Below are 113071 nucleotides of genomic sequence, written 5' to 3'. Positions count from 1 at the left end.
GGCGCGATCCGTCACTAGGGAATCGCCTTATGTGGACGCCTCCCGGATTGCAAGCCGATTGACATGGTGGTCGACAGGTGAAGGCAGCACGCCTATGTCCGGCCCTTTTGTGCAGGCCGCTCAGCCTGCTGGCCCATATGGAATTCGCTGGCGAGGTCCTCATCTGATCATCGAGCGTTGCTGCTCACATTCCCTATCGGGTTTTCCTCGCCCCGGTCCAACCTGTTAGCCATCATGCGATCAATGCTTGCGCTCCTTGAGAAGAAGTCAGTTCAGGCGGGCCACGCACCTGGCTATGCAGCCATGGCGGGTGCCGTGTATCTCGTATCCCTTGCTAGCACCGCCCAGATGGTCCGGGCGAGTTTGTTGGCTACGGCAGCCACCACTACATTGAAAGGACGTCGCTGAAGCAATCCGTCGAGCCAGGCGGTTCATGCGCCTTTGATGATCACCGATCTGGCGCCGTGTATGAGTAGGGTGCGCAGGTAGGTGTCACCTCGCTTGCTAATGCCAAGCTGGCGCACGTGACCACCGGTGCCCGTTTGTTTCGGTACCAAGCCTAACCAGGCAGCGAACTCACGCCCGGAGCGAAACGTTTTGGCATCGCCGATCGCAGCCACCGCAGCCGTGGCGGTTAGCAGCCCCACGCCAGGAATTTCAGCGATCTTCTGGCATTCCTGATTGTCGCAAAGCGCAACCTTGAGCCGACGTTCCAGCACAGCGATTTCCTTGTCGGTTGCCTGCACGCGTGCCCATTGCTCTCGTAGGCTGTCGATCAGTATGGCTGGCAAGCGATTCGCGATCTTGGCAAGCGCACCAGAAATTTTTTCGGCAAATTCCCGATATCCTTCCGGAAGGACTTCACCAAACTCATAGAGTAAGCCGCGCAATGCGTTCGTCTGCATGATCCGGAACTTCATCAGTTGAGCCCGGATGCGGTGCAGCGCCAGAATGGTCTGTTGCTGCTCGCTCTTGATCGCAACAAACCGCGCCTCGGGCTGCTGGACTGCTGTCCAGATAGCTCTGGCATCGGCAGCGTCGGTTTTATTACGCAACACAAAGGGACGAACCGATCGCACAGAGATGAGCTTCACTTCGTGGCCGAGCTTCTGCAGTTCTCGTGCCCAATGGTGGGCGCTGCCGCAAGCTTCGATGGCAATGAGTGAACGCTCCCGCTGAGCAAGGAAGTCGGTGACCTGGCTCCGCTTCAACTTGATGCGCTCGATTTCACCAGTGTTGGCATTCACCGCATGAAGTTGGAAGACATGCTTGGCAATATCCATGCCGATGACGGTAAGCTTCATTTTGGATCGTCCCGATCAGGGTCGTTTGCAATCGACACCTCCACTTTGGCATAGGGATGCCATGGCAGCGAGGACCCTTACAGTTACTCTTGCAGGTAAGCGGCGCCCCGTTGCCGGGGGGAGGCGTCCATACCGTCTGATTAAATCAGTGCGCGAGTCATCGAGGCATTGGGTGAGCGCGTTGTCATGAGCGTGTCCATGATTCAGGTCCTGTGATGAAGCGACAGATCAGTTTTGCGGAAGCGGAAAGTCACGGCAAGAAGCGTGTGACGCGCCGCCAGCGCTTCCTGTCGGAGATGGAGAGCGTGGTGCCGTGGGCGCGCCTGATTGCGGCGGTCGAGCCGTACTACCCCAAGGGCAAACGTGGCCGGCCGCCGATCGGCCTTGAGCGGATGCTGCGCATTTACTTCCTCCAGCAGTGGTACGGGCTGTCGGACGAGGCACTGGAAGACGCGCTGTACGACAGCATGGCGATGCGGGCGTTTGCCGGGATCGACCTGGCAGTCGAGGCGGTGCCAGACGCGACCACGCTGCTGAAGTTTCGCCGCCTGCTCGTCGAGCATGAACTGACGCGAAAGCTGTTCGACGAGATCGGCATCATGCTGTGCGAGCGGGGACTGATGATGAAGGAAGGCACGATTGTGGATGCCACCATCATCGAGGCGCCACCGTCGACCAAGAACAAAAAGAAGAGCCGCGACCCGGAGATGCACCAGGCCAAGAAAGGCAATGCTTGGCACTTTGGGATGAAAGCCCATGTCGGCGTGGATGCGGCCTCTGGGCTGGTGCATAGCGTGGTGGGCACTGCGGCCAAGAGTCGGACGTGTCGCAGGCCCATGCCTTGCTGCATGGCCACGAGGAGCATGCGTTTGGCGACGCGGGCTACACGGGCGTGGACAAGCGCGAGGAGATGCAAGGCAAGACCGTGAAGTGGCAGGTGGCCGTCAAGCGCGGCAAGATCAAGGCGATGTGTGACGGAGCCGTCAAGGACTTGCTGATCGCCGTCGAGCGGGTCAAGGCACAGATTCGGTCGCGGGTTGAGCATCCGTTCCACGTTATCAAGAATCTGTTTGATCATCGCAAGGTTCGCTACAAGGGCCTGTTCAAGAACACGGCGCAGTTGTTCAGCCTGTTTGGTTTGGCGAATCTGGTGTTCGCCAGGAGGCTGTTGTTGTCCTCAGAGGGGAGCAATCCGTCCTGAGCGCGCAAAAGCGCGACCAGGAAAGGTGCGAAACGCGAGAAAGACGGCTTGAATCGGCCCATCTCTCCCGGATTGCGAAAGCTGAAGTCCTTGGCTTGTGCAACATCAAGCGCAAACCTCATTGATCAGCAATTCCTTAGTGACAACGGTGCCGCTCATTATCGTCACAGCAGCAAATTCGCCAATAAAGGACCTGCGCCAATTAGTCTCGATGGCAAAGGCTAGGCCAGGGCAGATCACCTTTGGATCCGCCGGCAATGGTTCGGGCAGCCATCTGGCCGGGGAACTCCTTAGTACCATGGCTGGCGTCAAGATGAACCACGTTCCCTATAAGGGAGACGCGCCTTCGCTCACAGACGTGCTCGGTCAGCAGATCAATGTTGCCCTTCCCACCTCGCTCGCGGGAATGCCGCAAGTCAAGAGTGGAAAGCTCAGGGCGCTCGCGGTCACGAGCAAGACTCGATTACCGTCACTGCCCGATGTGCCCACGGTAGATGAAGCGCTCGGGATAAACGGCTACGAAGCCGTTTCCTGGGGCGGGTTCATGGTCCCGAGCGGGACATCACAGGCCATCATTGCTAAGATGAACAGCGAGTTCAACAAAGCCCTTCAGGATCCGGAGTTCCGCGACAAGCTGATGGCTCAAGGAGCGCAGATCGCAGGCGGCACGCCTGAGGCGTTCAATGCGTTTCTTCGCGCCGAAGTTTCGAAGTGGAAGCGAGTGGCAGATTCAGCAAAGGTCCGGCTCGACTAGCCTCACCAGGGATGTCGATCCGTCGTCGGGAACCCCCCGACGACGGAAACTGCTTTCGACTACCAATCGTTACAATGGATGGCAGACGGCCGACATTCCGGCTGAAGATAACATCTGACCCGATATGGTGAATGTCAAGCAAGTCGCCCTCCTCGCCGGCGTTTCCTCGGCAACAGTCTCCCGTGCACTGACATCGCCGGATAGGCTGCGACCTGACACGCTGGAGCGCGTGCAGAACGCTATTGCAAGCCTCAACTACGTTCCCTTCTCGGCGGCTCGCGAACTACGTCAGGGGCGCACGCGATCGGTCGGCATAATTGCGCCGACACTGATGAATGAACTTTACGCCAAAGCAGTAGATACCTTGGAGGCCCAGCTCGACCGGCTTGGATATACCGTTCTGTTGACTTGCCATCGGGACGACAGTGAGACCGAATTGCGCTGTGCGCGCGCCCTATTGGAGCGTAGAGTCGACGGGATCGCAATAATCGGTTCACAACATCATCCCGAAGTCTTCTCGCTGATACACAAGCACGCTATTCCGTATGTACTAATGTGGGCCGTGGACCGCGAAGGAATGCATCCGACGGTGGGGTATGACAACCGCTTGGCTATGCGCAGGCTAACCACCTACTTAGTCAAACAAGGACACCGGCAGTTTGCAGTGCTCCCAGGTCCTCTCGAAACTCAGTTTCTATCGTCTCAACGGCTTCTGGGGATCCGAGACGTCCTCAGCGAGAACGACATTTCCTTACCCGATAACCGCATTTTTCCGACCCCTTACGATGCATCTGCTGTGCGACAAGCGGTGCGCGTCTGCCTGCAGCGCAAGGACTTGCTGTTGCATCGGGAACAGCCGACCGCCCTGATATGCATCAATGACTTCATTGCTGTGGCGGCGATCGCGGAGTGCCGCACATTGGGACTTTCGGTTCCGAGCGACATCTCTGTCACAGGCTTCGGCGACTGGCAGATGGCGGAACTGGTAACACCCGCGCTAACGACAGTGCACTCGAATCCCGTTCTGATTGGCGAGCTTACTTCGCGCAACTTGATTGAGCAGATCGAAGGAGGAGCCAAAAACATCCAGACCGAGTTCGAGCCTGACCTAGTAATTCGCGAAAGTACTGCGCCACCTCGATAATAGATGGCGGCCTCAAATCAAAAGTGCAACACCTTGCCATCATGCATTACTGTCCTGATCGTCCCAAGACTTCCCATAGCCGCATGATTTCGCGAGCCTTGGTCTGACGGTCGATGACGTCCGCTTTTCCATCGAGGCCCATCGCCTCACGAGGGAATTCCGCACATCCTGCCGGTGCAAGTTGGACGATCGAGATGCCCTTTCAAAACGGCATAAAGCTGCCTTGCGGCAGCGACGCGTTCTTGTGGCGTTGTTGCTTGTGACACGATCCCGTTCCCCTTTGATGCAGTGGGTAGGATTTTATCGCGCGAGACCTATGTGCCACACGGGCAAATGGGGCACGAAGCAACTGTAGGCGCAGGCAGGACATGGTTCCAGATGGATCGCGGCGATCCAATCGGGTTACATGGCGGTTACATAGACCGCAAAATGCACAAGGGTTTACAGGAAAACCCCTGTAAACCCTTGATTTTATTGGTGCGGCTGCAGGGCTCGAACGCGCCGCCCGATTTCCCGACACAGCGCCGGCAGCGCCACTATGGATTCAAAGATCCATCGCGCAGGCAGCCCAATGAGGCCCGCCACATCAGCTCGATTCGGTCTGTGCAACTTGCGCAATTTGCTCCTTCAGCCATTGCAGACCAGACATGTGTTGTTGTTGACGGTGCCATATCAAGCTGACCTGCACCGCAGGCGTTTCGAAAGGAAGATCCGCGAGCTGCAAGCCATAGTTGTGCACGAAATGCCTGGCCAAGTGCCAGGGCACGGTACCCAGCAAATCGGTGCTGGCGACGATGGCTGGAATGGTCAGGTAGTGCGGAACTTGCAACTGCACATGGCGCTGCACTTTGGCCGAGCCCAGGACGATCTCGAGCGGACTGCCGCGGCCGGCCCGCGGCAGGAGCGAGACGTGCTGTGCGGCCAGATACGCCGTCTTGTCGAGGCCTTCCTTGAATGCAGGGTGGCCCGGTCGGCCGATAACTGCGAGGCGCTCTTCGTGAATCGGTTGGTAGAGCAAATCGGCGTCGTCGAAGTACAGGTAATCAATCGCCAAGTCCAGATCTCCGCTGGCCAGCCGCTGCGGGATCAGGGCACCTTCGTCCGACAGTACCTGCAGCTTCACCTGCGGCGCCAGCGCCATCAGCCGGGTCATCAGGCTCGGTAACAGCCGTAGCTGCCCATAGTCATTCATCGACAGTCGGAAGGTTCGCTCCGTGTCCGGCTGAAAACTCTCTTGAACGGCAAGCCCTGCCTGCAGCAAGCGCAGGGCTTGCCGTACCGGCACGTGCAGCGTCATCGCCCCGGCAGTGGGCTCGAGTCCCTTAGCGGTACGGCGGAAAAGAGGTTGCCCCAGTTGCTCGCGCAGACGACTGAGAGCATTGCTCACCGCCGGCTGGCTCTTGTGCAGTCGCTCGGCCGCGCGTGACAGGTTGCGCTCCTGCATCAGCATGTCGAACACGAAGAGGAGATTGAGATCAATCTGCTGCAAATTCTGATTCATCAATAATTCTCATCATCAATATCCATTGGAATGAAAATGATCGCACCAATAGACTACAACACCAAGCGACCTACTGGCGCCAGACGTCAGAAAGGTCCGCGGGGGCTTGGCGGAACTGGCCACGTATCGCGAGCCCGACAGCGCAACAGTCTTTGAGAGCCGATCATGTCTTTTGATACCCAAACCTTCCGGAAGAAATACCGGGCGAACATTTCGCCTTACTACAACCCCTGGCTGCATGCTGGCTTCGTTCTTGTTTTCGGCGTGACCTTGATCCTCTTCTTGCTGAACAAGTTGGACCACGTCAGCGCGGTGGAGTGGCTAACTGTGCCGGCGACCTTAATTTTCTACAGCAGGGGCGAGTACCGCACCCATAAGGGTCTCGGGCACAACAAGAAGCGATTCGCGAAGGCGTTCTACCAGCGCCACACGGGCGACCATCATAGTTTTTTCGCAGATGACCAGATGCGCTACGAGTTCGCCAAGGACTGGCGGGTGATTCTGTTCCCGGCATGGCTGATCGTTGTCTACAGCATTGGCGCGCTGCTCGCTTGGTCGATCATCGGCCTGGTCAATGCGAACGTCGCTGCGCTGTTTGCCGCCACGCTACTGGGCGGTTATCTCAGCTACGAGATCTTTCATGCCTGCGAGCACCTCCCGCCGCAGAATCCGATCTGTCGCCTGCCGTGGATTCGCCACATGCGGCGGTTGCATGAATTGCATCACCGCCGTGACCTGATGCAGACCAAGAACTTCGCCGTAGTGTTTCCACTGTGGGACTGGATCTATGGAACCCTTCATTGGGAGCCCGAAGAAGCAAGCGAGAGCCTGGTCCCCACCGTCAAGATGCAGCATTCCATTGATATCGCCCGGACGCCAAGCCAGGTACTGGCCTACGTGAGTACTCCGCTTCGTTGGCATGAGTGGCATCCTTACCACGTAGCGGTCACCGGGCAGGGAGGGTCGCTGCCGGTTGGGAGCCACTTTGCGTACGTCGGCGGCCGTGCAGGCAAGTTGCAGTGGGAAGTCGTGGAAAGTCTTCCGGATCGGCTCTGGCGAACCCGGGCCCGTGGCAACCGGGGTCTTGAGATGTTCGTCACGTATGAGTGCATCGGCACAGCCACTGGCACGCGCTTCGTGCGGACGCTGGAGTATCGGTTTTCCAGTGTGGTGGCCCGCATGGCTGATCGGCTGGTTTTGCGTAAGCGAATCGAGCGCGACTCTGTTGCCTTGCTTCACAAGCTGCGCAGCGTCTCCGAGAGCGTTCTTCCCGCGGCAGAAATGGATTGTGCTTCCAAACAGGCGACATGAAGGGCATGGGGGCATGCAGGCTCCACCGCGCGTGTCGGCCTGAATCGCCCCGGCTTTCGAGGAGGCCAGTTGGTTTGAGTTGAGGCTGCCACAGCTGCGTCGACGGGATTCAGAACCAGGCAGTCGAAGCAGTATGGGAGCTGATCTCGGTCTGACACCCACGCCATAGGTGTTTGAAGTGCCTCGAGCCTTGGCATACCAATATGAGTCAGCATCGCAAGGCGGCACAGTGCCTGCTCGTCCATCGGGGGAAATAGCAGCCAGCCAGAATTGGTCAACGCCGGAAACGCACCAAGGTCGCCAATCTGCCACAACTGGTCAACACTGATCTGATACCTTGCGGCCAGGCGACCGAGCCAACCGCCAAACGCTTCGTCATCGAATGGACGCGGAGCAACGGGCCAAGGCCTGACACCCTCAGGAGAGCAGGGTTCGCGCTGCATTCTCTATGTGACCCAGGTCGATGGCCTCCTTCCCATCCCGGATCGCGAGTTCTGCGGAAACAGTCAAGACACGCGACACTTCCCCGGTTAGCCCTCCACTTGCAGTCAGAATGGCATGTACGATCTCTCGCCGTGCGAGATTCGACGGACGTCGAAGCGGCAAAATCATCTCGAAGGCTGCGAGAAGAGAACGAAATGCCTCCGTCTCCTGCCATCTCGGCACCTCGAAACGGGCGAATCGACTGACCATCTGAGGATCCGTTTGGAGCGCCAAGACGGCGTCTTGAGTGCCAACGAGGACAACCGCGATTTTCAAGTCATTGGCGAGGAACTTCAGCAGATTCAGGGATGCACGCTGCTCCCGATAGCCTGCCAACAAGTGATGAACCTCGTCAACGATCAGCATGCGCGCCGAAACTTTTCGAAGCAGTTCGCGACTCAGTTTCTCGAGTGCTGATAGCCTTGCCGCGGCGTTGAAGGGAGCGCCCAGCTCGAAGAGCAATGAGGAATAGCGCCGCCGTGTCCGCCAACAACGCGCCGCACGCTCGCGGTGGGGCTGGATGCGCTGCCGCATTGCGGGCAGATCTGCGCAAGCCGTTGCCCACACTCCTCGCAGAACCTGGCTCCCGCGGGGTTTTCGAACTGGCAATTCGTGCAGCGCATCTCGCCTCCCGACTGCCTGTGCCTGCCACGCAGCCATTACAGGCGCAATCCGGGCAGTTGGCAAGGCGGCGCTGTGGCAACCGATGACTTCTGCCAAGCTTGGGGCGGCACCGCGCGTATTATCAGGCTTGAATTTGTTCGGTGGTCGGGAAAATCATGGATCTTCTGTTGCCCCCAGTCCGGGCGCGGAGGTCACGTGACCATCCACACTCACACCGTGGCAGTCGGCAAATCCCTTTGAGGTCACTCTGCGATCGCAATGATCTGATTCAATTGCTCGCAGGCGGCAGCAAAGACCTCCAAAGGCGCCTGCTTCCAGGGGTGGGCCTTTGCGTTGCGGGCTCGCCAGTCAAATGACTTGGGCTGATGGGCCAGAACGTAGCTGTCCTTCCCCTTCGGTCCCTGAAACCTGATCGCAAACGGATTGGTGTCGTTGTAGGCCGCCGTGGTCATCGGCAAGCCAATCACGATACTGGTCCGCTCATTGAACGGCCGCGGAGAAAGCACAAGCATCGGATGCATATCCTTCATCTCACGGCCGGCTTGCGGATTGCAGTCGATCCAAATGATGTCGCGTCGCTCAGGTGCCCATACCTTGCCCGCCATCAGATAGCCTCCGCGCCGACACGCTGCGTGGCCATGGCTTCACCCCCATGCTTGATAGGATCAAACAGAGCCAACTTCTCCGCGAGCGTGAGGGCACGACGTCCAACGGGCCGTACCGTGACACCAATCTCTTCGACCGAGACCTCGACTTCCTGACCCTCAGCGAAATGGGCCGAGCGGGCCACTGCGGTCGGAATCCGGACGGCCAAGCTGTTCCCCCACTTTTGGATCGTCAGAGTTGCACTTTTTCGCATGATCAAAGCCTTCCAAGAACGTTGATACAAGTCTAAACAAAACCACTAGAAGTTTCAACGCGTATAGACGTTCTACCTCGAACCGCACCCACAGCTTGCCCGGCGGCGTACGACGGGCGATTGATGCTGTCAGAAACCGGCGCTAGTTCCCCTTCTGTCGTAGCGCCCGAGGCCGGGATCTGGCGCGGCGTCGCGTCCGCAGGCGACCACATCGTTTTGACGGCAGAGGCGTAAGCGATCTGGCCCGGAGCGGTGGCCGCCCTGCCCTCGGGACATTCGCACGGCACGGTCATGGGCGTGGCGTACAGTCCTGGGTGAGGCCTAGCCGCCGGCACAAAAATAATTTACATTGCGCTTTAGTCAGCATTTCGGCCCGGCTCCGGATGGCTCCTGCTGAATATTGTTATAGTTCAAGCACTTACCGCTGCCTCCATGGTTCTGGATCCCAGCCTCAACGCCGTCACCAAGCTCACCCGCACCGAGTTTGCCGTGGTCCGTGCCTATGCGCAGGGCATGCGGCCGGTGGACATCGCCAACCGCTACTTGCTGGACCCGGATGAGGACGAGCACCTGAGCGAGGCCCAGGCGATCCAGCGGATCCTGGCCTTGCGCGACCGGCTGGTGCAGTTCGCCTTGCAGCATGGCCGGCCCGAGATTGCCGGCATGTTCGAGGCGCTGCGCGCGCGTTCAGGGGTGGGCATGTCGCGGCGGGTAGACGCCGTGTCGGCGCTTGAGCAGCTTGGACAAGGCTACCCCCAGCCCCAGCACGAGGTGTCGCTCTGGTTCAAGCCGAGCCTGGCACGCCGACTGATGGCCGCCGAGATCCGGCGGATCGAGGACCTGACGTCCTTGGCAAATCGGCGCGGCAGCAGCTGGTGGCGTGCCGTGCCACGCATTGGCGCGCAGTCGGCCGAGGTCATCACGCACTGGCTGGTGCGCCAGCGCTCGGCCATGGGCGCCGCGGCGGTCAAGGCCTATGTGCTGCCGCCTGCCGCCCACGCCCACCGCGACGCGCTGGTGCCCTTGGCCTTGGCCCCCGGTATGCCATATCCCGTGCCACTCGAGCACATGCTGGTGCCAGCCTCAAATACCGCGACAGGGCCGGGGCTTGCCGCCGATCTGGCGTTCGTACGCGGCTGGCTACAGGATCGTGCGCCACATACCCGCAACAGCTACCGGCGCGAGGCCGAGAGGCTGCTGTTGTGGAATGCAGCGCGCAAGAAGGGGCTTCAGGCGTTGGAGGCCTGCGATCTGGAGGCGTATGCGGAATTTTTAGCGGACCCTCAGCCGGCGGCGTTCTGGTGCGGCCCGAGCGGGGCGCGCGACAGGATGCACTGGCGGCCGTTCGAAGGCCCACTGGGGACCAGTTCGGTGGCGGCCGCGTTACGGGTGGTTCGGGCGCTGCTACGCGCAATGGTCAAGGCCGGGCATCTGGCGGGCACCCCGCTCATCCCAAGGCAAGCCGCCGCCGCTGCGCCCACGGCGCTGCGCGCGCCGTCCGTCCAACCCGACGCGGAGGCGTTCCTGGTCTGGCTGGGGGAGGCGCGCCAGGGCCCGAGGCATCGGGCTGCGCTGGCTGCCATACATCTGATGCGCGACGCAGGCTTGCCACTGAGCGAGCTGGCCGCACTGCGCTGCGCCAGTCTGCAGTCGAGTGCCGAGGGCACCTTCCTGCGACGCCCGGGTGCGCGGCAGCAGCTGGTGGCCCTTGACACGGCCGTCCGACAGGCCTTGCAGGCGCATTGGGTCGATCGTGGCTGGCCAAGCATGATGCCGCCGGCGCAGGCAGCCCTGTTGGCGCCCACGATACAGCCTGCCACCGCGCGCGGGCGCAACAAGCGGCTTGCGGGCGTGGCGGGCGGGTACTCGGCCACCGGCCTGGATCAATTGCTGCGTAGTCTGTGGCGGCGCTTCAGCGAGCAGCGCGGGGTCCCATCGGAAGGGTTCACGCCCGGCCAGCTTCGCACGCGCGCCAGCCGGGCCTGAGCTGCTAGCGCCTGGATGCCAAGGCCAACCGAAGCGCCGGAGGCGAAATCCCTCCCCCCACCGCGGGTCCATACAACACAAGCAGCTCACAGAAGTCTACTGGCCGACAATCCCGACTGGAGTGCTCGTAGACCTCGGCCTGCCTTGTCACTTGGCTTATCATTATCCGAATTTTGGAAAGTGAGTGTACACTTTGTATGGGTTACGCGGCATTGCCGGCCTGACCGGCCTAATGTAGGGAGGCGCCAACCGGTCGCTTGCTGCATCCTAGTCCGCCATGCCCCCCCGGCAGCTTTTCACTGGCAGGAGGGGTGCTGCGGCCCATCCTCCGAACGTGCGGCGGGGCTGCGTGTGCGGCGATCGGTTCGACCGTCAGCTAGTACGAATCTGGCACTACATCAAAGCTGCTATAGGGGAATAGCCGCGCGTGCATCCCCTGCCCGGTTCCACCACCTGCGTTGGCATGCCATGCGTTCGGCCGATTACTTGGCACTTGGAAGGCTGCCGATGCCAGCGGCATGGCCAGGGGTTCTTGCCGGACGGACTCTATCGGATGCTGACAACGACGCTGCTTCGCCTCGCGGTAGACAGTACCCTGCCGCTTGACGAGGCCGAGCGCCGTTTGCTGCGCAGGGCCGCACCCAATGCGCTGCGACCCACCTTCGCCATTCAGGCAGTGGCCAACGATATCCCGCCCGACGTCGTCCAAAGGCTGCTTGGCCAGGCATCGCTGCAGACGAGTTCGCTGCCTGTCCGCTGGGGAGAGGAAGCGCAACTTACAAAGCATCGCGAGCGGTCGTGAACCTCACAGGTCGTCGCCGACGGATCCAGCCATTCTCATTTCCAGCGGGGCGAGAATATATCAATGGGGTTACGTGGGCGCCGACGATTGCGATCGCTACAAGAATTTCCTAGCGCAGCCGGATGCGCTCTGGATCGGCCCCAAGACTTCGCTAACTGCAGCGTGCTGACGCCCGTTCGCCGGACCGCTAAAGGGGGAATCCCAGCGCTATGCGGTGCGCGCGGATTTGTTTCTGGTTGGCCGGCGTGCGCTATTTGGGGCGGCAACCCCTGGCTGACAGCGAAAGAGCCAGTTGCAGCACGGCGCGAGATCCCCTTTGCAGTCGACAAGGCGTTGTCTGGAGAGTCGTGGGAAGCCCTCGCGAGGCGAGACGGTATCCTTGGCTATGGCAGGGCACTCCTCGGCAAGCGAAGCAAATGGCGCACGGTGCGCCTGCCCACGCGCGTCATTGACGCATTGCGAGCGGGTTGGGTTGATGGCGTACGTTATTTTGAGAATCCGGGAGACCAGGAGCTCTCCCTGCTCTCCCCTGTGGTGAATGCCTTCTACGCCCGCAGCACAGTCAATCCACATTAAGCTAAGCGCGGAGATACCAGCACTGACGGGGCCATGGTTTTCCCCGGATGGGCTCTACCGAATGCTGTCAACGGGCGTTGCAGCGCATCGCAGGGGATACGACGTTACTTCTTCATCAGGTGGAGCGGCAGCTGCTACGCCCCATCCATTGCGGAACACCTTCCTCGCCACCCATGCGGTAGCCAATGATGTCCCGACAGATGTCCTTCAAAGGCTGCTGGACCATGCCTCATTGCAAACGACTTCGCTGTATGTGCCCTCGGAGAGAAAGCGCACCTTACATGAAATCGCCAAGCTTTTTGAGAGCCATACGTGACAACAAGGGAAGAGTGCAATCCCAAGCGAACAGGATGATCGCTGCCATAGCGTCAACAGGGACGAGCCAACCCGCGTAGGGTCGGGCTGACCAAAACGCTCTAGTTGTTACACGAGCCGGTAATCAAGCTAGAGGCCAGCGGGGTACCAGCCGGCTACTGCGCCGCGGTTCACCAGAATGATCTCATTGGGAACGTGCCCCAGCTGCAGCACACTTCCTCCCCACTAAGACAAATGTCCGTCATCCGACAGGTGGGATTCAGCAGAGGCCCACGGCTTCATAAGCGACGGGATACTTGGCACCGGCCCATCCGACCTAGCGCGCATGGCGCCAAACCGGCAACGGCCGAGTTTTCGCACCAGAGTCGAATGCGATGACTGGCGAGGCGTGTGAGCTCCTTTAGCATTGGGCGCGTAGCCTGTCCGGCGTCTTGGCCCTGCACCGTGGCCAAAGTTGCAGCGAGGCCGCCCTCAGCCGACAAGCCCGCCGACCGCGCGGTTGTCTGTTCCGGCGTCGAGATCTGCGATGGCAGTGAGGAGCATCCTCATGCTTCTATATCCGGCCTTCGTGGCCCTTTCTCACTGCGGCAAGAACACCAAGATTGTGGGTCGCGGCGGGTAGCTTCTTGTAAGGTCACCAAATTGTAGTGTTTCGAGACTTTTACAAACGCAAAATCACCGTCTGTCCGGTTGCGACGTCGTGTGCCGCTAAGCATAGCTACGCACAGTGCGGCTTGCGCACAAGAGGACGGAGGTTCCGGAGTGTGCCTAATAGGCACACGTTCTTGGCGCCGTCACAACGGGCATAACCACAGGATGACTAGCCTATACACCATTGTTAGGCTGCGGGAGCGGAGCTCGTCTCGGCCTCCAGATGACCTTGTCATTCGAACAATGGGAAGGTGGGCCCTCACTGTGCCTAATAGGCGCGCTCAGCGAACGGCGCCAGGAGTGCGCCTATTAGACACACCGACGGTAGGCTGCGGTCGAGGGCGAGTGGGCCCGGCTCTAGCGGCGCCGTCAGCAGACTGGGACGCGTCCACGGTTGCGCGTGCCACAACCTCAGGCGGACCCACCGTCCTCTGGGAATTGGGTAACTTAAAGAGATACCTTTCCTCTAACACGGTAGTGGACGCCATTCTGTTGCGTTGGGACGGCCGGGTTACGACTTCAACTCATCATTGAGTTCGTTCGCGCTTCTATCCCCTGTAGGGATTTCGGACACGCCATGGGCCCACGGGTAAGCATTTCAGCCCGACTGAGACGACAAACACACTGGCCGGTAACGGCTTTTCGCCGGACAGTACTTGTTAGGTTCAAACGGGGTTGACGACCAGAGTACCGACTTGCCCGGCAAGCGTGTGGCGCGGCGCGCTTGTAGGTTCCATTCGTCTGTCACCTTTCCCACGCAGCCAGCCGCAAAGCTGATGCCCATTGACGTCCTGCAGCGCCTCCTCATATACGCTCCCAACAGACGACTTCATCCACGTCCAGGCAGAGCGCGCACGCGGCACAGACGAAGTGACGAAATATCTCAGCAACTGAAGTCACGCGATACAAGTTGTGCCTAATAGGCACACCTCGCGCCACCGCCGATTATGCCTAGAAGCACAGTTCTGGCGGCCGTAGGCACCCTCGCTCTGAGTCGGCCTTTTAGGCACACTTAAGCCGTAAAAAAACCCGCCATTGGCGGGCTTCTGATGTGACTAAACTGCGCATCAATTTGGAGTGCCACTGAATAGTTCGCTGATGAACTGGCGAATCCGCGTCTCCTGGGAGTCGGATAGAACTCCGGTTTTGATTTTTACTGTAAAGTTCTTTATATCCTTTGTGATGCTGCCCGCGTGGTTCTGACCAGCAAAGAACTTTTCGATGGAGCGCTCGCGAGCCGCTGAGCCCGACACTTTTTTAGTAGCCAATGCGGTTACGGCCGCGGCGAGCTTGCCCTGATCAAGATGGCCCCCGACGACATCGGTCCATAGTTCTCTAGTTGCCGACACACCCGCCTCTCCGTGTTTCTTCAGGCAAGACGCCAGTGCATCTGCGGCGTTACTCCCAAGAAGACTTGGCTGCAGGTCCAAGTCATGCTTCACGAAATCGGGCAAATCATAGAAAGCCATGAACTTGTAAAGCCCTCGCCTGGACAAGCCTACCGCCTCCGCAAGTCGTGTACGGTTCGGGAACTCCTTTTCCGAACGTTGAATAGACAAGGCGATCTCGTAGTCGGAAAGGTCGTCTCGGCCGATGTTTTCGACCAAGGCCAACACAATCATGTCCGCGTCGCTGCAGTCGACGACGACAGCCTTGATGTTCTCGAGCCCCAACATCTTATGTGCACGCCACCGGCGCTCACCGGCCACAAGTTGGAAACCTGGCTCAACGCGACGTACTACGATAGGCTGCAGTAACCCAACCTCGCGAATCGATTCAGCAAGCTCTGTCAGCTTGAGTTCATTGAAGGTGCGCCGCGGCTGCCAGGGGTTGGGAACAATATCCGCAACCGGCAGTTCCGAAGGCAACCCCGTCGCCTCTAACTCTTGAACCCTCAATTGCGCGGCAGCCAATGCGCCCGCCATACCTGGCGCTGTCTCAGTCCGATTTGCTCGACGAGTGGCATCCGGCTTACGGTCCGCCGTTGAGCGGATGTTCGCCGTCTTGGCGAGCATTTGTTCGCGAATGTTGCTCATTGTGCAGGCCTCCACTGTTTCACAAACATGTCGTCAACCCAACGGCAGTAATCCACCAGCGGCTGCCGAACACGCTGAAGCGACTTGGCTTGGCTGTGTGAGCTGCTGATGTCAAACACCGTGGTAAATGCCAGTGCGCCGGAGCTCATCACTGAGCTGGCAGGCACTTCAAAAGGGGCGAGCCAATGCCGATATGCACCTTGAGCCCAAGTTCGCACCACAGGAGCTGCCGATGTGGGCCCATAGTTAACTCGCGTCAAGAGCACTGACACGAAGTCGTACTTCTTATCGGCTTCGAATCTCATGAATGACTTTGCGACATCCGAAAAGAGTCGCCAGAACGACAAGGAGCTAAAGAAGTCCAGGTTTTCCGGCACCATGGGCATGACCATGGCATCGGCCGCCATCAATGCGTTCAAGTTGAGGTAGGACAGCGACGGCGAAGTATCCAGAATAATGTAGTCATACTTCTTTCGCAGTGGCTGGAGACCATCACGGAGTACCTGCCAGAATTTGAATCCTGGCACCTTCATCTGCATAGCAGGGAGGTGGTACTCCGCACCCACTAGTTCCGTGTGAGCCGGAATAACGTCCAGGCCATCCCAGTATGTCGATTGCAACTTCGCTTCCAAGCCACCTTCGACATCCTGGTTGTAAATGAAAGGCAGAATTGAGTCATCGGCGAATACCTCCTTCTCCGCGTACAAGCCGCACAACTCAGAAAGGGACGCCTGGGGGTCCAAATCGACGACCAGCACCTTACGGCCACGCAAGCTAAGGCCTTGCGCTAAGCACATAGTCGTAGTCGTTTTTGCGGACCCACCCTTCAATTGCGAAGTGATAATAATCTTGCCTTCGAAATCGCTAGGTCCAGCAACCAGCGGGGTCTGGTAGATGTCCGATACTTGTTGGACCCAATTTCTTGCCTCAGCCAAAGTAAACGTTCGGCCGCGACCAACGGTCTGCCCTTCAGGCAGCACACCGTCGCTATTCTTCGCCATGTGCAAGACCTGCTGACGGCTCAAACCACACAGCTCTGCAATTTCTGAAGTACTAAACATCGGTGCCGTCTTACGTGGCCGCGGCGCAAGAATCTGGTCACGTAACTCGACTGCGTAGTCGGTCACCACATCTGCAAAATCGCTAATCTCAGCTAGGGTGACCGTCGGGTCTATGGGCATCGGTTGACTGATATTCGCCATCGCAGCTCTTTTTCCGAAATTTGGACAAGCGCAGAATACAGCAATTGAGCAAACGCGTCCGCATATTTTGTGTAATCCGCGACACAGCGAAATCACTAAAGTTTACGAAACTAAGCTACAAGCCTTTGATTTACAACGTTTTCGGAAGATATGGGAAGAGGTGGCGCAAACGACTCAAAGAACTTTTGGAAGTCGCCAAGGAGCCATAAAAGGTGAGAGCCAAGTCCTCTCACCTCTCACCTTAGCCGTGTTCTTTGGTACAAAATCTCTCACCCAATCCCGCATCCATCGCCAGCGATGTGCTGTTCGATCCACACTTCAAAGCTCAAGATGAAACCTAAGGTGAGAGTTTTTGTAAGCCACGCGACGCCTACGCACAGCATCAACAGAACTCCGAACAAAATCTCTCACCCGATCGACTGGTCCGCAGAGTTAGAAGCCACTTCCTAGAACCAGGGGGCTGTAAAAGTGAGAGATTTTGTGCTCTGCCAAGCCAATCAAGAAGCCTACGCGCGCTGAGGTGGCCACAAGCAGACCACCAGCGAACTCTCAAAACGAGCCTAGGTACAAAATCTCTCACCTTTTGAAGGCTTCATCGCTGTTCAAAAACTCAAGTGCGATCGCAGGTTACAAAATCTCTCACCTTCGGATAACACCTTGACTTCAGCGCCCGAACAGCTGCGGCACAAAATCTCTCACCTTCAATGGATCTCGCGTGGGACTCAGTCACCTGCAGCTCCCACCCATGGCGACCGAATTTTGACTGGCGTCTGTTTGTTTGTTTGTTTGTGTTGTAAACAAAGAAAAACCAACAAACCTACAAACAGAGCAGGGTGATCCTCATAAAAATCAAAAACTTATCAGCCAAAAGTGAGGGATACGCCTACCGCAAGGTGAGAAACTTTGTTCCCTCAGGTGGTAGTTGTATACGTCTAAAGGGAGAGATCGCGGAGCCGAAGGTGAGAAAAGAGACCAGATAGGTAGTTCAGGTGAGAGATTTTGATTCACTCCTGTGGACATCTCTCGTATACGCTTGTTTTATAAAAGCAATTTCAACCAGCCGACGATCGTGAGGTGAGAGATTGTGTACCAAGGTGAGAGATCATGTACCTCGGCCGACACGAGGCACCTATTCCAGGTGAGATGAGTCCACATTGACATCTCACCATCACCTGACTAAAGTCTCGTGCAATTCATAACGTAAACAAGCTGCCCTCTCAGGAATCCCGGCATGGCAAGCAGCGTAGCAAAGCGGGTGACACCACTACAGTACGCGCTCGACTTATTCGTCGAGATGGCGCCCGCACAGACAGCCATACATGAGGTCGCCACCGACAAGGATATTGGCTACCACAAAAACAAGGTCTTCGCTCGCATTGTCGGACTGGGGATGTCCGCTCGCCGGTTTGTCGACGCTGCGTACTTTATCGTGGCGCAGGAACCCGAGGTCAAGGAAGGCTACGAAGTCTCGCTAAGCTTTTTCAAATGGCTGATGCGCTATGACAGCAAGAACAGGAAACACTTTTCGAGCGTTATTCGCAGCGTGAAGTCGTCGATGCTCGAAGTGACCAGCGCACCCGTTGTGTCGGTGGACGCGAGCGGCCGTCTCCTTGAAAGCCCCGGTGCGGCACATGACGGCGACGAGACTGACAGCGATGCCCGCAATCCTGATGTCGATACCGTGCGGGTCTCAGACGAAGAGGGCGACTGGCTCGAATTGATCGGTCGGGTCAGTGTGAGGGACGGACGGATTCGATTCCGTGTCCCTGTAGAGCTTCAACGGCTCATCAAAGACCCGGAGAATTCGTATTGGACGAGCCTTCTGGTCACGTCGAAGTTCACGCTCATCTACGCTCGCGCCATCTATGACCACATCCTGCCCAACGTATCGGACGAGCGGACGGACTGGTTGCCCCTCGATGTTGTGCGGAATCTACCGGGCAAGTCATGGGCCAATAACGCGGAGTTCAAGTACTTCAAGCGTGACTACCTTGACAAAGCAGTAAGCCAAATCAACGAGCTTTCCGACATTGAACTGTCCTATGAGACCCGTGCGGGGACACCCCGGTCTAGGAAGAAAGACCAGATTCGTTTCCAGATGAAGCGAAAGGATGCCGCCCTGGCGTCCAAAGCGGCCATGCTTAATTCGGTGGCGCTCTTCCAGGCATTGGAGAAGGAGTTTGCACTGACTGACTCTCAGTTCGAGCGAATCGCGGATAACCGCAGCGTCTGGACGGATGAGAGGATTCAGCAGGCTATCGAATACGTTCGATGGCGTATCCGTTCCGGTGACAAGGTCAAGCGAGCATCAGGCTATTTGTTGGATGCAATCGCAAACGACTATCGCGTTTCCGAAGCAGACAAGGAAGTTGAGAGAGTTCAAGCCAAGCTCGCAGACAAGGCTAAGGAGGAAGTCGAATCGAAGTCTGCTGCGCAGACCGCGGTCGCGGCGAGCGTTGCAGCGGCAGACGCCGCCGCAGAGCGTCGCAGGCTGGAGGAAGTCCGCGCGGCTCGAGACTATTTTGAGAGCGCCGAGATGACGACCCGTGAAGACCTAGTCCGTAAGTTCGTCACGACGAAGACGATTGGGACGCGAACGATCGAGCGTCAAGGTCTCAAACCTGCGGACATAAACGCAAAGAACATTATGGAGCGACCAAATATTGCCACTTCATTCTGTTCATTTGTGGCCGGTGAGCTGAGGAAGGCTGCCCGCAGCCGTGCGAATAGTCAGGACAACGTTCTTTAGTGACGGAAAGCCGGCCTAACGCCGCGCAGCGTGGACCGCGCTCACCGGCATCAAGCGGTATCGCGTGACAAATTAGGCCACGGCGGCGTCCGCTCTATTGCGGGCCGGCCCCCACCAACCTCGGCTGCACGCATACAATCGCCGCACCTGGAAGTGCAGGTGCGCAATACTCAGGGCCGGACGCCGTGCTGGTTGCAGGCAGCGGACTCATAATCCGCCTCCGAGAGGACACCGTGGGTTCAAATCCCACCCGGCCCACCAAATGCGCAACGCCGATGCCCTCATTAAGCAGGCCGACTGAACATGTTGGAAGGAGGTCTGCCACCGAGGATGCCGCGAACTTGCTCAATAGCGGCCTGTGCCATGGCCGACGATGACCGTTTCGCTGACGACGGCTGGGCTAGGGCACGCGAGAGCCCAGTCGCAGCTCTGTCCATCTCGATCAGCCAGGCACGCGCTTGCTCATGCCCTAATGAATTACGGCGACCGTTGGCCTCGGTGATCACAATCGACGCCGAGTCGACCTCATAGATCCGACCGTCGGGTGCAGACACCCGTCGCCCACGGTATCGCTCAATGAGTTGGGCAACCTCCAGCCGGTCTTGTGCCGCCTGCGCGGCGGTTGCGCGCCTCTCGTCTTCTTGGGCCTTCCGAGTTTGGACGACATGCCTATAGTCTATGGGCCTTCCGAGGAGAGACTTGAGGTAGGCGAACAGCTCTCGTCCCCGGAGTGGACCAAGAAAGTGACCCGCTGCCGAAACAACGTCCGACAGTCGGTGGCCGGCCTCCCTCGCGAGCCGCATCAAAAGGAAGAGGGCGGACGTCGTCAGCTCTTGGTCACGCACGAGAGGCGCTAGATCAATGGGCACGGCCCGATCATCAATTTGCACAAACTCTCTCGGCCCCGAATGTTTCTTCGTAGAAGACTGGTTGGGGTTGTTTACGCCACTCACCGGTGCGAGACATGCGGAGCTGGACCGCGACTCATCGGAGCCCGTTCGAGGTTCTGGGTGCCCAAGCTCCCGGCTAGCGATCCCGATGCACTGTAGCAACTTTGCGGTGAACCCGATGCGCCCGACAACCTCGAGTTGCGTCCTCGTGCGTTGCTGCCTTTCACGCTCAATAAGCCCGGCGTCTTCAAGTGCGCCAAGCGCCCGATAGACAGTGGCCTCGCTAATCGCGAGGTGCTGCGCAATCGTTGCCTTCTTTATGAAGGCGAGCGAGGTGGGATCCTTCTGGTTCAGGGCGAAGCGGATGAGCGTTGCCAAGACTTGGCGATTGGTGATGTGCAAAGCGCGGAGCCCATCGGACTCGTAGACCAACGCGATCGCTCTGAGAATCCGCTCCGGCAGCCGGCCGGCATCGCACCTGGCTGGCTTGGCTTGCGAACCGTGGCTTTCGACAGGGGCCGGAGAGTGCGGCGCACCGCCACACGTTGTTGTTCTTCGGGCAATAGGAAGCCCGTCGAAGCGATATCTCATCTTCTTCGATCAATGCGCAAACTTGTGGGGAGCATTGACAACGAAGGGTGGGCTTCATAAACTCAGACTGTCTTGTTGTTGGACGAGTCAAGAGGGTTTTGAAGCCCGCTACGCCTTTTGTCAATGCCGATTAAAAGCCTGGAGCATGCGGACTCCAGGCTTTTTTCGCTTATGAGGATGCCTACGGGCTCAACAACCCCTCCTTGAAATCCGAGTGCCACCGCTACGCACAAAAATGAAGTGCCGGACGGCTATGGCACGCGCGATGGCAGGGAGCTCGCAACCATCAGACGCCACGAACGATCGGTTGCTTAATAAATCAAGTTAGCCCGGCTTCAACAACGAACCGGGACGTGGGGTTCTTCTTTGCCGTAGAAATCTGCAGCCAGTCGCGGGCGCGCGTGAGGGCAACGTAGAAAAGTCGCCGCTCCTCACTCTCCGGACTGGCTTCGTCCGGAACGATGGTTTCCTCGGCCCGGATCACAACAACAGCCGACCATTCGCGCCCCTTGGAGGCATGCATGGTCGTCAGCACCAAGGCGTCGTCGGCCGGCTCGTTATTCTTTTGGCGCAGAAACAGCACGCGTTCCGAGAATGGACCGTTCAGCCGCGTCAGGACGTCATATGCGGTATTGATAGCGCGCTTGCCCGGCTCGTCCGCCACAAACTTGAGCATCCATTCGCGCACGCCATCGAGAACGAGGGAAAGGAACTCGCGTTCACAGAGCGCTTGCCATTCCGCCAGCTTCTTCAGGAAATCGCGATACTTGTCGACTGTTGGTTCTGCGATCCCGGCCTGCACCAGGTCCTTTTTTCGCGGAATCGATCCCTCCGGCTTCGCCGTAGTCTGCGTGTGTAGCAGCTGCAGCTCATGCGAGCTGATTCCGGCGAAACCTAGCAGGGCATCGATGCCAGAGCTCTTGGACTTCTGAATCAGTTCCAGCAGGTCCCCCATCAACGCTGCCTCCGGGCGATCGAGGATAGAGCGGCCGGTTGCCCGGTAGTACTTGATACCGTGCGAGCGGCAGACGGCCTCCAATGGATCGAGAATGCGGTTCGTCCGCGCCAGCACGGCCGCCGTTTTGCCAGCCCGCAAAACCGGTGTCAGCGCCTCAACGGCTGAAACGGCTTCCTTGTACTCGTCCTCAAATCGCTTGAACTCGATAGCGCCGCCAGGCCCGCGATGGGCTACCAGCTCCTTCAGGATACGGTCCTTGTTGTTTCGAATGACACGATCCGCGATGTCCAGGATCTCAGTGTGTGAGCGGTAGTTCTTCCCGAGGATGACGGACCGTGCGTCGAACTCTTTGATGAATACCTCCATGCCCCGAAATCCGAGCGCACTTCGAAATCCGTAGATCGATTGATCATCGTCCCCGACCACCGTCACTATCGAACCGGCCTCCGCGTGCAGCGCCGTCCAGCGTGATTGCAAGCTGTCGCAATCCTGGTACTCATCGACCAGCAGGTACGTCATACGGTAGGGCGCAATGGTTCCGCTTTGCATCCCAGCTACAGCCAACCGCAGCATGTCCTGAAAGTCGATCTTGCCGTTCCGGGCCAGGGCGCTCTGATAGGCCTCATACAATTGAGCCTCCACAGTTCCTGAAGGCGGGTCGGCCAGTTGCATCTTGGCGCGCTCAATCGCAGCGATCGCATCCTCGACCTTCCCATCAAATCCCCCTTCCTGCAGGATCTGCCCGACGATAGCGAATCGAACGCCGTCGTGGACGATATCGGTGAGCTTGCCGGTTCCCTTCCCGAGTTGCTTATAGGCCAGCGAATGGAAGGTGCCCGCGAGCAGTCGCTTCTTGGCATCGGCCCCGGCTAGCGCCAGGATACGGTCACGCAATTCGACCGCAGCGTCCTTGCTGAACGTTACCGCGCCCACCGTCACGTCTGGGTTGGCGAGCAGCACGGCTGCCTTCGCCGCAATCGTCGCCGTCTTTCCGGCGCCTGGCACGGCCACGGCGACGCAGTGCTGACGCAGGTCGACCACCTCGCGCTGGGCGGGGTTCAGTCCTTCCAATACCTTTTCGAGCGACATGGCGATCGCAGTGTGGCAGTAAGTGGCACTTGGTGCCGGTTCAAAACAGCAAGTACCCCGAAGTGGTACCTCGGGGCAGATGTCGACGTCTGTTGATACGTTCGAAAGTGAGATCATGTCTCACGTGGTCCCACTAGCCATCACCAAGTGGCACTGCGTCCCACAGAGTGCCAATCCTCTTACTTCTAAACGGAGGGTAGAAACTAGGGCTTGGTGGGACTTGGTGTGACTGAGCGGGACCGTGCAGGCGGACAGTCAGACGCCGCGAACGGTGGTCATCAGCTTCAGGTGTGTCGTATAGCAGCGGAGGCCGAGCGGCTGGAACTTTCGCAGGAACCTCGTGACCTCGTCATTGACGTCCGTCATGTCGCGGATCCCGTTCCAGACCATGAAATCGAACTGGTCCATGGTTTGGTCGAACTTGATGAGGACCTGAAGCGCTCGGACGGCAAAGCGAGAGTAGGCCTGGACCTCCAGCTCGACGGACGGCCGCGTAATCGTCGGTTCGAAAACGATGTCGTCCTTGGCCCGCATCTCCTGCTCGCGTTGCTGGCGGTAGGCGGTTGCGACGCGCAGCTGCTCGTCGACATAGTCCTCGAGCTTTGCCAACTCACGCTCCAGGAACGTTTCGATGGTCGATAATTCGCTGCGCGAGAAGGTCGACTGACCGAAGCGCTGCAGGTTGAGCGACATGCGGTTCATGTACGGCCACCATTGCTCGAACAGCGGCCGCAGTCGGGTGTGATTCAACTTCAGTCCGACGGCCACGACAGCCGCGCCAGCGAGCTCGCGCTCGAGAATTTGACGACCCAGTTCGCGACGCCGGCGAACGATGGCTTGGCGGTCTGCCGGCGAGAGTTCGCGGAACAGCTTGCGGGTGCGCTCGACCTCTGCCTTCTTCTTCTCCAGGTCAGCCGTTGAAATGATGCCTTCCTTCCGCAGGGCGTCGGCAGACGCCTCCATCTCAAGCAGCTCCGACTCGACGTCATCGGGCCGATCCGCGGTGCCGGCAACGTCGACCGCAACAGCGGCCAGTGGCTGATCAAGCAGTTCGCTGACCGTAGCGGGCAGCTCGGCAGGGATTAGATCGGTAGTGGTCATAATTTCTCCTTGGATGGCCAGCCACTTGGCCTTTGGCATTCAGAAAGATGGTGTCGACTACTTGCCGACATGAAATGACGCCGCAAGGCGCCAGCTGAGCAAGCCGACCAGGCAGACGCCTAAGGTCCACCAGTAGGCCAGCAGGGAAATCGGAAGCAGCAGGGCGGATGCACCGAAGCCGAAGCACAGCAGCAAGCCATGTGCGGCGACATGGAACGTCACCGGGTTCGCGAACCCAGCGCCGGCGGCTCGGATCCTTCTCGACACGGCGCCGTCGTTGAGCAGCGCAGCAAGCAGCACCATGCCGCCAAACAGCCAGTAATGCGCAACCGCCGACCGATAGACCGCTCGATAGATGGTCAACCAGAAGTGCCGCATCCAACCACGCCCAAATTCGGATGCGCCGGCATCGGGTAGCGCCGTGTTCGCATCCGAGCCGGAGAACGATGCGCGCAACGCACCAGACCGGACAAACCATCGATCAAAGCGGTCGTTAGCCAACATCGTTGCCTTGTCCGCCTTGGGCTGTCCGAGCACATGTTCAACCGAACCCTGTTCCGCTTCACTCACTTCGAATACGGCATCGTCCTGTATGAACGGAGCGATGGCACATATCATCAGCGGCGCGGCTAGCATCCACATCCGAACATGGGAGACGAATCGACTGTTGGCCATGGCTCAGATCCAGTGCAGAGCGAGCAGAACAGGCAGCGCAGGGATCGCAGCGAGCGCGCCCCAGAACAATGCCGGCTTACGCGCCGCAATGCCAATCAGCGCGAAGCACGGGGCCGCGTTGCCGAGCAGGAATGCGCTTGGTATCGGGGTATCCGCATTCCCTGCGGAAATCCACGCCTGCATTTCGAACGCGAGTGCCTCGTCGACGCGAAAGAGCCGTGCGGCGATCCGCGGCTGGGTCTTGCGCAGCGAAGCGAGCGATTGCCTCGCCTTAGTATGCAAAGTCTCGAGCGACATCGTAGTTCTCGAAGTAGCGGGTAAAGCTGTACCCGGTCAGCACGCGTGCGGCCAACTGGAATGCTGCGCATCGCTGCGTCACATTCCCGGGAACTGGTTCGTCTACCACCTGGCAGACGTAGCCGATGGGCTGGCGTTGCTCGAAAGAGGGGATCGACTCGTGATAGGGATACCAAACGTTGTACTTCTCGCCCTTGAATGCGGCGTAGCGCTTGGCGTAGAGATCGTGGGCACGGCCGAACAGACCTTTCATGAAGGCCGCGTTGGCGTCACCATGCTTTCGAGCGGCGCGCCAGGCGGCGATAGCGTCTGTTAGCATCTCCTTGACCAACGGGTCTTCACGCACGCGGAAGTTCACGCCGATGTATTCGACTACCCGCGTGCATACGTCGTCCAGGTCTGGCGAGACGATGAAAACGGGCGAGAGCTTCGCGGAGAGTTTGTATTCCTTGGCGATTTGTCGGAACAGGCTGGTGCGCATTGACCTTTTAACCTTGGATAATTGGAATTCGACCCTGGTAGACGGAGCCACCGGAGATACGCAGGAAGTACTGCAGGTTGGGCAACTGCATGATCAACTCATGCGGAATCAATGGCGCTTTCTCAAGCTGGGTCGAACGTGACACGGAACCGCTGAACTCCCCGACATGCGCCTCGGTGCCAGTGCTTGTGCTGCTCGACACCACGACATTCCGGATGGCCGTGGTGCCAGCCTTCTCGCAGAACCACTCGGCCGTGTCGATATCTTCCAATCGTAAGACGAGCTGGTTGTTCAGATTGCCTAAAACCTGCTGCATCTTCGCCACGTTTCCCAGTTTGGCGGTGAAGTCCGAGCGTGTCTGGTAGGCGACGAATGCCTTGAAGCCTGCGCCACGGCCCTTGTTCAGGATCTGCAGCATCTGCTCGTTGATCGCCTCGGCTGCCTCGTCGACGATCAGGACGATCTCTGGAGGCTTCTTGTAGAAGTTGTAAATGGAACCGGCGACGGAAGCGATGTCGGCTAGCAGCATCGACATGACAGCCTGGGCCACCATAGAGTTGGAGAGCGAATCCGCACCGACATAGAGCACCGCCTTCTGCTTGATGACCTTATCGATGTCCCAGATCTCACGGTCATCGTCGAAGTCGTCTGCCTTTGGCGCCAGCATGAGGCCCGTCTCGCCGGTGGCCAGCATCTGGAGCAACGGCAGGGCAGAGGCGATGATGCGGCCGTAGTGGTCCCGATCGTGCTGGAACGTGGCGATGAGGCCATCGATAGCCTCGTGGCCATTCCCCTTGTCGGAGAAGCGCTCGATGTAGAGCCGGGCCATCCCGTCCAAGCGCGTGCCGCCTGGGCGCTGGCCGGCCTGTTGCATGTAGCCCATCACCTCCTCTTCCCAATCCGGCTTGCCGGCTTCAGGGAAGAAGCGCTGCAGGGCCCGATCCAGAAGATTGTTAATGCCGTTCTGGGCGTATTGAAGGATTGACCGCAGGTTCGGCTTGTCGCCGACGTAGAGTTCGCCCTTTACCGCGCGGTCGATGAACAAGAATGCGAACTGGCGGAAGGGTCCTTCCTCCATCAGCTGGGCGATGCGAGTTGGGATTTCCGAGGGTTGAGACCAATTTTCTAACGGGTTCAGGCGGATGGACTGCGAGGGAGCGGCCTGCTTCCAGTAGAGAAATTTGCGCCCAGTGCGCTCACACTCGCGCTTGACACGTGCGACCCACTCGCCGTCATTTTTCGGGTCGATGACGATTAAAACGTCGTTGGGATTGTGGATGACCTGGGTCGAAATGACCTCGTAGGTCCGGGTCTTGCCTGAGCCGGTCGTCCCGCTTACCGATGTATGGCCGGGCATCGCCTTGTAGTGAAAGGGCACCTGGATCTTCTTCGGCTCCATGCCGTGTATCCATGATTTGCCCTGGGGCGAATGGTCGGCAATGCTGCCCGCAGGCGCGAGCAGTTTCTCGACGCGCTCCACTATAGGCTGCGGCAGCCACCGCGGCAAGCCGGGAATATCGCTTGACGGCATGCGAAGGATGTCGTGCGCGATCTGGCAATGCTTCTGTGTCCACTCAAAGCCAGTGCCAAGATACATGGCATCGTCGGTCTTTCGTATGCGAGCGCTCAGCGCGAGGAGCGCCTCGATCGGAAGGACCGCAAGCCACTTGGTGGAGATGGCCAGCCGAAACTTCAGCGCGCGCCAAACCTGTGTAGACCGGAACAGCAGCATGCCAACGCAGAACAGGGAAAAATACCCGGCGCTCGGCATATCGCTTAGCAACATCAAAGCTGCGGCAAGAAGCCACCCGATCGCGGCCCGGAATTCATAAATGGGCCGAAAGTGATTGATGTAGTGGTGCATCACTCGCTGCTCTCTGGGGATTGCGGAGGGGACGCAATGAGGTTCGCCACCTTGTCAACCAGAAGGATGTCTTGGCCGACGATCTTGTAGAGCAGCTGGAACTTGCGAAGGTTGTCGATGAGCGTCTCGGACGCGATGCCGTAATTGCCGAGCATGCGCTTGCTAATTGCCAGCTTGTTATCGACCCACGATACTTTCACCTTTCCCGCTGACACGTCCTGTGCTAGCGCCCTGAAGAACTCGCGCATCAGGTTGGACGCACCCTCCAAGGCTTCCTTGAAGGGGTCGGCAGCCTGATCGGGGCGCAGCGACTTGGTGCCGTCGAGTTGTACGATGCTTCGCGCTACCTCGCGTTGCGTGCCTTCGGCTGTCTCGGCTTGAGACTGGGCTTCGCCAGTTCCAGGGCCTGCTTCCTTCTCCATCTGCGACACCACCACGGTGCTCGCGTTCTCCGGGCCGGGTGTCGAATCGGCTTGCGCCGGTGCTGGTGGGGCGGGTGCCTTGATCTGGGTCGAATCTACCGCGGCGGCTAGCGCTTCGACACTCGGTGCAGGCGTCCTGTCGGGCGCAAAGGCGGCGCGGCGGGCTTTGATCTCGAACTGTGTCACTGTGTCGATGGCCTGCCGGACAACCTTTTGAAGCAAGGTCTCGAGTCCGGTCGGTCGAGGCTCGGGGTTGATGGCGCCAAAAAGATCAGCGAGGACCTGGCCGTCGAACTGTGCGAGCCGGTCCGCACCAAGAATCTCGCGCGCCAGCAACGCGGTGCGCATGCGCTCCAGTGGGAGCACCGCATCGCGACGGGTGACGCGATACGTGTCATCGCTTAGCCACGGACCGAAAGCTCCATGCACGGCGGGGATCCACTCCGCCCCATCCCTATCCCGAAAGAATTTGAAGTGTCGGCATGACTCATCAAGGCGGGAGCAGCAGGCGGCGAGAAACAGCGCATACAGGTATTGCGGTTCCAACTGCCTGCGCCGTTCGGACGTCTGATTGGCCGCGAACTTTTGTGCGCCAGACAGGCGCATGGCGAAGTAGGCCGCCTCAACCGTTGCCCGGAACGCACCACCGGCCTCGGCGTGCTCGTTGTGGCGCAGCGGCATGCTGGAGAACCACGTCGCACAACGCTCCAGCACATCAAGCCACTTGCTGTTGAAGTCCGCGCCATCCGCTTCGTTGGCGTACTGTCGGATGAGCGCGACGCGGTCTGCCTGGGAGGAAAGGAGATCGGAAGCGGAAAGGTGAATGTGAGGGGTCATCATTTCCCTGCCAACTTCCTGCCGAGGTTCCAGGCTCCGCGCCCAAACATCTTCATGCCACCGGTGCCACTCACCCCGCCACCAGTTCCGAAGAGAGATCCGGCGATCTTCGGAATCTCCAGCGCGACAAAGCCCAATAGGATGGCAATACTGAGTGCGTAGCTTGCAGCAAGAAGCGTGTCCGTGCCGATGTTGCCAACGTCTGAGACGATGCTGAGCAGTGTGGCGCTCACCAGCTGAGAGATGATGGCGGCGACCACCATATACATCGATCCTGTAACCATGTAGTCCAGCCACGCTGTGAAGTATTTTCGGGAGACGTCCGCCATGCCAAATGCGACGGCTAGTGGGCCCACCACGATGCCTACGGCTACCTGCAGGTGACCCACCAGAATGAACCACGAGTAGATCAAGGCCGCAATCAGCACCGCAATGAATGCCAAGCCGAACAGAATCGCTGAGACGACGGCATCAATCAGTTTGAGTGGGTTGGCGAACCCCGCGAGTAGTGTCCTCAGCACGGAGTCGTAGAAGCTACCTCCGGTCCTTGCCAACGAGATTGGGACGTTGTAGATGTCTACCCCCCCGTTGATAGCTTGGGCGAGATCGTTGAACCAAACAAACAGCCCGGGCGCAAAGCTGGTGTAGCTGGCGTAGAGAGACGCGAAGATGCCAACTACCAGAAAGGTCTCAAAGAGATCCGTCCACGCGGATACTGCGTCGCTCGTTGCCGCGAATCGTAGGCCGGCGAAGACGAGGGTGATTACCCCGAGTCCGAATGCGATCTTGTTGGCGTCAGGTCGCGTCCGCTCGCTGAGCCAAACTGCAGCCTGGATGAGCCCGCTTCGCAGGCCGTTCATCTTGTCCAGCGCCTTCTTGATGCCTTGACCGACCTCACCAGGTGCGCCAGCACTTGCAGCCGTGGCGCTATCCCCACTGCTGATCGCTTCCTGCGCGACGGCAACGCAGGAAAAGAGGGTGAGGAAGCTGAAGACGAGCGCGGTGAGCATCGCACAGAGGCTGTGTCGGATCAGCGAGGCGTGGCTCATTTCAGGTTCAGGATGCGCTGACGTTGCTGTTCGCGTTCTGCCTGCAGCCGGCGCGCGACGTCTACCGACTCGGCCTCGACGGCCAGTGCCTTTTGATCCTTGTCGGCGTCTGACTGCGTCTTGGCGCTCATGATCTGCAGCAGATCGGAGTTCTGGTTTGCGAGGACATCCAGCATCTCATTCGTCGCTTCGGCAGCAGCTTGTGCCGTTCCAGTCAGCTTCATTTCCTTCTGGATCTTCTGGCGTCGCTTCGCCTGGGTCTGCACGTTCTTGACGACGCTGTTGCCCAGGTTGAACAGGTTCTTCGCGGTCTTGTCGCCGTTGGTGAGAAGCGTGCGCTGATCTTCAAGCCACTGACCGCTGGATTTGCCGGATGCGGCCACCATGCTCTGAACCTTGCTCAGGTAGTCGGCATTCTCGGAAACCGTGCCATAGAGATCCTTCAGCGTCACGCCGTAGACGTCGTATTTGCCGATGTCGTCCTTGATGGCGTCCAGCTGTTCAGCCAGGTGCACGGGGTCCATGCCGGTGGCCTGCAGCAGCTGGTTGGCCATCATCCGGTATTGATAGGCAATGTTTGTGTTCTCGTAGATCTCCGTTTTCAGCGATTGCAGGGCGGTCCGCGTCGTCTGGACCAGATTGGCCACATCGATAACGGGAAGCCCGCTGGCGTGGGCCACCGACGAAACAAGAAGGGATGCCGCGACCGCGGCCTTGATGAACCACTTGTTCACTGGAACTTTCCTTAGACGGATCGCGCGAGCATTTCGCGCACGTAGCTTTGCTGCCAGTCGGGTGCACCCGACGCGTAATGACGATCAAGAATCGATTGCGCGACACCATCCGAGCGCAACATCGCCACCATCTCGTCGGAGAACGGGCTTTGCAGCATCCGGGTCTGGGAGCGCGTGATCCACAGATAGTCGCGATTCGGTACTGCATCGTTGACCATCTGGATCTGGTCATCGGTCAGGCCGAACTTCTCCTTGTAAAGGTCCTTGCTGGTGTTCGCCTGGCTGTTCGGTAGGTAGATGAAGTTGCCGACGTTCTCTTTCAGGATCTCGAAGTCGGCAACCCGGGCCAGTTGTTTGAGCGATTGCGTCGCACCCCAGAGCGCCGCATTGAGCTTGCGGATGGTCACGATCCACATTTCGAACCGCTCGTAGAACCGTTTGTTGGTGAAGAAGAAGCCCAGCTCTTCCACCTCGATGATCGTGTATCGCGTGCCGAGGCTCTGGCTGATGCGATAAAACGCATAGTCCATGAACAGCGCGCCCGCCCGCGGATAGTTCAGGAACAGATCCCCCATCTCGATGGACAGGTTGTCGCTGATCTCGAACGCGTCTTCGGCATGGTCGAAGAAATGCCCGTACTGTCCGCCTTGCAGCCAGATTTGCAGACGTTCCCGCAAGCTGTCGTGCAGCAGCGTTGCGAGCCGGCCCAGGGTCCAGCTCTCTCGCCCATATCCGGCAAGGATTTTCACTGCCTCGAAGATATCCTGGCGTTGCTGGGGTGAAAGCGTGAAGGAGTCGTCCTCAATGGCCAGCGTCACCCACTCGGAGACGTAGGTGAAGTTCATAGGATCGGCCAACAACGACAGCGGATTGACCCGAGTCGCCGCTTCGAACTTGCCGGTGATGTCGATGAACTTCCCGCCACTCAGGAGCGCCGTGATGCGAGTGGATCTGTCCTTGTCGAATCGGATGCGGCGAGCTTCGTGCCTGCCAGCCTGGGAAACCAGGAAGTTCAGGAACACGGACTTACCCGCACCGATTGGGCCAATGACGATCAGGTGGGCATTTCCACCGGGCTGGTGCAGGTCGACACGCTGCGCGGTGCGATGGCGGGTGGGCAGGCAGGTCAGCGGTGGCACTTCCTTGCCTGCCTTGTCCGAGAGCCAGTCGTTGCGCGAGGGGCCGGGCATGACCGATCGGACCGGGGCGAGGTCGGAAACCGCGGGCGTCTCGACGAACTGCAGTCGGCGCTGCTTGTCCCAGCGGCCGGGCAGGGTAGAGTTCCAGGCGGCCATCAGATTGGCTTTCTCGCGGATTGCCCCGAAGCCAGCGTTGGTGAGCGCCCCAACCACCTCGCTGACCGAGTCCTCGACGGCCGCCTCGGAATCACCGTAGACGATGATGGAGATGTTGGCAAAGCCGTGCTGCGTGTTCTTGGCCGTTAGCCGCTGGAGCGCTTTGCCAGCTTCCTTGGCCAGTTCCTCGCGGCCCTCGTCGTTCTCGGCCTCTTCCTTGGCGAAGTACTGCTTCAGGATGGAGCGGATGTTGAGCGCTGCCATCTTGTAGAAGCGCCTCACCTTTTCGATGTAGGCCGCAGCGCGAGCCGTGTCGAGGAATCGATACATGATGCAGACATCGAGCTCGGCGTCGAGCTGCATCAGGCTGTCCAGTGCCGCTTCCTGAAAGCTCATCCATTCCTTAACGGCGACGATTGCCGCGTACCGCTTGCCATGGGCGGACTCGAACAACAGGCGCTCGGCGCCGACGGTCACTTCGGATTCGGTCAGGTGGGTGTCGAGCAGCGTCACCGGGTAGCGAATGCGCCTCGGCGGAACGCTCGGATTGGCAGCCTGGTGCAGGGCGGCGTAGCTTTCCTGCATGACAAGGCGGCGCGTGCGCAGACGCGGCACGCCGCCGGTGAAGGCGTCGAGCATCGACTCGAAGCGACGCGCATCGGTCGAGATCTTCTCCAGATCAAAGGCAAAGGCGCTGCGCGCGAAGAGCGTGTCCTTCGTCGCCTCGAAGATCGCCGCGTAGATGGACTTGCCACCGACCGTCATGTGGAAACCGGCCTTGTCGAAGAACTTCGCGATGCCGCTCTCCGGCGTGTAAGCGAGTGCCAGCGAGTGGGCATTGTGGAAGTACTTGCCGGTCGTCATGTGCGCCCGGTTAAGGGCGTCCAGACGCTCGTCGGCCTGCGAGGCGAACTCTCCTTCAACGTAGTCGCGAGCGCGCCGATGGCTGATCTTCCACCACGCGGTAATCCGGTTGTCGAACGTACGGCATGCCTGGTCCAGCTGATTGCGCGCAGACGTGATGTCATTGCTGTCGGGGCTGTCGGCGTCCACACCCTGAAACGCGTAGGAAGCGAGTAGCGACCCATCCTTGTTGAGGACGAGTTCCGGCGTAATCGATGTCAGCCACGGCACCAACTCATAGAGGGGACGGCGCTTTAACTTCAGCATGGCAGGTCGCTGTCAAAGCCGTAGGGACGGCGAAAGAGGGTATGCAGCTTGCCGTGCCACGGGGTGGACTCGTACAGATCGCCGTAATGGTTATAGACGTTCAGAATTTGGTTCCACCATGGATCCCGGGTCGTGAGCCAGCGCAAGAGCGCATGAAACGCCATGCCCATCAGCACCACCGCGACGGGGATCTTCCAGCCGCTGCGGAACGTCACGTACACCAGCAGAGCGACCACCGTGCCGTTGGCGATGGCCAGTCCGCGCACGGCCCCGCCGATTTGGCGAGGGCGGGATAGCCCAATGCTGACGTGGTGTTCGCGCATATCAGAATCCGGAGCACTGGGCAGCAACGCCGAGCGTCTTCATGATCGCCGGGGCTGCAGCGGCAAGACCGATACCGATACAGATCACCGAGACGAACTTCATGATGGTCGACTCGGAGTTGGCGATACCGATAGCGCCCAGGACGATCAGGATCAGACCGGCGACAAAGAGGTACTTCGTGTTGATGAACGTGGCGATGCCGCAGATGAATTCGCCGAGGTTGCCGAGGAACCCGTAGTCGGCCGCGACGGCGGATGTGGCCACGCTCAGCATGCCGACCAGGACCAGCATCGACGGGGCGTACTTGCGCGCCGTCTTGGCGGCACATTGAACAAACGGGGAAGACATTGGAGAGACTCCTTGGTTTAGAAAACGCGTTCGATGTCGTAGTCGTTGTTGCGGAAGCCCTTGATCTCGATGATTTCCGAGACGTGCCGCATTTCGCCGGTGCGGCGCATATGCACCACGTAGTTAAAGCACTCAGCGATGAGCTTGCGCATGTCATCCAGTTCCCAACGAGAGCCTGGCGGGATGCCAAGCATCGCCAGGCTTTCCATGCGGGAGAGGGCCGAGCGGGCGTTGTTCGCGTGTAGCGACGCCATGCCGCCGTCGTGACCCGTGTTCAGCGCTTGCAGCAGGTCGAACGCCTCCCCGCCGCGGACTTCGCCAACGAGGATGCGGTCGGGGCGGAATCGCAGGGCGAGCGCGACCAGCTGTTGGGTGGTCACGTTCTTGTCGGTGTTGGAGAGCAGGCGGACCGTATTGGGTACCCGCGTTTTGAGTTCCATCGTGTCCTCGATGGTCAGGACACGCTCGCCGTCGGGAATGTTCTCGACCAGTGCGTTCAAGAATGTGGTCTTGCCGGAAGATGTGCCGCCGGCGACTAGGATGTTCTTCCGCTGCAGGACAAGCTCAATGAGGGCATCCTTGAGCGCTTCATCTTCGACAGAGCCCGTGAATATGGGCTGATCGGTGTGTTTGCTGCAGGCGTGCCGGGACGAGAAGGCCCCCGCCTTCACATAGTCGCTAAGAGAGAGATTGGTCTCGCGGTGCCGGCGGATGCTCAGCGCATGGCCGTCAATGGCTGTGGGCTGCATGACGGCGGCGATCCGAAGCCCTTTGTGGCCCGCATTGATGATGCCTTGTGCGGTGCCCCGCACCGCAGACTTCTGCACCGAGGAAGCCAGGGAGCGAACAGCACCTTCCAACTTTGCGGGCTCGATCCTCACGTCCAATCGCGTCATCTCGCCGCGCCGCTCCACCCAGATGCTGTCGTGCCTGTTGACCATGACCTCGGCCACATCGGACGCATCGATGTAGGCGCGTATTGGCGCGAGCGATTCAAAGAACATCGCGACCGCGCTTTCTTCGAGCTGGCTGAGTTGCAATATGGGGTGGTTGGAGACTGAGGATTCCATGCCCGCTATTGTTGGCGGGCGATGTATCGTGTGGCGCGTTGAAAGATATACGACTTTTGCCAGCTTTCTACGGTTCTTCGGCACGGCTCTGATCTGAGCCAACGCCTTGGTGTGGTGCGAAGAGGAAAGTCTGAGCATGCTCATGCTGTTTTCGCGGAAAGGGATACCAAAACCATCGGCTTTCCGGGTAATCCTCCTTCGGGGCAGTTGGATATAGGGTGCGACGGGAGAGGCAGCATCAAACGACGCCTCTAGCCGGCTCCCAAAGCCCGTCGCAGGATCCAGGCGTCGCTACAGCGTCCGGAGGTCTCTCAAGTGTCCTGCGTGATCTGGCGAGATCGCGGAGATTCTCGGAAAGCCGCGCAAAATCGCATGGCTTTCTGCGACCTGAAGGGGTGACTTCACTGCTTAAATTGGCGGCATCCCAAAGGACTGCCGCAGCATGCGCTTCTTCCGCAAAGATTCCGACAATGCCAAGCCCCTCGCCGTTGCGCCAGGGATGTATGGCAATGAAAGCCCCGAGCAGCTGATCTTCGATCGCACCACAAGAATCTCCGTGGAGCGCAACCATTGGAAGGTCGCAACCCTCGGCCTGGGCTGCATTGCGTTGGCGGCGATCATGACGCGTGAACCGCCGCCTTCGGTCGTGAAGGCTGTAGGCGTGTCGGCGGATGCGAGCGGCAAGCCGATCGTGCGAGAGCTTGAGGCGTTCCAGCCGGAAGGCATTCAGTTGCAATGGGCCCTCAAGGATCTCGTGACGCGCTGGTTCACCATCGAACCGATCCTGACAACCCAGGTCGAGGACTCACGGATGGCGCGCAACCTGCGTTCTGTCCGCGAACAGATGATCGGATCCTCTCGCAAGCAGTTCGAGGATTGGGTGGCAGAGGATGAACCGTTTCGGCAAGTCGGTGCGTCGGCAACCCTTGTCCGCGAAGTCAAGGTAACCAATGTGGCCGTCCTGCCCGACAGTACCGTCGCGGTGGAATTCATTACCACCACGACGGAGGACGGCTACAAGCCGCGCAAGATGCGGTACGCGATGACGTTCCGCTACCAGGTAAAACCGCCGACGAGCGACGCCGTGCTTGGCACGAATCCATTCGGTGTCCATCCCGTTTTCTTCAGCCTCCAGAAATCGCCGGCATGAAGCCGGGTCTACGCTCATGGATATCCGCAAGTCATCCCCGCTGAGTTCCCTGGTTGCCGCCGCTGTGATGGCGCTGACTCTTGCCATACCGGACGCGCACGCCGCCGATAAGCCGGTGCGCCGGGTCGGCGCCAGTGTCGCGGGCCTCGGCATCGGCGACATTAGCGACGCCATGAACCCGGCCAACCCCTTTAACGGCGGCGTAGAGCCGATCGCGCTGCCGGGTGACTCCCGCCTCGTCGTCTTTACCTACAACCGCGACCAGATCTTTCGTGTGCTGAGCGCGCCGCTGAAGATGACCACGATCGAGTTCCCCGAGGACGAGCAGATCGTTGGCGAGCCGGCGTGGGGTGAGAGCGTTCGTTGGGACTACGAAACCGATGGCCTGAACCATCTGTACGTGAAGCCCCAAGCGGCGGGTCTGGTGAATACCCTTTCAGTGAACACCAACAAGCGCAGCTACGAGTTCACGCTCGTATCGTCGCCGTTGGGCGGCATCTTCTACCAGAAAGTGCGCTTTCGTATCCCCACGACGTTTGCGGCCAAGGCCAAGACGCGTAGTGATGCGAGAGGCGAGCGGGGCGAGGGGAGAGCTGATCTGGAGGGCGTTCGCAATCCGGATGCCCTTGCCGTAGGGCCTGAGCAGCTCAATTTCGAGTATTCCATCTCGGGCAGCGCCAGCTTCAAGCCGGAGGCAGCCTTTGATGATGGCAAGGCGGTGTGGCTGCGGATACCGAAGGGCGCGGACTGGCCGGTGCCGCTGGCCAAGGACGGCAGCGACTATGTGGTCGTGAACTTCATACGCCGTGGCGACTTTCTGGTCGTACAGCGGCTGGCGGAAGCCATCGCCCTGCGCTCCGGGAGCGAGGAGGTCAAGGTCGAGCGCGGTCGCCGGCGCATCCTGGGGCTGTTCTGATGCGCGATCGCACATCGTCCACCGGTGTCTCCGATGTGACGGATGCGCAGGAGCGCACCGTCAAGGGAAAGCTGCCGCGCAACATCGTCATGGCGCTGGGCGTGATCGCCGCCTTGCTGGTGGGCGGGCTCGGCTACTACTTCCAGTCGGTCAGCGAAGAGCAGTCCGATGCCAAGGCCGAGCAGGATCGGGCGGAGCAGCTGCGCCAACGGGCCAGCAGCGGCGACAACGGGCAGACGCTCGAGGCCACGATTCGTGATCAGGCGGCCAAGGCGCGTGCTGAAGCGGAGCGCCAACGCGCACTGGCAGTGAAGCCGGACACAGGCAGCGCGCCAGTGATGACGGCGAAGGATCTTGCCGCCCCGGCCAAAGCTGCAGCATCCGATGCGAAGAAGAACGAAGAAGACGATATCTTCACGGCCTCGATCTTCAAGAAGGGCATGCGCAAGTCCCAACTCGGGCAGGCCAAGGTGCCGGCCGGGCTTGCTGATCTGACCGATCCCGCGCAGATGCGGGCGCTGCAGCAAGCCGCCGTGGCCCGTGCCAGCACTGCCAACGGGGCGCCGGAAGCGCCGGAACTGGCCGTCTCGCCGGACAAGCAGTTTCTCCGCGAAGCAGGTGCCATGACGACCTTGCGCACCGGCTTCGACGGCAAGCTCCCGAAGTGCACGCTGAGCCGAGGCTTCGTCATCCCGGCAACGTTCGCGGGCGGCCTCAATTCGGACAAGCCGGGCGAATTCCGCGCGACCGTCTCGCAGGACGTCTACGACACGGTGAATGGGCGGTGCAAGGTGATCCCAGCCGGCAGCACCCTGGTAGGTGCCTACAGCGCCGAGGTCACGATCGGCCAGGAGCGCATCCTCGCCGCGTTCGTCCGTATGCAGTTGCCCAATGGGAAGACGGTGCCCCTCATGGGTATGCAAGGGGCGGACCCAAACGGGCACTCCGGCATCAGTGGAGACGTCAACAACCATTTCTGGAAGATCTTCAGTGGCGCCCTGGTTATCGGTGTCCTTCAGCAACGCTTTAATGACAGCAACACAGCCACAACCGTGGGACCGTCTGGCCTGACGACGTACGGCAATGCTGCCGGCCAGATTGCAGCGCAAACCGCATCCACCATCCTGAACCGCAACCAGAGCATCCGTCCGACGATCACGACCGAGCCGGGCCAGAAGATGATGGTGCAAGTCAAGCACGACATGGTGCTGGAGGCATATCGTGACTAAGACCATGCTCGCCCTGACCACGCTGGTACTCGCCGGCGCGGCACAGGCCGCAATGATTCAGGCTGTGATCAGCCCGAACGCCTTGGTAGTGCATGCCGATGGAAAAGACCGGCTGCACACCATCGCCGGAAAACCGGTCCTGTATTGCGGCCTCGACGCGTTTCTAGGCTGGTCGGCCAGGCTGGTTGGCGCATTGATCGAGCCCGGGGCCGAGGAAGGTCCAGTCGTCCAACTCGGCGGGAAGGCCGTGCCGATCGCTGTCCTCCTCGCACGCGAAGGCTGGCTGCGGCCGCCCATCCTCACCGAAGCAGCCCAAGAAGCGCTCGCGGAGCGCCGTGGCGGGTGGGGTTGCGCGCCGAAGACCGAGCCGTTTTCTCAGATGGGCCAACGAGTCGATCCCAAGATTACGGCTGGCATCGCGATGAATGAATCGGCATACCGCGGCCGCCCTTGGCCGTGGACCTTGAACGTCGCGGGGCGCGGCATGTTCTTCGCCACGCGCGAGGAAGCGTACGCGGCGGTCAACCGCCTGCTGGCCAGCCAGCGCTGCGATTTTGATGTCGGTCTTATGCAGGTGAACTGGTGCTATCACGGCAAGCGCTTCTCGTCGCCTTGGGAAGCGCTCGCACCGGCGACCAATATCCGCGTAGCGGAGGACATCCTGGCCGAAAACCTGCGGCGCAGCGGCTCCCCGATGAAGGCCGTGGCCTGGTACCACAGCGCCAATCCGGAGCGCGGCGGGCCGTACTTCGCTCGTTTCATGAACCACGTCGCCCAATTCCGATGATCAGGTCGCTTCTTCTCTCCGCGCTGGTGTTGATGGCGAGCGCTCACGCAGCGACCGACACCGAGCCGCTGGACTTCGATTACCAGGTCGTTGCGCGGGCTGCGGATCGGCCTGCCCTGATCTTCAATGACGGGCTCTCGACGTATATCCAACCGCGGCCGGGCCAAGTGGTGCAGGCTGACGGTGCCGCGCAGAACGGCCCGTACTGGGTGGTCGATGGTGTTCCCGATGTGGTGCGCTATTCGGCCAACGGCCAGGCGGTCGTGGCGCGTTGGAAGCGAGCCAACGGCTTTACGTCCGAGCCGGCCAATCCGCTGGGCGATCTGCCGCGCGCGGCGATCTCGGGCAGGCTGGCTTTGATCGGCAGCTATACGGGCTTGCCACTGGTGCGCGCGGGACGGTCGTCCCTGCCATTGGCGCAAATGGTCAAGTCTATTGCGCCTGCCGGTTGGACCGGCACGGCGCAGAAGGACATTCCGCTGACGGATGACGTCTCGATTGAGCTGCAGGGTGGCGAGAACTGGCTCCAGGCGCTCGCGCGGGTCCTCGATCGCCGCGATCTTTACGCCGAAGTGGATTTCACTCGCCGCAACATCGCACTGCGCGTTGCGCCTCCGAAGAGCTTCTCGGTGATGGGTGAAGCGTCGGCCGCGGGGACGGGTGGGCTGGTGCAAGCTTCTGCGACAGCAGCCCATATGGAGCCGGGCGGCCCAACAGAAGCCGCAGCGTCGGTGCCGGTGGCCGGAACGCCTTTGCCGGAGGGCCCGACCCTGGCATCGGCCTTCGGTGCCGTCGCAATCCGCGACAACAAGCAGGGTCGCATCGAGATTCGGCTCGAGCAGGAGCCCAGGGACCTGGTGTTGCGCGACGAGACCGATAGCAAGATCTGGACGAAGTGGGATGAGGCCCAGCGCGTGCTGTCCTTTGCCACCGTCGACCGGTTTACGGCGATAGCGGACGGAAAGTCCGTGAGTGTGCAGCGCGTGCCGGAGATTGACTACGTCTTCCCGCGAGAGAACGGCGCCGGGTTGGAAATGGCTTTCGAAAAGGACGGCACGACCTACCTGAGCTTCGCCAAATCGATGGTCAGCGTGTCGGTCTTCGGCGATGACCACCAGCGCAACGGTGAGCAAAAGGACCGCTACTACAAATTCAACGGCATTGCGGCGCGATTGACGGTGATCGCCGACGGAAACGTGGTCTACGTGGATCGCGTGCCGCAAGTGCGGTTCAAAGAGCAACCCGGGAAGGTGGCGCTGTGATGATTCGCAGGATCGGAGCGCTGATCGTCACCTCACTGCTGGCTGGGACTGCCTATGCCGACTGCCTGGACGATGCCGCCGTATTCCACGGTGTCAGCCCGCCGCTGCTGCGGAGCATCGCCATCCAAGAGTCCGGCATGAGGCCGTGGGTGACTAACCGAAATACGAACGGCTCAGAGGATATTGGGCTCTTGCAAATCAACTCGATTCACTTGCCGCGGCTGAGCAAGTACGGCATTACGCGGGCCCACCTCTTCGATGGCTGCGTGAATGCCTACGTCGGCGCCTGGATTCTGCGCGAGAACATCCAGCGCTTCGGCCCGACATGGAAGGCGGTTGGCGCATACAACGCCGCGTCGCCCGACAAGCAGTTGCGGTACGCCAACCAGATCCATGCCCGGTGGCAGGCGCTGCAACGTGCCGCATTGCGGTAGTCCATTCCGTTCATTCGAAAGCATAGCTATGCGCCAATCCAACCGAACCATCCGCATCGCCGGGGCTATTGCCTCGCTGGTCACCAGTCTGTGCGTCACGCCGGCCGCCAACGCTTCCAAGGCACCCAGCGCGCATCCAGCACAACAACTGTCGAGCGATGGGTGGCAGTCGTTGCAGCCCGAGCGCACCAGCAAGGCCGCCGGCGGGGAGGCACTGCTGGCCGCTGTGTCGCCCATGAGGACCACTGTAACAGGCAGCGCCGTGTTGGGCTCCGGTGACACCTCGCCCGCTGCGGCGGCCGTCGCGCCGGTGGCTCATGAGTTCAGACTCCTCAAAGGGGAGCCCCTCCAACAACAGCTTCAAGGCTGGGCTACCCGGGCTGGCTGGACAGTGGCATGGAACGTCCCGGACGGTTGGATCGTCCCCGGCGACAAAGCTTACGGCAGTGACTTCGAAACGGCCGTCAAGCGTGTCGTCGAAGAGCTCGCGAGCAATGGTGCGGACGTGGTCGGCGATAGCTGGCGCGGCAACCGCACGGTGATCATCAGCCAAAACGGAATAGTGCAATGAGTATGCGAAGGAAACGCTTTACGGCGGCTGCCGTGGCGGCCGCCACGTTGATGTCCGGCTGCGGCGTGATCGAAACACGCAATGTACAAACTGCGATCGGCAGTGAGGCCAACGCGCACTATGCCGATGCGCCGCGCAGCCGGCCGGTGTTCCGTGTGCATGAGGGCGCATGGCTGATGGGAGAGAAGGTTCGCGCAAGCAAGCCACAACCGGACATTTACAGCAAGCATGTGGTGTTCAAAGGCAGCATCGGCTCGCTGACCGAGGCCGCCAACTGGATCGCGCAAAGCGTCGGTGTGCGCGCCACCGTGGACGCGTCGGCGCTGCCAGTCATCCCGGCTCAAGTACAACCGGCATCCGGGCCACGACCAAGTGGGCCTATCCCGATGGGTGGGGCTCCGCGTGTGGTGGACCTGGGTGCTCCGCTGGCCGGCGGAGCCTCGGTATCGGCGAATGGCGCAAGCATGGCGCCGGCATTGCCGTTGACCCTGCGCTATGAAGGCAATTTCAAAGGATTTCTGGAGGTGCTTGAGGCGCATTTTGTCGCGTGGTCTCGCTATAACGACGGCACCGTGACGTTCTTCAGGACCGAGACGCGTACCTACATGCTTCCGAGCCTTGCGGACTCCTCATCCATGGCCGGATCGATCACCACCTCGGACAGCAGTTCCGGCGGCATGTCCGGTGCCAGCAGCAATGGCAGCGGTGCTGGCGGGACCGGCGCGGGTAGGAGCGGTCAGTCGACGAACATGTCGGTCGAGATGAAGCCCTGGGAAACACTCCAGCACACGGCAAAGGCGGTTGCCGGCGCCAGTGCTGAGGTCGTTGTTGACAAGAACTTGGGCACTTTGACGGTCACTGGCGACCCCGTACAGTGCGATCGCGTCGAGCAGTTCGTGAAGAGCCTGGCTGCCATGTATGGCAAGCAGGTTGCCATCGATGTGCAGGTCTATGAAGTCCGCGTAACGCGCGAGGACAACTACGGCCTGAACCTGTCGCTCGCTTACCAAAGCTCGAGCGGCCACACCGGCGTCTCCTTCAGCTCGCCCAGCACGCCGACTATCTCCGGCAGCGCCTCGCCCATGAACCTGGGCGCAACGATCATGAGCGGCCCCCTGGCAGGAAGCAAGGCCGTGGTCCAGGCGCTCTCCAGCCTCGGCAACGTGTCGCAGGTGGTGTCGCGCTCAGGCGTCACCCAGAACGGCAAGGTGCTCGCCCTGCAGACGGCAACCCTGCAGGACTACGTGCCGCAGTCGCAGACGACGTTGGCAGCGAATGTCGGCTCGACCAGTTCCATCCAGACAGGCACCGTGACCTATGGCTTTACCAGCGCGTTCCTGCCCAAGGTCGTCGATGGCCGGATCCTGATGAACTTCGATATGACGTTGTCGGACCTGCTTCCGCTGCAGCGGTTCAACGCAGGCGGCGACGCGAATCAGACCAGCGTGCAGCTGCGCACCATGCCGACCAATCGCTTCGCGCAGTCGGTAAGCCTCAAGCCGGGCGAATCCCTGGTGCTGACAGGCCTGCGCAATCAGAAGGCAGCGACGACCAACAACGGCGTCGGTGAGCCATGGATGGCTGCTCTTGGTGGCGGTGTCGGCGCCACCAGGGGAGACACGGTCATCGCAATCGTGATCTCGGCTCGCCTCCTGTAACACAGAGACAACACTATGCAGAAACGCGCATTGAATCTTCGTTGGGCTGCGGCTGCCTTGACCATCGCCGTTGCTTGTCTGTCGGCGACCGCCACGACCACTGCGGCTCTCGCGTCGCCCAATCCGGCTGCTGCCGCAGTTGCCTCAGTTGGGGCTGCCCACGTGACCTCGCCCCCGGCTTCCAGTCCGACGGCGAAATCGGTCACGGATCCTACCGCAGCGATCGCTGCAGCGAGTGCGACTGCAGGCACCACTGCAGGCGCTCCGGTCGAAGCCACCCAGCCGTCTCGGAACACGGATGCGCCGGAGCTGGCCACCCTGCAGTCGCAGCTCGCGCTGTGGAAGGCCCGTGCGGAGATCGCCAAGTACAAGGCGGAAGTGAAGCGCGCGGAGGACTCGATCACGGCCGCACCTGCGGGGGCGCCGCAGCCAGGCGGGGCACCTTCAATTTCGCTGACCGGTCCGATGCCGACGGGTGGGGCCAGCCCAAGGCTGTCAGATGGGACACGCCTCGTGTCGCTACGCGCCTTCGACGGCCACTACAACGCCATTCTCGATGTCGACGGGCGTACCGTGCCGGTTCAAGCCGGTGACACGCTGGATGGCGGCTGGAAGGTGGTGAGCATCGATGACGCCGGCGTGAGGCTTGCCAACGGCAAGCGCGTGCGCACGCTGAGGCCCTGAGCCATGGCCGAGATCCTGTCATTCCCCGGGCTGAAGGGCGGCTTTGCTATTGGGTTGTCCTGGCTGCACGAGGAGGCACAGCCTACCAATAGCGCCTTGCGTGCAAGCGCTCTGGAGCTTGGCCGCAATGTTCGTTGGGGCGTGGTCCATGAAAGCGCCGAAGGTGCGGTCCAAAGTGGCTTCTGCGAACCCATGGCCGGCGCGAAGCCTGCTGGGCTAAAGCCGCTCGCCGCCATCGTGGCGAGCCAGCATCGTCAGCCATGGATGGGCCTCTTTCACCTGCAAGGCAGCCGCTGCTGGTATGTGGCGGTCAGACAAGGCCATGCCGTCATTACCGGTGGAGATCAAGTCGGCACTCTGGAAGAGTTGACTGCAGTCCGCGCGCAGCATCGGGCGCTTGGCGAATGGACGGAGGTTGAGGGGACGCTGCGCGACCTGGCGGCGATGGCGCGTGCGTCGAAGGGCGTGTCGGCCATGCGGGACGTCCTGACGGGGCCATGGAAGTCGACCGCTTACGTCGCGGCGGCGATCGCGGGGACAGCCGCGCTCGCCGGGGGCGGGTGGTATTGGTATGACCAACAGCAAAAGGCGGAGCGCGAAGCCCAGCTGATGCGTCAACGCGCAATCGCCGCCGCGCAGCGTGCCAATGAGGCCGCGCAGCAACGGGTGTTGCCTTGGGTGGAAGAGGCCGCGCCGGCGGCCTTCCTTCAGGCATGCCGCCGTGCGTGGGACAACCAGGCGCTCGCTGAGGCTGGGTGGACGCTCGCCGGATGGCACTGCAAGCGAGCCACCTCGACGACCATGACGATCGAAACGAACTGGAAGCGGGATGGCGGGATCGCCGCCAATGCGCCGGGTGTGCTCACGTCGGACGGCAATCAGGCGAATGCCTCGTCAAATGTCCCGGCTGCCTTTCTGCCTTCGGCGTCGGCTGTTCATTCCGTTGCGGATGCACAGCGGTCAATGTGGACCTACGCGCACGGCAGTGGCGTGGGCTTGCAGTTGACCATGCCGCCCGCGCTGCCTCCGTCAAATGGCAATCCACCGGTTGATCCCTGGCTTTCCATGACAGCAGATATCTCGTTCGGCGCACCGCCTTGGCTCGGCACGGGCGGAGGTCTTGATGCCGTGCCTGGCTTGCGGCTCACGGAAGTCAGCTACGACGCAGCCACTCAGGCATGGAAGGGAACCGGGAAGCTATACGCACTGCGGGACGGTGCATCGCCGCCGGTAGCGGCCAATCACAACGTCGGAAAACCACGATGATCGGGACCATTTCGCGCCTGTGGCGCAATCCGAGCCGAGATCCTGCCCGTTTCACGGCAATTGCCTTGCGGGCCGAGCCGTCGGTGAAATCCGACGTGCTGACCTTGCCGCCGCCACCGGATGTGTTGGCGCCCCATATCCTCTATCCGAAGACCATTCCGGCAACCTTCGACCGCGTTGCCTGCAACATGAACCGCCTGACGGCTGAGCAAGCGGCGGCTCTGCGTCAGCGCGCGTCCGAGAGCGGACTCTATGTCGAGAATCTCGTCGAGGAGTTCGGCCTCACCAATGATGAAGTGCAGCAGGTGCTGGCGGTGCACGGTTGCGAAATCTACGTGGACGCGCGGCACTTTGGTACGCCTCGCTTCCTTACCTGGGAAGCGAAGCTGCGGCGCAGCGGTGCGGCGCCACAAGTGCGCAAGGTGTCCGCGCAGGAACTCTCGGTATTGCGGCAGCAGCGCGGTACAGGCCTGTTGCAGGATGCAGACCTGCATACGTTGAGCCTGGCGCGCCGGCTGATTGCCGATTGCGCCGTGCTGGTCGCCTCGGATATCCACATCCTGGTCCGTGAGCACCATACCGAGATCCAGGTGCGGGTCAAAGGGGACCTGCGCACGGTCGCCGCCCTGTCCATGCGCAGGGAAGAGGGGGAGCGACTGATCCGGGCAATGTACACGGGCTTGGCCACCGTGAAGGCCGCTACCTACAATCCGCTGGACGTCCAGGATGCGCAGATTGCCGGCGACGCGCTGCCCGGCACGGGCCTTTCCAGTGTGCGGATCGTCCGCGGGCCGGCCTATCCGGTGGAGAGCGGCGGTGGCTTTCTCGTGGCGCGCCTGCAATACCGGGAACATCACCAGGGAGCCAAGAAGTCCGAAGCGCTCGAGGCGGCGAAGCGATTGGACCTTCGGATGCCAGAGAGTCCGATGGGCGATTTCAAGCTCGGCGAGATGGGATACACGCCCTTACAGGTGGAACTGATCTCGCAGTTACTTCGTCGGCCCATGGGGGTGATCGTCGTGACGGGCCCAACCGGCAGCGGCAAGACGACGACGCTCTTCGAGTGCACCCGCCACCAGGCCCGTCTATTCCCCCAGAAGCGGCTGGTCACGATCGAGAACCCGACCGAGTACCCGATGGACTGGGCGATCCAGCTTGTCACGGAAAGCGAACGCTTTCCGGAGATGCTGCGCATGACACTGCGGATGGACCCGGATGCCGTACTGCTGGGCGAAATCCGTGGTGTTGAAGAGGCGATCGCAACGCTGCAGGCCGCGGCCACTGGTCACCTGGTACTGACCACCCTGCACGTGACCGATCCGTTCGAAACCTTCTTGCGGCTCGTCATGCTCGACCACGTGCGTCTGGCGATGGACGTGATCTGCAATCACAACCAGGTCATCGGTCTGATTGCGCAACGGATCGTCCCGTTGCTTTGCTCGGAATGCTGCGTGCCAATTGAAAGCGCGGCAGAACCGCTGCCGGACTACATGATGCGTGCGATGCGCTCTTGGGGGGATCTGTTTGGCGTGCGCGTTCGCGGCGCAGGGTGCGAACACTGCCATGGCGAAGGCATTGTCGGTCAGCAGGCAGTGGCAGAGGTCGTAGTGACCAACGAGGCGCTGATGCAAGACTGCATCAACGACGGGGTGTTGGCGGCGAGGCGCAACCACAGGGCGCGGCCCGGCTCCGACAAGCCGATGATCGCTCACGCCATGGACCTGGTCCTGGCCGGCCGGCTCGATCCGGTTGACGCCGAGCGAAATGTCGATGCCATTCCGATGCGGGAGCAAGTGTGAACGGATTGTCCTGGGGAATGCGGCGGCGCCTGTATCAGCAGGCATCCAGCCAGTTGGAGAATGGGCTGACTCTCGCGCAGGTTCTGGAGGATTTCCGCGAACGGCAAGCTCGGCGCGGCAGAAAGCGCGCGGCCGAGGCGGCGAACGAGGTGGGTCGCCAGGTACGCGACGGCAAGACACTGATGGCGGCAATGGGCGCAAGCCTTAGCGATCTCGAGCGCAGCGTGCTGGACGCGGGTGAGAGGGCGGGGCAATTGCCGGAAGCGATGCGGCTCGTGCTGGACGTTCGGGACCTGACGACACGCCTTCGTCAGAAGCTACAGGCGAGCTTCTTCGCGCCAACGGTGTATCTCGTGACGCTCTACGTGGTCTTGCTGCTGATCGGGGGATACATCGTCCCGCAGTTCCTCGATGTACTGCCGCTCCAAAGATGGACGGACTGGGCCTATGCGATGTACTGGATGGGGCAGTTGGCGGTGGGGTGGCCAGCGCCAGTGATTTTCGGCGGGATCGGTGCATATGCCGGCTGGAGTTGGTGGGCGCTGTCTCGATGGACGGGGCCGGGCAGGCGAGTCTGTGACCGGCACGTGTTCCCGTTCACGGCGTACCGAGAGATTACTGGCTTCACCTGGCTGATGTCCTTCGTCGCACTGTTGCGGGCGAACGTACCTGACACCGTTGCGCTGGAGGGACAGATCAGCTCGGCGTCGCCCTGGCTGGCGTCACGGCTGCGGCCGATCCGTCTTGGGCTTGCTGATGGTCTGGACCTGGCGGAGGCCATGCGTCAGGCCGGCAATGGATTCCCGTCCTTGGATCTAATCGACGAAATCGGCGCATATGCGGGCTTCGATGACTTCACCGAAAAGATCACGGTGGCCGTGCGCCAAAACGCTGAGGTCATCGAGCGGCAGTTGCTCGCCAAAGGGATGGTCATGTCCGCGATCTTCACCGGGTTGATGTTCCTGGCCTTCGTGGTGCTGCAGCTCGGCTCCAACTCTCTCTCATCGATCCTCACGTCCTCGATGGGACAGTTCTAACAAACGGCTTATTTCAAACTCAAAAAGGGGTATCGAATGGATGGAATTCTCGGGCGCATCGTCGCCATTGTCTTGGGCCTGCTCGCACTGGTTGGCATTGCCTACGCGGGTTACAACGGCTTTCAGACCCATAAAGCCGGTGTAGTCGCGACCAACCTCACGCAGCTGATTACGAACGCTCGTGCCGGATTCTCGCAAGGGAACAACGGGTATACCAACTTCACGACGGCGAACATCGCGGCCATGGTTACTGGCGGCATGTTTCCGACGGACATGGTGCGCGGTACGACGCTGGTCGATCCGTGGGGCAATGCAGTGACGCTTTCGTCCGCCAACAATGGCTCGCAGGGCGTGATCACCTTCGGCGGCGGCAACGCACAGACCGCAAAGCAATGCGTAAGCGCAGCCGTGGGTCTCAAGGACTATGTGACGCTGACAGTCGGCTCGACGACGTTCAACCAGGCCAACCTTCCCGACCAGGCGACCGCCGGCGCGGCCTGTAGCGCCACGGCGACCTTCGCTCTGACATTCCAGTGAGTAAGGCGAGCGTGCGGCTACAGCGACCGCTTCTGCATCGGTATCACATCCACGATGGAAGGCAACGTAATCGAGCATGGCACTTTAGGGGTATGACGTGGATGGGATTCTTGGTCGGATCATCGCGATTGTTCTGGGCCAGTTGGCACTCATTGGTAGTTTCCTACGCGGGGTACAACCGCATCCAGAGCCACAAGGCCGGGGCAGTGGCAACCAACATTGCACAGCTGAGCACGATTGCCCGCGCAGGGTTCTCGCAGGGCTACGACGGCTCCACCGAACTTCACGACGGCGATCGTTCCGTCGATGATTACCGGCGGGTGTTCCCGACGGACATGGTTCGCAGCACCACGCTGCTCGATTCCTGGGGCATGCCATGACGCTGTCTTCTGCCAACGGTGGCTCGCAAGGGGTAATTCAGTTTGGTGAAGGCGGCGGTCGGACCGCAAAGCAGGGCGTGAGCGCGGCCCTGCTTCTCAAGGACTGCCGCCTTTACGCTCACCTTCCAGTGAGGTCGAGGGCCCGTGCTGGTTCCTCAGGAGAAATGTCATGGGTTACCTGATCATGCCCATCGCCACGGTCCTGTTTTGTCTTGGATTCGTGGCGCAGCTCGCGCAGTTGTCGCAAGCGGCGCCCGGTGCCGGTGTGCCCGGTCGCATGGAATCGGTGGCAACCATCACCGCACAGCAGGCGCAGGCCTACGGCGCAGCCTGCGTAGCTACGGCCGGCGCGACGCCCGGCCTGGTCGGAGCAAGTGTCACGCCGGTGCTGCCGGCGGGCATGGTGACTCCTGCCGGCGCGGGCTGCATGGCCGTGGCCAACCCAGCTGGGGGGCGGGACGTGTACGGCTATGTGCGCGTGTCCTCAGGGGCGGGCGCGTCGCTGCTCGGCACCACCCAAGGCAGCCTGGCGTGGTTCCGCGTCCGAAGTCAGGGCACGGGCGTCAATCTTGCAACCGGCATGGCGTACAGCGTGCCGGCGAACATTCCCGTTGGGGCGCTGGTCCACTGGGTCCAGCTGAACACCTGAGAAACGCATGGAAGCGATACTCGGATATCTCATCGCGCTGATGCTCTCGATGCTGAGCCTTGCCGGCTTCGCGACGTGGGCGAAAGCCGGCGTCACGAACGTGCAGACCGCAGCCGCGGCGAGCCAGATGCTGGTTTTCGATAAGGCCGCCCTGCAGTTCGTGCAGGACGAAGCCGCAACGCTGGTCGCCCAGGCCACGGCGAGTGTGCCGGTGTCGGTCACGCCGGCGATGCTAGTCAATGGTGGCTATCTGCCCGCTGGTTTCTCAGTGACGAACGTGTTCGGGCAGACGTGGTTGCTCCAGGTCATGCAGCCAACGCCAAACAACCTGCAGGCGCTTGTCACATCGCAGGGCGGCCGTGCCATCACAGACACGCGCCAGCTGGTGCAGATCGCTGCGCAAGCCGGTGCGCAGGGCGGCTTCGTACCATACGCAGGGCAGAACGGAGACCCGACGATGGTGCCAACCAGGGCCTATGGGGCGTACGGCGCGTGGCAGGTGCCGCTGGCGAACTACACCAACCCGGGGAGTGGCCGGCTGGCTTCGTTGTTGGCCTTCACCGGAGCGCAGGCCAATAACGGGTATCTGTACCGGGTCCAGGTACCGGGGCATCCCGAGCTGAACCAGATGCAGACATCGCTCGACCTGGGCGGCAATGACGTCAACAACGCAAGGCGGGTGTCGGCAAACACATCCCTCACAAGCAACGGTGAGACATACCTGACCAGCACCGGAAGCCCAGGCAGCGCATGCGGTGTCGACAAATCGATCCGGACGAGCACAACGGGAACGGGGCTCGTGATTTGCTTCGGCGGCATTTGGCAGCCGATCGGCACGGCCGTCACGAATGTGACCGACGGTACGTGGTGCGGAAACAATGGCCAGCTTGCCACGAGCGGTACAAACGTCGGCTACATCTGCAAAGGGAACCGGTATGTCGCGTTGACCAACGGGTTGGGGAACTTGTCGATCACGCGGAAATTCGAGAACGTATCGGATGGAATGACGTTCTCTAAGGACAACTGCCCTGGCGGCACCGCTTGGGCGATGTACACACCAAGGCAGGAAATGGTGAATATCACTGGAACCGTAATGCCGCCCATTCAAGGAACGTACTTCTCAGTGAACGACTATGGCACCTACTGGTACGCGCAGGCAAGCGCCATGTCGCCAGCGGCTTGGTATAGCGGCAACGATACCGGGGCTCTTGGAGGGCAACTGCTGGGCACCGTCACGACAGGCTGCATGTACTAGAAGCAAGATCGATCTATGAAGCGCATTCTTTTGGCGAGCGTTCTCGCTGCCGAATTCTCAACAGCGGCCGCACAGTTGTACACGTTTCCGGCGTCACCAATGACAGTGGCAGACTGTCCTGCCGGGAAGATCTGGCTCGTCCAGAATGGTCTGGCCACTTGCGGCGCTCCGGCACCGCCCCCGCCGCCACCACCTCCACCACCGCCTCCACCACCGCCAAACACGGTGACGTTTGTGCTTGTTGCTGGCGGCTTTGCGGCGGGTGGCGGCGTGCCGGTTCCAGCGGCTACCCCGTACGCATACTCGTACACATCCCGGCAAGGTTTCGGGGGCAGTAATGTAGAGTATGTGCTGTTCGGCAGTGTCCCCTACGATCAGTTGAAAGCTTCTGGCGGATACGCAGCATTGACGTCTGCGCTGGTCACCGTGAGAAATCCGGGGGCGTCGACGGTCGTGAACGGGTGGGTCATCACTCATGGCACACCGTCAATGCAGTTTCAAGCCGTTACTGGGCCTGGGTTCGACTCGGCCTTGACCGGCGGCGGCAGCAACGGCCCAGGGACGTGCTTCACTTGGACATACCTGGCGCCGGCCAGTGTTTGTAATAACGGCGCTACAGTGCAGTGAGACTAGCCCGCGGAAGAAGAGAAAATGGCCCGCATCGATGCGGGCCATTTCCAATTTTGCAGCTTGGCGCTACGTCAGTATACCGTGAAGCTCCAAGACTTGCTGATGGCTACGCCGTTGCGAGCGCCCGCGAAAGTTGCGGTGTAAGTGCCAGCCGAGAGCGGTTGGGTAGGGAGAAGGAAGGCCACTCCACTGTAGACGTAGGGATCCGAGATAGCCGAAGCGACTGAGCTCGGCTTCGCGGCGCTGGCAACCAGAACTCTGGCGGGAACTGCGTTACCCGCTGGGCCCGTGAGGATAAAGTTTGAGACCGTCAGCACGTCACTTGCATTGGGAGCTGGAACCCTGAACATGACAGGGTGGCCTGCGCTCGGCAGATCTGGTGCCGGGCTTGGCGACTCGGCGGTGGCGGTGAATGTTCCTGGGACGCTTTCGGCGTCGATTGGAGAATAAGCAAAGGCGTTCGTCGCCATTTGCTGTCCACCCCACTGCGGGAGGCCATATCCGCTGCCGTTTGCACCGGTCTTTACGCCAAAATTCATAACGCAATAACCGTCACGAATGGAAAGGCCGATCGTCTCCTGGTTGCTGGTGATGCCCTGCAGGTGATACACCGAGTTCCTAAAGTCCGCCAGGCAGCCGATGGAACCATCTGCCGCTTGGCTGATCCACTGGTCCTTCGAGGCACCCGCGGCTACGCCCTGTTCGTAAGGAGTTGCACCGGTAAAGCCGGGCTTGCCGGCAGTTTCGTCGTGGCCAACCGCAGAATTTGCTTTCAGGTACGCGACGTGGTTGTCCGCGGCAACATCGAGGGCTGTATCTTGCTTCAGGGCACCGACGCCCATCTTGATCCGATAGTCGCTCAGGGCATTGAACGCTGCCAGACGCAGGTCGCCACTGGGGTACGAAGGGGCGGAGACCGTTGTCGCCGGCGGCACCGACGTCGGAGCCTGCGGAACCGTTGGCGTGGTTGGTGTACTCGGCTCCTGCTTGGAGCCACCGTCGTCGCCACCACCACCGCCACATGCGGCCAAAGTGAGCGCCGTGGCCGTGGCCAGGACCGAGAAAGCGAATTTGGAGTTTTGCATTTTTCTTCTCTGATTTTGAATCGGCCGGGGATCGGTCCGTTATTTTTAGCTTAACGTCCGGGGCGCAAAGTCAAGTCCGCGCCCAGCCTTCGGCCGGCGTGAGCATACACGAAGGGGAACACCATCTAGACGACAAACTAAAGCCAACTTTGACCCCCTGAAGGTGGGGCTTCAGCATCAGTGGTGTAAGGGGTCCGGCCGCAGTGGTTGCAAATATGGTGCTGCCGCATGGAGAGGAACCGTTGTTCGCGCCACAGGCGGATGCTGCGCGATCCGCAATAGCAGGCCATGCCAATATTCGTTGCGCATTCGGGATGCTTCTCGCAGTACTGCTGAAGCTTTGGGGTCTCCCTTGACGGCAGCAGATACAGCAGGAAGAGGCCGATGTAATGCGTGCAGAAGCAGATCAACGCCCACTTCCAGCCGCTTCATCCCCATTGCCGCGCGAGCATGTATGCCAGGACCGGGGGCACTACAAAGACGAGAACGAATAGAATAGCGGTACTCATCATCCTTCAGTCCTCTTTGATCTATTTGTGCCGGCGCGCCGCGCCATTTGGACCGCCAAGTAGCCCACTGCAGCCGGGGCAGGAGAATGCGTGGCTGAGTTCAATACGGGGCGCCGCGTTTGCAATGAGATAGGGGGTCCGACATACCCTGCAAGGTGCCAATTCCAATTGCGCATCGGTGGACATGGTTCGGCAAATGTGACATGCCCGATCGGCAGAGATCTTGGACGAAGTTCCGAAGAATTTTTCAAAAAGATCGTAGGCTGCGATGAATGCCTCCGGAACATTGGCGCCGAACGCCAATGCAATGCGATACAGCGTGACGATGGTCGTCGCCTGAAGGCGATGGGTAGGATGTTCGAAGTACCAGGCGGTCGACGTCGGTAGCTGACCGGAGGGAGAGGATTTTCCGTGGATCAGGTGGAACAGCTTGCGGGTACGTGTCGAGGTTATGCCCAGCAGCGATGTGATAGTCGAGGCGCGGCAGTAGCTTCGGACCATCATTTCGCTGTAGACCTTCTTCTGGAATGGCTCCAACCGGAGGTTCGTCCAGCTGTTCTTCGTCGCCAAGCGATCGGCGCGCAGCGGGGTGGAGGTCAGGAAGTGATGCCCTTTCGAATCGGTCCCCAGCCGACTGGAATCAAAGTCGATCCAGAAAGTCTTGCTATGCAGGCGCCAACGGAAAATCGGGAAGTCCACCCGCGCAATGGCCGTGTCAAGGACGTGCTGCGGGAGCGAACGCAGATACTCTGCTAGCTCCTTGGTGATCCCGAGAAGCGGCGCGGCCAGAATGCTGACGTGGAGCAACTCGACCATCAGCCAAATGTAATGGCGATTGTTGTAGAACAAGCGAAGCTTGTCGTCGTTGGTCCAGCCAGGTAACTGAGAACGCAGTGTGTCGACGGCCAGTGTGGTCGTTGTGTTTTCACTCAAGCAACGCCAGTCCTGTACCTCGGAGAGCGTCGGCACGACAACGAGGAACGGGGTGCCCATCAAATCGCGTTGCGTGGCCTCCGCCTTGCGGACCTTGTCGACGCCACCTTTGCCAATATGCAGCATCTGCTCAAGCTCAGGGTGCGCGCCGAGCAGTTCCGCAAGGTGATCGGTGAGGTGATAGTTTGCCGACCGAATCCGATCGCATGTCATCCTGGTGAGTCGCAAACGCTCAAACTCGGCGGTGGGGGAGTGCTGTAGCATAGCTCTTTGCTCTCATCGGGCATTCAGGGCCGAGCGAATGTCGGCGTGGAGACGTGAGACGATGCTGTCGAGCACCGTCAAGGCCGGGCGGAATTCGGAAACGTCTCCGGCCATCTGTACGGCGAGCTGCACCGACGCGAATGTCGAAACGACTTGCTCGAATTCCGTCACCAGTTTGGCGAGTTCATCACGGGCGCGCGCACGCTTATCCAGGACGGACGAGCGTTCTGCGATTTCGTCCTCAATCTGCTGGCGCCGCGACTGGATATCGGCCAGCTCTGCCTTTGCCGCGGAGAGTTCGTCATTCTTGGCGGCCAGGGCGTCTTCCAGGGAGGCGTAGCCTAGCGGAACCACTTGCACTTCAACGGTTTCCGGGCGGGTATTGGCCTTCGAGAACGCCATGCGGTCCTGCAGCTCTCGCTTCTCGCGCTCCAGATCATCGATCTGCATCCGGATAGCGCTGTAGCTCAAGTTTTGCCGGGTCATCTCCTCCCGTACGTGACTCAGCGCTTCCCGATCCGCGTCGCGTTCTGACGCCAATCGTCCGAGCTCAGTGTTGAGGCGCCTAATCTCAAAATCCTTGTCGGCATTCTCGGAAACCGTACTTGCAAGTTCCGCTGTCGCGATGTCCAACTTGGTTTGGACGTCGATAACCTCCTCCTCCTGCTTACGAAGCCGCTCGACGAACTTGCGAATGTCCTTGCGATGGTAGGCCGGGTCGTTCTCCTTGAATTCGATGACCGCGTCAATTTCCTCCGCGGAGTAGTCACGCCGGCGTAGAACCATAAGTTCACCAATATTGAGCTTCGAAAGCGCGCCGTTGTGCTGAAGAAAGCGATGGTAGAGACTCAGGTATAGCTGTGCCTGGCTACGAGTGAGGTCGAGTGCGTCCTCAGCGATGGTGAAGAACATCTCCCGCGCGCGTGACCGTGCCGCTCGGGTGTCGCCATACTCAGCAGCGACGATTTCCGTCGTTGATTCATGCATGAGCTGAAGGTCCGCCCCAAGGTCCTGGAGCAGACGAGAGATCTTGTCCTTCGTGCGCTGAATGTTTCGGACACATTGAAGAAGACGGCTGAATGCGTCCTCGTTGACTGGGACAGTCCCGAGCGCATTGCGTAAGGCTATCTCCGCTCGGGAGACCTCAGGTTGCACAGGGAAATTCACGATGTCTGCCCGCACGGCAGGAACGTCTTCAGTTTTGATTTTTTTCTGCGGCATTTTTCGCTCACTTGGAAGGAACCTGACAACCAGCGTTACGGCCCAGAAGCGTTGTCAAGTCCTCATGGAGAGTACGGAACGTGCGACGCCTTTTGGTCAGCAAAAGCTCTTCATTTAGGGGTGTCATTTGCCGGGACAGGTGCAAAGCTGGTTGCTTATGCTTCGCTTATCGGTACCGTTTGCCCGGGAATTTAGGGGTTTACCCCTAACGTTAGGGGTCGATATTAGACATTCGAAAAACAGAAATAAACAAACCTTAATTTGCGGACGCGACCTCAAACCATGAGCATGCTCATGCGTTTTTCCCGGAAAGCCACCGTGTTTTGGTTAGCTTTCTGCCTACCTTCCTTGATCCTCTGTCGTTAGGATCGTGACAAACCTGCGTTCAGACGCATCGACCTAGTGCGCGCCGAATGGCGGCAGCGCTCAATCTCATAGTCCCCCGCCCACGCCAGCGTGCTTTCGCCATGCGCTACTGCATGCCGCAAGCGCGTTGAAGCGCAGCTGTTCCTCCAGAGATTCCTTGCTCCCTCGGAGCATCGAACCATCGCCTGGCATCTGCCAGGAAATCCCTTGCAACGTTTCTGGAGAGAAACTATGGAATCCTTTGTCACGAATCTCATCAAGCGTCCATTCAAATTCTTCATGCTCTGCATGGTGTTGTACATGGCGTCGCAGTCGTTCATCGTCGGTGCCTTTGTGACCGTCGTTGGACTGTCATTCCTGTATCACCGGGCCATGGTCTGGAACAAGGCCGTGCCCGCAGCGCCGAAGGTTTCGATGCCGGATACCCAATCCAAATCGAAGCACGAATCGCATCAAGTGGGAGATCCGCTCGAGCAACCGTATGAACGCTCGGCTGTGGTGACGCCGCTTCGTCGAGCGGGAACGCACGACCGTTCCTGATCCGTTGCCGCCTCTCTGAGGCGGCGCTTTCCACCTGTCGCGGGTACCCGTTATCCGCCGGCTGGCGGGTCTCCGGGTGCCTGTCCGGAGACCATCATGGAAACGACAACAGCGGGATGGCAGCTCGACTTCTTCGGTGAGGCGGCCGCCATCGTAGTGCCCCCTCCCAAGCTCGACCCGTTGCCCGACCCTTCTCTCTGGAGCAAGGCGGTGCGCGAGAAAATGGTCGACGCTCTCATCAGCCTCGCCTGCGATAGCCGGCGCGGCGACAACATGCCGGAGTCCCTCATCGACTGTGCCGAGATGCTGCGTGCCCGCATGCGCAATCGGCCTCTCGATCTGGAGGAATACTCGATGACGCTCGGCTGGATCTTTGGCTACTGGAATGGCGCGTTGCCATATAGCTACGTCTGCGCAGTATCCGGGGTCGACCCTGAGACCCTGCAAGACGTGATTCTCAATCATGCCAGGCTGCGTTGCGACCTCGATGTGGTCCGACGTTTGTGCTGTGGCTCCCTTCTTTAGACCATGACTTGGCTCAATCTCATCAAGCGTGTGGCCGGTGTTCTGAGCGCGGAACACAGAGGGTCATCCTCTCCCAGCACGATCCCGGTCGGCACGGGCGCCGCCAACGAGCGGCAGTTCTATGTTCACGGCGTCCCCCATCTGCTTCGGGACGAAGGTGATCGCGTGATCCACTTCGTTGGGGGCTTTCATCATCGGCTGCAAAGCACGCCGTATGGCGACAAGCTGCTGCCGGAGGTGATCCCTCGTTGGAAACAGGTCAGCGTGCATCCAGGCGAAGCGCTGGAGAAGGTCGCGGCTGACGTCATTTTTCAAGCCGAGCGCGAACTCACGCCGGACGTGCCGACAAGTAGTGACGCGCCAGCAGGAGGGCGCCGCTTTCAGCCAACGCGTAGCTTGGATGGCGCCCAGCCATCGCGCAGCAAACGCGAAGACGGCGAGCGGGAAGGGGGCGGAAGCGCCTCCTCTGAAAAGGGTTCCTCTTCCGCCTACACCGTGGGCAAGCTCATCGAGTGGGGCGAAATGGAGTTCCCCAACCGTAAGTCTGGCGGGCCTCGTACCTACACTTCGTTTGCCGTCAAGCTGTACACGAGTGCCGGCGAGAAGACCCTGCAGGGCGAAGGTCTGAAGGACGCTCTCGCAGAAGCCGGTTGCAAGCTGGGTGACCGTGTTGCGGTCAAACGCCTGCGCAAGGAAAAGGTGCCAGCCTTCGATAAGAAGACTGGCGATCCCATTAAGGACCCAAGGACCGGAGAGCAGAAGCTCTGGGACAGGTGGGTCTGGAACATCAATCTCGTTCATTGAATAGGAAGCACCATGGCATCCGTCAACAAAGTCATCCTCCTGGGCAACCTCGGGGCAGATCCTGAAACTCGTTACATGCCCAGTGGCGACGCGGTGACAAACATCCGTATTGCGACCACCGATCGCTACAAGGACAAGCAGTCCGGCGAAATGAAGGAAGCCACCGAATGGCATCGCATTTCGTTCTTCGGCAAGCTGGCAGAAATTGCTGGTCAGTACCTGCGCAAGGGTTCGCCGGTCTACATCGAAGGCCGCATTCGTACGCGCAAGTGGCAGGATCAGTCCGGCCAGGACAAGTACAGTACCGAGATCGTCGCCGATCAAATGCAGATGCTCAGTGGTCGCGCGGGTGTCAACGATGACGACGGCGATGCCGGCGCAGAGCGAGCGGATTCGCAGCAGCGTCGTGGGAGCGAGCAGCGCTCGGCTCCGCCAACGCAACGCTCGGGCGCGGCGCGTCAGCAGCCTGCGCAACCGCCGTCGGGTGGATTCGGCGGATTCGACGACAATGAGATTCCCTTCGCGCGACCTGCAGTGCTCGATGGCATTCCCTTCCGCAACGATGGCGCGCCGATGTACTGACGCGCTCCTCCAAGAAGTGCCTCTTTGAACTAACTGCTACCGGCTTGCCCGGTAGCAGCGGTGCCTTTCTCGGCCGCTCGGCCAAATCCCCATATTCCCCTCAGCTAAACGCAATGCTGAAAAGACCTTCTGGCCTCGGCCGGGATGTCTTTTGAGCAAGCGTTCCTTCGCCTGTCTCAGGCATCGACCAACCCTCCACCTGGAGCCATCCCATGAAAGAACTGAGTGATATCGTAAAAAGCTGGACGCCCGCTCAATGGGACGCTCTGGTGAGGCAGTACGTGCCAGCGGAAGTCCTGACGGACAACTTCTGGCGAGGACGCCCAGGTCCGTGCCCCCTCTGTGGTGGCCATGACCGCTTTACCTATGACAACAAACGCGGCCGCGGCGATTGGGTCTGCCGGAAGTGCAATGCAGGGAATCCGAAAGCCGGCGACGGCCTCGAGCTCGTGCGTTGCTACACCGGCATGACCTACTCGGAACTGTGGCGGGACTTGAATGGCGAGCGGGCTGTGCCGATCGACCCCCCCTTTACGAGGCCAAATTCAGCTCGCCGGGGGAAAGCAGTAGATCCCGCCACCAAGATGCGGCGTATTGCGAAGCAGTGGGAAGCTGCTGCCGGGCTGGTGCCTGGCGATCACGCCATGCGCTATCTTGCTGCCCGGGTTCCTGGCCTGCGCGCGCCGCGGCCAACGGCCTTGCGCCTGGCGGTGCAGGACTATTGGTATGAAGGCCAGCTTGTTGGCCGCTACCCGACCATCGTTGCGCAATTCACACGGCCAGATGGGCGCATGGCCACGGTGCATCGCACGTCGCTCGACCCGCGACAGCCCGCCAAGGCGACGATAATCACTGCGGATGGGGAGATCCTCCCGGCCAAGCGCAATGGTGTGTCTGCGTTGCCGCTGACCGGTGGTGCAGTGCGTCTGATGCAACCGCGCGATGGTGAAGTTGGTGTCGCGGAAGGGCTGGAGAGCGCCTATGCGGCGTACATGCTCTTCGGCGTGCCGGCATGGAATTGCCTCAACCGGGTACTGCTGAGTCAGTTTGTGGTGCCGCCGGACCTGGGCATCCGCACGGTCCACATCTTCGCGGATTTTGACAGGATCGACCCGAAGACCCGAAAGTCCCCAGGCATGGCCGACGCGCTCGCGTTGGAAAAGCGGTTGCGCGCCGAAGGGCTGCACACCGTCATGCATCGACCAAAGGTTCGTGGAACCGACTTCTGCGATCAATGGCGCACCGAGTACCAGTTGCGCCTGATGTCTCAACAGGCTGTTACCGCCTGATCAGTTCGCCACCAGCCGGTGGCGCCTTACCTAACCTCTGCCCTGTGGGTCCTTCCCACAGGGAAGGAGTCCCCCCTTGGCAGGCTCTCCGAGGAGAAAAGCAATGCCGCAAAAGGGTTTCACAGCAATCATCAATAAACTGCATATCCAAGCTATGCGTGCGACCGCCGCTACGGAAGTTCAGGCCGGACAATCGGAAGCGCAATTCTTCGATGTGTACCGCCGAGAGCCGTCCGGTGGCTTCACGTTCCTAGACCGGAAGTTCTCGTTCGATTCCGCCCTCGACTACTGTTTGGCGCCGACTCTTCACTGAGAGGCCATCCCATTCACAAAAAAGCCCAGCAAACTGCTGGGCTTTTTTTTGGTTCTTCGCCGATCTGCGTGACCGTTTAGAAACAAAAAGGGCCAACACGCCCACCACTGTTATCTTGGAGTTGCGACACAACAAGAATCAGGAAGGTGGAGGTTGGCCCCACGCGATTGTATGGCCCAGCTCGGCTGCTGGGAAGGCTATCGCATGCGCGATAGTTGGGAAGAGACCCGCAATGGGCAGCGTATTTGCATCATCCGGCTGGAACCTAAGGGGCGCCGTAGGCGGTGCTGCGATGGCTGTGGTCGGGGCGTTAGCAGTATCCATGATCGGGTAGAGCGGCGCGTGCGGGATCTGCCTGTGTTCGAGATTCCGGTGGAGCTGATCGTGCCGCGACTTCGTCTGGCTTGCCGGCGATGTGGCCCGAAGCTGGAGCGCCTGGACTGGCTCGCGCCCTATGCGCGGGTTACGACGCGGCTTGCGGCCAGCGTAGCGCAACTGTGCAAGGTCATGTCGTTGCGCCATGTCGCGGCCTTCTACCGGTTGGCCTGGACCACGGTCAAGCGCATCGATCTGCGCCATCTTGAGCGGGAATTGGGACCGGTCGATCTGAGCGGGGTCACGGTGATCGCGATGGACGAGTTTGCGATCCAGAAGGGCCATCGCTATGCCACAGTCATCGTCGAGCCGTCGAGCAAGCGGGTACTCTGGGTCGGGCGCGGTCGCTCCCGAGAGGAAATCCGGCCCTTCTTCAAGCTGCTTGGCCCTGAAGGCTGTGCCCGGCTTCGCGCCGCGGTGATGGACATGAATACCGCCTACGACCTGGAAGTGCGGATGCACTGCCCGCAAGCGGAGGTTGTCTATGACCTGTTCCACGTGGTGGCCAAGTACGGTCGTGAGGTCATCGACCGCGTCAGGGTGGATGAGGCTAATCGGCTGCGCGGCGACAAGACCGCTCGTCAGGTGGTGAAGTCTTCTCGTTGGTTACTGCTGCGCAATCGGGAGAACGTCACGCGTGAGGCCGATCAGATCCGGCTTGATGAAATACTGGCTGCCAACCAAGCGCTGATGACCGTCTACGTGCTCAAGGACGATCTCAAGACGCTCTGGACATATCGGCATCCCGGCTACGCCCGGCGCTTCTGGCAAGGGTGGTACGAGCGCGCAATGGCCAGCGGCATCGCACCTCTGTGCCTGTTCGCCAAACGCCTCAAGCCATATTTACCCGGCATCCTGGCTCACAGCCGCTGGCCGTTGGGAACCAATCTGGTGGAAGGCATCAATAACCGGATCAAGGTCATCAAACGGATGGCCTATGGCTTCCGCGATGACCATTACTTCTTCCTGAAGATCCGGGCGGCCTTCCCCGGAAATCGGTGAAGAACCTTTTTTTTTTGGTGCGCCCGGCAGGGCGCACTCACTTGAGGGTGCAAGTCCCTTACACACCCGGCAAGGGGAAGTGTTAGCCAGAGACAAGGGTTTCCCGGGCGACTGGGAGTCTGAAGGAAGTCCGAGGCAAAGCGCTGGCCTGACGAACAGGAAGCGGATGAGGCGTCGTATCGGGGTGAGGTAGCCAAAATTGCCAAAGCCCAGTACTTGCACGGAACGGTGCGGCGTATATCCGACAGGCATAAGCGTGAAGGTGGGTGCGTCATACCCGGGGAGATCTGCACCGCTGCCATGGTGCTACCGACGTCGAGAGGCGTCGGGATGGCGGTGTAGAAGTCAGCAGAGGCCATATTGTGCGCTGAGCAGCGCGTTGTTCGGGAGGGTTCAAGTCCCTCTGACGCTCAGATGAGGGGCGTCATATCCAAAAGCGGGGGTAATGCCTCGCTGGCCGGAGAGAGAAGGCAGGTATGGAGATGCCTAACCGGGCACGAAGGCGAAAGCCGGAGACAGCCAAGGCAGACCTGGAGCCACCTTCCCGTAGGTCTCCGGAGGGCAGGGTGTCCACCGCGAGGTGGAATCCGAAGGGCATGAGGAGAAGTACCGGGCCGTAGTCGATGGGGGCTGCCCCGATGACGAACCGGTCGGCCAAAGGTGGGGCAAGGTCGAGCCCGCAGTATGGGGGCGAAGGCGTTCTCATTCACCCACCGCACCAAGGTGTTTGCGGACGGCACGGTACGGAAGAACAGCGTGTGACCTCAGGAGGACTGGCACAGTCTGCGGGTGGCACCGCGGGAAGTGAGCCTATAAGCGAGGAGCGAAGTGGCGAGCGGTGCTGTGCCAGTAGTCGGACGGCTGAGTAGTACCTGAAGCGTGGCCAAAACCACGTGACCGAGCGATCGGCGACAGAAGTGGGTCGGGGAAGGCAGCCGGCGAAGATGATTGGGAAGAGCCCGGACGACAGTGAGTAAGGACACGGAGGAGGATCAGTTCCATGAGTGAAATACCCGTACATCCGCGCCCGAGGAGACTGTCTGACTGGATCAACCCGATGGAAGCAAGGAAGGTCCACTCATTAATTGACAAGGTTTTTCAACGGAAGAATCTGGAAGTCGCCTGGGAGCGAGTCCGGGCCAACCGGGGCAGTGGCGGTGTCGATGGAATCAGCGTGGCAGACTTTGCCGAACAGGCGGACCAGCATCTGGACCGTCTGCAGGCAGAACTGCGTGCGCGGACCTATCAGCCGCAACCGGTCCGGCAGGTCTCGATCCCGAAAGTCGGCAAACCGGGGGAGTTCCGCAATCTCGGCATACCGACGGTGATCTCATAATGCACCTCTCACAGTTGAGTGTGGGAATGTTGCCCCCGAAGATGCCCTGAAGTGCGCACCCAGTCCCGCAGTTGCTGTTCCTTGACGGGATCCAGCGTGATCCACCATGGGCCCCGCCCGTCGAGCTTACGAGCGTGGACGACTTGGCGCTCAATCCAGTAATACACGACGTGTGGACTGATGCCCAGTCGGTGAGCGAGTTGCTGAACCGTGAGTTCGTCAGGCCGCATGAAGTTGGTCGCCGCAATCCCGTACCGGAAGCGGATCCATTTGACCATGGAGAGCGTGAACGATTTGCCAGTTGAACTGCGCAGGCCTTCCTGATTGAGGTGCGCAGCGATTTGCGGGTCGGACAAATGTTGCGACAGTTTGCGCACGTGCTCGACGGTTGCAGTGGGATAGCGCATCGCGTCGGCGACCGGCTTGGGCAAAGTCACGGTGGTGTCGGTACAGGTGCCGCCCTGCCAACGCACGTGTAGGACCACCTGTCTGGTTGCGGGAAGTTTCTCGACCGTAATGTCCCGGATGAGCAGTCGCAGCATGCGCTTGCGATCCTTCGCCGGGGTCGCCGGAGCACGCCAGAGGCGCGGCAGATTGCGCGCCAGTGCGAGGATCTGGGCCTTCTGTTCGGGTGTGGCAACGCGCGCCTTCTGGCTCTGGAACTGGGCGGCTTCCGTCTTGATCGCTGCGAGGCGAAGCATCGCGTCATTCCAGCGCCGCTCGAGGGTGCCCGTGACCAGACGGTTGGCGGGATCGCATTCCTGATAGCGACGCTCGGCAAGAGCGACTTCATACTCGGCGCGTTCGATGCGCATATGCCACTGACGCATGATGGCCTGATCCCGCTGCTCGAGTTCGTTCAGGGCGGTCACGGCGAGTTCGAGTTCGGCTGGCCGCAGGGCCGCGAGCATCGCTTCGCCGATCGCGTTGTCGAGCAGGTCGCTGCGCACGCTCATGCAATCTCTGGTCGCTAAACCCTGGCGGCGCTGCGCATTGCACAAGTACATTGGGTAGATGCCACCGTTACCCTGGTAGCGCACGGTCAGCGCCCGACCACAGCAGCCACAGATCAGCATCCCCTGAAGCAGCGCCAATCCTTCACGCGCCGGACCGCTGAGCACGGTGCCTTCACCGTTGGTCCGGTTGCCCGCCAGGCGTGCCTGGTTCCGCTCAAACTCCTCCGGGCTGATGTATCCCTCGTGATGGTCGGGTAGATGGACGCGCCAGTCTGCCTTGGGTACCGGCTGCACGCGCTTATGCACCTCCCCCTGTGGCGTGATGCGCTGGCGGTACTGGTACCGTCCAAAGACATAAATGCCCGCATACGAAGGATTCTTGATCAGGCCGATCACGCGCTCATGGCTCAGGCGCCCCCAGATGAGCCGGCCCGCCCAGGCGCCGCCATAGGCGCGCTTCGGAAAGCGCAGGCCATCTTCGGCAAAGCGCTTGACGACCGCGTATGCGCTGCCGGTCTCTCGAAAGAGACGAAACACCAACTGCACGGCGCCGCGCACCTCGTCATCGGGATCCAGGACGATGTGGCCTTCGTCGTCATAGCACAACCCAACCGGGAGCGGAAAGCGCAGCTCACCCTTCTGCGCCTTGTTGAGCTTGCCGCCTTGGAGGCGCCCGCGCAAAAAGTGCAGTTCCGCCTGTGCCATTGTGCCTTTGAGACCGAGCAGCAGGCCGTCGTTGAAGTCGCCTGGGTCGTAACAGCCATCGGCGTCGATTACCAGGGTATGGGTGAGGGCGCACAACTCGAGCAGGCGATGCCAGTCCAGATTCGAGCGCGCCAGGCGCGAGACCTCCAGCGCAAACACGGCGCCCACGTGCCCCATCGAGACATCTGCCACCAGCGTCTTGAAGTCCTCGCGGCCCGTCATCTGCGCGCCTGACTGACCGAGGTCCCGATCCAGGATCCGGATCGACGTTTGTGGCCAGCCCAATGCCAGCGCTTTGTCGCGCAACGCATACTGGCGCTCCGTGCTCTCCTGATGGTGTCGCACCTGGGCCAGCGTCGATTGGCGGATATAGATGTACGCCGGCTTGCTCTGATGTTGGGGGGTGATCTTGGTGTTCATCGACGGCCTCCTCGGTCAACTCCAGCGCGGGCTCTGCGATGAGCCAGGCTTCGAGCATGTTGGCGATGAGTACGCCGGCCGATTGCAGGTCGATGGAGTTGGTGAGCGACAGCGGCGACTGGCTCACCGACGCCCCTTATAGCGCCTCGCGGCGGCGTAATAGTTCGCGATTGATCTCGCAGATCTCCTCGATGATCTCGCGGACCCGGTGATAGTTCGCCAGGTGTTCGGTGACGTCGGCGTAATCGGCCTGTGGCACGTAGTCCATTTGTGGTCGGCGCCCGGGAAAACTCACCGACAAGTAGTACTTGGGGCCATGACCTGGGCCATCGGCGCACTTGCAGCCGGGCTTGCCGCAGCGCTTGTAGCGTTCGATGAGCGAGCCCCGCAAGAGCGTGTCCAACGCCGGCATTTGCTTGAGCAATTGCGCGCGACGCCTGCGTAATGTTGACGACGGAATATCTTCCATTGGCGGACCACGTTAAAAACTGGTCTGATAGTAGGGCAATGAAATGCATTGATCAAGCTCCTTTGGTTGATGACTTCTTGGAGGACGAAGCGGCAAGCTGGTCGATCAACGCGATCAGCTCCAGCAGCATGCCCAGATCGAAGCGAGACACAGGGATCTCGCAATCGTCTTCGACGGCAGGCGCGCCCCAGTCGGTCCATTCGCGGGCAATGCTGAAGCTGCCGCGCTCGACATGACCCAGTAGCAATGTGTCGACGCCTGTCACCCGGCGCGTCTTCAGGACCGGAAAACGCTGGCCCCGGAGCGGATGAAACGGATGGCGGATCTCAGCCCATCCCAAATGCTCGTTGAGCGCTTGTGCAGTTCGCGCTGACCGTCCCCTCTGCGCTCGACAGGTTCGTCCAGCAGGCAGTGTTGCAGGTGCTGCAAAGGCAGTGGGACCCGACGTTCTCGGACTCCAGTTACGGCTTCCGTCCGGGACGCTCGGCGCATCAGGCCGTGGAGCGCGCACAGGGCTACATCCAGGCAGGGCATCGCTGGGTTGTAGACCTCGACCTCGAGAAATTTTTCGATCGCGTGAACCACGATATCCTGATGAGCCGGGTGGCGAAGCGGGTCAGCGACAGGCGCGTCCTGAAGCTGATCCGCTCCTTCCTGACGGCAGGTGTGCTGGAGAACGGGCTGGTTGGTGCAACGGACGAGGGCACGCCCCAGGGCGGTCCGCTGTCACCGTTGTTATCCAATCTGTTGCTCGACGATCTAGACCGCGAGCTTGAGCGACGCGGACTGCGCTTCGTGAGGTACGCAGACGACTGTAACGTCTACGTGCGCAGCGAACGCGCGGGCCAACGGGTGATGGGTGGGCTGAAAGCCTTCCTCACCAGCAAGCTGAAGTTGAAGGTCAACGAGGCGAAGAGCGCGGTCGCCCGGCCACACACTCGGAAGTTTCTGGGCTTCACCTTCTTGGGGCGGGAGCAGGTCAGAAGGCGCATCGCGCCCAAGGCCCTGGCTCGCTTCAAGGATCGGGTCCGGGAACTGACGCAACGCTCGCGCGGGATCAGCGTCGACCAGTTGATCGGCACGCTGAAACGATATCTGACGGGCTGGCGTGGCTACTTTGGTTTCTGTGAAACGCCCAGCGTGCTCAAGCAACTGGATGAATGGACCCGACGCCGCCTACGCTGCTTCTTCTGGACGCAGTGGAAGCGTGGCCGGACCCGATTCCGGGAGCTAGTTGCGCGAGGCGTGGACCGCAACCTTGCCGCACAAACGGCGGGTTCGCCCCACGGTGTCTGGCGCCTAAGCCACAGCCCGGCACTGAACAAGGCGCTGTCGAATCGTTACTTCCGCTCGTTGGGCCTTCCGTCGCTGGGACCATCGCCGATCAACTGATCCGAACCGCCGTGTACGGACCCGTATGCACGGTGGTGTGGGAGGAGGCAGGCCGCGAGGCCTGCCCCTATCCCGATCGAAGATCAGCCGCGCTTTCGGTTTTTGACGCCGTTGTAGACGACCAGGACGGCCTCCAGAAGACACCACCCAATCAGGACAGTGAAGACGAAGCGGTTAATGCCTTGAGTCGTGGACAGGTATTCAAACATGGCTCGGTATCCTCCTGTTTTCTCTGAATGCTATTAGGTTGCCACATGAAGAGGCGGAGTCAAGCGCCGCCGTGCGCCGCAGATTCTCGCTTAGCCGAATCGCGCCATTGCGTCATTGAGCGCACCGAGATCCAGTCCCGCAAGCGGATCAGGACCGTCCGCGGCAGGCTCAGATGCGGGCGCCGGTGTAGCCCGTGGCCGCTCCTGTGCATGGGCTGAGGCAACCTGCGGTCGATCCGCAGCAAGCCGGCCTGCCGCAGCCGGCGACAATGGCAGGATCGCGGCTACTGTAGCGTATGGTGCGGCGGTCTCCCGCTCCCTCGCTCCTGAGGGTTCGGGGTGAGCCAGCAGCGGTGGAGGCGGTACCGGTGCTGCAACGGTCGGCGTCGTTGCAGCAGTGGGAGGACGCAGCAGCGTGTCGGGACCAGCGCTGAGCACAAGCTGCAGCCCCCGTTGCGCGAGCAGTTTAAGCATGAACGCCCGCTCCCGAGCTCCCGGGAACTGCCGCAGATACGCGAGCAGATCAGGAGCCGAGTCGGCGGACAGCGTCACGGTCATCTGGAGCTTGTCCATGGCGGGCGTCCTCAGGCGGCCTTGGCGACTTGCCGTGCGGAACCGATGGTATAGAAGCCGCGAACGTTGGCGAAGCAGGGCGCGTCCATGATGTGGATCACGTTGTGCGGGAAGGCAGCACGAATTGTCGGGGCGTAGAGCTGGGCCCCGCCACCAGTCAGGATGATTGCCCGGATATCGTCGGTGCGGCCGACGCGTGCCTGGATTTCCTTGACCGGCTGATGGGTGACGGCCATGGCCTCTGCCAGGTAGGGCGAAACGTCCAGATCCTGACCGAAAAACACCATTGGCTTGGCGTCGCGGATGGCCTTGTCGATGCGTTCGATGCTGTCGGTGGGATGCCCACGGTCAGCCGAGATGAGGCTTGCCACCTGTTGGTAGATGCGCGCGACGCCTCCAGGCACCCCGCCGCTTCGCGTGTCGTCCATGGTGTAGCCACGCGCCACCACCCAATCGGTTGTGAAGTAGCCGACATCGATCACCAGGTATGCGTTCTCAGGGTCGTACTTCTTGCCGTTTTGCTGGATGTACGTAATCAGCGTGCCCAGCGGCTGCGGCAGCGGGAGCACGCTGTTGATGTGAACGTCGCCCCACCCAAAGTTATGGGTGCCGGTGAAACGGTCCTTGAGGTAGGCAGCGTACTTCAGCGTATTGTGCACCGGCAGGCCCAGGACGAGCCGATCAACTTCCATGGCATTGGCATAGTGCAGCGAGCCGGCGAGCAGGGCAGCGTAGTTGGGTGTCGTTACATAATCCTCAGACAGGGAGCGACCGGTATGGACATGAGCGGCGCTCAGCGAAACATCGGGTCCGACCTCGTATCGCGCACCATCGACCTCCACATTCACTACGTTTCGAGCCCGGAAGATGCCGCCGGTATGCGCGGTGAGAGAGGACGTTGCGGCAATGGGTGCCAGCGAGGGGAACATGTTGGTTGCGATGTCCGAGCCAAGCGGAAAGGCGGACTTGGTGTTGCCGTAGCCAACATCGATTGCGACGGTCGAGATTCTCATTTGTGCTCCTTGGCGATTCATTGAAGTGGATGGCTCCGATGTGTCGAATGTCCTTCGTGTTCCGAGCAAGTGGGACTTTGTACCTCCGAGCCCCATTCACTCGCCTCAGGTCGGTGGGAGCATCTGGGACTTGGTCGGACTTTGTCGGTCTTGCTTTGAGAGCGTCGGATTAGATGGCACATCGACATAGCCCACTCTACCGTCGGAAAATCGAAGTCAAGTCGCCGAAAGCTCGCGATTTTGCAGTGGCAAACGTTGCCGTTTGGCCCATGCCTGGTATATGCTTCGAGCACTTACCGCGTCCCCGACGCATCGACCTCGCCGCCAGTTGCGCGGCAAATCCAGCACGCAAAACCCCGACATTCGGGCCTTGCGATCGCCAGTTGTTCACGCCGGAAATTGAAACGGCATTTTTTTCAATTAAATCAAATGGACCGTGTCGGATAGTGAGGACACCGGACACCGCGATACCAAGCCGATTGGCGGTCTGTTCGTGAAAATAGACCGCAGTGTGGACAATTCCGAAGCCGGACACCGGACAGGTGCTCTGTGGAATTTCCACGAATGCCCGACGCCCTTTCAGCCGCTTGGCTGGGCGCGGATCACGAAGCCCGACACACCGCAGCAGGGATGATCCGGCTTTGGGGCGGGGAGCTGTTTGCGTACCGAACGAGCGGTGGACGCAGGCTTCTGAGCAATATCGACCCGGGGGGCGCTACCGGTACCAGAACGGCGCAACAAGTAATCACTCATCACGGCATCGGCCGGCTGCACCAGGACGAAATCCCTGGCGCCGTCAGGCTGGCATCCATTGATGCACCGGATAGGGTGGCCGCGCAGCGGCGTGCAAGGCGAAGGCCTGCGCCCGCACTGCGGACAGTCACGACGCATTGCTTCCATGCTCAGGGCTGATCGGTTTGGCATCGCTAAAGGACAGGAAGGTAGTGGCAAGACCGGCTGGGTGGGCTGGAAAGCTGGGGGTGGTACCCCGGAGCACCGAGGGGACAAAGCCGGATCGGGGGTCGGCGCTGTCCAGCAGCGAGCTGCGAGGTCCCATGGCGGACACTCGCCCGTGGCCGCACGCGCGAAGCGCAAAAGTTCGAGAACGCCGTATGACTAAGACTATCAACCTGCGCCCCATCATTAACCAATACAACCTGCCGGAGAGATTCAAGGCTGAGTTCGCAGTACTGGCTGCGGAACACTTGCACCTGCCGCATAGCGGGACGCGAGTTAGCGGCAGATCGCTGTCGCAGATGTCACAGCGACAGCGCGTGCAGGCACTTCTCGCCATGTTCGTGGAGCTGCGCAGCATTGGTGGCATGGCCGTAACCTCGCCCTACAGCATTCGGCAGAAGCACATCCGCTGGCTGGTCCAGTATTGGGTGGAGGAGCGCAAGCTGAACGTGGGAACGGTGGAGCTACGCCTCACCCACCTGCGTGCGCTGATGTCATGGATGGGGAAGACCAACGTGGTCGGCCGAATCGAAGACTATGTGCAGCGACCGGCCGGATACGAGCGCAGCTATGTTGCGCGCGAAGACCGTTCGTGGGATGGCAAGGGCATTGATGCGGCGGCGAAGATCGCCGAGATCGCGGTCACGGACGCCCACGTCGCACTGCAGCTCAAGCTGGAAGCTGGCTTTGGCCTGCGAGCAAAGGAAAGCTGGCGATTGCGGCCTGCTTTGGACGTCCTGCCATCGGGAATGCTGCTCGTGCATGACGGCACAAAAGGCGGGCGCGCCCGCCGGGTCCCGATAGAGTTCGGCTGGCAGTACGAGTTGCTCGGGCAAGCGGCAACACTTGCATACGTCACGAATCCGGAGCGAGGCACGCTGATGCCTGCTTCCTTCTCCCAGACTCGGTGGCGCCGACGCTTCTATACCGTTCTGGAGAAGCACGGAATCACCAAAGACGGCGACGGTGTGACGGCGCACGGGCTGCGTCACCAATACCTGCAGCAGATGTATAAGCGGGAGAGCGGCCAGCCGGCGGCTGTGAAGGGGAGCGGGCCAGTTGTTGATGTGGAGGCACACCGCGAAGCGATGCGCAAGGTGGTGGAGGCCGCTGGCCACAGCCGGGCGACCAAAGCGAATGCCTATCTTTCTACCTATTCCACCCAGTTGAGCTTGGGTAAGAAGGAACCCACTCTGAATGAGGTCAAGGCCGCTATCTTGGCCGCCGATGGCAACAAAGCAGTGGCTGCGCGGCAGCTTGGGATTTCAAGGACCAAGCTTTATCGAATTCTCGCGAAGGAGGGCTGAGGCCGGGACTGCTCTTCGGAAGCGGGCTCTTATCCGACGCTGGTCGGCCGGCCTTCCGGCCAGTATCGGCAAACGCTCGATCGCGAAGGTATGAGCATGCTCATACTGTTTTCCCAGAATGCTCGCAGGAGAAGGGTCGCTTTTACCGAAAAGCCGCGTCGCTCCATCGAGCAAAATCTAGCGAGGGCTCGATCCAGCGCTGCCGCGAGCGGCACGTTGCCATTTCTGTTGCGGCAACTGGGGGGTCTTTGAGCTAGCAAAGCTATCTGGACTGGGGCTGGCTGGTTCTTTCCATACTCGTACTCACGGCGGTCCTTGCGATCCCTTTTGCAGGAACTGGTAGCGCCATGGCCTGCACTTGGGTCGTTTCGTCCGGTATCGCTTTGCCTTATCGAACCGCGACAATCGACTGCGTGCAAAGCCAGCGTACGGCCGCAAGAGCTCATCCAACAACCGTGAAGGTCGGTGCGCTGTGGAACGCGAGTTGGGGACGATCGTGCGTAGGCTGCCGCCAGCGCGACCAAGGAGCCGGCCGCGCGGACAAGCTCCTGTACAGCGTCTGGAGCCGGCACCGCCTTTGCCGAGTCGGCGCTGGCCAGCCAGGCGAATGAAACGCGCCCGCGCTGGCCGCTCGCCCGGATGCCGGCATGGGCGGTGGCAAGTCCATCGGGGACATTCGCATCGACTTTGGCAGCGATGGGAAGGGATCCACGCCGGCAAAGTGAACCAGTTCTGCGATGCTCACTACACTGTATGCAGGTGCCGCATCATTGCGCGCGATGTAGGCTGCGGCTGGTGCGCAAAAGTCGGCATTCATCCGCGACGCTGGCGCGCTGCGGGGGCGAATCCGCTTCCCTGATTTCGTCCGGAAGGCCTGCCAGCCTAAAGCTCTCGGCCTGCGACGCCTTGTCGCCAAAGTCGGCGCTGGATGCCAGGTGCCACGGTCGAGCCCAGCGCCACGTCCATAGTCGCGCAAGCTGCCTCGCTCACCGGCAGGCAACCGCTCTTCCTCGTAGAAGTCGCTGTCCCGCGGCAGCGCGCGAGCGGCATCAGCCGCCCCCCGAGTGAGGTGTTCGCAGACCAGAGCGCCGTTCGCGTCTGGGCGGAGTGCATGACCGCATATGCGCATTAGCACAGAATTCGGGTGTGGCTGGCCTTGGTGATGACCGGCTGCTGGCCATGAGCGAATACGTAAGCACAGGCTGGTGCCGGTAAGTCCTTGGCGCCGACCTTGGTCGGTGCGAGGAAGAAGAGGATCGAGAGGGCGGGCGGCCGCAGCATTTGGATTTCCAGATCAAAGTAGCGCTTCCAGCTTGCCGCAGGCCGGGCGAAGTCAAGGTTCGGTGCTATCCGGAAGGCTGTCCACGGCTCGGGCGACGAACTCTTCTAGAATTGGGAACGGCCATTCGTCGTTCTCCTTCGCCTCTTCAGCGATGATCGCAGTCAGGGCGGGTACGTGTTCGAACCGGACCATTGGGGCACCATCGATATAGATAACCTTGGATCGCCGAACAACCTTACGATAGCGGCCGGCATCCTCGATGACGGTCTCCGGCGGCGAGACGTGCTTGAACTGAAAACCCGGCTGCGCCAACGCTGCGGCCATGGCTGCGAATTTCGGCCCGTTCGTTGCCCAATCGGTGGTAGTCGATGCGAGCAGGTTCAGGAAATAGGGGATGTCGGACGAGGTCAGCTCACGCCGGGCGAGCATGGAAATCGTCTGCTGGTCTGCCGGCCGGTGTTCCACCCGGGAGTTCCAGATCGCGCGCAACTGCGCAGAAGCGGTGTCCGTGTCGGTGGATTCCAGGCGGACTGGCGACGTTGAGATACCGCATTCCTCACAGACGACGACAGCCTGCAGACGGCCGGCGATGAAGAGGGGGGCGCCATCGCAGTGGGCGCAGTTGAGCAGGCCGGTTGGCATGGCAAGGTCCGGGTGGAGAAGCCGGAATTATGCCTTGCACCGGCCGGCTGCCCGTTAAGATCGCTCGTCGGGCTGTTCGAATACCGGCTCGTTGATGGCGAGGTATCGCGTCGAAGTGCTGAGCAGGCCGCGGCGCGCCGTGCCCTGGAAGCCCTGCAGCATTTCGCTGTGGTCGCGAAGCGTCCGGCCGATCTGCCAGAACTCGTTGAGCCAGTGACCCTCAGGCCCCATCGAACCGCCGTGGCGGCCGGTTGCGATCGCGCCGCGGATGGCTAGGACGGTCTCAGGCTTCGGGTATTCGGATTGGTCGTTTTCGAACTGCTGCATTGCTACCTTGGTTGATTGGCCCAGTGCAGGGCCGGGTGGAGGTGGAACCCGGCGGCCTCTCGAAACAACTCGGCGGCACGGCGGATATATTGAAGAATCCATTCTGAGACGAGCCTGCGTCGGCCAATACGTCCAGCGCCGAGGCCAGTTCGAACCGTGCCGCGGAACGGTTCGATGACCCGGTCGCCTGGTTCGGTGAGAAAGCGGACAAAGAACTCAGGAATTGCCGTCGGCTGCATGGTGCCATGAAGTGGCAACCCGAGCGCTACGGCTTCCTGCCGTACTGCACCGCTGGCCCCGCTCGAGCACATTTCGCGATAGTCGGCCCGGTGTGGGCTCGCCAAAGGACCGGGGCCGGATTCGGTAGGCGCCATCACCATAGACGGTGGTTCTGCGCTCCCCGCCGGCGTCCATCAGGCGCTGGTGACATGCCGTGTGCGCCTCCAGCACACGCAGGTTGTTGGCGCGGACGCTGGCCGGGTCGTTCGTGAGCCAGAGTACTCGGCATAGCAGTTGTCGCAGCCCGGGCCCACTTTCGGGCACCCCTGCCACGGTTTCCAGCTGTGGTCTGCCCACTCGATACGGGTGTTCTCACTCATGCTGGCACATCCTCGAACATGTCGATGGTACGGCGTGTCGCGTTCGGGCTGGCCGTCCTCGGCGAGCAGTATTTGACCGATATAGGCCGATCCGAGACCACAGTAAGGGTAATCGGTCTCGGTCCAGCCATCTTCGAAGTCCGCAGGAGTCCGATAGGGGCCGACCAGCTCGTAGCGCGGCTCCGCGCAGTCGCCCTCGATGTCCCGGCGCTCACGTTTGGTGGCGACGAGCGCGGCCTCGGCGTCATCGGCTTGAATGACGGCGCGGTAGACGATCTCAGTGTTGTAGAGCGGCATTGGTGAATCCTCCTTGCCTACCAGGCTTTCGTGGATGGTGAATGCTTTAGTGGACCGCCTGAACTATCGTGAACCTAGCGTAGCGCGCGCGACCCGAAGTCACGCAAGGAGTGAACCATGTGGACTTGCACGAAGTGCCGTCTCTCGGTGATGTTTAACACGGCAGACCCACAGCTGGACGAACGCGGCTTCTTTTTCACCTGCCTTGGGTGTGAACATAGAAATCCGCTCGCCCGGGTTGGACCAACGCACAGGGGCGACGATGATCCCCTGTATCTCGCTCAAGTCGTGGATGCCTAAGGCTCACCAGAGTCCAGCGCCGCCCCGCTTGCCCTGAAGCATCGGACCGGGAACTCGAAGAGCGTCGCGCAGGCGCACTGGTCGCCGCAACGAGCCGAGACGGTTGTCTCTTCAGCCAGGCCATAGCGAATGGCAGAGGCCCGAAGGTGGGCCGCGTCGATGCAATCTTCGGTAAGCGCGGCCAACACCTCCTGCGCAAAGCCGTTCAGGCGCGCAAGTTCCGCGCCGATAGGGCCGTGGATGTAGAGGTAAAGGCCGTTCTGCATCTTGCGAACGGCCATCGTTTCGGCGGCCATGCGGGCCAACAGTGCTTCCGCAGCCTCCCAGCCAATGCGCAGATGGCGCTGGATTAGCGCCACCGACGCGGCGCGGTGTTGGTGGACCAGTTCCATTGCCCTATGGAACAATTCTCCATCCATCGCTGCGTGTTCAGCCTGCATGGGTGGCCTCCGAGGCTGTCCCGACAGGGGACGGCAGCCGAACCGCGGAAAGCGGTTGCGCGGGAGCGTTCCATTCGACGAACGGCACGCTGGCGGCGCGGTAGTGCTGGCGCTTTGCCGCCATTCGGGTGACGTACTCCGGGTTGCCAGCCATTCCCAGCACTTCGATTACCACCTCCGGCGATGTGTCGGTCAGCACGAAATCGGGATGAACCGGCGCGTTGACGATGTGCCGGAGCGGTTTGCGGAAGGCGCGCCGCTGTGCCACCAGGTGGTCCGCCATCGCCACCTCGTGCGCCGAGTCGCAAGGCAGAAACTGCGCGTTGGTGAGCATCGCGGCCGCGTCCGCGATCGTCAGGTAGTTCGACTTGGATCGTTCGAACAGCAGGATCGCCACACAACGCTGATCAGGTTGACCCGCCCCCGCGAGCGCCGTGCCATGGGAGCGCCGCCAGCGGGCGAGCAGGAAAATATCTCGGTGGCGCCGTATCACTAGCGTCGGGCGGAGCGTGGAGGTCTTGCCCGCGCCGGCGTAAGCCTTGACCTTGAGGGCGTCGCCGCCCTTCACCGCGTCAACGACGGCGTCCCGCTCGTCGGTCGGGGCCATTAGACCACCTCCAGCGCGGCTTGGCGGTTCACGGATTCCCACGCGCGGCGTCGGATCTCGGCGTGGCCGGCGTCGGCCTCGGCCACCCGGCGTGCCCGGTCACCGCTCAGTTCGTCGACGATGTAGATGAAATTGGTTGCGGTAGTCGGGCCGGGCCAGGACAGCCACTTCGCGCGGATCTGCGCCTTGCCGGCTTCCGGCAACGAAAAGAATCGGGTACGGGCCTTGCGCCACACGCGGGCCTCGAACGCACGCTGGCTCGCTTCGAACCTGTCCGCTTGCCGTTGCCGGCGATCAATCTCTTCGTCGGCTTGGTGCTGCTCCGCGGCGACGTGCTCGGGGAAGAGCGGGTATCGGTCGCGCTCGCGCTGCTGCTTGCGCGCGAAAGCGGCCTGCCGGCGGGCGTTGAACTCGATGGGGGTGTAGCGCCCGAAGCGGGTGAAGCGCATGGTAACGAGGTATCGAATGGTCTATGACCAAGATACCGGCGCCATCGCGAAGTCAAGGCCGCCGGCCGGCGAGATTCGCCAAACACATTCTCAAGGCGCCCGTGGCGGGAGTTGCGCCCGAAAGCTATAGAATTTGGGGTATCTTTTCGGGAAATCCCATGTCATCACCCCAGACCCCCGCCGTTCGCGAGGTTTCCCTCGGCGCGCGGCCCAAGAGCGAACGCGAGTTCATCCCGCCCGGCGACCCGCAATACGCGGAAATCGCGATGCTTGATGCCTTCACGTTCAAGCGCTATCTCGACCGGACGTTCTGGTACCCGAGGCGGGAAGTGCTGCGCTTCGAGGTTCGGGCGATGCCGTCGCCGACCGGCAGCATCTACGACGTCGTGGCGCTGGTCGCGTCGGGGGAGGGCGAGGCGTGGTTTTCTGAGGCCGCAGTGCCCGCACGATGGGACTATGTCGCCATCAGCGAAACCAGTCACGGCCTGTCGAAGATGCAGACCGCCAAGCTGAAGGCAGAGGGCAAGCTGCCCGCTGACTATGAGCCGTTCGGGGACGATGGGCCGGTGCTGGATCACTCCAACCTGGAGAACCCGGAAGAGGTTGACCTGCGCCGGTGGGATGTGGTGAACCGCGTGCGCGAGGCAAGCCGGCAGCGACGCGCGACAGGTTGAGCCGCAGCTGGGGGGACTTGTCCCCGAGCGACGATTCGCAGTAATATCCGCCCGATTCTTCGCGCTTTCAGCGCATCGACCCTGCCGGTGTACCGGCCATCTTTTTTTTCCACCCATTGGGGCTTTGCCCAATGGGGAAGGCTCCATTCTTTTTTGGAGCCTTGCATGGTTGTCTCCTCCCGTATCAGCGCTCTGGCTGTCTTTGCGACGGTCATCAACCTGTTCGCGGTCCTGTATTTTCTTATCTTCACCGCCGACGATCGCCTTGCGATGATGCAAGTGCACTTCGTTGCCGAAATCGAGTTTCTGGTCCTGATCAGTTGGCTTCTTGCGAAGCTGTCGATTGCGGAGCAGAAGCCTTCCATTGCAGGCTGACCCATCGCGGGCGCCTGCCAATCCATCCACTACCCACCGGGGAAACGTCCCCGGTGGGGCGTTTCTCCAACTCGCTTGAGGAAACGCTATGTTCATCCACTCTCTTTCCATCGAAGTCGGGCCGGTGCCTGCCGATGAATCCTGCGCGCAGGTCGGGCACCCCGACTATGAGGCGAAATCTCGCCTGGAATGCGCGGTCTACATCCGTCAGCTGAAGCGGGTCTTTGGCAATCCGGATCCGCTCACGCTCACGTTTGAGCGCCGCGGATTTGCGCACGACCTCGGCCGTTACCATGAAGTGGTTGCCATCATGACGGCTGCGGGCGCGGATCTATTCGACGAAGCCAAGGTCCCGACGGGCTGGGATGCGATAGCGCGCGCGGAGCTCACATGGCTGCGCCTACAAGCACGGTGGCGCGAGCAGGTCGTTGCCGGAGCTGTCGACATGACGGAAGTGCCGGCCGTGTTCTGCAGCACCACGATTCCGGATTTCCCTGATCACCCGGTTTCGGCCTGGTGGGCGATGGGCTTCTCGCCCTTGCCCGCTGGTCCGGCGATCTCCCTGCACTAATTTGGAGGCCGCATGTACAACGAAATCATTGAGCGCTTCGTCAGGGCCCAGGAGGCGGCATGTGCAGCCTATCGTTCGGCTGCGAGCTTCGAGCGCGAGTGCCTGGCAGGCATCCCCGGGAACAGCCACACTGTGGAGATTCGCTCCGAGTATGGAACGGCCAGGGAGCTTGAAAGCTTCTGCTCTTCGCTTGCCGGCAATGTGGTCAACCGCGCTCGCCGCGAGTTTGCTCCTGCGGGAACACGTCTGGACATCGACGATACCAAAGAGCATGAGCACGCGGGCCTGGACATCGGCAAGGCGCTCAAGGCTGGGAAGATCCCCGACATTGACGGGCTGTGGGCGTCGCTTCATGACCGCTATGGCGGGAGTGGCGGCAAGGAACTGGCCTACCAGCAAGCTGCGCAGCGGATCATCAAAGGCTTCTGGCTCAACCGGCGCAATGAGGTTCAGCGCACCGCGTCAGCGGTGATTCTGCGCATGCGAGTGACTTCGGAAGGCTGCTACGGGCGATCGTGCAGGAAGGTGGGCTACTACAGCTGCCAGACTGCCGCGGATTGCCTGCAGGGCCTCACCGCTTTTGCTGCCAAAGCGGGTCACTCGTCGCTGGCCAGTGGCCTCTCGCGTATCAATGTCCACAACATTGAGTACAACTACCGCGAGAAGCAAAGCCATCCTGGGCTTGACATCGTCTTCTTCAAAGACGGGTGGGAGTTCAAGTTTTCCCACCAGGTGGCCGAGGCGTTGATGCTGTTCATCGGCGAATTTGGCGCTGCGTTCATGGAAGAGACGGCCTGACACGCGATGTAAGCTACCGATGGTGAGACGCGGATTCCCGTCACCGGCCATGCCAAATCTGAGAAGCCATTCGAGCCGGCGATGCACCCGATCTCGATGACTTCCGGGAAACGTCTGCGCCGCATCTATGGGGCCAACGGACACGCCATGGCCGTTCAGTAAACGGCCCAGACACTCCCACGGGCCCTTGGGCTAGCCAGCAGTATGGCAGCCCGGCGCACAGCCACGGCGATGCGGATGCGTTTGGTGGCGATATCGGAACAGGTCGACGGCGCCGAACATCCGATGCGGCAACTGCATTTCGGCTCGCTGGAGCGGTGATAGCCGCCTTCTTCGCGCTGGCAGTGTTTGCGCGCTGCATGAGCCACGCGCCGCTGGCAAGTTGCCTGGCAAGGTGCCACGCAAGCGATCCATTCCAGCCGCAGCAGCGTCAGACCCTCCCTGGCCTCAACAACATCCAGTTAAACGAGTACTGGGAGTTGCGCTTCGCACTTCCGATCGCGGGCACGTTGCTGGCCTTCGTCCAGCAGCAGGCTGGCACCTACCGAGTTTGAATGGCGGATTTCGCATTCGATCCACTACATGCCTCGTCTTTGATGGGGCGTTTTTCTTATGGGACCTATCATGACCAATTGGTACGAGCCCTTACGGGCTATTGTGAGCCTCGGCTCGCAAGCCGAAAAAGTCGCGCACATGGGCGAGTTGCACGCGGCGCGTAAGCGCCATCTTTCGCAGTTCTTCACCCCGGATGTGATCGCCCGCCTGATGTGGGGTGTGGTGGCCGACTGGTTGCCGGATCGGAAGGTGTCCATCCTGGACAATTCTGTCGGGTCCGGCCGTCTGCTGCAGTTTGCAGATCCGGTCAGGTACAGCCTCTTTGGTGTGGACGTGCACAAACCAACGATCGAGATAATTCAACAAGCAATCGAGGCAGCCGGCTTCGACGGCAGCTTTCGGCACGCTGGGATGGAGGATATTCATCCGCGCAGATTCGATATCGCGCTAATAAATCCCCCGTTCTCGATTCATCTGGAGTCGCCACACCTGCAGCCCTACGACTGCACGACATGGGGCCGGTTTGGCCCGCGTACCAGCGCGCTGAGCCATGAGTACGCACTTGCCCAGGCACTCGACGCCTCACAAGTCGTGGTCGCCTTGCTTCCGACCACGTTTGTCGACAAGTTTGCTGATGGGTCGATTCCGCATGGCGAGCCATATAGCGATGCCTCGCGTCGCGTGGTGGGTGCATTCGACCTACCCGCGAACGCGTTTCGTGAGGAAGGCGCCGAAGTGCGCACCTCCATCGCCGTGTTTGCTCGCTACCGCGTGCGGGGAGGCATTCTGCGCCAGCCGGTGCGGGATCTGTCGACACCGTTGCCGAAGCTCCAGCTGGAGTGGGACGAGCGGCGATATGGAGAGCCGAAGCTGGCACACCAGCTGCTGGACGATCACGGTCCCGCTATCACGCGGCCTGTAACCTCGCAGAAACGGGTACGCATCTCGCATGACGGCCGCCGGATCATCCTCGGCTTCGAGTGCGGATTCACCGAGGCGATGGTGCTCAACCATGTGTTGGAACGCCGAATCGTATCGCAGGAAGGTCAGCGGCTACCGAGCGGCTTTTGCTATGCGGGCACGGGTCGGCTGGATCTGGAAACCTACCTCGTGCAGGCAGATCCGATCGCTGCGCTTCGCGAGCTCGTGAGGCTGGTGAAGCGCGCAGGCGGCGAGCCGGAGTTCGCGCCGGGCTTTCTGGAGCATTTGCACCAGCGGCTGCGCCGCAGTGCGCGGCAGGCGCTGCCTCTGCGCCATGCCGTTTGGACAACGGGCGTCGGCGCCGTGAACATGCTCGTTGCGGTCGCGACCAAGACGCATGTGGTCGACACCACCGTCTGGGGAAGCCCGATTATCAAAGCTGGCCAGGCAGTGCAGTTTGCCCGGCAGGCAGATGGTCGATATGAGTACGAGGTGCGCGGGAAGCGCTACGTCGTCTCGTTGGACGAAATCACCACCCGATACAGTGTCGAGAAATCGGCGCAGGCCTGGGAAATCGTCCATGAAGGGCTGCAACGCCGTTATCCGCAACAGGCCAACCAGCTGCGCAAGCGGCTGCTGGCGTTGGGAATCGACAAGTGGTTGGACTGGCAATTCCAGCAGGAAGACCTGGTCGAGCTGCTGATGAAGCCCAACGGCGCAGTAGCGGCATGGGAGCAGGGCTGTGGCAAGTCGCGGCTCGCTGCGGCACTGATCCTGCTGTCCGGGGTTCGGCATGGCCTGATCGTGGTGGAAGCCAGACTGGTCCCGGAGATGCGCGCGGAACTGGGGCAAATTCTGCCGGCGTCGGATGTTCACGTGATCGAGTCGCCGGAAGACCTGAGTACGCTGGGACGAATCAACCTGATCGCCTACGAACGGCTTCGCATGCCGGTATGCCGGAAGGCGTCGCGGCGTGTCACCTATGCCCATCGGCTGCGCCGGCGTATCAGTCTGCTGGTGGCAGACGAGGGCGAGCGGTTGTCGAACCCGACCAGTGACCAGAGCCGCGCGCTATGGCAGCTGTCGGCCAGACGCCGCTATATCCTGACAGGCAGCCCGATCGCCAACTATCCGCGTGACATCTTCGGACTGATCGCGTTCACGGGTGGCGACGGCACTGCGGCCCAGCCGTACGGCTACCGGCGCGGCTACCTCGAGGCGAACTGGCTGGCCACGGCGCAGCATGCCGAACGAGGTATCGACCGCTTCCGCAGTGATTTTGTGGTGCTGGAGTGGGTGACCTGGGAATTTGCGGAGAGCCTGCAGGACGGGGCGAAGCGCGAAGTGCCGAAGATTGGCAATCTCCCGCGGTATCGCCAGATGCTGGCGCCGCACGTGAAGCGTCGCTTGGTCTGCGAGCCCGACGTGTCGCGGTACATCCAGATCGAGCCACCAGCTGTGGAGGTGGTCGAGACGGACTGGGATCCTGCTCACCTGTCGCTCTACCTGCGTACGGCGGACGAGTTTGCCGAATGGTACCGGGACGTCCGCAAGGATGGCCGGCCGAACAATCTGATTGCCATTCTTGCCAGGATCCGTGCGGTGCATTTCGCCGCCAACTACCCGCAGCACGGGGTAGACGGTGTCGGCGGGCTGGCGCAGCTCACCAGCAAGCAACGCGCCGTGGTTAAACGGCTGGTGGCAATTGCCGCCGAAGGGAAGCAGGCCATCCTGTTTGCCGAGAACCCGGGGGTTATCGACCTCATCGCCAGTCAGCTGAAGGCGAAGGGGGTGGAGACCGTGCCGTTCCATGGTGGCATTCCGATTGCGAAGCGCGTGGCCGACAAGGACAAGCGGTTCGTCGGCGGCAACGCCACAGGGCTTCTTTGTACCAAGGCGTCCGGCCGGGCTGGCTACAACCTGCCCAATGCTGACTACGTCCTCTTCTATGATCGTTCGTGGACGTGGCGCATCGAGTATCAGGCGATGCGGCGCGCGCTGCGGTGGAACCGGAAAGGGCAGTTAAAGGTGGTGTATTTCCATCTGCCGGGAAGCGTCGATTGCTATCAGGACCAGATGGTGGCGCACAAACGGGACGCCATGGAGGCTGGTCTGGACTGGGCGACGCCGGAACTCGAAGACGAGGCGTTCCTGCACATGGACACGCTGTTAGACCATTTTGTTGAAGATCTCGCCAAGCTGCACGGCCGCAAGGTCCGGGATCAACGCGAGCTGCTTAAGGAGGCGGCATGAAGACTGACGACTGCAGGATCGCCATTGGCGATGGCTTGGCGACGATCAAGTGCCGCGGCACCCGCGGTACCACCGTGGCAAGGATCCTGGGTACCGTCGAGGCAGACGGGATGGAGGTGATCTGCCTGGATCGGCTGGTGCATGGCATTTTTGAATCGGAGCTGGACGGCTGGCAAGTTGCCGGCGCGGTCACCACGCTGCTGTCGCGGCCCATCGGCCCGCGGCATGGCGTGCACCACTAATCGAATCGCCTGGTCGCGCGCGGCCGGGCTTTCGCTCGTACCTGACTCGACCGAGTCAATATCAGGCGAAAGACGAAAGAAATTGGCGAGCGTTTGGGCGACAGCGAAAGCTGTTCGCCCCATGCTGGTTTCGGCAGCCCCCGCTACGGAAACCCTCTCGCACTTGCTCCCAGCCCTCCCTTCCAGAGGGCATTTTTTTTTGAACAACCGCAGGAGCCAATCCGTTGCTACGATCATCAGGTCGGGTGGGCTAGCGTGGGCCTATTGATCCGGAGGGCTGACTTCGGATACTCTCTTACCACTTTCCGCGTCCCAGACGCATCGATCCGGCACCGCAAGGTGCCAGCTTCTGCAGTACGGTGGCCGCCGGGCCAGTCCATCCATTCCATCCCGCCGGGAACCACGTTCCCGGTGCGGCAACGGGTTCCCCATTCCTCTTCGGAGAACCCCAATGCTATACCCAACTGCTGTCGCCCTTCGCAAGATCCGTACGGCTCGCAGTCCGCGCACGTACTTTGTCCGGTTGAAATGGCTGAAATCACCGAGTCCATCCGGGCTTCCGGTGTCTACCAACCCATCCTACTTCGCCCTATCAACGGACGATGCGTTCGATTTCAAGCTCGTCGCTGGAGAGCAGCGCTACCGTGACGTCGCTCTCCGCTGAATTACGATTGGGAATCACAATGAAAAAATTGCCGGTTAACGACTACTTGACGCTTTCCGCCTTCCACCTATCGGAAGAGACTTTTTGCTGCTTTGGACAAGAGCCCGTTTTGGCTAACAACTTTGCGAGCTATTTTGTGGAGGTCATCAACGTCTACGCACCTTCTGCTAGACACTATGCAATACCAGAGGACCTGGAGAAGGTAATGCAATACGCGATGTCACTTGGCATCACGTTGCTGCATTTCGATGTCACGGCCGACGAGATAGAGGTTTTGCCGCGGTATGAGTGGTCGTAGCCGTTTCACGCCATGGTAAGAATTGAGGTGCCAATGCATGTTCGTGCTGTAAGGCGCAGAAGCCATGTAGGCGCGGCAAGCGGCCGCCAGCTGTCACCAAAACTTTTACGTTTTCCTCAAGGCCGCCTTCCATACGAACCTGGTCTGTGCCTGGTTGTTATTCGCCGCCACGTGGCAGCAACCATTTTGCGGGATCTTGCTACGCAAGCCAATATTGGCTATCCTCACATCACTTTCCGCGTCCCAGACGCATCGACCCCGCACCGCAAGGTGCCAGCTTCTGCAGTACGGTGGCCGCCCGCTTAGCCGGGCCAGTCCATCCATTCCATCCCACCGGGAACCCGTTCCCGGTGCGGCAACGGGTTCCCCATTGCTCTCCGGAGAATCCACAATGCAATTTCCATCTGCTGTTGCCCTTCGCAAGATCCGTACTGGCCGTAATCCGCGCATGTACTTCGATCCGGTCGAAATGGCTGAACTCACCGAGTCCATCCGGACTTCCGGTGTCTACCAGCCCATCCTGCTTCGCCCCATCGAAGACGACGAGTTCGAGTTCGAGCTCATCGCAGGCGAGCGTCGCTACCGCGGTGCCGTGGAGGCCCACGGCATCGACTGGGTGATTCCCGCCCTCGTCAAAGTAATGACCGACGACGAGGCCGACCGAGCGGCGCTCATCGAGAACGCCCAGCGCGCGAACATGTCGCCGTCTGAAGAGGCCGTTGCCGCCTCGAAGATCGTCGGCCATTGCAAAGGGGATCGCGAGGAAGCCGCCAGGCTCCTGGGCTGGTCCCGCGCGACGCTGGATAAGCGCCTTGCTCTCATGAATTGCAGCCCGGATGTTCAGGCGGCACTGAATGAGCGCAAGATTCAACTCGGTCACGCCGAGTTGCTCGCCACACTCGCCAAGGACAAGCAGGACAAGCTCCTGCCGGTCATCCTCAGCGAGAAGAAGGCGGTGTCGGAGTTGAAGAAAACGATCGAGGCGGCTGCGTGCAGCCTGGAAGTGGCGATCTTCGACAAGACCGACTGCGCCACGTGCCCGCACAACTCCTCGTTGCAAACGGAGATGTTTGGCGAGGCGATCGCTACCGGCAACTGCACCAACAAAGCCTGCTACGCCGAGAAGACCGACCGTAAGCTCGAGGGCATCGTCTACGGGCTCAAGGAAGAGTATCCGATCGTGCGCATCATCCGGTCCGGCGACAACCATACCCGCATTCAGCTGAAGGTGGATGGACCAACCGGGGTCGGTGAGGAACAGGCCAAAGCTTGCCATGCCTGCCAGAACTTCGGTGCCGCGGTCAGCGGTCTGCCGGATTCCATGGGCAAGGTCTATAGCGGCCAGTGCTTCGACACGGCATGCAATCAGAAGAAGGTAGCGGCCCGAATCAAGGCGGAGCGTGATGCGGCCAAGGCGCCTGCTGTCAAGCAGACCGCCGGCAAGACGGCTGCGGCAACGAAGGGCGACAAGTCGTCCGCGGCTGCCGAGAAGCCGGCCACGGTGATCAGCGAGTCGGAGAGGGTGAAGCAGTACCGCACCGAGCTCTGGCGCAAGGCGCTGCGCAAGGAAGTTGCGCAGAACGCTGAACAGGCCAATGCCTACCTGCTGGCCGTCGCCCTGAACGGTCTGTCGCGCAACATTGGCGGCGACGTGATGGGCAAGTTCTTCGAGAAGCTCACCGAGCAGAAGTCGTCCTCGACCCTGCAAGGTTGTCTCACGGCCGTCCATGCCATGGACGCGGGCCGTCGCCAGCAGCTGACGATCGGCATGACGGTGGCGGCAATCGACGGCATGGAGGTGAACAACCTCCGGGAACTGTGCCGGTACCACAAGCTCGACCTGCGCGATCACTGGAACCTGCAGAAATCGCAGGACTTCCTGGAGATGCTGACCAAGTCCGAGATGAAGGTCCTGGCTGACGAACTTGGCATCCGCAAGGTGCTGGGAGATGGCTTTGCCAAGCTGTTCGGCAAATCAAAGGCTGAAGTTGTTGCTGGACTTCTGTCCGTCGACGGCTTCGACTACACCGGCAAGGTCCCCAAGGTCCTCGGCTACTAAGCTTCTTTCCAATCGGAGGCGCCAGGGCGTCCTCCGCCTCATTCATTTCCCAAGGATTCACTATGTTCACTGAATTGGCTGCGCTCGTTCGCGCGAGCGAAAAGGTCGTCGTCACGCTCACTACGCAAGGCGACACTATGTCTGTCGTTGTCGTGCCCGTTGTCAAGGACGCTGCGGATGCTGCGCTGAGCACCCCCTTGGCGCTGTCGGCGACACCGGCGGAGCTTGATGAAGGTTTCGCCGCCGCGATTGCAGGAGTCAGCGCTGCGCGTCAGTCGCTGGCTGAGCAGGTCGAGGCCACCAGGTCCATCCTGGAGGCGGCCAAGACCTCGCAGTCGACCAAAGCCACGAAGGCCCTGACCACGGCGGCGGCGCCGACGGCATCCGAAACGTCCGAGGAGGACGATGACAACGACAAGCCGGAAGGCAGTGTTGGCGCGCAGGCAACGGCGAACGACGGCGCGGCCAAGACGGCCGGCACCGACCTCGCATCGCTGCTGTAAAGGAGACTGGCATGGCACTCGAGGTTAAGAAGCTCACGCGCGAGTTCTCCTATAACGGCATGACGCTGATGGACCCCGGTCCGCAGTTCACGCCCCAGCAGGTGCGCGACGTCTATTCCGCCCAGTACCCCGAGCTGACCACTGCCGCAGTGGATGGCCCGGAGCACAAGGGGGAAGTCGCGCGCTACACGTTCGTCCGCGCTGCCGGCGCAAAGGGCGCTCATGCGCAAATCTGACCTCATGAAGGCACTGTCTACGGGTCAGTTTGCCTCCATCAACAAGGAGCCGCCCGAAAGGGCGGTTTTTATACATTCTGAGGAGACCCAACAATGTTGTTCGATCCTCGCTCGTTTGTTCCTGACATCCATCCGGGACAGCAACCCGCATGGACGCCACACCGACAGCATTCCACTGCCGGACGTCGACCTGCCCATGATTTTCTGACACTGCCGAAGCTTCCAGGCTCTGTTCCAGCCACTGCGCGCCTCACCTATGGCGATGAGTTAGAGGTTACAGATCTGGTGCTGGCGCAATTTGCGGCCGGCATCCTTCGGGCCAGTGATGTGTTGAACCCGACCAGTGCGGGGGATGCTTTCGCGCAGGCCATGTTCGCATGGCTGGGAAAACGAATCCCAGCGTGTCAGCGATTGCAGTTCGGCGCGAAATTATTCGATCGCGGCGCCGCCATGGACCAGGTCATGCAGTTCGGCTGGGAAGACGGGCTGGAAGCGCCGCTCTACCTGGCCATCGAACTGCCCGGCGAGGAGGTGTATGCGATCGGGGAAGCGCGGGCGCACGCCATGCGTGCGGCACACCCGTCGTTGCTCTTCACGGCAATGAACCTGATCAATGCCGCGTGCGGCAAGTCGCTGTTCGTTCGTACGCCTGACATGCTGCTGGACCAGTTCGCCCGCTGGCACTGGGATTACGACGCGACCCTGGCCGACGACGAGAACGCCCGGGAGTTCCTCAAGGAGAACTTCGGTGGCGAGGATGCCGACATCGAGCGCTATCTGCCGTCGGTGGTGCGCGCCGAGCTTGCACCGGACGACACCCTGCCAAGGTATGCGCAAGTCGACGCAGCTTCCGCGCATCTGCGTGAGCTGGGTCCGCGCAACTTGCGCGCTCTGGCGCGCATGCATAGTGGGTGGCTGGGCGAGTTTTGTACGGCGCTCGCCGACCTTCGGCTGCTGCTGGCGAGGGCGGGGGAGCAGTCGGCCATCGCCGGCGCCCAATGGGCAGAGCCGGCCTATTCGGCCGCGACCATCGCCTATCGTCCCAGTGACTATGTGTCGGAGATCCTGGACGACCACTATGAATGCCTGAACAACGCTGGCGACGCCACGATGTTCCAGTGTTTCATTCCTCTTGCAGACGATGCCGCCGCGATTCGCCAGCAGTTCCGCGATCTGGCAGACATGCTGCAAATCATCGGCGCGCTTGACCGCGTGCTCACACTCATTTCTTCATAGGAGGGCCCCATGGCCGAGATCCTGACCGCTTCGCGGTCGCATGATGTGGCCCTGCAAGGGGCCATTTTGCTTTATGGCCGCGCTGTCGGAGACTTTTCGTATGCCACCGCGCATCGAATCGAGCCGGACGGAAACAGCGGCCGCCCCGTGATCGGGGCCGGCACGCCGCTCAATCGGCTGGCGCTGATTCAAGCGGTGCGCCAGGTCGCCGAGGCCTCGTTGCCAAAGGGCGAATTCCTGACGCCCAATGTGCTGTCGATCAGCCCCGCCGCGGTGACGTGGTGGTGTCCGGCAGACCGTCGGCGCGTCTTTTTCAACTGCATGGAGCTTGGCGAGTGCAGCGCCGTGGTGCCGCATCCGGCCCTCGTCTTCCAGGCGTCGCACACGGGGTTCCGTGTCTTCGCACTGCCCGGGCAGGAGCGGCCGGTGCCGGCAACGGTGCTTTACGAGCCGCCTTACTTCAACACGTGGGACAACGGGAAGATCTGCATTGGGAGCGCACATGTGCCAAGGCAGATCGACGTCACCTCCATTGCAGGCTGGGAATCCGGGTTCTTCAACTCGGCATTTACCCATCCCAACCACGGCGGCCAGCGCGTGAAGTACAAGCGCGGCGCCTACGCCTTCTGGAAGGACATGCTTGATGGGAAGTTCCCGGACTACCCGAGGCAGGTTTTCATCCCCATGAAACATACGCTGGCCGATCTGATCGCCGGCAAATTGGACAATTGATCATGCATCCTGCCGATGTGACCCTGCAACAATCCTTCCCGTCCATCATGGTTCCGCGCCTTTCCAGGCTCGAACCCATGACCCGGGCGGGGGAACGGCTGCTCATCGCAGCCAACGGCGTGTTCCTCGAGATCACGCGCCCTTGGCTAAGGGTCGTTCGCCGGCTTGGCGGTTTTCAGCATCGCACGGCTATCCCGTATGGCAACGCGAGCGAAGAGACGGATCTACTGTGCGGCCGCATTCCCGCACGATTGATCGGCGAGTTTGCCGAATTGGCGCGCGCCGCGTATCCCAAGGAAACGGGTGCGTGGGTGGTGTGGAATACCAAGGACCCTGCCTTCAGGCTGGTTCCGGTGCAGATCCTCGAGCACAGTGCGGGTCACCTGAAGTATGACCGGCCAGTGTTGGCAGACGGTGACGTGCTGGTGGTGGACTGCCATTCCCATGGCCGATCACCTGCATTCTTCTCGCCCACGGACGATGAAGACGACCGGCACGACGTGAAGTTTGCGTTTGTGTTGGGCAACTGCGCCGCGGCTGTGCCTTCTTTGGCCCTCCGGCTTTGTGCCAAGGGAATCTTCGAGGTCATCGAGACGGTGCCGGCAGAGTGGTATGCGGCGGCGTCCTTGGAGGTATTGGCATGATCGAGCATCGTATTCCGGAGATCATGACCCGGCGCGCCTGGAATGTCGTCGTCGTCGGTGCTGGCGGTACCGGCAGCGCCTTGCTACCCAATCTGGCGCGGCTGCATCACGCCATGCTCGAACTGGGCCACCCCGGTGGCATCGAGTGCACGGTCTACGATGATGATACGGTCAGCGAGACCAATGTCGGCCGTCAGGGCTTCTATCCCGTGGACGTCGGTCAGCCCAAGGCGACTTTGCTGGTCAACCGGCTCAACAATCTGATGGGAACGCGCTGGGAAGCGCGCGTCTGTCGCGTTGGTAGCCGGGATCGCTTTACCTGCGACATGGTGGTCGGCTGCGTCGACACACGGAAGGCTCGCAAGGCCATCCTGGGCGCGATGAGCCGGGGGATCGGTGGCTACTATCTTGACTGCGGCAACGAGTCGGACAGTGGCCAGGTCATCCTCGGCCAGGTTCGCGGCAAGGCCGCTGAGCGCCTGCCTCACGTGGGCGATCTCTTTCCGGAGCTGTTGGACCCGAAGGGGGACAAGAAGGACACGGCTCCGTCGTGCTCCATGGCCGAAGCACTTAGCAAGCAGTCGCTGGTCATCAATCAGGCGATGGCGGTGCAAGCGTACAACCTGCTGTGGACGCTGTTTCGCACGGGTACCTTGCAGTACTGCGGCGCGTTTGTGAATCTGGCGGTGGGTCGCACGAATCCGCTGCCAGTGGATCCCCAGGCTTGGGAACGATTCGGGTATCACCTCCCCGAGCCGAAGCGGCGTGCGAAACCCGCCCCGCGCCAAGCCGTTTGAGCCCGCCATCCCCGCTTTCCTTGGGAATGGCTTCTTTCATCGGCGAGTTCCGGTTGCATTAACCTGGGGCCCGTTTGAACGTAACACTCGCGCCGCTGGCGCGAACCACCTTCATCAACCCGTTGGGGCACTAGCCCTGCGGGCGTGCTCCATCTCTTACCTTGGAGCACTTCATGAGCAATTCTTCAAACACGCTGCGCGCTTATCGTCGCATCTTCGTGACCGGGAGCTGGCTGCCAGACAACACCGCGGTCGGCGCCTGCTGGAATGGCACGATGTGGAACGGCTTTCCGGTCCCTATGTTCACACGCGAAGACGGCGACGGACTGTGTGCGGTCATGCCGAACCTTGTCTACGTGGAGCGCCGGCAGGCGTTCCTCTTCGACGAAAATCAGCAAGTTGAATGGTTTCGTCCCTCGATCGCCGTGGTGGACGGCAAGGAACAGCACCTCTACGCAATCGGCGATAGCTGGTGTTGGCAGTTCGCGGACTACGCGGACGATCCGAACGTGCAGAACTGGCTTGCGGGTAGCTACCTGCAACTTCACCTGCGACCAAGTGTGCGGGCGTGGATCCAGGAACTCGCATGGGCGAATGGCCAGTCGGTGGAGCACCACGCCGAATTTCTTCTGGCGTGTTTCTGTGAAGAGCGCAGAGACGGGCGGTCCAAGTTCGATCTATCAGGTTTCGAGGCGACAGCGTCGCGCGCGCAGCATGCAACACCCGTTTCGGATGGCGATGCTGTGCGCGTGCGCAGTGGACCGTGGCTCAACGTCGTAGACGCTTTGTTGTCGCTTGTCGCAGCAGAAGACGGCGGCGAGCCATCGAGGCTTTCGCGCGAGATGTTTGCAGAAACCGTTCTGCATGGTCTCGCTCGCGAGCTCGGCGGTGTGGCGTAGCCGGACCTCTCCACATTCGGCGCCGACCCTGCTACCATTGCGGCACCTACCGCGTCTCAGACGCATCGACCCCTTCCGGTTGTATAGCCGGACATCTCTTCTCTCCCCTACGGGCCTTCCTGCCCGTGGGCATGTTGGCCGATTTTTCTTGAGGCCATCATGTTCAAGCGATTCTTCCTGCTTTTCCTTTGCTGCGCCATTTTCACCGGCTGCGCTGCACAGCCGACTTCGCCGAACACCTATCGGGGTTCCGAAGCGCTGCGCCGTGGTAGTGCCGAAACCGTCACCGTCCTCCGGGTCCGTCCCGTCACGATTGTCGACAGCGACGGATTGATGTCCGCAAACACCGGCGTGCCTGGCGTTCTTGGTGCCGTTGTCGGCGCGGTCCTTGGCGCTCGCGTCATTGGCAACGGCAACGGTCGTTATCTGGCTGGCGCCTTGTCGGGCAGCGTCTCCGCGGTGATCGTGCAGACGGCAGCCAACCATCTGAGCCGCCGCAATGGCGTTGAGGTCATTGTCCGCACGGACAACGGCCGGCAGATCGTTGTCACCCAGGATGCCGATCAGCAGTTCGTCACCGGCGAGCAGCTGTACCTTGTCTCGGGTGCCGGCGGTCTTCGCCTGACTCGCTAACGGGCTCCAGTCGTAGCCTTATCTGTTTCACCCTTGCCTCGCGGGCCTCCCGCACGGGGGGCTTTGTCGCGAACTGGAGTTCACCATGTTCGACGTTGCACAAGCCTCTCCTATCACCATCATCCCCACCGAAACGAAAGGGAAATACATCTTTGAAGTCGCGGATGCCATCCGTCGTCAACTGTGCAGTGCTGGGCTCGAGCCGGAATGGCTCAATGCTGCCAACTTCATGGATGACGACAACGAAGCCTTGTACGGTCCGAAGTCGTCCCGTCAGTGGCCCCAGTTCGGTGCGCGTGAACGGCTTGCCGTCTCCGTGCATCGCGGCTGGTCGGAAGGGTGGGCGGTCTTCGTTGACCGCGTCGGTTATACCGGCGATGCGTCCAACCTGGTCACCACTGCCCAGAAACTGTTGGTCGGCAAGACGCTGTCCGAGCGCCAAGCTTGGGCCACCGTCAGGGCGATCACCAAGATGTTCGATATTGCCTGATATCCGGGCCTATCCATTCGCAAGCCCGAGAGGGCTTGCCCAACCCCTCGGGGTTCGGCAAGTCGCTTTCACCCGCGTTATCGACGCATCGACCCACTGTCCGGCAACTCCGGACCAACCCATTGCGGGACACTCGTCCCGACAAGGGAGGGGATGTCCCCATCTGATTCGAGGATATCCATGAAGCTTCCCAAGTCTTTTCTTCGTCCCCACGCTCCCGGCAATCCGGCAGCATGCCAGGCGCTGCGTCGCGACGCATGCCGCATGCTGCGCCGCTTTGCCGGTGACATGTCCTTGCGCCCACGCGATTACACGATCCGCGAGCATCGGCAACGCCGGCGCGCGGTGGCCGTGTTCGCGCTTCAGACGGAATCGTTGCTGCTCGAGATCCAGCATCCGCCAGGCGCCGAAGGCATTCGTATGTCCTACCGGACGTGCCGCGGTCGCAATGACCTCAGCGGTGGCCGCAACAACGCCATCCACTTGCCTTCGCTCTCCACCGATGATGGCTATACCAATCTGCTGACCACGCTTCGCGTGGTTGCCGGTCGGCGCAGCTGAGGGATCATCATGACGACTCCTATTAAGGTCACATTCACATCGACGGCAGGCGAGGAGATAAACGGTCAGGCGCAGTTCGAGCCGATGTCTGAGCTCGTGACGCTACCCTCACAATTGCTTGAGCATGTACAGCGAGCCAGGGCTGCATGTGATGGGCATGCCCTCGTCGCACATGAGGACGGGTATCGCTATCCGCTGCAGCCGGTTGAAGATGGTGTCTACCAGCTTGACCGCTCGCGTCGGCATCGGCAAAGGCTACTGGAGCAAGCTTGGAAGGCTGTTACGGCGCCAACCAAGGATCAGCGGCAGCAGTCTGGCCGCTTTGCACACACGCTGTCAGCCGCTGCGCTCATCGGCGCCAGCGTTTACGTAGGGTATAGCAATGTATGGATGCTGGTCGCCCTAACCGACGTTCTTAGCCTCGTCGGCGTTGGCGCTGTACTATTTCTCGTAGGCGCAGTTCTTTCCAAAGGAGATTGAGTTATGACTCTCGGCCTTTTTGTATTGATTCTCGGCGGTGCCATCTCGGTCTTCCTGCTCTGGGCAGACCGAAACGGTCGTCGTGTACACAAGGACTAAGCGCCGTTTCGTCCACGCCCAGCCATCTGCGCGTCGCAAGGCCGAAAACGCCGATCCAATCGGCTCACCGCATGAACGCACTCCATACAAGGGGTGCGATTTCATTTCCAGACCCACACGGGCGTCGTCCCGATGGGGCGGCTCCCTCCCAAAGGAGTATCCCCCAATGGACGACATCGTCTATGGCGCTGGCTCGGCCAGCTATCCTGCCGGCGTGCTGTTGCGCGTCGGCCTTTATGACTCGAACCTGCGCCCGGCACTGCGACTGGTCTGCGCTGACGATGGCATGCCCTATGCCTCGCTCAGCGTGAACTTGCCGGAGGCGCCATTGCTCGCCGGCGAATTCTGCGTGGCGGCCGACTGGAACCTCCCCGCGGACTTGAAAGCGGCGTTGCTTGCCACCGGCAGGTTCGCGGACACAGGCCGCGGTATCGAAGGCTGTGGCCAGGGCGGCGCCATCTGGCGCATTACGTGTCCCGCGCTGCTGTCGCAGCTGGGGGCTGCCCGCATCGTCGGCAGCCGGTCCCGTCCGACCCCGAGCATGGCCGCCTTCGCTTAGCGCTACATCCCATTCCAACCCTTTCGGGGCACGTCCCCGAAGGGGCGTGCTCCGTCTTGGAGCACATCATGTACGTCATTACCCTCGGCCAGCGAGCCGAAACTCGCACGACGCTCGCCGGCGTGCTGCATCTGCTTAACGACGACCGAAGCGAGACGGCCCAGCCGCGCTTCGAAGAGATCGCAGTGCGCCACGTGGAGGGCAGTAACATCCCCGTTGTGCGCCTGTCGCATGGCAAGCTCGGCGTTCGTCCTGCCGGAAGCGCCCGTTCGATTATCGCGCGGGTCATCGATGAGGTGGATCGCTTCATCGTGCGTGTGTGCGGAAAGATCCTGCGTCCGCAGGAAATGAGCCGCGCGTCCTGGGGTGCCGTGCTGGCGGCGGGCCGCTTGGCCTACTTTCCGGAGGAAGCCATCGACCTGTCACCAGGCGCGGCCGGACCGCTGTTCCAGACAGCGGATCTCTTCGAGGAGTCGGGGCCCTTCGACATTGCGCAATACGTGCAGTCCGAATTTGTCCGGCGTTTTGGCTATGGCACCAACGGGCCGTTGTACGACCCAGCTCAGATCCCGAACGCCCGTCATGAAGTGCACGTCGCGTACGCGCTCTTGCGAGGCGAAAAGATTCGTGATTGTGTGCTGAACACGTACCGCGACAATCCGCGCTTCGGGCAGTCCGACCTGGACTGGCTGCAGCCGCTGATCGCTGTGCCTGCACTGCGTGGCGCGCTGCCGGCCCATCACCTGCGGGCGCTCTGCCGTCTCCTGCGACTCGAGAAGATCGCTATCTCGCCGCAAAACGCGCCGAAGCTCCTGGCGATCGCTCGACGCGTCCCTGCCGACGGCACCGATGTGCACGTGGACGACGCCTTGTACGAGGCTGGCGTACTAGCACCGCGGCCCACCCCTGTGGCGCGCCCGGAAGAGGGGCAGGCCGCAGCGCCCGTCTCTGCGCTCGCCTCGCGAATTCATCACCTCATCTCGCAGCGGCAGTTCCATGCGAAGATGGATAAGGCGAAAGCGCAGCGCGAAGTGTTGGAGATCAGCCAGCGGCATTTCGATGATATTGCTACGCGGGCAGTGCATGCTCGCGTGTCGACCAGCTTCGACTGGCCCAACAAGGTTGCACTGGCGGTCCTCCAGCGGGACGTGGCCACGCTTCTGCACATCTTCGACAATCCGAAGGACTGGAACGTCGACTCCAAGCGTGCCTTGCGCGAAGAGCTCGAAGTGGACCTACTGCAATGCACCGCGTCGGTTCGTCGCCAGCGCATCTTTGAGATGTGCGGCTTCTCACCGACGGAGCAACAACGCTGGGAGCAGCAGGCGGCAGCCGCGAAAGCCAACCGGCTCGCGGTGCAGGACTTCGAGGATGCGCGCAGGCGTGCTGAGGCGTCCAGCTGGCGGCTTGAGACCGGGAAGGTGCTCAATGGCCGCGAGTACGTGGACTTTTGCATCGCCGAGGGCTTCTCGGAGATCGTCGACGTGCCGCGCGGCAGGGCGCGCGAGTATCGCATCCGCGATCCGCGCCGCAGCATGTCGCGACGCCTGCGCGCCAAGGACGGCACGCTGGCATATGCCAAGGCAGTGATCGCGCAGACCAACGCGCCAGTCGCCCTTGCAGCTTGACTATTACCCCTGGCCTACGGGCCGGGGGATTTTCCTGGAAACACATAGCATAAGTGTGAGCTTTCGCCGGCGCCGAGCATCGCGTCGCAGGTTAGTCTTTCTCAACCGCAAGCTGTGTTCGCACTGAACCGAATCAGTCCAAACACAGTTTTACCCGCGTCTCTGACGCATCGACCCACCGCCGGCATGCCGGCCCATCTCTTGAACCTTCCCACAGGGACCGCTCCCTGTGCGGACGGGCCTGTGGGATCTCCGTAAGGAATCCCATGGAACTGAATCCCCCCCAACTGCAAAAGCTGCTCGCCGCCTGCATTCCGGCCACGTTGCCGGTCCTCGTCACGGGCGCTCCCGGCATCGGCAAGAGCGATATTGTCGCCGGGGCCGCTATGGATGCTGGACACGACCTGCTTATCTCCCACCCCGTAGTCGAAGATCCGACCGATTCGAAGGGCTTGCCCTTCCCGTCATCGGACGGCGCCCACGCACGCTTCCTGCCCTTCGGGGATCTGGAGCGCGCGCTGGGTGCCAGGCGTCCGCTGGTCTGGTTTATCGACGACCTGGGCCAGGCCACGCCTGCCGTTCAGGCCGCCAAGATGCAACTGCTGCTGGCCCGCCGGATCGGCGAGCATGCTTTGCCGCCGTATGTCACCTTCGTTGCAGCGACCAATCGCCGCGTCGACAATGCCGGCGTTTCAAACATCCTGGATCCGCTGAAGTCACGCTTCGCGACCATCGTGGAACTGACGACTTCGGTCGAGGACTGGACGCGCTGGGCGGTGGCAACGAACCAACCGCCGGAGCTGATCGCGTTCTTACGCTTCAAGCCCGATTTGCTGCTGTCTGAGAACAGGACTCGCGAAATCGAGAACCTTCCCAGCCCCCGAAGCTGGGGAATGGTCGGCAAGCTGTCGAAGGTGGTCCCTGCCGAGCTCGAGCACGTGGCCTTCGCCGGCGCGGTCGGGGAGGGTGCTGCAACGGAGTTTGTCTCGTTCAAGCGCCTCTTCCGCGAGATGCCGTCTCCGGATGGCGTGCTCGCGGCGCCCGCTACCGCACCGATCCCGACCGATATCGCGGTGCAGTACGGCATTGCCACGGCGCTCGCGCGCCTGGCCAACGCCAACAACTTCGATCGCGTGATGGTCTATGCGAATCGGCTCCACGAAGCGGGGCTCGGCGAGTTTGCCGTGCTCCTTGTGCGGGACGCCGTGGAGCGCGATGCGTCGATCGCCAGTACCCCTGCATTCATCGTGGCGCAGGGCGGCCCGATCGGGGCTCACATCCGCGGCCAGTAAAGCCGCATTTCTGCAACAGCACCACATCTGCCGGCCGGCTCGGGTCTTCCCGAGTCGGCCTTTTCTTTTCGCTGCCGCTTTGCGGCACATCCCAGTGAGGATTCATCATGAACATTACCAATCTGACGTCTCGCGTCATGCTCTCGACCCTCAACATCTCGCTCTGGCGCGCGCGTCGTTTCGACACCCGTGCCACGCAGGAGGTGGAGGCTAAGCACGAGGCCAAGGACATTGGTCGCTTCAACAAGCGGCTACTGACCGACGGTGCAACGTCCTACAAGGAGGTCTGCGCCATCGGCAATCGTGCACGCTCGCTGTTCGATAGCCACTCACTGGACTACGATCAGCTGGGCGTGCGTCTGCTGCCGACAACTGTCTATATGGAGGTCGCGGAGAAGCTGCGTGCCCTGCGGGACGAGTTTGACGGCGCCAAGGCACAGTTTCTGGCCGACTATCCTCGTCTGAAGGACGAAGCGCGCGTCGCGCTCAACGGTCTCTTCGACGAGGCGGATTATCCGACCGAGGCAGAGCTGCGCAAGAAGTTCGGTATCCGCTTCTCCGTGCTGCCTTTCCCCGATGCTAGCCAGTTCGGCATCGATCTGCCTCCCGACGTGCTGCAAGGCATCCGCGATGAGATGGATGCGCGGGTCATGGGAGCTGTGAAAACGGCCAACAATGACCTGGTCGGCCGTCTGTATGAGGCCGTGCAACACTTCGCCAACCGCCTGTACGGGGAGGGCAACGTGCGGCTTGACGTGGCCGACAAGGTGCGCGAGCTGAGCACGCTACTGCCGAAGCTGAACTTCTCCGAAGACCCCGTGCTCGCGGACCTCCTCGCCACGACCCAGGACCAGCTTGCCTGCTACACCGGAGCGCAGCTGAAGGATGACCCGCTGCTGCGGCTGAATGTGGCTGAGCGCGCGATGGAAATCGAAGCGCAGATGGCCGCATTCATGGGTGGCCCGCCGCCGGCGATGACGCGCGAGCAGAGCGACATGCCCATGCTGCAATTGCTTGCTGCGTGAGGTTGCCATGCATGCGCGAATCGTGAAGCAACGCGCGGCGCTGGTGCTATCGCAACCGTTCTTCGGTGCGCTGGCCCTGCGTCTGGCCCTCGTTGAGGATCCTGCCTGCCAGAGCCTGTGGGTCGATGGCGTGCGCCTGGGCTACAACCCAGCGTATGTCGCGTCCCTGGATGACCTCGAGCTGCGGGGCGTCCTCGCGCACGAAGTGCTCCACGTGGCCAATGGCCATTGTTGGCGCATGGGGGCGCGGGATCAGGAGCGGTGGAACCGCGCGTGTGACTACGCGGTGAACCCGCTGGTGCTCAACGCCCAGTTCAAGCTGCCTCAGGGCGTCTTGCTGGATGGGCGATACCTGGGCAAGTCGGCGGAGGAAATCTACGCGATGCTGCGACAGGAAGAATCGTCGCAGCAGCCGGATGCCGAGGCTGGCAGCGGCTCGGGAACTGAACCGTCACCGCAAGCCAGTGGCCAGCAGCCAGCACCACCGTCGACAGGATGTGGCGAGGTGCGGCAATACACGGGCGCCGACCGGCCGGCGGTAGAGGGCGAATGGCGCGTAGCTGTGAATCAGGCTGCGAAAGCGGCCAAGATGCGCGGCGCGTTGCCTGGCGACCTTGAGCACCTGGTGGAAGCCGCGCTACGTCCGTCCGTCGATTGGCGAGCGGTGCTGCACCGCTTCGCCGCCCAGGCGGCCAGGTCAGACTACAGCTGGAAGGTGCCCAACCGTCGCTATGCGCATCTGGGTCTCTACCTGCCGTCGTTGTACTCGGAAGCGGTCGGAGACGCGGTGTTCGTCAGAGACTCCAGCGGCTCGGTGTTTGACGAGACGCAGCGGCAGTTTGCGGCGGAGATTATTGCGGTGCACCAACACCTGCAGCCGGCCCGGCTCATCGTTATCGATTGCGATACGCGGGTCACGCAGGTCCAGATCTTCGAGCGTGACGAGGTGGTTGATCTCCGGCCGTTGAAGGGCGGCGGGGGGACCAGCTTTAAGCCGCCATTCGTATGGCTGGAGCAGGAGGGCATCGAGCCCGCTTTCCTTGTCTACCTCACCGACCTGTACGGTCCATTCCCTGCCGCGGCGCCTGCCTATCCAGCCCTCTGGGCTTCAGTCACGCCGTTGGATCGCATCGCCGCACCACCTTTCGGTGAATGCGTAGAGGTCATCGTTTGACCCAAGCCCTGGCTACGGCCGGGGCACTATCTGCGGAACGAAGTCACTACTGAGCTGTCAACTCATGTAACCCCTCAAGCGAGCCACAGACGTGCCGATGGTGGATACCGAAGTGGTCGTAGCAGGCTCCAGCCCCGGCGCTTTTCTTTTTTGGATTCCTATGTCAGCAAGCATTGCCCAATCCGAAGCATGTGGTCGGACTATTCGCGTAGCCGAAACAACGGCAGGTGCCAGTCGCAGTGAGCGGCTGGACCGTTGCCAAAGGCGGCGCGCGTGTTGCCGGCATGGGACGCCAGAAGAGCGAGCTTTGGAGCCCCAGCTTCTTGTGATGGACGTCGACCGCCTGCCGAAGCATGGCATGGCGCTGCGTGTCGACGAGTGGTTTTCAGTTGTCCGCAACGGAAATTTCTTGCCGTTTGACGACTGGCTCCCGATTGTTGCAATGCCGGTGCAATCTGCGGTGGCGGGCATGCGATTGCCGCAAGGCAATGTCGCGTTCGAATTGCGCCACGGCAAGCAATACGCGATCGAAGACTCGGCGCATGGCGCCAGGACGTTTCAATGCATCATTGACGGCCGCGTGCCGCTTGTGGCCTTCATTGACGAGCCAGGCTACCGGGGACCGTGGATCACGGTCCGAAATCTCTTTACTATCGAAGAGATGGTGAGCATGCGAGAACTGCGCGAATGAGAAAGGAAAGGGCCCAACGCGTCTGCGTGTCGGGCCCTTGTTCTTTACCGGTTTTGGCAGAAAGACGCCGTTTATGTGCGAGCTTTCCGGAAAATTGCTTTGAGCATGCTCATACTTTTACCGCCGGCTCGGCCTCCGCCGTCGGCGCGGCGGCTGTGATTGTCGCCTCCGGACCGTCGCCATAGGTGAGAGCGGGAATCCGCGAGATAGTCCCCTCCAGGGCTGCAGAGCTACCAAGCCGGATGGTACCGGCATAGGCAATCCGGCCTTTCACGCGGCCATTGATATGCAAGGAAATCCGGGCCGCCACATCTCCCTCGACGGTGCCATCGATCAGCACGTGATCGCCTTCAACGGTGCCGCGAATCAGCCCTTCCGCACCGATATGGACCAAGCCTCGGGATGAACGCAAATCGCCATCGACCAGGCCAAAGCAGCTAACGCCGTGATCGCAGGCCACGTGCCCGTGGATACTGAGTCCTGCCTGAATCAAACTGAAGGTTCTTTGCTGGGTCATGTCGGGAATCAGAACAGTTTGATCTCGTTTCCGCGGCTGGATGCCGGGGTTACCTGCGCGGTCTGTGGGGGGGAGGCCGGTTGCAGCCTGGTGGGCGCCGGCGCAGCCATGTTCTGCTTCGGGACTTGCGCCTTGGGCGCTTGGGGCTTCGCCCGGTTCTCGGCAGCGGCTGCTGAGCTCGCCGCAGGCGCGGGCGCGGACACGGCCGGCGCAGCTGACGGCGAGGGGACAGGCGTGGGCTCAGCAGCGGCTGGCTGCGCGACGCTTGGCTGCGACGCGGGCCATTCGTGGCCGCCATCTTCGGCTGGTCCAATGGCCGCTGGCAAAGCGGCAGCCGTCGACGACTCGGGGCGCTTGTGCGTGTCGCCCGACGCGAGCCATCGACCTCCGCCGAAGGCGAGAACGGCAATCAGCACAATGCCAAGGCCCCGCCAATGGATCGGCTTGATACGCGCCCAGGCAGGCACTGCCTCGTTCCCGGACGGCGTGTGAGTTGGGGGCAGCGCCGACGAGGCGCTAAGGCTGGCGGCACCGGACGGGGCCAGTTCGATCGTGACGGGCGGCTCCGCATAGTGCGCGTGCAGGCGTTCGATTTCGTTGATGTCCATACTGTCTTTCAGGTTTCAGGCTTGATCGATCAGCTTTCCGTCGGGGGAGAAGCAGTCGTTGTCGGGGATGCAAAGCCGGTGGATCGCACGGATTTGTCTGGCAGCGCCAAAAATCGCCTCGTCCTTCTCAGCGTCGGTAATAGACTGGGCCATGTATGCCCCGAGCGCACGGTGGAAGAGTCTGTCGTGCTGGTTAAGCAGTCGGATCAGCCGTCCGGCTAGCGAGTGTGTCACCACGAGCTGCCGTTGGTCGAATCTAAGGCTGAGATGGCGCCTTGGCTGCCGCTCAATCCATTGCAGCCTCGCGTCCATCCATTCCTGCGCCGCTCGGAAGGCCTCGTCCAGGGCGAGGATCTTGCCTTTGCTGGCCACCGAGAACTTCGACGTGATGAAGTTGTAGTCGCTGCGCAGGAAGTTCCGTACGAAGTCGGTGCAGTAGGACACTTCTGTGCCGCTGTCCGTTTGAGGAACGATCTTTGCGACGCGTCCCTCGCTGAGCATCCGCCGGATGGGCTTGGGTCCGGCGTCGGATGCGGTGGTGTCAGAAGGCGCGTCCCGCGACGATATCAGCGGTATAGGATGCGGCTCGCCATCGGGCAGATGATGGGAAGGTTCGGCCATGTTCCATGTGGTGGGATCTCTCTCAGCAGGCATTCTGAGACACAACGCTGCACAGATGCCTGGAGAAAGCGACACATAATTGGCGAGCTTTCTGACTTTTTTCCGGGTGCTGATGTGCCACAATTCACTCACACCTCGCGTCACTGACGCATCGACCCTGACTCCTGGCGAGTCCATCTTCTGCTCCAAGTCGTGCCATTTGCGCACGCGCCGACCGGCTGGCTACCGGTGTGGATATTCCTTGTGATAAGTGTTTTCGCCGAACACTTCCCTCATCAGCTCGTAATACGCGTCTTTCGCTGTGCCTCTTCATAAGTGCACGCTGGACACCGTTCGAGCCTGGGACCATGTGGCGTCTCTCTCCAGGCCCCTCCTAGGCAGAACGGCTGACGTCGAGCCGATCCGTGAACCTGCGGCCGAACCTGTGGGTTCGCGAAATGGGTTGTTGTGCAGCGTGACCATGCTGCACGAGGACGACTTTACGTCCTCAGCATGAGCGGCGGGCGATTAGCACGCTGCTCCCTGAGTGCCACGCCCCCGGAAGGGGCGTGGCATGCAGGTCTCTCGAACAAAGCTCGCTCTCCGGCGCATCCGGGACGCGGGCTTTCTTTGTTTGTGAGAAGCCTGTTTCGGGGAGATGTCATGCACCACGATTCCGAGATTTCCGCCGCCATCGCGGCAATGCTGGTTCGTCGGCGTCCGATGTACAAGGACATGCCGGCAGCCTGGCGCAACCTTTGTGAGGCGGCACACGTCGCAAGTCTTCCGGAAGCCGCTCGTGCGGCCTTCCTTTCCACCGTAACGACCCAGCGCGGGGCAGACACAGCCTTGCGCCTACGGGAGCATGGTGCGTCCATCCGGGCGAACGTCGTTCGATTTCTCTCAGAAAGGAGAATGAACGCATGCATGCACCCATTACCTACAGCGGCTTCGACGGACCGAGAAGCCTTCTAGAAGAGCGGCCCATGCGGCCGCCTATCATCGGCAAGATCCGGCCGGGAATCAAAGTCCTGACTCGCAAGGCCCGGGAGAATCCCGAAGCCGTGCGAATCCATGACGCGATGCTTGCCCAAGGGCATTCATTTGAGTCGATCGGCATCCAGATCGAGCGCAAGACCCAATTGCGCAACGCCCTCGTGCCGAAGAACGTGCCATGGTTTACCTGTCGAGGATCGGACTTCGCGAATCCTGCCGTAGCCGACGACATCCTACAGCGCTACGGCGAAGACCGCGGCGATGGCAATGGCCTGAAGCTATGGCGCTTCCCCGTGGTGTTCGCCTTCGATGACTGGCTGCGCAACATGCCAAATGAGCTGGTGACGTACACGGCCAGCGGCAGGCAGTTCTTTTCGGAGTACGGACCGGACGGCTTGCGCTACTGCAAGACCTACGCGCTGGTGCAACGCGATGCGCGAGCCAATCGTGCGAAGCGCGTGTGGGGTGGTCGACCTGTCATCCTCCGTCAGGACGATGCTATCCCGGACGGCCGGTGCGATCCACACAGCTGCCCGCAGTACCAACAAGGCTTCTGCAATCTGTCTGCCTCGTTCTTGTTCGCAGTTCCGAGCACTCGGGGCCTGGGCTTGATCGAATTGCCGACAACGTCAATTTATGTCCTGCAGAAGGCGCACGCGGCCATGCAGACTGTCGCGCTGGCACGTGGGCGTCTGGTCGGGGTCCAGTTCTTTCTGAGCAAGCAGGAGGTCGAGATCAGCCGGATCGAGCCTGAATCCGGCAAGCCGGTTCGGCAGATGCAGTGGCTCATCACCCTCGATGCGGATCTCGATCTGGCCGGGCTGCTTGACGGCTCCGATCGGCCGGAGCTCGCGCATGTCGAAGCCGCGCAACACGCGATCGCAGCGCTCGAGGGCACACCGGAAGTGTCGCAGCAGCGTGAGTCTTCAGGCGATTCTCCGCCAGAGGATGAGCGTGCGTTGCCCGACGCGCAGGCCCAGCACGCGGCCGATGAAGACCTGGCCGCGGAGTTCAACGAGCTCGCCGGGCGCCTCGGCTTCGGCAACGAGCAGGATCGCATGGATCTGCGTGTATTTCTGCAGAACAGCTTTGGCGCCGGATGGACGAAGCGGCCCGAAGCGGTTCGGCAGGTGGTGAACGACATGCGCATTGCGTTGGCGAATAACCCGGTCGCATACCGCGAGCAGGTGAAGGCTATCGCCGCCGAGATCTCTCCCTGAGCCTGGCCTGCGTGCCGGCTCGACTTATGGACGCCCGATGGTGTCCATGCTTCCTTTCGCTTCGCTGGCCAATCCGGCGGCACATTCCCTATCCATAGGAGGTTCCATGCTCAACGAAGGCGAAAGCCTGCGTCTGGGTCATTTCTCAGACCTGCACTACTCGCCCAGCCATCTGGCCGAGGCGGACCATTGCTTTGGCTTTGCGGTCGACGATGCGATTGCGTCGGGCTGCCACGTCGGGGTCGTGTCGGGAGATTCCACCGATCATCGTCTTGACGCGCACACGCCAGCGTTGTCCGCGCTCGCACGGCAGATTCACCGGCTGTCGGCCCACATGCCCGTCCTGCTCCTGCAGGGCACTTACAGTCATGAGCCACCGGGCACGCTGGACCTGTTCCGACTCATCGGTGCGCACCATCCCGTATACGTAGCCGATCGCATCCATCAGGTCGCGCTGTGCGCGGGGCAGTTTGTACCGTCGGACGGCCCGGTTTTCTCGCCCGCGGAAATCGACGTGCTGATGGCCCAGCACGGCATGCCCGAAGTGGTCTTCACCTGCGTGCCGACCGTCAACAAGGCGGTACTGGCTGCTGCCGCCGGCGTGGCCAACGCAGCGACGGCGGTGGGCGACCAGCTTGCCCACTACCTGGCCGCGGCTGGCGCTATCAATCGCCAATGGCGGTCATGGGGCGTGCGCACGGTCGGCGTGTCGCACGGCACGGTGAACGGCTGCCAGACCGAGCACGGCGTACCCATGGCCGGCTTCGACCATGAGTTCACCATTGGCGCGCTGTTCGAGGCCGAGTGTGACGCCTTCATGCTTGGCCATATCCACCGCGCTCAGCAATGGGAGCGGGAGGGCAGGGTAGTGGCATATCCCGGCTCCATCGGGCGATTCCACTACGGCGAGATCGGGGAGAAGGGATACCTGCAGTGGCAGGTGACCCCCGGACATGCCACGGCCTCGTTGGTGGCCACGCCTGCACGCGCGACGGTGTGTGTGGACTTCGATGGCCCGCCGGACATGGCAAGGCTCGCCGACATTGCCATGGAAGCCGCTGAGAAGTTCGTGCGCATTCGTTGGACGGTCAACGAGGAGCATCGTCAACTGGTCGACCGTGACGCGGTTCTAGCGCTGTTCGGAGAAAGCGCCGAGGTCAAGATCGAGACGCGCGTCTTGCCGGCCGTGCGTAGCCGCGCTGAAGGCATCAGCCGGGCGGCCAGTCTGCCGGAAAAGCTCTCCCGCTGGGGTGAGCTGACCGGCGTTGACACTGCCCCGTTGGTAGACCGTTTGACCATGCTGGAAACGCTCGATGCACAGTCGATCGCGGACGGCGTGCTCGCCCAACTGCGCGAGGCTGGTGCGCATGAGCATCCCCGAGCGGAAGTGACACCAAGCGGTGTTGAACGCTCCGACCCGAGCCCGGACCCCGTGGCGGTTCTCGCGTCGGCGCCGCTGGCCGACCAGTCAAGTATGGACTGGCTCACCGATGACCTGTTCGCGGGGCAACCCGCCTAACCCTCTGAACATGCGAGCCCTGTTCCGACAGCCGTGAGTGGCTGTCGAAACCCGGTTTCACCCGCGTCGTTGACGCATCGACCAGCAGTATCCATTTCTTTTCTATCTACCCAGACGTGGTGCTTCCCGTCCGGGGCGCGCTCCGTCCTACCCTGGAGTGCAACATGATTCTCTATCACGCCGGTCCGAAGTGGCTCCATGTTGAGGAAAGTGCCATGACCCGCACGGATCTGGCCAAGCGGTTGTGCGAGAACCACCAGTTCACGCAATGCATGATGTATGAGCCGTTCGGCCGCGGCCGCGGCGCAGTGATTGCCAAGCGCGATCACATACTGGTCATGGCGATTGCCACCGACGGTGGCAACACCTGGTACTCCGTGGCACCGTCCAAGGAGCTGCAAGACGTTATCTGGTCTTTTTCGAACGGCTTTGCCGGACAGTGGAGCGCATTGGAGCTCAGGGCCATGACAGGCCTGGACGACTGGAAGGCGCTTCTGCAAATGGCCGGAGTTCAGTTTGCGGCGGCGGTGCGTTCGGTCGAACGCGCAATCGCGGGCCAGCCGGAGCAGGATGTGCCGGCCGCGGCCGAGATGCCGGTGTTTGATGGCGGCGCCATGGAGCTCCCGTCTGACTATCTCCACTCCTTTGGCGCGGAGGTCCTCGAATGCGCCCATTGAAACTGACCCTCGCCGGCTTCCACGGTATCCGCGATGGCATGCACCGGGACAGCGTTACGGTGGATCTGACCGATCTGCCGGCTGGCCTGATTGCAATTGTCGGCCCCAACGGCGCCGGCAAGACCACGATCATGGACAACCTGCATCCGTATCCGCTCATGCCGAGCCACGCAACGAAGATGTCGGCCGACGCTTTCTCGTACTGGGACCACCTCTGTGCCCCGCGCGCGGAGAAGGACCTGGAATGGGAGCACGGCGGCAAGGTTTACCGGTCGGCATTCGCGTTTCGCAACCCGGGCAAGAGCCGCAAGGCGGAGTACTACCTGTTCGAGAAGAGCGCGACGGGCGACTGGAGCCCGGTGCAACTGTCTGACGGCACCGTTTCCGATGGCAAGGCCGACACGTACGGCCGCTGCCTTGACTCGGTTCTGGGATCGGCCGAAGCCTTCTTCACCAGTGTGTTTTCCGCGCAGAACCGGCGGCCGCTGGCAAGCTACCAGCCCGCCGAGATCAAGAAGCTGCTCGCCGAGCTGCTCGGGATCGATCACCTGCGCGAGCTGTCCGCGAAAGCGGGCGACGTGGCCAAGGCGCTGAGCCGTGCTCTGGATGGGCTGCAGCGGGATGTACTTGTGCTGTCTGGCAAGCGCGACACCGTGGCAGCGATGACCAGGGAGATTCAGGAGATCGACCAGGCCCTTGCTGCTGAGCGGACGCATCGTACGGAGCGGCTCAACCGTGGCAGCAAGCTGGAGCAGGAACGCGCCACGCTGGCTGCCAAGCAGGCGGCATCGGCCGGCACTGAAGCCCGGTTGCGCGAGTTGCATCAGCGCAAGCGGGAGTTGATGGCACGTGGCCAGCAGCTTGCCATGGACGATCGCACGGCGATTGCGAAGGCGACTGCGCGGCAGCGGGACCTTGAGCATACCCTGGCGACGAGCCAGGCAACCCTTGCGCAATCCGAGGCGATCACCGCCGCGGGCGCGCAACAAGATGGCGTGCAGATGGCCCTTGGCCGTCGGCAAGCGGAACTTGCCGAACGGCAGCGGGAGCTGGCCGAAGTCGAAGCGCTTGCGACGCGGCATGCGGGGCTGGTAAGTGAGCTGCGCGGGATGGAGCAGCGCGGCTCGGTGGCGGCACAGCTGGCGCGGACCCTCAAGGCCCAGACCGATGTCATGGATACCGTGCCTTGCAGCGGCCACCCAATGCACAGCCAGTGTCCGTTGCTTGCGCAAGCCCGCGAGGCCAAAGGCCAGTACGAAGCCCAGGCTATCGTGGTGACCAATCTGCGTACCAGCTACAGGGATAAGCAGGAAGCCCTGAGGCCAATGGACGCGGCATTGCAGCGCCTGCCGGCGGCTCGTGAAGCGGTGGCATCCCTGCAGCGAGACATCGCGCGAGACAATCAGCAGCTTCAACGCCTGACTGCCCTGGCGGCTCAGAGACCGTTGCTTGACACCGCCGCCGCTGCGCTTGGGAAGGCACGGGGCGACCTGGCAGCCCTGGCGCAGGAGGAGACTGAACGGAAGGACCGGCTCGTCCGGGATCTCCAGGATGTTGAATCCCAGCTGGCTGTGATGCAACGAGAGGTTGACACGCTGGCCGTAACCGATGTGACGGGCCTGATTGCGGACCTCGACCGCGACATTGCGGGCGTCCGGGAAGGGGTCAGCGCGGCCGACGGCAAGATCGAAACATTGATCCGCCGTCAAAGTGCGCTGGCCACTGAACGTGACCGGATCGAGCGGGAGCTTGGTGGTTTGCCGGGGCTTGAGTCGCAGGTGCAACGCCTGTCCGACGAAATCGCGCAGTGGAAGCTGCTCGGCAAGGGGCTCGGCAACGACGGCGTGATCGCGTTGTCGATCGATGATGCGGGGCCAGCCATTACCGGCATCGTCAATGACTTGCTGCTCGCCTGCTATGGGCCGCGATTCACAATCGCGATCCGGACGCAAACGACGCTGGCTAGCGGGGAAGCCCGGGAGGGGTTCTCGATTGCGGTACTGGATGCCGATAACGATAGCTCGAAGGAGTTTTCCGTGATCAGCGGCGGCCAGAAGGTGTGGATCAACGAATGCCTGACGCGCGGTATCGCCCTGTATCGGGCGCAACACGCGCGGCAGTCCTTTCAGACGCTGTTCACTGATGAAGCGGACGGTCCGCTGGATCCGGAGCGCAAGCGCGCCTTCATGAAGATGAAGCGTGAAGTGTTGCGGGTTGGCGGATATGAACGGGAATTCTTCATCTCCCAGACGCCGGAGCTGGTTGATGAGGCCGATGGCATGATCGACGTCACGGCGCTTGCTGCCGGGGCGTAATCGCCTTCTCTATTTCAATCCATGGCCGGTTCCGAAAGGGACCGGCTTTTCCATTTCTTCTGACAGAAAACTGGAGCAACCATGGGTGAGGGGCCCAGCTTTCATAGCTCGGACGGCTCCAAGGCGGCATGGGAGAGCCGTGTGCTATTCTTGGTGCACAAGTGCACCTAAGCGCGAAGTTATGAACGAAGTCAAAGAGGATAACGGCGCGGAGCTGCGTGCGCTGATCGTGCAAGCCGGCATCACCCAGGTGGAAGCGCTGGCGTTGGTCAACAAGGGGCAAGCCTTTCCGATTTCCCTGTCCACTTGGAAATCATATCTGGCAGCACCGGACAGTACGCGGCGGCGTAATTGCCCGGATGCGGTCATCAATCACGCCAGGAAGACGATCGGGAAGCCAAGCGAGCGCGCTTGACGTGGTGCACGTGTGCACCTGGCATTAAGCCACATTTGATGGAGCCGTCATGGGTACGGCCTATGAGAAGGATGTGGTGGCCTGGGCAGGCGAGCAGGCCGCACTGCTGCGTGGGGGCAAGCTGTCGGCCATCGACGTTCGGCACATTGCAGACGAGATCGAGGACGTGGGCAAGAGCGAACAACGCGAATTGGCAAGCCGCATGTCCGTGCTGCTGGCGCACCTGCTGAAGTGGCAGTTTCAGCCTTCCCGCCGCAGCAAGAGTTGGCAGTTCAACATTCGCACACAGCGCAAGGAAGTTGCCTACGTGCTGAATGAAGCCCCAAGCTTGCGGGGTAAGTTCAGCGATGCTGCGTGGCTCGACATCGTATGGTCAAAGGCCCGCAGCATCGCGAGCAATGAGACCGGCCTGGATCTCGATGTCTTCCCGGAAGCGTTGCCTTGGGCTGTTGATGACGTGCTCTCGCAAGATTTCCACCCTGAATAACGGAAAAGCAAAGCATGGCACAGACCCTCGATGCTTTCATCGCCGAGCTGCGCAGCGATGTGGAGCGATTCGAGCAGGCTTACCGCGCGCGCGTGGTTGAGAAGCCGGATCAGTATCCGCTGAGCCTGCCGGATGGCCAGGAAGGGTTGTGGTTCGAGTTCTTCTTGGACTTCGTGACCAACGATAACGTTTGAGACGGAAAAGAAATTGAACAACGTCATCCTGACACCGGCGATAGTGGCAGCTCTTGTGAGCGACTGTCTTGGAACAGTGAAGGTTCTTGGAATCGTTGGTCGGTGCCGAACGGGAAAGACCTTGTCGTTGAAGCAGTGGACGGAAGAAACACGTGCACAAGATGGCTTGCGAGTTGCGTATGCCGACAGCCAGACGCTACTGATGAGTGAGAAGGTTGAGGTCGATTTCGAAGGCAAGGTGCGGGGTGCTACGGTAGGTCACTACCCGATGTTCGATTTTAACGGTGCTGATATTGTGGTCGTGGATGAGCCGCTGCAGAACCGGGAACTTGTGGAGAGGCTGTTTGCACACGTCGATCCCAGCGGGGGCGCTTTCATGCACCGGCTGATGGTACTGCCACTCCAGACTGAGGATTCCATTGAGCGCTTTGGCATCCCACGTTCGGCGGTTCGGCTGTACTCGGTCGCCGGTCTGCCGCTCTAACATAGGAAAAGAGCGATGCTCCTGCACTACGAGACCGAAGCCGATGCGCACGCGGCGGCGATGCGATTGCGCGCCATGGGGCCACATGCGCGGCGGCTACTCGAAGAGTGCGTGGAAACGCAGGAACTGAAGCGCAAGAAGGTATCAGCTGCGGCGCAGATGCTGTCCGACTCCGGTTTCATTTTCATCCGGGACAGCGGCGATATGTGGCAAGCAGAAGTCACGCTCAGTCCATCGCTGGCAGGGGAGGAAGCACTAGAGGCTCTAGAGTGGAACGAAGAGCGCTTGCGATGACGATGCTGCGATCGAAGCCGATGTACCGCGAAACGGATAAGAGCAATGGGTGCGAGCGATGGATTGGATGTGGGGGATGAGTTAGAAGCGAAAGCGACATCTAGGACTGGAGTCGAAGACGGTAAGCCCGTATTGCTCCACAAGGGGGGCAAACACTACAAAGTCGTTTTCTGTGGGCCACCACGGTTGTAGTCGTCGATGAGACGGGGACCAAGCAATGAGATTGATCGCGTGGATGCCTTCCTTACGACCTTCCATTGGCATCTGTTGGAGGTTGGGTCGCGCATGCACAGCAGTTGAGGCTCATGATGTTCGAGGAGCCAGAGCTGCCGCCGCCTGAGCGTGTGCCGCGTCAAGACGCAATTGGAAGCGGCGCAGGCCGCATTTGATCGGGCGGTACGGGAACACGGTGCCGATTCCTGCGTCGAGCTTCAATTCATGGCGGAGGTCCTCGCGCCGGTGCCGGATCTGCTACTGCGCTCCCGGTATCGCGCGGCTGTCCTGAAGCAGCGCGGTTGACAGGAAAAGGGGCAAGCGCGACGAGCGGCTCACGGCAAACACCAGTTCAGGTTGACGGCGAGACTATCGTAAGCGCTCGTTTGAGCACACCAACACCAGTTAGCGCTGGGTATTGAGACGGCTACTGACTCTCCAAAGATTTTGTAGAAGCCACAACTTTCCGACTTTGGATCGTCATTCGTGTAGGCGTGCCGTCAATCGCGCGTGCTGCTTGCCCCGTTGAAGAGTGAGGCGATCCCACGGGGCGGCAATGCTGAATAACGCTGGCGTTGGATCCCCCGATCTTGACTGCCGACTCATCTCCTTTGGCCTCGTCTTCAAAATTCGACGTCGCACGCAGCTTGTCCAGCACTTCCCGATAGTTGTCATGCAGTTCCGGCCAGTCCTCGCCAGGCTCTAGTGCTGCTGGATCAAGCCGACCGGAGACCACTGCCAGGCGCACCGCGGGATGGCGGTGTCCGACTTTCGCCAGCCATCCAGCGCACGCGAACTCCTCTCCTTGCCGGGATTGATGACACGCAAAGATACTGGCTCCAAAGTCCGGCCCCATGCCCCGGTGGTCAGGGCATGTATCAGCCAGCTTTTCGGCCAGCTCGAGATCGAAGTTTGGAATGTCTCCCGCACCCGCAGCGCGACGCCAGGGACACGATGCACAAGGTTTGCCTGGTGTTTTCATAGTTCAACTCTTGCCCTTACTCTCCAGCTGGGACGTACTCCGGAAATCCAACTTCTTGCGTCCAGAAATGCAGGCGCGGCCAGGCAGCGACACCGTTACGCTCGCGAATCGCGCAAAAGCCGGCGTGAGCGAGTCCGTGTACTCCAATGTAGGCGCGCATCTGCAGCGCCAGCCGGATTGCCTCACCATCACCACCGTACTCGTCGTCTCGAACAATCTCTTCGCCGGGCAGCCCCAATTCGGTACCCGCTGCCCAAGCCCATGCAGTGGCTTCTGGATCCGAGCATTGAATGACTGCACGATAGAGGGGATCGTCCGGATACACACCTGCCTCATCGACGACCTTCAGCATTTCGCGATGACCTGCATAGAGGTTTCCGTTCATAAGTGATCGGAAGCGCCGTGGTGTAATGGCCAGATGCCCCGCTTCGTGCAGAATTGTCGAAATCCGGCACGCAGGATCTACATGTAGCGCACCCTGCGCGATGCAGCATCCTTCGGAGAAGCCGGTTGCGCCGTCTTCGTATCGGGCAGGAACCCCGATTCCATTGAGGAAATGCATCACCCTGTCACGCGTTTCCGGGGCGTCAATTTGATAGTCCGGTGACAAGCTTGTCCGCATAAGTGATTCTCTTCCCCCCGCCGAATTTGCTTACCTGGACCGTATTGTAGCCGGTAGAATCCCCTGTCAAGCGAACCGCTTTTAGCCGTTCGAGTGGCCGCATTTCCGACAGTTCAAACACCGTGTAGCGGGTCAATATAGGTCCGCTGCCAGGCAACGCACGACGTTGCGAGCGACTGTGGTCGACCGACGACGCTTACGCGAACGCGCCGGGATATGCGACCGATTGGCGTTGGCACACGTTAAATCAGGCGCTATCGTGCAATGGCCGTCACGAACGGTGTCGCGCCGGATGATCCTTCCCTTGCCGCGTGCCGGGACTGACTGCATAGAAAAGGCCATGGAACACATCGCGGGATCGCTACCGTGATGGGCGACCCGACGTTTGAGCTTTGGCTTCCCCGTGACGACCGCACAGGCATGAGCGAGATGCAAGCTAAGCTAACGGAGCGCGAAGTCATCGACCATCTCTTTCGGATGGCGACGACGAGACTTCGATGGCACCTCCGAAATTTTGCCCTACCCGTGTGGAAGGAATGGCGAAATCTGACTGAGTGCTTTGCGTTGTCTGATCACGTCTACACGCAGTATGGATGCCTGAAGGGGATGGGGCGCGATGAAATCGCCCGGCGCACTTCATACAAGGATCGCCTCGGGCTAACCCTTGAGTACGACATCGATGCGTTGCGCTTGCGGAGGTGCTTTTCGAGGACCTGCCGGCAACCGGGGCTGGCATGGCGGCAAGTTGCTACGCCGCAGCCCTCGCCCTTCTAAGTAGGGATCCAATGCAAAAAAGCCCCGAAATCGCGAGTCGGGGCTTTTTTGTTCGCGGGAATCGTCGCGATTACGCTGCGGCGTCCTTCAGCTTCTTCAGCGGACGCACCTTGACCTTGACGCTGGCCGGCTTGGCCGCAAACCATTGTTCCTGGCCGGTGAACGGGTTCTTGCCGAACCGCTTCTTTGTGGCCGGCACCTGGATGGCCGCCACTTTGAACAGACCCGGCAGGGTGAATTCGCCGGCGCCCTTCTTATGGATCGCGCTCACCATGGTGTTTTCGAGGTGGGACAGCACAGTCTGAACGGTCTTCTTGTCCAGCTCGGTCTGGGTGACCAGGTGGGCGAGTAGGCTCGACTTGTTGAACGTGTCCTTCAGAGGCTTGGCGACCGGGGCGGCTGCGGCAGCCTTCTTGGCCGGAGCGGCCTTCTTTGCCGGAGCAGCTTTCTTTGCTGCGGTCTTCGTTGCAGTCTTTGCTACGGGTTTCGCTTTCGTGGCCATAGTCGTGTCTGGTTAGAAAAAAATGCGCGCCTGTAAGCGATTTAGGGTGGCGCACCGGCGAAGAATAGCAAAAGCAGGCGCGTATGCAAGAGGGAGGGCCCGATATCGTGTGCGCGCCAAGGGTTGCTCGATCAGCCGATCCTGAGCGCGCGGGAAGCGCGCCGGATGCGTGCAGCTGCCGCTCTCGCGGAGTCGCCCACTGCATGCCAGTCGTGGTGCCACCATGCGATAACGCTGGCAGCGGCCACGGTGTCCTCGGCACGGACGACGGCAATGACTTCCTCCGCGACGGCGGCCCACCAGGCCGCACCCTCACCGTCGCTCGCCCTTGGGTCGATCGCACGGCGGTAAATGACCTTCACAGTGTCCAGTGGAATATCCATGATCTTCCTTATTTGGCCTTTGCTGGCGCGTCAGGCGAGCTATCTTGGTGCATTGGCTCGTCCGCTGCCGGCAGTGTCGCAGCAATTCGGTCACAAGTGCGATGGCTGGCCAGCCCCAACATGCGGCTGACCTCATCACGTGAGCTGCCTGCCAGGAGATGGCGCCGGCAGAAGGTATTGCGCAACGTGCGGGGGCTTGGCTCTGCACCGGAGAACCCCATTGCGGCAAGTGCTGTGGCCACGATCCGACCGAAGCTCATGTCGGTGATCGGTCGACCATCGGGGGTGAGCGTGAATAGTAGGTCGCCCTCGACGGGGAGGATCGAGCGGCGCGCGCACCAAGTCCGCAATACAGGTATCGCGAAGTCGGCGAGGTGAACCGTGTGCGCGTCCCGTGCGCCGTGCGCCGACACAAAAAGATAGGGCGGGCTCGCATCCGGAATCAGATCCCTCAAACGCGCTGCTCGCGCTTCCCCCGCTGTAATACCCGTTGCGAGGAATGTCGCGACGATCGCGCGGCTGCGCAAGCCGGCCAGATCCTCGGCAGGCGATAGCAGATAGGCCTGTAGCCGCGCATCCTCAGCCTCATCAAGGAACAGGGGTGTGGGTTCTTCGTCTGGCCAGCGCTCAGCAAAGAGAAGTGCGGCCGCTGGGTTGTCCTGCCGCACGCCGGCGAAGACCAGATGCCGGCACAGGCGGTCCAGCAGCTTCACATACCGCATGCGGGTAGCCTGGGAGTACGACCGGCCGTCGGTCGTCTGCCAGAACGCGTCGACATCGGCGGTGCCAAATGAGGCGATGGTCGAGCCCCTGGTCATCACGTGTCGGCGGAAATGCTCGAACATTGCCTGATGTTGGACGATCGAGCGTGCTGAGAAGGGGCGGCGATCTGCGCCGGCCGCCTCACGCGCCTGCCAGTCGCGATAAGCCTGGGTCGGGTTGCTGAGCCAGAGGGAGTCCATTTGCGCCATACCCGCTGTTATATACTGAAATTATCTCATCTCCCACTCGTGCCGCCGCTTCGCGGCGTGTATTGCTTCCAAGAGAGGGTTCGGAACCGCGGCCTGCCATAGCAGTTGCGGCGCGCGGCAAGTTTTGCGCGGGTGCAGGCATAGCGTGGATAGGTGGCATCCAGCATGTCCGCGATCCGCTCCA

At 61.1% G+C, this 113071-nt stretch carries 112 protein-coding genes, 1 tRNA gene and 3 pseudogenes; 71 read left to right on the top strand and 45 right to left on the bottom strand.

The window, feature by feature from the left end; genetic code table 11:
• Positions 1-293: 293 nt before the first annotated feature.
• Positions 294-1304: pseudogene (locus E5S69_RS08935) on the bottom strand (IS110 family transposase).
• A gap of 215 nt (positions 1305-1519) precedes the next feature.
• Here E5S69_RS08935 and E5S69_RS08930 point away from each other — a divergent pair.
• The 3 genes from E5S69_RS08930 (at position 1520) to E5S69_RS08920 (ending at position 4403) form a co-directional block, all read left to right on the top strand.
• Positions 1520-2505 (top strand): IS5 family transposase gene (locus tag E5S69_RS08930; protein ID WP_412459421.1). Its coding sequence is split into 2 segments (ribosomal slippage): positions 1520-2117 and positions 2117-2505, totalling 987 coding nucleotides; the frame shifts between segments, so codons are not numbered across the junction.
• Positions 2506-2626: 121 nt separating this feature from the next.
• A complete protein-coding gene (locus E5S69_RS08925; RefSeq protein WP_233528039.1) occupies positions 2627-3259 on the top strand; it encodes a tripartite tricarboxylate transporter substrate-binding protein in 633 nt (210 codons plus the stop codon).
• 124 nt (positions 3260-3383) lie between these two features.
• A complete protein-coding gene (locus E5S69_RS08920; RefSeq protein WP_058698223.1) occupies positions 3384-4403 on the top strand; it encodes a LacI family DNA-binding transcriptional regulator in 1020 nt (339 codons plus the stop codon).
• A 586-nt stretch (positions 4404-4989) separates the two neighbouring features.
• Here the strand turns inward: E5S69_RS08920 and E5S69_RS08915 are convergent.
• On the bottom strand, positions 4990-5904 hold the full coding sequence (locus E5S69_RS08915; protein WP_058698222.1) for a LysR family transcriptional regulator: 915 nt from the start codon (positions 5902-5904) through the stop codon (positions 4990-4992).
• A 165-nt stretch (positions 5905-6069) separates the two neighbouring features.
• Between E5S69_RS08915 and E5S69_RS08910 the strand changes: the two genes are divergently transcribed.
• Positions 6070-7215, top strand: coding sequence for a sterol desaturase/SRPBCC family protein (locus tag E5S69_RS08910; RefSeq protein ID WP_058698221.1), 1146 nt, complete (start codon positions 6070-6072; stop codon positions 7213-7215).
• 417 nt (positions 7216-7632) lie between these two features.
• Here E5S69_RS08910 and E5S69_RS08905 read toward each other — a convergent pair whose 3' ends face one another.
• The 4 genes and pseudogenes from E5S69_RS08905 to E5S69_RS08895 all read right to left on the bottom strand — a co-directional run bounded on the left by E5S69_RS08905 (position 7633) and on the right by E5S69_RS08895 (position 9181).
• On the bottom strand, positions 7633-8232 hold the full coding sequence (locus tag E5S69_RS08905; RefSeq protein ID WP_081050312.1) for a TniB family NTP-binding protein: 600 nt from the start codon (positions 8230-8232) through the stop codon (positions 7633-7635).
• A 23-nt stretch (positions 8233-8255) separates the two neighbouring features.
• A pseudogene (locus E5S69_RS32325) lies at positions 8256-8321 on the bottom strand (zinc-ribbon domain-containing protein); the annotation flags it as partial.
• Positions 8322-8564: 243 nt separating this feature from the next.
• Complete coding sequence (locus tag E5S69_RS08900) at positions 8565-8927, bottom strand: type II toxin-antitoxin system PemK/MazF family toxin (protein WP_058698219.1); 363 nt, start codon at positions 8925-8927, stop codon at positions 8565-8567.
• Positions 8927-9181, bottom strand: coding sequence for an AbrB/MazE/SpoVT family DNA-binding domain-containing protein (locus tag E5S69_RS08895; protein ID WP_058698259.1), 255 nt, complete (start codon positions 9179-9181; stop codon positions 8927-8929). The genes E5S69_RS08900 and E5S69_RS08895 overlap by 1 nt, the downstream gene beginning before the upstream one ends.
• A gap of 432 nt (positions 9182-9613) precedes the next feature.
• Here E5S69_RS08895 and E5S69_RS08890 point away from each other — a divergent pair, with 432 nt between their 5' ends.
• The 3 genes from E5S69_RS08890 (at position 9614) to E5S69_RS08880 (ending at position 12861) form a co-directional block, all read left to right on the top strand.
• On the top strand, positions 9614-11167 hold the full coding sequence (locus E5S69_RS08890) for a phage integrase family protein (protein ID WP_058698218.1): 1554 nt from the start codon (positions 9614-9616) through the stop codon (positions 11165-11167).
• Between the two features lie 553 nt (positions 11168-11720).
• Complete coding sequence (locus tag E5S69_RS08885) at positions 11721-11969, top strand: hypothetical protein (protein WP_058698217.1); 249 nt, start codon at positions 11721-11723, stop codon at positions 11967-11969.
• Positions 11970-12507: 538 nt separating this feature from the next.
• Positions 12508-12861, top strand: coding sequence for a tyrosine-type recombinase/integrase (locus E5S69_RS08880; RefSeq protein ID WP_116318651.1), 354 nt, complete (start codon positions 12508-12510; stop codon positions 12859-12861).
• A gap of 1717 nt (positions 12862-14578) precedes the next feature.
• Here E5S69_RS08880 and E5S69_RS08875 read toward each other — a convergent pair.
• The gene (locus E5S69_RS08875) at positions 14579-15547 is read right to left on the bottom strand and encodes a ParB/RepB/Spo0J family partition protein (protein ID WP_058698216.1); all 969 of its coding nucleotides are present in this window, start codon (positions 15545-15547) and stop codon (positions 14579-14581) included.
• Positions 15544-16749: a ParA family protein gene (locus tag E5S69_RS08870; protein WP_171514465.1), complete on the bottom strand. Its 1206-nt coding sequence runs from the start codon at positions 16747-16749 to the stop codon at positions 15544-15546. Before E5S69_RS08870 ends, E5S69_RS08875 begins: the two co-directional genes overlap by 4 nt.
• Positions 16750-17980: 1231 nt before the next feature.
• Between E5S69_RS08870 and E5S69_RS08865 the strand changes: the two genes are divergently transcribed.
• Together E5S69_RS08865 and E5S69_RS08860 are read left to right on the top strand one after the other, a co-directional pair.
• Positions 17981-19498: a replication initiation protein gene (locus tag E5S69_RS08865; protein WP_058698215.1), complete on the top strand. Its 1518-nt coding sequence runs from the start codon at positions 17981-17983 to the stop codon at positions 19496-19498.
• A 173-nt stretch (positions 19499-19671) separates the two neighbouring features.
• Positions 19672-19759: transfer RNA gene (locus E5S69_RS08860), tRNA-Ile, on the top strand.
• Between the two features lie 1539 nt (positions 19760-21298).
• On the opposite strand, the gene E5S69_RS08855 is transcribed toward E5S69_RS08860, so the two are convergent.
• The 13 genes from E5S69_RS08855 to E5S69_RS08795 all read right to left on the bottom strand — a co-directional run bounded on the left by E5S69_RS08855 (position 21299) and on the right by E5S69_RS08795 (position 34693).
• Positions 21299-23026, bottom strand: coding sequence for an ATP-dependent helicase (locus E5S69_RS08855; RefSeq protein ID WP_058698213.1), 1728 nt, complete (start codon positions 23024-23026; stop codon positions 21299-21301).
• A 255-nt stretch (positions 23027-23281) separates the two neighbouring features.
• On the bottom strand, positions 23282-24127 hold the full coding sequence (locus E5S69_RS08850) for a hypothetical protein (protein WP_058698212.1): 846 nt from the start codon (positions 24125-24127) through the stop codon (positions 23282-23284).
• A 57-nt stretch (positions 24128-24184) separates the two neighbouring features.
• A complete protein-coding gene (locus E5S69_RS08845; RefSeq protein WP_058698211.1) occupies positions 24185-24802 on the bottom strand; it encodes a DUF4400 domain-containing protein in 618 nt (205 codons plus the stop codon).
• 3 nt (positions 24803-24805) lie between these two features.
• The gene (locus E5S69_RS32315) at positions 24806-25099 is read right to left on the bottom strand and encodes a hypothetical protein (RefSeq protein ID WP_233528063.1); all 294 of its coding nucleotides are present in this window, start codon (positions 25097-25099) and stop codon (positions 24806-24808) included.
• Positions 25074-25580, bottom strand: a complete 507-nt coding sequence (locus E5S69_RS08835) for a hypothetical protein (RefSeq protein WP_058698210.1) — start codon at positions 25578-25580, stop codon at positions 25074-25076. The genes E5S69_RS32315 and E5S69_RS08835 overlap by 26 nt, the downstream gene beginning before the upstream one ends.
• Before the next feature lie 7 nt (positions 25581-25587).
• Positions 25588-27444: a conjugative transfer system coupling protein TraD gene (gene traD, locus E5S69_RS08830; RefSeq protein WP_058698209.1), complete on the bottom strand. Its 1857-nt coding sequence runs from the start codon at positions 27442-27444 to the stop codon at positions 25588-25590.
• Positions 27444-28703 (bottom strand): TraI domain-containing protein, encoded by a 1260-nt coding sequence (locus E5S69_RS08825; RefSeq protein WP_058698256.1) that lies wholly within the window; start codon positions 28701-28703, stop codon positions 27444-27446. The genes traD and E5S69_RS08825 overlap by 1 nt, the downstream gene beginning before the upstream one ends.
• Positions 28703-29752 (bottom strand): type IV secretion system protein, encoded by a 1050-nt coding sequence (locus E5S69_RS08820; RefSeq protein ID WP_058698208.1) that lies wholly within the window; start codon positions 29750-29752, stop codon positions 28703-28705. The genes E5S69_RS08825 and E5S69_RS08820 overlap by 1 nt, the downstream gene beginning before the upstream one ends.
• Positions 29749-30486: a conjugal transfer protein TrbJ gene (locus tag E5S69_RS08815; RefSeq protein WP_070940838.1), complete on the bottom strand. Its 738-nt coding sequence runs from the start codon at positions 30484-30486 to the stop codon at positions 29749-29751. The genes E5S69_RS08820 and E5S69_RS08815 overlap by 4 nt, the downstream gene beginning before the upstream one ends.
• 11 nt (positions 30487-30497) lie before the next feature.
• Positions 30498-32951, bottom strand: a complete 2454-nt coding sequence (locus E5S69_RS08810) for a VirB4 family type IV secretion system protein (RefSeq protein ID WP_058698206.1) — start codon at positions 32949-32951, stop codon at positions 30498-30500.
• Complete coding sequence (locus E5S69_RS08805; protein ID WP_058698205.1) at positions 32945-33274, bottom strand: VirB3 family type IV secretion system protein; 330 nt, start codon at positions 33272-33274, stop codon at positions 32945-32947. Before E5S69_RS08805 ends, E5S69_RS08810 begins: the two co-directional genes overlap by 7 nt.
• A gap of 1 nt (position 33275) precedes the next feature.
• Positions 33276-33623, bottom strand: a complete 348-nt coding sequence (locus E5S69_RS08800; protein WP_058698204.1) for a hypothetical protein — start codon at positions 33621-33623, stop codon at positions 33276-33278.
• 17 nt (positions 33624-33640) lie between these two features.
• Entirely contained in the window at positions 33641-34693 is a 1053-nt protein-coding gene (locus tag E5S69_RS08795) for a CpaF family protein (protein ID WP_058698203.1), read from the bottom strand.
• 442 nt (positions 34694-35135) lie between these two features.
• On the opposite strand from E5S69_RS08795, the gene E5S69_RS08790 reads away from it, so the two are divergent.
• The 16 genes from E5S69_RS08790 (at position 35136) to pilV (ending at position 50307) form a co-directional block, all read left to right on the top strand.
• Positions 35136-35843: a VirB8/TrbF family protein gene (locus E5S69_RS08790; protein WP_058698202.1), complete on the top strand. Its 708-nt coding sequence runs from the start codon at positions 35136-35138 to the stop codon at positions 35841-35843.
• Positions 35844-35859: 16 nt separating this feature from the next.
• On the top strand, positions 35860-36759 hold the full coding sequence (locus E5S69_RS08785) for a TrbG/VirB9 family P-type conjugative transfer protein (RefSeq protein WP_171514464.1): 900 nt from the start codon (positions 35860-35862) through the stop codon (positions 36757-36759).
• Entirely contained in the window at positions 36759-37988 is a 1230-nt protein-coding gene (locus E5S69_RS08780; protein WP_058698200.1) for a TrbI/VirB10 family protein, read from the top strand. The genes E5S69_RS08785 and E5S69_RS08780 overlap by 1 nt, the downstream gene beginning before the upstream one ends.
• 4 nt (positions 37989-37992) lie before the next feature.
• Positions 37993-38775, top strand: coding sequence for a transglycosylase SLT domain-containing protein (locus tag E5S69_RS08775; protein WP_058698199.1), 783 nt, complete (start codon positions 37993-37995; stop codon positions 38773-38775).
• Positions 38772-40037 (top strand): TrbG/VirB9 family P-type conjugative transfer protein, encoded by a 1266-nt coding sequence (locus tag E5S69_RS08770; protein WP_058698198.1) that lies wholly within the window; start codon positions 38772-38774, stop codon positions 40035-40037. Before E5S69_RS08775 ends, E5S69_RS08770 begins: the two co-directional genes overlap by 4 nt.
• The gene (locus tag E5S69_RS08765; protein ID WP_058698197.1) at positions 40037-40471 is read left to right on the top strand and encodes a lytic transglycosylase domain-containing protein; all 435 of its coding nucleotides are present in this window, start codon (positions 40037-40039) and stop codon (positions 40469-40471) included. The genes E5S69_RS08770 and E5S69_RS08765 overlap by 1 nt, the downstream gene beginning before the upstream one ends.
• Before the next feature lie 28 nt (positions 40472-40499).
• A complete protein-coding gene (locus tag E5S69_RS08760) occupies positions 40500-41042 on the top strand; it encodes a toxin co-regulated pilus biosynthesis Q family protein (RefSeq protein WP_058698196.1) in 543 nt (180 codons plus the stop codon).
• Complete coding sequence (locus tag E5S69_RS08755) at positions 41039-42700, top strand: type II secretion system protein GspD (RefSeq protein WP_058698195.1); 1662 nt, start codon at positions 41039-41041, stop codon at positions 42698-42700. Before E5S69_RS08760 ends, E5S69_RS08755 begins: the two co-directional genes overlap by 4 nt.
• 15 nt (positions 42701-42715) lie before the next feature.
• The gene (pilP, locus tag E5S69_RS08750; RefSeq protein WP_081050309.1) at positions 42716-43384 is read left to right on the top strand and encodes a type IV pilus biogenesis protein PilP; all 669 of its coding nucleotides are present in this window, start codon (positions 42716-42718) and stop codon (positions 43382-43384) included.
• A 3-nt stretch (positions 43385-43387) separates the two neighbouring features.
• Entirely contained in the window at positions 43388-44650 is a 1263-nt protein-coding gene (pilO2, locus tag E5S69_RS08745; protein WP_058698194.1) for a type 4b pilus protein PilO2, read from the top strand.
• The gene (locus tag E5S69_RS08740) at positions 44647-46449 is read left to right on the top strand and encodes a GspE/PulE family protein (RefSeq protein ID WP_058698193.1); all 1803 of its coding nucleotides are present in this window, start codon (positions 44647-44649) and stop codon (positions 46447-46449) included. Before pilO2 ends, E5S69_RS08740 begins: the two co-directional genes overlap by 4 nt.
• Entirely contained in the window at positions 46446-47486 is a 1041-nt protein-coding gene (locus tag E5S69_RS08735) for a type II secretion system F family protein (protein ID WP_058698192.1), read from the top strand. The genes E5S69_RS08740 and E5S69_RS08735 overlap by 4 nt, the downstream gene beginning before the upstream one ends.
• 36 nt (positions 47487-47522) lie before the next feature.
• A complete protein-coding gene (locus E5S69_RS08730) occupies positions 47523-48023 on the top strand; it encodes a prepilin type IV pili (protein WP_058698191.1) in 501 nt (166 codons plus the stop codon).
• Positions 48024-48151: 128 nt separating this feature from the next.
• A complete protein-coding gene (locus E5S69_RS08725; RefSeq protein WP_233528062.1) occupies positions 48152-48403 on the top strand; it encodes a hypothetical protein in 252 nt (83 codons plus the stop codon).
• 169 nt (positions 48404-48572) lie between these two features.
• Positions 48573-49052, top strand: a complete 480-nt coding sequence (locus tag E5S69_RS08720; protein ID WP_058698190.1) for a hypothetical protein — start codon at positions 48573-48575, stop codon at positions 49050-49052.
• A 7-nt stretch (positions 49053-49059) separates the two neighbouring features.
• Positions 49060-50307 (top strand): shufflon system plasmid conjugative transfer pilus tip adhesin PilV, encoded by a 1248-nt coding sequence (gene pilV, locus E5S69_RS08715; RefSeq protein WP_058698189.1) that lies wholly within the window; start codon positions 49060-49062, stop codon positions 50305-50307.
• Positions 50308-51008: 701 nt separating this feature from the next.
• Here pilV and E5S69_RS08710 read toward each other — a convergent pair.
• The 3 genes from E5S69_RS08710 to E5S69_RS08700 form a co-directional block, all read right to left on the bottom strand.
• On the bottom strand, positions 51009-52022 hold the full coding sequence (locus tag E5S69_RS08710; RefSeq protein ID WP_058698188.1) for a CAP domain-containing protein: 1014 nt from the start codon (positions 52020-52022) through the stop codon (positions 51009-51011).
• A 530-nt stretch (positions 52023-52552) separates the two neighbouring features.
• Positions 52553-53728, bottom strand: coding sequence for a FlhC family transcriptional regulator (locus E5S69_RS08705; RefSeq protein ID WP_058698187.1), 1176 nt, complete (start codon positions 53726-53728; stop codon positions 52553-52555).
• A gap of 12 nt (positions 53729-53740) precedes the next feature.
• On the bottom strand, positions 53741-54949 hold the full coding sequence (locus E5S69_RS08700) for a hypothetical protein (RefSeq protein WP_058698186.1): 1209 nt from the start codon (positions 54947-54949) through the stop codon (positions 53741-53743).
• A 597-nt stretch (positions 54950-55546) separates the two neighbouring features.
• On the opposite strand from E5S69_RS08700, the gene E5S69_RS08695 reads away from it, so the two are divergent.
• From E5S69_RS08695 to E5S69_RS08660, 8 genes are all read left to right on the top strand, one after another.
• Complete coding sequence (locus E5S69_RS08695) at positions 55547-55855, top strand: hypothetical protein (protein WP_058698185.1); 309 nt, start codon at positions 55547-55549, stop codon at positions 55853-55855.
• A 96-nt stretch (positions 55856-55951) separates the two neighbouring features.
• A complete protein-coding gene (locus E5S69_RS08690; RefSeq protein WP_058698184.1) occupies positions 55952-56380 on the top strand; it encodes a hypothetical protein in 429 nt (142 codons plus the stop codon).
• 3 nt (positions 56381-56383) lie between these two features.
• Complete coding sequence (locus E5S69_RS08685; RefSeq protein ID WP_058698183.1) at positions 56384-57184, top strand: hypothetical protein; 801 nt, start codon at positions 56384-56386, stop codon at positions 57182-57184.
• A 12-nt stretch (positions 57185-57196) separates the two neighbouring features.
• Positions 57197-57766 carry a single-stranded DNA-binding protein gene (locus E5S69_RS08680; protein WP_058698182.1) on the top strand — a complete coding sequence of 190 codons (570 nt, stop codon included), beginning with the start codon at positions 57197-57199 and terminating at the stop codon, positions 57764-57766.
• Between the two features lie 212 nt (positions 57767-57978).
• Positions 57979-59055, top strand: coding sequence for a primase-helicase zinc-binding domain-containing protein (locus E5S69_RS08675; protein ID WP_058698181.1), 1077 nt, complete (start codon positions 57979-57981; stop codon positions 59053-59055).
• A 103-nt stretch (positions 59056-59158) separates the two neighbouring features.
• Positions 59159-59368 (top strand): hypothetical protein, encoded by a 210-nt coding sequence (locus E5S69_RS08670; RefSeq protein ID WP_058698180.1) that lies wholly within the window; start codon positions 59159-59161, stop codon positions 59366-59368.
• Positions 59369-59521: 153 nt separating this feature from the next.
• Positions 59522-60745, top strand: a complete 1224-nt coding sequence (locus tag E5S69_RS08665; RefSeq protein WP_116318649.1) for an ISL3 family transposase — start codon at positions 59522-59524, stop codon at positions 60743-60745.
• A 1000-nt stretch (positions 60746-61745) separates the two neighbouring features.
• The gene (locus E5S69_RS08660) at positions 61746-62081 is read left to right on the top strand and encodes a hypothetical protein (protein WP_176844252.1); all 336 of its coding nucleotides are present in this window, start codon (positions 61746-61748) and stop codon (positions 62079-62081) included.
• 8 nt (positions 62082-62089) lie between these two features.
• Here the strand turns inward: E5S69_RS08660 and E5S69_RS08655 are convergent, their stop codons facing one another.
• From E5S69_RS08655 to E5S69_RS08645, 3 genes are all read right to left on the bottom strand, one after another.
• Positions 62090-64162 carry a recombinase family protein gene (locus E5S69_RS08655; RefSeq protein WP_058698177.1) on the bottom strand — a complete coding sequence of 691 codons (2073 nt, stop codon included), beginning with the start codon at positions 64160-64162 and terminating at the stop codon, positions 62090-62092.
• Between the two features lie 136 nt (positions 64163-64298).
• Positions 64299-64631 carry a DUF6788 family protein gene (locus E5S69_RS08650; RefSeq protein WP_058698176.1) on the bottom strand — a complete coding sequence of 111 codons (333 nt, stop codon included), beginning with the start codon at positions 64629-64631 and terminating at the stop codon, positions 64299-64301.
• A gap of 52 nt (positions 64632-64683) precedes the next feature.
• Positions 64684-64971, bottom strand: a complete 288-nt coding sequence (locus tag E5S69_RS08645; protein ID WP_058698175.1) for a DUF5372 family protein — start codon at positions 64969-64971, stop codon at positions 64684-64686.
• Between the two features lie 17 nt (positions 64972-64988).
• Here E5S69_RS08645 and ltrA point away from each other — a divergent pair, with 17 nt between their 5' ends.
• Positions 64989-66023, top strand: a complete 1035-nt coding sequence (ltrA, locus tag E5S69_RS08640) for a group II intron reverse transcriptase/maturase (RefSeq protein WP_081050307.1) — start codon at positions 64989-64991, stop codon at positions 66021-66023.
• A gap of 83 nt (positions 66024-66106) precedes the next feature.
• Here the strand turns inward: ltrA and E5S69_RS32600 are convergent, their stop codons facing one another.
• From E5S69_RS32600 to E5S69_RS08630, 3 genes are all read right to left on the bottom strand, one after another.
• Complete coding sequence (locus tag E5S69_RS32600) at positions 66107-66232, bottom strand: hypothetical protein (RefSeq protein WP_256333827.1); 126 nt, start codon at positions 66230-66232, stop codon at positions 66107-66109.
• 90 nt (positions 66233-66322) lie between these two features.
• Positions 66323-66805: a hypothetical protein gene (locus E5S69_RS08635; RefSeq protein ID WP_143010732.1), complete on the bottom strand. Its 483-nt coding sequence runs from the start codon at positions 66803-66805 to the stop codon at positions 66323-66325.
• Between the two features lie 11 nt (positions 66806-66816).
• Positions 66817-67818 (bottom strand): PRTRC system protein D, encoded by a 1002-nt coding sequence (locus E5S69_RS08630; RefSeq protein ID WP_058698174.1) that lies wholly within the window; start codon positions 67816-67818, stop codon positions 66817-66819.
• 1112 nt (positions 67819-68930) lie between these two features.
• Here E5S69_RS08630 and E5S69_RS08625 point away from each other — a divergent pair.
• The gene (locus E5S69_RS08625) at positions 68931-70082 is read left to right on the top strand and encodes an integrase domain-containing protein (RefSeq protein ID WP_058698173.1); all 1152 of its coding nucleotides are present in this window, start codon (positions 68931-68933) and stop codon (positions 70080-70082) included.
• A gap of 1128 nt (positions 70083-71210) precedes the next feature.
• On the opposite strand, the gene E5S69_RS08620 is transcribed toward E5S69_RS08625, so the two are convergent.
• From E5S69_RS08620 to E5S69_RS08590, 7 genes and pseudogenes are all read right to left on the bottom strand, one after another.
• Positions 71211-71363 carry a hypothetical protein gene (locus tag E5S69_RS08620; RefSeq protein WP_158577659.1) on the bottom strand — a complete coding sequence of 51 codons (153 nt, stop codon included), beginning with the start codon at positions 71361-71363 and terminating at the stop codon, positions 71211-71213.
• 52 nt (positions 71364-71415) lie between these two features.
• Positions 71416-72006, bottom strand: coding sequence for a hypothetical protein (locus E5S69_RS08615; protein ID WP_058698171.1), 591 nt, complete (start codon positions 72004-72006; stop codon positions 71416-71418).
• Between the two features lie 54 nt (positions 72007-72060).
• Positions 72061-72333 (bottom strand): hypothetical protein, encoded by a 273-nt coding sequence (locus E5S69_RS08610; protein WP_058698170.1) that lies wholly within the window; start codon positions 72331-72333, stop codon positions 72061-72063.
• Between the two features lie 485 nt (positions 72334-72818).
• A pseudogene (locus E5S69_RS08605) lies at positions 72819-72932 on the bottom strand (DUF5131 family protein); the annotation flags it as partial.
• Positions 72933-73525: 593 nt separating this feature from the next.
• Positions 73526-73969, bottom strand: a complete 444-nt coding sequence (locus E5S69_RS08600) for a DNA translocase FtsK (RefSeq protein ID WP_058698168.1) — start codon at positions 73967-73969, stop codon at positions 73526-73528.
• Positions 73959-74576: a DUF1173 family protein gene (locus E5S69_RS32310; protein WP_081050304.1), complete on the bottom strand. Its 618-nt coding sequence runs from the start codon at positions 74574-74576 to the stop codon at positions 73959-73961. The genes E5S69_RS08600 and E5S69_RS32310 overlap by 11 nt, the downstream gene beginning before the upstream one ends.
• Positions 74576-75025 carry a hypothetical protein gene (locus tag E5S69_RS08590; protein ID WP_058698167.1) on the bottom strand — a complete coding sequence of 150 codons (450 nt, stop codon included), beginning with the start codon at positions 75023-75025 and terminating at the stop codon, positions 74576-74578. The genes E5S69_RS32310 and E5S69_RS08590 overlap by 1 nt, the downstream gene beginning before the upstream one ends.
• A gap of 158 nt (positions 75026-75183) precedes the next feature.
• Between E5S69_RS08590 and E5S69_RS08585 the strand changes: the two genes are divergently transcribed.
• From E5S69_RS08585 to E5S69_RS08460, 26 genes are all read left to right on the top strand, one after another.
• Entirely contained in the window at positions 75184-75699 is a 516-nt protein-coding gene (locus E5S69_RS08585) for a hypothetical protein (protein ID WP_058698166.1), read from the top strand.
• A gap of 165 nt (positions 75700-75864) precedes the next feature.
• A complete protein-coding gene (locus tag E5S69_RS08580; RefSeq protein WP_058698165.1) occupies positions 75865-76074 on the top strand; it encodes a hypothetical protein in 210 nt (69 codons plus the stop codon).
• Between the two features lie 88 nt (positions 76075-76162).
• Positions 76163-76645: a hypothetical protein gene (locus tag E5S69_RS08575; RefSeq protein ID WP_058698164.1), complete on the top strand. Its 483-nt coding sequence runs from the start codon at positions 76163-76165 to the stop codon at positions 76643-76645.
• A 12-nt stretch (positions 76646-76657) separates the two neighbouring features.
• Positions 76658-77443, top strand: a complete 786-nt coding sequence (locus E5S69_RS08570) for a hypothetical protein (RefSeq protein ID WP_058698163.1) — start codon at positions 76658-76660, stop codon at positions 77441-77443.
• A 317-nt stretch (positions 77444-77760) separates the two neighbouring features.
• Positions 77761-77997 carry a hypothetical protein gene (locus E5S69_RS08565; RefSeq protein WP_058698162.1) on the top strand — a complete coding sequence of 79 codons (237 nt, stop codon included), beginning with the start codon at positions 77761-77763 and terminating at the stop codon, positions 77995-77997.
• A gap of 70 nt (positions 77998-78067) precedes the next feature.
• The gene (locus tag E5S69_RS08560) at positions 78068-81172 is read left to right on the top strand and encodes a DEAD/DEAH box helicase (RefSeq protein ID WP_058698253.1); all 3105 of its coding nucleotides are present in this window, start codon (positions 78068-78070) and stop codon (positions 81170-81172) included.
• Positions 81169-81414, top strand: coding sequence for a hypothetical protein (locus E5S69_RS08555; protein ID WP_058698161.1), 246 nt, complete (start codon positions 81169-81171; stop codon positions 81412-81414). Before E5S69_RS08560 ends, E5S69_RS08555 begins: the two co-directional genes overlap by 4 nt.
• 644 nt (positions 81415-82058) lie before the next feature.
• Positions 82059-82376: a hypothetical protein gene (locus E5S69_RS08550; protein ID WP_143010731.1), complete on the top strand. Its 318-nt coding sequence runs from the start codon at positions 82059-82061 to the stop codon at positions 82374-82376.
• A 391-nt stretch (positions 82377-82767) separates the two neighbouring features.
• Positions 82768-84435, top strand: coding sequence for a PRTRC system ParB family protein (locus E5S69_RS08545; protein ID WP_058698159.1), 1668 nt, complete (start codon positions 82768-82770; stop codon positions 84433-84435).
• A gap of 62 nt (positions 84436-84497) precedes the next feature.
• Entirely contained in the window at positions 84498-84938 is a 441-nt protein-coding gene (locus tag E5S69_RS08540; RefSeq protein WP_058698158.1) for a PRTRC system protein E, read from the top strand.
• Between the two features lie 11 nt (positions 84939-84949).
• On the top strand, positions 84950-85174 hold the full coding sequence (locus tag E5S69_RS08535; RefSeq protein WP_058698157.1) for a PRTRC system protein C: 225 nt from the start codon (positions 84950-84952) through the stop codon (positions 85172-85174).
• Between the two features lie 93 nt (positions 85175-85267).
• Entirely contained in the window at positions 85268-86410 is a 1143-nt protein-coding gene (locus tag E5S69_RS08530; RefSeq protein ID WP_081050303.1) for a PRTRC system protein F, read from the top strand.
• 9 nt (positions 86411-86419) lie between these two features.
• Positions 86420-87142 carry a PRTRC system protein B gene (locus E5S69_RS08525; RefSeq protein WP_058698155.1) on the top strand — a complete coding sequence of 241 codons (723 nt, stop codon included), beginning with the start codon at positions 86420-86422 and terminating at the stop codon, positions 87140-87142.
• A 2-nt stretch (positions 87143-87144) separates the two neighbouring features.
• Positions 87145-87786: a PRTRC system protein A gene (locus E5S69_RS08520; RefSeq protein WP_058698154.1), complete on the top strand. Its 642-nt coding sequence runs from the start codon at positions 87145-87147 to the stop codon at positions 87784-87786.
• Positions 87783-88583, top strand: coding sequence for a PRTRC system ThiF family protein (locus E5S69_RS08515; RefSeq protein WP_058698153.1), 801 nt, complete (start codon positions 87783-87785; stop codon positions 88581-88583). The genes E5S69_RS08520 and E5S69_RS08515 overlap by 4 nt, the downstream gene beginning before the upstream one ends.
• Positions 88584-88756: 173 nt before the next feature.
• The gene (locus E5S69_RS08510) at positions 88757-89482 is read left to right on the top strand and encodes a hypothetical protein (protein WP_116318648.1); all 726 of its coding nucleotides are present in this window, start codon (positions 88757-88759) and stop codon (positions 89480-89482) included.
• A gap of 159 nt (positions 89483-89641) precedes the next feature.
• Complete coding sequence (locus E5S69_RS08505) at positions 89642-90115, top strand: glycine zipper 2TM domain-containing protein (RefSeq protein WP_070940837.1); 474 nt, start codon at positions 89642-89644, stop codon at positions 90113-90115.
• A gap of 85 nt (positions 90116-90200) precedes the next feature.
• The gene (locus E5S69_RS08500) at positions 90201-90605 is read left to right on the top strand and encodes a hypothetical protein (RefSeq protein WP_058698151.1); all 405 of its coding nucleotides are present in this window, start codon (positions 90201-90203) and stop codon (positions 90603-90605) included.
• A gap of 180 nt (positions 90606-90785) precedes the next feature.
• Positions 90786-91166 (top strand): hypothetical protein, encoded by a 381-nt coding sequence (locus E5S69_RS08495; RefSeq protein WP_058698150.1) that lies wholly within the window; start codon positions 90786-90788, stop codon positions 91164-91166.
• A gap of 9 nt (positions 91167-91175) precedes the next feature.
• Positions 91176-91646: a hypothetical protein gene (locus E5S69_RS08490; protein WP_081050302.1), complete on the top strand. Its 471-nt coding sequence runs from the start codon at positions 91176-91178 to the stop codon at positions 91644-91646.
• Between the two features lie 265 nt (positions 91647-91911).
• Positions 91912-92304, top strand: a complete 393-nt coding sequence (locus tag E5S69_RS08485) for a hypothetical protein (protein WP_058698149.1) — start codon at positions 91912-91914, stop codon at positions 92302-92304.
• Positions 92305-92372: 68 nt separating this feature from the next.
• Positions 92373-93932 carry a hypothetical protein gene (locus E5S69_RS08480; protein WP_058698148.1) on the top strand — a complete coding sequence of 520 codons (1560 nt, stop codon included), beginning with the start codon at positions 92373-92375 and terminating at the stop codon, positions 93930-93932.
• A gap of 266 nt (positions 93933-94198) precedes the next feature.
• Positions 94199-95224 (top strand): ATP-binding protein, encoded by a 1026-nt coding sequence (locus tag E5S69_RS08475; RefSeq protein ID WP_058698147.1) that lies wholly within the window; start codon positions 94199-94201, stop codon positions 95222-95224.
• A gap of 107 nt (positions 95225-95331) precedes the next feature.
• Complete coding sequence (locus tag E5S69_RS08470; RefSeq protein ID WP_058698146.1) at positions 95332-96249, top strand: DUF3150 domain-containing protein; 918 nt, start codon at positions 95332-95334, stop codon at positions 96247-96249.
• A 7-nt stretch (positions 96250-96256) separates the two neighbouring features.
• Positions 96257-97423 (top strand): DUF2201 family putative metallopeptidase, encoded by a 1167-nt coding sequence (locus E5S69_RS08465; protein ID WP_058698250.1) that lies wholly within the window; start codon positions 96257-96259, stop codon positions 97421-97423.
• A 328-nt stretch (positions 97424-97751) separates the two neighbouring features.
• The gene (locus E5S69_RS08460; RefSeq protein ID WP_058698145.1) at positions 97752-98114 is read left to right on the top strand and encodes a hypothetical protein; all 363 of its coding nucleotides are present in this window, start codon (positions 97752-97754) and stop codon (positions 98112-98114) included.
• Between the two features lie 109 nt (positions 98115-98223).
• Here E5S69_RS08460 and E5S69_RS08455 read toward each other — a convergent pair whose 3' ends face one another.
• Genes E5S69_RS08455 through E5S69_RS08445 form a run of 3 tightly spaced genes read right to left on the bottom strand, consistent with a single transcriptional unit; the run spans position 98224 to position 99860 of the window.
• Entirely contained in the window at positions 98224-98631 is a 408-nt protein-coding gene (locus E5S69_RS08455) for a bactofilin family protein (protein WP_058698144.1), read from the bottom strand.
• A gap of 8 nt (positions 98632-98639) precedes the next feature.
• Positions 98640-99239 (bottom strand): hypothetical protein, encoded by a 600-nt coding sequence (locus tag E5S69_RS08450; RefSeq protein ID WP_058698143.1) that lies wholly within the window; start codon positions 99237-99239, stop codon positions 98640-98642.
• A gap of 15 nt (positions 99240-99254) precedes the next feature.
• A complete protein-coding gene (locus tag E5S69_RS08445) occupies positions 99255-99860 on the bottom strand; it encodes a hypothetical protein (RefSeq protein WP_143010730.1) in 606 nt (201 codons plus the stop codon).
• 492 nt (positions 99861-100352) lie between these two features.
• Between E5S69_RS08445 and E5S69_RS32895 the strand changes: the two genes are divergently transcribed.
• The 10 genes from E5S69_RS32895 to E5S69_RS08400 all read left to right on the top strand — a co-directional run bounded on the left by E5S69_RS32895 (position 100353) and on the right by E5S69_RS08400 (position 108440).
• Positions 100353-100814, top strand: coding sequence for a DUF7696 family protein (locus tag E5S69_RS32895; RefSeq protein ID WP_423766619.1), 462 nt, complete (start codon positions 100353-100355; stop codon positions 100812-100814).
• Complete coding sequence (locus E5S69_RS08440; protein WP_058698141.1) at positions 100763-102055, top strand: hypothetical protein; 1293 nt, start codon at positions 100763-100765, stop codon at positions 102053-102055. The genes E5S69_RS32895 and E5S69_RS08440 overlap by 52 nt, the downstream gene beginning before the upstream one ends.
• A gap of 106 nt (positions 102056-102161) precedes the next feature.
• On the top strand, positions 102162-103574 hold the full coding sequence (locus E5S69_RS08435) for a metallophosphoesterase family protein (RefSeq protein WP_058698140.1): 1413 nt from the start codon (positions 102162-102164) through the stop codon (positions 103572-103574).
• A gap of 164 nt (positions 103575-103738) precedes the next feature.
• Positions 103739-104251, top strand: a complete 513-nt coding sequence (locus E5S69_RS08430) for a hypothetical protein (protein ID WP_058698139.1) — start codon at positions 103739-103741, stop codon at positions 104249-104251.
• Entirely contained in the window at positions 104239-106566 is a 2328-nt protein-coding gene (locus tag E5S69_RS08425; protein ID WP_058698138.1) for an AAA family ATPase, read from the top strand. Before E5S69_RS08430 ends, E5S69_RS08425 begins: the two co-directional genes overlap by 13 nt.
• Positions 106567-106747: 181 nt before the next feature.
• Positions 106748-106981, top strand: a complete 234-nt coding sequence (locus tag E5S69_RS08420; protein WP_058698137.1) for a hypothetical protein — start codon at positions 106748-106750, stop codon at positions 106979-106981.
• Positions 106982-107030: 49 nt separating this feature from the next.
• Positions 107031-107468, top strand: coding sequence for a DUF29 domain-containing protein (locus E5S69_RS08415; protein ID WP_058698136.1), 438 nt, complete (start codon positions 107031-107033; stop codon positions 107466-107468).
• Positions 107469-107482: 14 nt separating this feature from the next.
• Positions 107483-107662: a hypothetical protein gene (locus E5S69_RS08410; RefSeq protein ID WP_058698135.1), complete on the top strand. Its 180-nt coding sequence runs from the start codon at positions 107483-107485 to the stop codon at positions 107660-107662.
• 13 nt (positions 107663-107675) lie between these two features.
• Positions 107676-108146: a hypothetical protein gene (locus E5S69_RS08405; RefSeq protein WP_081050300.1), complete on the top strand. Its 471-nt coding sequence runs from the start codon at positions 107676-107678 to the stop codon at positions 108144-108146.
• Between the two features lie 15 nt (positions 108147-108161).
• Positions 108162-108440: a hypothetical protein gene (locus E5S69_RS08400; protein WP_058698133.1), complete on the top strand. Its 279-nt coding sequence runs from the start codon at positions 108162-108164 to the stop codon at positions 108438-108440.
• Between the two features lie 640 nt (positions 108441-109080).
• On the opposite strand, the gene E5S69_RS08395 is transcribed toward E5S69_RS08400, so the two are convergent.
• The 5 genes from E5S69_RS08395 to E5S69_RS08375 form a co-directional block, all read right to left on the bottom strand.
• Positions 109081-109635: a DUF6283 family protein gene (locus E5S69_RS08395; protein ID WP_143010729.1), complete on the bottom strand. Its 555-nt coding sequence runs from the start codon at positions 109633-109635 to the stop codon at positions 109081-109083.
• Between the two features lie 16 nt (positions 109636-109651).
• Entirely contained in the window at positions 109652-110197 is a 546-nt protein-coding gene (locus E5S69_RS08390; RefSeq protein WP_081050318.1) for a hypothetical protein, read from the bottom strand.
• Positions 110198-111101: 904 nt separating this feature from the next.
• Positions 111102-111533 (bottom strand): HU family DNA-binding protein, encoded by a 432-nt coding sequence (locus tag E5S69_RS08385; RefSeq protein WP_058698129.1) that lies wholly within the window; start codon positions 111531-111533, stop codon positions 111102-111104.
• Between the two features lie 131 nt (positions 111534-111664).
• Complete coding sequence (locus E5S69_RS08380) at positions 111665-111916, bottom strand: hypothetical protein (protein ID WP_058698128.1); 252 nt, start codon at positions 111914-111916, stop codon at positions 111665-111667.
• 8 nt (positions 111917-111924) lie between these two features.
• Positions 111925-112878 (bottom strand): tyrosine-type recombinase/integrase, encoded by a 954-nt coding sequence (locus E5S69_RS08375; protein ID WP_058698249.1) that lies wholly within the window; start codon positions 112876-112878, stop codon positions 111925-111927.
• Positions 112879-113071: the final 193 nt, after the last annotated feature.

Origin of the sequence: Cupriavidus necator, from assembly GCF_013141915.1 — a bacterium.
In the GTDB taxonomy this organism is placed as follows: Bacteria; Pseudomonadota; Gammaproteobacteria; order Burkholderiales; family Burkholderiaceae; genus Cupriavidus; species Cupriavidus necator_B.
The sequence above is the reverse complement of the archived record's forward strand: the minus strand, read 5'-3'. Positions and strand labels throughout refer to the sequence as shown.

Bases quoted from the DNA above. Each gene is read 5' to 3' on its own strand.
- E5S69_RS08920 (WP_058698223.1), top strand. From the start codon at position 3,384: ATGGTGAATGTCAAGCAAGTCGCCCTCCTCGCCGGCGTTTCCTCGGCA.
- E5S69_RS08915 (WP_058698222.1), bottom strand. From the start codon at position 5,904: ATGAATCAGAATTTGCAGCAGATTGATCTCAATCTCCTCTTCGTGTTC.
- E5S69_RS08910 (WP_058698221.1), top strand. From the start codon at position 6,070: ATGTCTTTTGATACCCAAACCTTCCGGAAGAAATACCGGGCGAACATT.
- E5S69_RS08905 (WP_081050312.1), bottom strand. From the start codon at position 8,232: ATGCGGCAGCGCATCCAGCCCCACCGCGAGCGTGCGGCGCGTTGTTGG.
- E5S69_RS08900 (WP_058698219.1), bottom strand. From the start codon at position 8,927: ATGGCGGGCAAGGTATGGGCACCTGAGCGACGCGACATCATTTGGATC.
- E5S69_RS08895 (WP_058698259.1), bottom strand. From the start codon at position 9,181: ATGCGAAAAAGTGCAACTCTGACGATCCAAAAGTGGGGGAACAGCTTG.
- E5S69_RS08890 (WP_058698218.1), top strand. From the start codon at position 9,614: ATGGTTCTGGATCCCAGCCTCAACGCCGTCACCAAGCTCACCCGCACC.
- E5S69_RS08885 (WP_058698217.1), top strand. From the start codon at position 11,721: ATGCTGACAACGACGCTGCTTCGCCTCGCGGTAGACAGTACCCTGCCG.
- E5S69_RS08880 (WP_116318651.1), top strand. From the start codon at position 12,508: ATGCCTTCTACGCCCGCAGCACAGTCAATCCACATTAAGCTAAGCGCG.
- E5S69_RS08875 (WP_058698216.1), bottom strand. From the start codon at position 15,547: ATGAGCAACATTCGCGAACAAATGCTCGCCAAGACGGCGAACATCCGC.
- E5S69_RS08870 (WP_171514465.1), bottom strand. From the start codon at position 16,749: ATGGCGAATATCAGTCAACCGATGCCCATAGACCCGACGGTCACCCTA.
- E5S69_RS08865 (WP_058698215.1), top strand. From the start codon at position 17,981: ATGGCAAGCAGCGTAGCAAAGCGGGTGACACCACTACAGTACGCGCTC.
- E5S69_RS08855 (WP_058698213.1), bottom strand. From the start codon at position 23,026: ATGTCGCTCGAAAAGGTATTGGAAGGACTGAACCCCGCCCAGCGCGAG.
- E5S69_RS08850 (WP_058698212.1), bottom strand. From the start codon at position 24,127: ATGACCACTACCGATCTAATCCCTGCCGAGCTGCCCGCTACGGTCAGC.
- E5S69_RS08845 (WP_058698211.1), bottom strand. From the start codon at position 24,802: ATGGCCAACAGTCGATTCGTCTCCCATGTTCGGATGTGGATGCTAGCC.
- E5S69_RS32315 (WP_233528063.1), bottom strand. From the start codon at position 25,099: ATGTCGCTCGAGACTTTGCATACTAAGGCGAGGCAATCGCTCGCTTCG.
- E5S69_RS08835 (WP_058698210.1), bottom strand. From the start codon at position 25,580: ATGCGCACCAGCCTGTTCCGACAAATCGCCAAGGAATACAAACTCTCC.
- traD (WP_058698209.1), bottom strand. From the start codon at position 27,444: ATGCACCACTACATCAATCACTTTCGGCCCATTTATGAATTCCGGGCC.
- E5S69_RS08825 (WP_058698256.1), bottom strand. From the start codon at position 28,703: ATGACCCCTCACATTCACCTTTCCGCTTCCGATCTCCTTTCCTCCCAG.
- E5S69_RS08820 (WP_058698208.1), bottom strand. From the start codon at position 29,752: ATGAGCCACGCCTCGCTGATCCGACACAGCCTCTGTGCGATGCTCACC.
- E5S69_RS08810 (WP_058698206.1), bottom strand. From the start codon at position 32,951: ATGCTGAAGTTAAAGCGCCGTCCCCTCTATGAGTTGGTGCCGTGGCTG.
- E5S69_RS08805 (WP_058698205.1), bottom strand. From the start codon at position 33,274: ATGCGCGAACACCACGTCAGCATTGGGCTATCCCGCCCTCGCCAAATC.
- E5S69_RS08800 (WP_058698204.1), bottom strand. From the start codon at position 33,623: ATGTCTTCCCCGTTTGTTCAATGTGCCGCCAAGACGGCGCGCAAGTAC.
- E5S69_RS08795 (WP_058698203.1), bottom strand. From the start codon at position 34,693: ATGGAATCCTCAGTCTCCAACCACCCCATATTGCAACTCAGCCAGCTC.
- E5S69_RS08790 (WP_058698202.1), top strand. From the start codon at position 35,136: ATGCGCTTCTTCCGCAAAGATTCCGACAATGCCAAGCCCCTCGCCGTT.
- E5S69_RS08785 (WP_171514464.1), top strand. From the start codon at position 35,860: ATGGATATCCGCAAGTCATCCCCGCTGAGTTCCCTGGTTGCCGCCGCT.
- E5S69_RS08780 (WP_058698200.1), top strand. From the start codon at position 36,759: ATGCGCGATCGCACATCGTCCACCGGTGTCTCCGATGTGACGGATGCG.
- E5S69_RS08775 (WP_058698199.1), top strand. From the start codon at position 37,993: ATGCTCGCCCTGACCACGCTGGTACTCGCCGGCGCGGCACAGGCCGCA.
- E5S69_RS08770 (WP_058698198.1), top strand. From the start codon at position 38,772: ATGATCAGGTCGCTTCTTCTCTCCGCGCTGGTGTTGATGGCGAGCGCT.
- E5S69_RS08765 (WP_058698197.1), top strand. From the start codon at position 40,037: ATGATTCGCAGGATCGGAGCGCTGATCGTCACCTCACTGCTGGCTGGG.
- E5S69_RS08760 (WP_058698196.1), top strand. From the start codon at position 40,500: ATGCGCCAATCCAACCGAACCATCCGCATCGCCGGGGCTATTGCCTCG.
- E5S69_RS08755 (WP_058698195.1), top strand. From the start codon at position 41,039: ATGAGTATGCGAAGGAAACGCTTTACGGCGGCTGCCGTGGCGGCCGCC.
- pilP (WP_081050309.1), top strand. From the start codon at position 42,716: ATGCAGAAACGCGCATTGAATCTTCGTTGGGCTGCGGCTGCCTTGACC.
- pilO2 (WP_058698194.1), top strand. From the start codon at position 43,388: ATGGCCGAGATCCTGTCATTCCCCGGGCTGAAGGGCGGCTTTGCTATT.
- E5S69_RS08740 (WP_058698193.1), top strand. From the start codon at position 44,647: ATGATCGGGACCATTTCGCGCCTGTGGCGCAATCCGAGCCGAGATCCT.
- E5S69_RS08730 (WP_058698191.1), top strand. From the start codon at position 47,523: ATGGATGGAATTCTCGGGCGCATCGTCGCCATTGTCTTGGGCCTGCTC.
- E5S69_RS08720 (WP_058698190.1), top strand. From the start codon at position 48,573: ATGGGTTACCTGATCATGCCCATCGCCACGGTCCTGTTTTGTCTTGGA.
- pilV (WP_058698189.1), top strand. From the start codon at position 49,060: ATGGAAGCGATACTCGGATATCTCATCGCGCTGATGCTCTCGATGCTG.
- E5S69_RS08710 (WP_058698188.1), bottom strand. From the start codon at position 52,022: ATGCAAAACTCCAAATTCGCTTTCTCGGTCCTGGCCACGGCCACGGCG.
- E5S69_RS08705 (WP_058698187.1), bottom strand. From the start codon at position 53,728: ATGCTACAGCACTCCCCCACCGCCGAGTTTGAGCGTTTGCGACTCACC.
- E5S69_RS08700 (WP_058698186.1), bottom strand. From the start codon at position 54,949: ATGCCGCAGAAAAAAATCAAAACTGAAGACGTTCCTGCCGTGCGGGCA.
- E5S69_RS08695 (WP_058698185.1), top strand. From the start codon at position 55,547: ATGGAATCCTTTGTCACGAATCTCATCAAGCGTCCATTCAAATTCTTC.
- E5S69_RS08690 (WP_058698184.1), top strand. From the start codon at position 55,952: ATGGAAACGACAACAGCGGGATGGCAGCTCGACTTCTTCGGTGAGGCG.
- E5S69_RS08685 (WP_058698183.1), top strand. From the start codon at position 56,384: ATGACTTGGCTCAATCTCATCAAGCGTGTGGCCGGTGTTCTGAGCGCG.
- E5S69_RS08680 (WP_058698182.1), top strand. From the start codon at position 57,197: ATGGCATCCGTCAACAAAGTCATCCTCCTGGGCAACCTCGGGGCAGAT.
- E5S69_RS08675 (WP_058698181.1), top strand. From the start codon at position 57,979: ATGAAAGAACTGAGTGATATCGTAAAAAGCTGGACGCCCGCTCAATGG.
- E5S69_RS08670 (WP_058698180.1), top strand. From the start codon at position 59,159: ATGCCGCAAAAGGGTTTCACAGCAATCATCAATAAACTGCATATCCAA.
- E5S69_RS08660 (WP_176844252.1), top strand. From the start codon at position 61,746: ATGAGTGAAATACCCGTACATCCGCGCCCGAGGAGACTGTCTGACTGG.
- E5S69_RS08655 (WP_058698177.1), bottom strand. From the start codon at position 64,162: ATGAACACCAAGATCACCCCCCAACATCAGAGCAAGCCGGCGTACATC.
- E5S69_RS08650 (WP_058698176.1), bottom strand. From the start codon at position 64,631: ATGGAAGATATTCCGTCGTCAACATTACGCAGGCGTCGCGCGCAATTG.
- E5S69_RS32600 (WP_256333827.1), bottom strand. From the start codon at position 66,232: ATGTTTGAATACCTGTCCACGACTCAAGGCATTAACCGCTTCGTCTTC.
- E5S69_RS08635 (WP_143010732.1), bottom strand. From the start codon at position 66,805: ATGGACAAGCTCCAGATGACCGTGACGCTGTCCGCCGACTCGGCTCCT.
- E5S69_RS08630 (WP_058698174.1), bottom strand. From the start codon at position 67,818: ATGAGAATCTCGACCGTCGCAATCGATGTTGGCTACGGCAACACCAAG.
- E5S69_RS08625 (WP_058698173.1), top strand. From the start codon at position 68,931: ATGACTAAGACTATCAACCTGCGCCCCATCATTAACCAATACAACCTG.
- E5S69_RS08620 (WP_158577659.1), bottom strand. From the start codon at position 71,363: ATGCTGCGGCCGCCCGCCCTCTCGATCCTCTTCTTCCTCGCACCGACC.
- E5S69_RS08615 (WP_058698171.1), bottom strand. From the start codon at position 72,006: ATGCCAACCGGCCTGCTCAACTGCGCCCACTGCGATGGCGCCCCCCTC.
- E5S69_RS08610 (WP_058698170.1), bottom strand. From the start codon at position 72,333: ATGCAGCAGTTCGAAAACGACCAATCCGAATACCCGAAGCCTGAGACC.
- E5S69_RS08600 (WP_058698168.1), bottom strand. From the start codon at position 73,969: ATGCAGGCTGAACACGCAGCGATGGATGGAGAATTGTTCCATAGGGCA.
- E5S69_RS32310 (WP_081050304.1), bottom strand. From the start codon at position 74,576: ATGGCCCCGACCGACGAGCGGGACGCCGTCGTTGACGCGGTGAAGGGC.
- E5S69_RS08590 (WP_058698167.1), bottom strand. From the start codon at position 75,025: ATGCGCTTCACCCGCTTCGGGCGCTACACCCCCATCGAGTTCAACGCC.
- E5S69_RS08585 (WP_058698166.1), top strand. From the start codon at position 75,184: ATGTCATCACCCCAGACCCCCGCCGTTCGCGAGGTTTCCCTCGGCGCG.
- E5S69_RS08580 (WP_058698165.1), top strand. From the start codon at position 75,865: ATGGTTGTCTCCTCCCGTATCAGCGCTCTGGCTGTCTTTGCGACGGTC.
- E5S69_RS08575 (WP_058698164.1), top strand. From the start codon at position 76,163: ATGTTCATCCACTCTCTTTCCATCGAAGTCGGGCCGGTGCCTGCCGAT.
- E5S69_RS08570 (WP_058698163.1), top strand. From the start codon at position 76,658: ATGTACAACGAAATCATTGAGCGCTTCGTCAGGGCCCAGGAGGCGGCA.
- E5S69_RS08560 (WP_058698253.1), top strand. From the start codon at position 78,068: ATGACCAATTGGTACGAGCCCTTACGGGCTATTGTGAGCCTCGGCTCG.
- E5S69_RS08555 (WP_058698161.1), top strand. From the start codon at position 81,169: ATGAAGACTGACGACTGCAGGATCGCCATTGGCGATGGCTTGGCGACG.
- E5S69_RS08545 (WP_058698159.1), top strand. From the start codon at position 82,768: ATGCAATTTCCATCTGCTGTTGCCCTTCGCAAGATCCGTACTGGCCGT.
- E5S69_RS08540 (WP_058698158.1), top strand. From the start codon at position 84,498: ATGTTCACTGAATTGGCTGCGCTCGTTCGCGCGAGCGAAAAGGTCGTC.
- E5S69_RS08535 (WP_058698157.1), top strand. From the start codon at position 84,950: ATGGCACTCGAGGTTAAGAAGCTCACGCGCGAGTTCTCCTATAACGGC.
- E5S69_RS08530 (WP_081050303.1), top strand. From the start codon at position 85,268: ATGTTGTTCGATCCTCGCTCGTTTGTTCCTGACATCCATCCGGGACAG.
- E5S69_RS08525 (WP_058698155.1), top strand. From the start codon at position 86,420: ATGGCCGAGATCCTGACCGCTTCGCGGTCGCATGATGTGGCCCTGCAA.
- E5S69_RS08520 (WP_058698154.1), top strand. From the start codon at position 87,145: ATGCATCCTGCCGATGTGACCCTGCAACAATCCTTCCCGTCCATCATG.
- E5S69_RS08515 (WP_058698153.1), top strand. From the start codon at position 87,783: ATGATCGAGCATCGTATTCCGGAGATCATGACCCGGCGCGCCTGGAAT.
- E5S69_RS08510 (WP_116318648.1), top strand. From the start codon at position 88,757: ATGAGCAATTCTTCAAACACGCTGCGCGCTTATCGTCGCATCTTCGTG.
- E5S69_RS08505 (WP_070940837.1), top strand. From the start codon at position 89,642: ATGTTCAAGCGATTCTTCCTGCTTTTCCTTTGCTGCGCCATTTTCACC.
- E5S69_RS08500 (WP_058698151.1), top strand. From the start codon at position 90,201: ATGTTCGACGTTGCACAAGCCTCTCCTATCACCATCATCCCCACCGAA.
- E5S69_RS08495 (WP_058698150.1), top strand. From the start codon at position 90,786: ATGAAGCTTCCCAAGTCTTTTCTTCGTCCCCACGCTCCCGGCAATCCG.
- E5S69_RS08490 (WP_081050302.1), top strand. From the start codon at position 91,176: ATGACGACTCCTATTAAGGTCACATTCACATCGACGGCAGGCGAGGAG.
- E5S69_RS08485 (WP_058698149.1), top strand. From the start codon at position 91,912: ATGGACGACATCGTCTATGGCGCTGGCTCGGCCAGCTATCCTGCCGGC.
- E5S69_RS08480 (WP_058698148.1), top strand. From the start codon at position 92,373: ATGTACGTCATTACCCTCGGCCAGCGAGCCGAAACTCGCACGACGCTC.
- E5S69_RS08475 (WP_058698147.1), top strand. From the start codon at position 94,199: ATGGAACTGAATCCCCCCCAACTGCAAAAGCTGCTCGCCGCCTGCATT.
- E5S69_RS08470 (WP_058698146.1), top strand. From the start codon at position 95,332: ATGAACATTACCAATCTGACGTCTCGCGTCATGCTCTCGACCCTCAAC.
- E5S69_RS08465 (WP_058698250.1), top strand. From the start codon at position 96,257: ATGCATGCGCGAATCGTGAAGCAACGCGCGGCGCTGGTGCTATCGCAA.
- E5S69_RS08460 (WP_058698145.1), top strand. From the start codon at position 97,752: ATGGACGTCGACCGCCTGCCGAAGCATGGCATGGCGCTGCGTGTCGAC.
- E5S69_RS08455 (WP_058698144.1), bottom strand. From the start codon at position 98,631: ATGACCCAGCAAAGAACCTTCAGTTTGATTCAGGCAGGACTCAGTATC.
- E5S69_RS08450 (WP_058698143.1), bottom strand. From the start codon at position 99,239: ATGGACATCAACGAAATCGAACGCCTGCACGCGCACTATGCGGAGCCG.
- E5S69_RS08445 (WP_143010730.1), bottom strand. From the start codon at position 99,860: ATGGCCGAACCTTCCCATCATCTGCCCGATGGCGAGCCGCATCCTATA.
- E5S69_RS32895 (WP_423766619.1), top strand. From the start codon at position 100,353: ATGAGCGGCGGGCGATTAGCACGCTGCTCCCTGAGTGCCACGCCCCCG.
- E5S69_RS08440 (WP_058698141.1), top strand. From the start codon at position 100,763: ATGCATGCACCCATTACCTACAGCGGCTTCGACGGACCGAGAAGCCTT.
- E5S69_RS08435 (WP_058698140.1), top strand. From the start codon at position 102,162: ATGCTCAACGAAGGCGAAAGCCTGCGTCTGGGTCATTTCTCAGACCTG.
- E5S69_RS08430 (WP_058698139.1), top strand. From the start codon at position 103,739: ATGATTCTCTATCACGCCGGTCCGAAGTGGCTCCATGTTGAGGAAAGT.
- E5S69_RS08425 (WP_058698138.1), top strand. From the start codon at position 104,239: ATGCGCCCATTGAAACTGACCCTCGCCGGCTTCCACGGTATCCGCGAT.
- E5S69_RS08420 (WP_058698137.1), top strand. From the start codon at position 106,748: ATGAACGAAGTCAAAGAGGATAACGGCGCGGAGCTGCGTGCGCTGATC.
- E5S69_RS08415 (WP_058698136.1), top strand. From the start codon at position 107,031: ATGGGTACGGCCTATGAGAAGGATGTGGTGGCCTGGGCAGGCGAGCAG.
- E5S69_RS08410 (WP_058698135.1), top strand. From the start codon at position 107,483: ATGGCACAGACCCTCGATGCTTTCATCGCCGAGCTGCGCAGCGATGTG.
- E5S69_RS08400 (WP_058698133.1), top strand. From the start codon at position 108,162: ATGCTCCTGCACTACGAGACCGAAGCCGATGCGCACGCGGCGGCGATG.
- E5S69_RS08395 (WP_143010729.1), bottom strand. From the start codon at position 109,635: ATGAAAACACCAGGCAAACCTTGTGCATCGTGTCCCTGGCGTCGCGCT.
- E5S69_RS08390 (WP_081050318.1), bottom strand. From the start codon at position 110,197: ATGCATTTCCTCAATGGAATCGGGGTTCCTGCCCGATACGAAGACGGC.
- E5S69_RS08385 (WP_058698129.1), bottom strand. From the start codon at position 111,533: ATGGCCACGAAAGCGAAACCCGTAGCAAAGACTGCAACGAAGACCGCA.
- E5S69_RS08380 (WP_058698128.1), bottom strand. From the start codon at position 111,916: ATGGATATTCCACTGGACACTGTGAAGGTCATTTACCGCCGTGCGATC.
- E5S69_RS08375 (WP_058698249.1), bottom strand. From the start codon at position 112,878: ATGGACTCCCTCTGGCTCAGCAACCCGACCCAGGCTTATCGCGACTGG.